Source organism: Stenotrophomonas sp. WED208 (assembly GCF_040984485.1).
Taxonomy (GTDB): domain Bacteria; phylum Pseudomonadota; class Gammaproteobacteria; order Xanthomonadales; family Xanthomonadaceae; genus Stenotrophomonas; species Stenotrophomonas riyadhensis.
The window spans coordinates 1015749-1130107 of the sequence record NZ_JAZARB010000001.1 but is presented as its reverse complement, the minus strand read 5'-3'; the positions used below and the strand labels follow the sequence as shown (position 1 = coordinate 1130107).

94 protein-coding genes and 1 tRNA gene (1 of these 95 only partly in view) are annotated in these 114359 nt (G+C 67.2%); 34 read left to right on the top strand and 61 right to left on the bottom strand.

Going from position 1 to position 114359, the window contains the following annotated elements:
• Positions 1–556 carry the 3' portion of a hemolysin III family protein gene (locus VPH47_RS04955; protein ID WP_110713209.1) on the top strand. Its footprint begins 83 nt before the window's first position, so only the last 556 of its 639 coding nucleotides appear in the window; its start codon lies off the left edge, out of view; it ends in the stop codon at positions 554–556.
• 83 nt (positions 557–639) lie between these two features.
• Positions 640–2613 carry an AsmA family protein gene (locus tag VPH47_RS04950; RefSeq protein WP_368850251.1) on the top strand — a complete coding sequence of 658 codons (1974 nt, stop codon included), beginning with the start codon at positions 640–642 and terminating at the stop codon, positions 2611–2613.
• A gap of 569 nt (positions 2614–3182) precedes the next feature.
• Here VPH47_RS04950 and VPH47_RS04945 read toward each other — a convergent pair.
• The 3 genes from VPH47_RS04945 to mtgA are packed head-to-tail and all read right to left on the bottom strand — an operon-like array spanning position 3183 to position 5391.
• Positions 3183–3614, bottom strand: a complete 432-nt coding sequence (locus tag VPH47_RS04945) for a CBS domain-containing protein (RefSeq protein WP_012511858.1) — start codon at positions 3612–3614, stop codon at positions 3183–3185.
• On the bottom strand, positions 3574–4593 hold the full coding sequence (locus VPH47_RS04940; protein WP_368850250.1) for a glycosyltransferase family 2 protein: 1020 nt from the start codon (positions 4591–4593) through the stop codon (positions 3574–3576). Before VPH47_RS04940 ends, VPH47_RS04945 begins: the two co-directional genes overlap by 41 nt.
• Positions 4594–4641: 48 nt before the next feature.
• Positions 4642–5391, bottom strand: a complete 750-nt coding sequence (mtgA, locus tag VPH47_RS04935) for a monofunctional biosynthetic peptidoglycan transglycosylase (protein WP_368850249.1) — start codon at positions 5389–5391, stop codon at positions 4642–4644.
• 77 nt (positions 5392–5468) lie between these two features.
• Here mtgA and VPH47_RS04930 point away from each other — a divergent pair, with 77 nt between their 5' ends.
• The 3 genes from VPH47_RS04930 to VPH47_RS04920 all read left to right on the top strand — a co-directional run bounded on the left by VPH47_RS04930 (position 5469) and on the right by VPH47_RS04920 (position 10619).
• Entirely contained in the window at positions 5469–6362 is an 894-nt protein-coding gene (locus tag VPH47_RS04930) for an Hsp33 family molecular chaperone HslO (protein WP_153855737.1), read from the top strand.
• Between the two features lie 149 nt (positions 6363–6511).
• Entirely contained in the window at positions 6512–7327 is an 816-nt protein-coding gene (locus VPH47_RS04925) for a hypothetical protein (protein WP_368851570.1), read from the top strand.
• 388 nt (positions 7328–7715) lie between these two features.
• Entirely contained in the window at positions 7716–10619 is a 2904-nt protein-coding gene (locus VPH47_RS04920; protein WP_368850248.1) for a TonB-dependent receptor, read from the top strand.
• A 135-nt stretch (positions 10620–10754) separates the two neighbouring features.
• Here the strand turns inward: VPH47_RS04920 and VPH47_RS04915 are convergent, their stop codons facing one another.
• Positions 10755–11357 (bottom strand): TetR/AcrR family transcriptional regulator, encoded by a 603-nt coding sequence (locus tag VPH47_RS04915; protein ID WP_006464233.1) that lies wholly within the window; start codon positions 11355–11357, stop codon positions 10755–10757.
• A 141-nt stretch (positions 11358–11498) separates the two neighbouring features.
• On the opposite strand from VPH47_RS04915, the gene VPH47_RS04910 reads away from it, so the two are divergent.
• The 3 genes from VPH47_RS04910 (at position 11499) to VPH47_RS04900 (ending at position 15433) form a co-directional block, all read left to right on the top strand.
• Positions 11499–12416 carry an alpha/beta fold hydrolase gene (locus tag VPH47_RS04910; protein ID WP_368850247.1) on the top strand — a complete coding sequence of 306 codons (918 nt, stop codon included), beginning with the start codon at positions 11499–11501 and terminating at the stop codon, positions 12414–12416.
• On the top strand, positions 12413–14890 hold the full coding sequence (locus VPH47_RS04905; protein ID WP_180847638.1) for an acyl-CoA dehydrogenase: 2478 nt from the start codon (positions 12413–12415) through the stop codon (positions 14888–14890). The genes VPH47_RS04910 and VPH47_RS04905 overlap by 4 nt, the downstream gene beginning before the upstream one ends.
• 75 nt (positions 14891–14965) lie before the next feature.
• Positions 14966–15433, top strand: a complete 468-nt coding sequence (locus tag VPH47_RS04900) for a hotdog fold domain-containing protein (protein ID WP_110713234.1) — start codon at positions 14966–14968, stop codon at positions 15431–15433.
• Positions 15434–15657: 224 nt separating this feature from the next.
• On the opposite strand, the gene VPH47_RS04895 is transcribed toward VPH47_RS04900, so the two are convergent.
• Positions 15658–16008, bottom strand: a complete 351-nt coding sequence (locus VPH47_RS04895; RefSeq protein WP_368850246.1) for a DUF1304 domain-containing protein — start codon at positions 16006–16008, stop codon at positions 15658–15660.
• 77 nt (positions 16009–16085) lie between these two features.
• Positions 16086–17375 (bottom strand): NTP/NDP exchange transporter, encoded by a 1290-nt coding sequence (locus VPH47_RS04890; RefSeq protein ID WP_153855878.1) that lies wholly within the window; start codon positions 17373–17375, stop codon positions 16086–16088.
• A 324-nt stretch (positions 17376–17699) separates the two neighbouring features.
• On the opposite strand from VPH47_RS04890, the gene VPH47_RS04885 reads away from it, so the two are divergent.
• A complete protein-coding gene (locus VPH47_RS04885) occupies positions 17700–19100 on the top strand; it encodes a serine hydrolase domain-containing protein (protein WP_368850245.1) in 1401 nt (466 codons plus the stop codon).
• Between the two features lie 131 nt (positions 19101–19231).
• Here VPH47_RS04885 and VPH47_RS04880 read toward each other — a convergent pair whose 3' ends face one another.
• Complete coding sequence (locus VPH47_RS04880) at positions 19232–19990, bottom strand: SDR family NAD(P)-dependent oxidoreductase (protein WP_110714366.1); 759 nt, start codon at positions 19988–19990, stop codon at positions 19232–19234.
• A 114-nt stretch (positions 19991–20104) separates the two neighbouring features.
• On the opposite strand from VPH47_RS04880, the gene VPH47_RS04875 reads away from it, so the two are divergent.
• The gene (locus tag VPH47_RS04875; RefSeq protein ID WP_110713241.1) at positions 20105–20998 is read left to right on the top strand and encodes a LysR family transcriptional regulator; all 894 of its coding nucleotides are present in this window, start codon (positions 20105–20107) and stop codon (positions 20996–20998) included.
• A gap of 120 nt (positions 20999–21118) precedes the next feature.
• Here the strand turns inward: VPH47_RS04875 and VPH47_RS04870 are convergent, their stop codons facing one another.
• The 10 genes from VPH47_RS04870 to nudE all read right to left on the bottom strand — a co-directional run bounded on the left by VPH47_RS04870 (position 21119) and on the right by nudE (position 28622).
• Positions 21119–21637, bottom strand: coding sequence for a hypothetical protein (locus VPH47_RS04870; protein WP_032130057.1), 519 nt, complete (start codon positions 21635–21637; stop codon positions 21119–21121).
• A gap of 775 nt (positions 21638–22412) precedes the next feature.
• On the bottom strand, positions 22413–22808 hold the full coding sequence (gene gcvH / locus VPH47_RS04865) for a glycine cleavage system protein GcvH (RefSeq protein WP_005410701.1): 396 nt from the start codon (positions 22806–22808) through the stop codon (positions 22413–22415).
• A 93-nt stretch (positions 22809–22901) separates the two neighbouring features.
• The gene (gcvT, locus tag VPH47_RS04860; protein ID WP_368850244.1) at positions 22902–24014 is read right to left on the bottom strand and encodes a glycine cleavage system aminomethyltransferase GcvT; all 1113 of its coding nucleotides are present in this window, start codon (positions 24012–24014) and stop codon (positions 22902–22904) included.
• 144 nt (positions 24015–24158) lie between these two features.
• Complete coding sequence (locus tag VPH47_RS04855; RefSeq protein ID WP_368850243.1) at positions 24159–24602, bottom strand: NfeD family protein; 444 nt, start codon at positions 24600–24602, stop codon at positions 24159–24161.
• A 1-nt stretch (position 24603) separates the two neighbouring features.
• Positions 24604–25563: an SPFH domain-containing protein gene (locus VPH47_RS04850; protein WP_005410704.1), complete on the bottom strand. Its 960-nt coding sequence runs from the start codon at positions 25561–25563 to the stop codon at positions 24604–24606.
• A 66-nt stretch (positions 25564–25629) separates the two neighbouring features.
• On the bottom strand, positions 25630–25932 hold the full coding sequence (locus tag VPH47_RS04845) for a DUF962 domain-containing protein (protein WP_197611683.1): 303 nt from the start codon (positions 25930–25932) through the stop codon (positions 25630–25632).
• A gap of 147 nt (positions 25933–26079) precedes the next feature.
• A complete protein-coding gene (locus VPH47_RS04840; RefSeq protein ID WP_110714367.1) occupies positions 26080–26409 on the bottom strand; it encodes a YnfA family protein in 330 nt (109 codons plus the stop codon).
• On the bottom strand, positions 26406–27245 hold the full coding sequence (gene mazG / locus VPH47_RS04835; RefSeq protein ID WP_153855730.1) for a nucleoside triphosphate pyrophosphohydrolase: 840 nt from the start codon (positions 27243–27245) through the stop codon (positions 26406–26408). Before mazG ends, VPH47_RS04840 begins: the two co-directional genes overlap by 4 nt.
• A gap of 13 nt (positions 27246–27258) precedes the next feature.
• Entirely contained in the window at positions 27259–28062 is an 804-nt protein-coding gene (gene cysQ / locus VPH47_RS04830; RefSeq protein ID WP_032130106.1) for a 3'(2'),5'-bisphosphate nucleotidase CysQ, read from the bottom strand.
• Positions 28059–28622 (bottom strand): ADP compounds hydrolase NudE, encoded by a 564-nt coding sequence (nudE, locus tag VPH47_RS04825; RefSeq protein WP_110713251.1) that lies wholly within the window; start codon positions 28620–28622, stop codon positions 28059–28061. The genes cysQ and nudE overlap by 4 nt, the downstream gene beginning before the upstream one ends.
• Positions 28623–28699: 77 nt before the next feature.
• Here nudE and bioA point away from each other — a divergent pair, with 77 nt between their 5' ends.
• Both bioA and VPH47_RS04815 read left to right on the top strand, forming a co-directional pair.
• Positions 28700–30091, top strand: coding sequence for an adenosylmethionine--8-amino-7-oxononanoate transaminase (gene bioA / locus VPH47_RS04820; RefSeq protein WP_219629556.1), 1392 nt, complete (start codon positions 28700–28702; stop codon positions 30089–30091).
• A complete protein-coding gene (locus tag VPH47_RS04815; RefSeq protein WP_368850242.1) occupies positions 30082–30819 on the top strand; it encodes a 16S rRNA (uracil(1498)-N(3))-methyltransferase in 738 nt (245 codons plus the stop codon). The genes bioA and VPH47_RS04815 overlap by 10 nt, the downstream gene beginning before the upstream one ends.
• Before the next feature lie 102 nt (positions 30820–30921).
• Here the strand turns inward: VPH47_RS04815 and VPH47_RS04810 are convergent, their stop codons facing one another.
• The 7 genes from VPH47_RS04810 to pilG all read right to left on the bottom strand — a co-directional run bounded on the left by VPH47_RS04810 (position 30922) and on the right by pilG (position 42833).
• On the bottom strand, positions 30922–31386 hold the full coding sequence (locus tag VPH47_RS04810) for a chemotaxis protein CheW (RefSeq protein WP_110713256.1): 465 nt from the start codon (positions 31384–31386) through the stop codon (positions 30922–30924).
• Positions 31383–32720, bottom strand: a complete 1338-nt coding sequence (locus VPH47_RS04805) for a chemotaxis protein CheB (protein ID WP_368850241.1) — start codon at positions 32718–32720, stop codon at positions 31383–31385. The genes VPH47_RS04810 and VPH47_RS04805 overlap by 4 nt, the downstream gene beginning before the upstream one ends.
• Entirely contained in the window at positions 32707–39342 is a 6636-nt protein-coding gene (locus tag VPH47_RS04800) for an Hpt domain-containing protein (protein ID WP_368850240.1), read from the bottom strand. Before VPH47_RS04800 ends, VPH47_RS04805 begins: the two co-directional genes overlap by 14 nt.
• Before the next feature lie 100 nt (positions 39343–39442).
• A complete protein-coding gene (locus VPH47_RS04795; RefSeq protein WP_032130100.1) occupies positions 39443–41479 on the bottom strand; it encodes a methyl-accepting chemotaxis protein in 2037 nt (678 codons plus the stop codon).
• A gap of 41 nt (positions 41480–41520) precedes the next feature.
• Complete coding sequence (locus VPH47_RS04790) at positions 41521–42051, bottom strand: chemotaxis protein CheW (RefSeq protein WP_110713261.1); 531 nt, start codon at positions 42049–42051, stop codon at positions 41521–41523.
• The gene (locus VPH47_RS04785) at positions 42051–42413 is read right to left on the bottom strand and encodes a PleD family two-component system response regulator (RefSeq protein ID WP_005410717.1); all 363 of its coding nucleotides are present in this window, start codon (positions 42411–42413) and stop codon (positions 42051–42053) included. Before VPH47_RS04785 ends, VPH47_RS04790 begins: the two co-directional genes overlap by 1 nt.
• A gap of 18 nt (positions 42414–42431) precedes the next feature.
• Positions 42432–42833, bottom strand: coding sequence for a twitching motility response regulator PilG (pilG, locus tag VPH47_RS04780; RefSeq protein WP_005418455.1), 402 nt, complete (start codon positions 42831–42833; stop codon positions 42432–42434).
• Between the two features lie 240 nt (positions 42834–43073).
• On the opposite strand from pilG, the gene gshB reads away from it, so the two are divergent.
• Positions 43074–44021 (top strand): glutathione synthase, encoded by a 948-nt coding sequence (gshB, locus tag VPH47_RS04775; RefSeq protein ID WP_012511876.1) that lies wholly within the window; start codon positions 43074–43076, stop codon positions 44019–44021.
• Positions 44021–44905: an energy transducer TonB gene (locus VPH47_RS04770; RefSeq protein WP_110713262.1), complete on the top strand. Its 885-nt coding sequence runs from the start codon at positions 44021–44023 to the stop codon at positions 44903–44905. Before gshB ends, VPH47_RS04770 begins: the two co-directional genes overlap by 1 nt.
• Before the next feature lie 488 nt (positions 44906–45393).
• Here the strand turns inward: VPH47_RS04770 and tsaB are convergent, their stop codons facing one another.
• The 4 genes from tsaB to mrcB all read right to left on the bottom strand — a co-directional run bounded on the left by tsaB (position 45394) and on the right by mrcB (position 51699).
• Positions 45394–46107 carry a tRNA (adenosine(37)-N6)-threonylcarbamoyltransferase complex dimerization subunit type 1 TsaB gene (gene tsaB / locus VPH47_RS04765; protein ID WP_368850239.1) on the bottom strand — a complete coding sequence of 238 codons (714 nt, stop codon included), beginning with the start codon at positions 46105–46107 and terminating at the stop codon, positions 45394–45396.
• A 9-nt stretch (positions 46108–46116) separates the two neighbouring features.
• Positions 46117–48165 (bottom strand): ATP-dependent DNA helicase, encoded by a 2049-nt coding sequence (locus VPH47_RS04760; protein WP_368850238.1) that lies wholly within the window; start codon positions 48163–48165, stop codon positions 46117–46119.
• Positions 48166–48724: 559 nt separating this feature from the next.
• Complete coding sequence (locus VPH47_RS04755) at positions 48725–49246, bottom strand: hypothetical protein (protein WP_368851569.1); 522 nt, start codon at positions 49244–49246, stop codon at positions 48725–48727.
• 11 nt (positions 49247–49257) lie between these two features.
• Positions 49258–51699 (bottom strand): penicillin-binding protein 1B, encoded by a 2442-nt coding sequence (gene mrcB / locus VPH47_RS04750; protein ID WP_368850237.1) that lies wholly within the window; start codon positions 51697–51699, stop codon positions 49258–49260.
• A gap of 96 nt (positions 51700–51795) precedes the next feature.
• On the opposite strand from mrcB, the gene VPH47_RS04745 reads away from it, so the two are divergent.
• Positions 51796–53895: a glycosyltransferase gene (locus VPH47_RS04745; RefSeq protein ID WP_368850236.1), complete on the top strand. Its 2100-nt coding sequence runs from the start codon at positions 51796–51798 to the stop codon at positions 53893–53895.
• Here VPH47_RS04745 and VPH47_RS04740 read toward each other — a convergent pair.
• Both VPH47_RS04740 and VPH47_RS04735 read right to left on the bottom strand, forming a co-directional pair.
• Positions 53892–55457: a hypothetical protein gene (locus tag VPH47_RS04740; protein ID WP_368850235.1), complete on the bottom strand. Its 1566-nt coding sequence runs from the start codon at positions 55455–55457 to the stop codon at positions 53892–53894. The genes VPH47_RS04745 and VPH47_RS04740 overlap by 4 nt on opposite strands.
• Positions 55458–55487: 30 nt before the next feature.
• Positions 55488–57644 carry a bifunctional (p)ppGpp synthetase/guanosine-3',5'-bis(diphosphate) 3'-pyrophosphohydrolase gene (locus VPH47_RS04735; protein WP_110713273.1) on the bottom strand — a complete coding sequence of 719 codons (2157 nt, stop codon included), beginning with the start codon at positions 57642–57644 and terminating at the stop codon, positions 55488–55490.
• Positions 57645–57772: 128 nt separating this feature from the next.
• Here VPH47_RS04735 and VPH47_RS04730 point away from each other — a divergent pair, with 128 nt between their 5' ends.
• Complete coding sequence (locus VPH47_RS04730) at positions 57773–58309, top strand: hypothetical protein (RefSeq protein ID WP_368850234.1); 537 nt, start codon at positions 57773–57775, stop codon at positions 58307–58309.
• A 75-nt stretch (positions 58310–58384) separates the two neighbouring features.
• Here the strand turns inward: VPH47_RS04730 and hrpA are convergent, their stop codons facing one another.
• Positions 58385–62467, bottom strand: coding sequence for an ATP-dependent RNA helicase HrpA (hrpA, locus tag VPH47_RS04725; RefSeq protein WP_368850233.1), 4083 nt, complete (start codon positions 62465–62467; stop codon positions 58385–58387).
• Positions 62468–62553: 86 nt separating this feature from the next.
• Here hrpA and VPH47_RS04720 point away from each other — a divergent pair, with 86 nt between their 5' ends.
• The 6 genes from VPH47_RS04720 to VPH47_RS04695 all read left to right on the top strand — a co-directional run bounded on the left by VPH47_RS04720 (position 62554) and on the right by VPH47_RS04695 (position 69599).
• Complete coding sequence (locus VPH47_RS04720) at positions 62554–63102, top strand: Dps family protein (RefSeq protein ID WP_005410730.1); 549 nt, start codon at positions 62554–62556, stop codon at positions 63100–63102.
• A gap of 548 nt (positions 63103–63650) precedes the next feature.
• Positions 63651–65456 carry a DNA helicase RecQ gene (recQ, locus tag VPH47_RS04715; protein WP_049463264.1) on the top strand — a complete coding sequence of 602 codons (1806 nt, stop codon included), beginning with the start codon at positions 63651–63653 and terminating at the stop codon, positions 65454–65456.
• Between the two features lie 232 nt (positions 65457–65688).
• Positions 65689–66072 (top strand): CopL family metal-binding regulatory protein, encoded by a 384-nt coding sequence (locus VPH47_RS04710; protein WP_180854649.1) that lies wholly within the window; start codon positions 65689–65691, stop codon positions 66070–66072.
• Between the two features lie 75 nt (positions 66073–66147).
• Positions 66148–67974, top strand: a complete 1827-nt coding sequence (locus tag VPH47_RS04705; RefSeq protein WP_110713280.1) for a copper resistance system multicopper oxidase — start codon at positions 66148–66150, stop codon at positions 67972–67974.
• Positions 67971–69005 (top strand): copper resistance protein B, encoded by a 1035-nt coding sequence (locus tag VPH47_RS04700; protein WP_368850232.1) that lies wholly within the window; start codon positions 67971–67973, stop codon positions 69003–69005. The genes VPH47_RS04705 and VPH47_RS04700 overlap by 4 nt, the downstream gene beginning before the upstream one ends.
• Before the next feature lie 81 nt (positions 69006–69086).
• Positions 69087–69599 carry a GNAT family N-acetyltransferase gene (locus tag VPH47_RS04695; RefSeq protein ID WP_110713283.1) on the top strand — a complete coding sequence of 171 codons (513 nt, stop codon included), beginning with the start codon at positions 69087–69089 and terminating at the stop codon, positions 69597–69599.
• Between the two features lie 89 nt (positions 69600–69688).
• Here the strand turns inward: VPH47_RS04695 and VPH47_RS04690 are convergent, their stop codons facing one another.
• A complete protein-coding gene (locus tag VPH47_RS04690) occupies positions 69689–70003 on the bottom strand; it encodes a zf-TFIIB domain-containing protein (protein WP_368850231.1) in 315 nt (104 codons plus the stop codon).
• Positions 70004–70152: 149 nt separating this feature from the next.
• On the opposite strand from VPH47_RS04690, the gene VPH47_RS04685 reads away from it, so the two are divergent.
• A complete protein-coding gene (locus tag VPH47_RS04685) occupies positions 70153–70920 on the top strand; it encodes a CPBP family glutamic-type intramembrane protease (RefSeq protein WP_180846408.1) in 768 nt (255 codons plus the stop codon).
• Between the two features lie 94 nt (positions 70921–71014).
• Positions 71015–71440: a response regulator gene (locus VPH47_RS04680; RefSeq protein ID WP_049400506.1), complete on the top strand. Its 426-nt coding sequence runs from the start codon at positions 71015–71017 to the stop codon at positions 71438–71440.
• Between the two features lie 37 nt (positions 71441–71477).
• Here the strand turns inward: VPH47_RS04680 and VPH47_RS04675 are convergent, their stop codons facing one another.
• Positions 71478–72416, bottom strand: coding sequence for an alpha/beta hydrolase (locus VPH47_RS04675; protein WP_368850230.1), 939 nt, complete (start codon positions 72414–72416; stop codon positions 71478–71480).
• A gap of 82 nt (positions 72417–72498) precedes the next feature.
• Positions 72499–73341, bottom strand: a complete 843-nt coding sequence (locus VPH47_RS04670; RefSeq protein ID WP_368850229.1) for an alpha/beta hydrolase — start codon at positions 73339–73341, stop codon at positions 72499–72501.
• A 231-nt stretch (positions 73342–73572) separates the two neighbouring features.
• Between VPH47_RS04670 and VPH47_RS04665 the strand changes: the two genes are divergently transcribed.
• Positions 73573–73911 carry a hypothetical protein gene (locus VPH47_RS04665; protein WP_153855711.1) on the top strand — a complete coding sequence of 113 codons (339 nt, stop codon included), beginning with the start codon at positions 73573–73575 and terminating at the stop codon, positions 73909–73911.
• Between the two features lie 76 nt (positions 73912–73987).
• Here the strand turns inward: VPH47_RS04665 and VPH47_RS04660 are convergent.
• Positions 73988–74063 (bottom strand) — tRNA-Lys (locus tag VPH47_RS04660).
• 178 nt (positions 74064–74241) lie between these two features.
• Between VPH47_RS04660 and VPH47_RS04655 the strand changes: the two genes are divergently transcribed.
• Positions 74242–75198 carry a DUF2268 domain-containing putative Zn-dependent protease gene (locus VPH47_RS04655; protein ID WP_368850228.1) on the top strand — a complete coding sequence of 319 codons (957 nt, stop codon included), beginning with the start codon at positions 74242–74244 and terminating at the stop codon, positions 75196–75198.
• Between the two features lie 181 nt (positions 75199–75379).
• Here the strand turns inward: VPH47_RS04655 and queC are convergent, their stop codons facing one another.
• From queC to aspS, 18 genes are all read right to left on the bottom strand, one after another.
• Positions 75380–76045, bottom strand: coding sequence for a 7-cyano-7-deazaguanine synthase QueC (gene queC / locus VPH47_RS04650; RefSeq protein ID WP_248858181.1), 666 nt, complete (start codon positions 76043–76045; stop codon positions 75380–75382).
• A 78-nt stretch (positions 76046–76123) separates the two neighbouring features.
• Positions 76124–76825: a 7-carboxy-7-deazaguanine synthase QueE gene (gene queE / locus VPH47_RS04645; protein ID WP_368850227.1), complete on the bottom strand. Its 702-nt coding sequence runs from the start codon at positions 76823–76825 to the stop codon at positions 76124–76126.
• Between the two features lie 237 nt (positions 76826–77062).
• Complete coding sequence (gene ybgF, locus VPH47_RS04640) at positions 77063–77881, bottom strand: tol-pal system protein YbgF (protein WP_054172360.1); 819 nt, start codon at positions 77879–77881, stop codon at positions 77063–77065.
• Positions 77882–77884: 3 nt separating this feature from the next.
• Entirely contained in the window at positions 77885–78403 is a 519-nt protein-coding gene (gene pal, locus VPH47_RS04635) for a peptidoglycan-associated lipoprotein Pal (protein WP_032128527.1), read from the bottom strand.
• Between the two features lie 64 nt (positions 78404–78467).
• Positions 78468–79787, bottom strand: coding sequence for a Tol-Pal system beta propeller repeat protein TolB (tolB, locus tag VPH47_RS04630; protein ID WP_110713294.1), 1320 nt, complete (start codon positions 79785–79787; stop codon positions 78468–78470).
• Between the two features lie 283 nt (positions 79788–80070).
• Positions 80071–81126, bottom strand: coding sequence for a cell envelope integrity protein TolA (gene tolA / locus VPH47_RS04625; protein ID WP_110713295.1), 1056 nt, complete (start codon positions 81124–81126; stop codon positions 80071–80073).
• Positions 81116–81544, bottom strand: coding sequence for a protein TolR (tolR, locus tag VPH47_RS04620; protein WP_088026880.1), 429 nt, complete (start codon positions 81542–81544; stop codon positions 81116–81118). Before tolR ends, tolA begins: the two co-directional genes overlap by 11 nt.
• A 24-nt stretch (positions 81545–81568) precedes the next feature.
• Positions 81569–82348 carry a protein TolQ gene (gene tolQ / locus VPH47_RS04615; protein WP_006438802.1) on the bottom strand — a complete coding sequence of 260 codons (780 nt, stop codon included), beginning with the start codon at positions 82346–82348 and terminating at the stop codon, positions 81569–81571.
• Between the two features lie 10 nt (positions 82349–82358).
• On the bottom strand, positions 82359–82790 hold the full coding sequence (gene ybgC, locus VPH47_RS04610; protein ID WP_049400779.1) for a tol-pal system-associated acyl-CoA thioesterase: 432 nt from the start codon (positions 82788–82790) through the stop codon (positions 82359–82361).
• Positions 82780–83820: a Holliday junction branch migration DNA helicase RuvB gene (gene ruvB / locus VPH47_RS04605; protein ID WP_110713297.1), complete on the bottom strand. Its 1041-nt coding sequence runs from the start codon at positions 83818–83820 to the stop codon at positions 82780–82782. The genes ybgC and ruvB overlap by 11 nt, the downstream gene beginning before the upstream one ends.
• Before the next feature lie 241 nt (positions 83821–84061).
• Complete coding sequence (locus VPH47_RS04600; RefSeq protein ID WP_176510699.1) at positions 84062–85912, bottom strand: potassium transporter Kup; 1851 nt, start codon at positions 85910–85912, stop codon at positions 84062–84064.
• Between the two features lie 118 nt (positions 85913–86030).
• Positions 86031–86624 carry a Holliday junction branch migration protein RuvA gene (gene ruvA / locus VPH47_RS04595; RefSeq protein WP_005410756.1) on the bottom strand — a complete coding sequence of 198 codons (594 nt, stop codon included), beginning with the start codon at positions 86622–86624 and terminating at the stop codon, positions 86031–86033.
• Positions 86625–86637: 13 nt separating this feature from the next.
• Positions 86638–87159 carry a crossover junction endodeoxyribonuclease RuvC gene (gene ruvC, locus VPH47_RS04590; RefSeq protein ID WP_088026882.1) on the bottom strand — a complete coding sequence of 174 codons (522 nt, stop codon included), beginning with the start codon at positions 87157–87159 and terminating at the stop codon, positions 86638–86640.
• A 105-nt stretch (positions 87160–87264) separates the two neighbouring features.
• Positions 87265–87996, bottom strand: coding sequence for a YebC/PmpR family DNA-binding transcriptional regulator (locus VPH47_RS04585; protein ID WP_110713298.1), 732 nt, complete (start codon positions 87994–87996; stop codon positions 87265–87267).
• 162 nt (positions 87997–88158) lie between these two features.
• Complete coding sequence (locus tag VPH47_RS04580) at positions 88159–88791, bottom strand: esterase/lipase family protein (RefSeq protein WP_368850226.1); 633 nt, start codon at positions 88789–88791, stop codon at positions 88159–88161.
• 75 nt (positions 88792–88866) lie between these two features.
• A complete protein-coding gene (locus tag VPH47_RS04575; protein WP_110713301.1) occupies positions 88867–89388 on the bottom strand; it encodes a GNAT family N-acetyltransferase in 522 nt (173 codons plus the stop codon).
• Positions 89389–89419: 31 nt separating this feature from the next.
• Positions 89420–89740 carry a hypothetical protein gene (locus tag VPH47_RS04570; RefSeq protein WP_014038230.1) on the bottom strand — a complete coding sequence of 107 codons (321 nt, stop codon included), beginning with the start codon at positions 89738–89740 and terminating at the stop codon, positions 89420–89422.
• A gap of 16 nt (positions 89741–89756) precedes the next feature.
• Positions 89757–91508: an aspartate--tRNA ligase gene (gene aspS, locus VPH47_RS04565; protein WP_197611698.1), complete on the bottom strand. Its 1752-nt coding sequence runs from the start codon at positions 91506–91508 to the stop codon at positions 89757–89759.
• A gap of 159 nt (positions 91509–91667) precedes the next feature.
• Here aspS and VPH47_RS04560 point away from each other — a divergent pair, with 159 nt between their 5' ends.
• Entirely contained in the window at positions 91668–92411 is a 744-nt protein-coding gene (locus VPH47_RS04560) for a DUF3011 domain-containing protein (RefSeq protein WP_110713305.1), read from the top strand.
• A 43-nt stretch (positions 92412–92454) separates the two neighbouring features.
• Here VPH47_RS04560 and VPH47_RS04555 read toward each other — a convergent pair whose 3' ends face one another.
• The 3 genes from VPH47_RS04555 to blaL2 form a co-directional block, all read right to left on the bottom strand.
• The gene (locus tag VPH47_RS04555; protein ID WP_164162478.1) at positions 92455–93096 is read right to left on the bottom strand and encodes a hypothetical protein; all 642 of its coding nucleotides are present in this window, start codon (positions 93094–93096) and stop codon (positions 92455–92457) included.
• A 53-nt stretch (positions 93097–93149) separates the two neighbouring features.
• The gene (locus VPH47_RS04550; RefSeq protein WP_110713308.1) at positions 93150–94364 is read right to left on the bottom strand and encodes a cation:proton antiporter; all 1215 of its coding nucleotides are present in this window, start codon (positions 94362–94364) and stop codon (positions 93150–93152) included.
• A gap of 85 nt (positions 94365–94449) precedes the next feature.
• Positions 94450–95361: a L2 family extended-spectrum class A beta-lactamase gene (blaL2, locus tag VPH47_RS04545; RefSeq protein ID WP_368850225.1), complete on the bottom strand. Its 912-nt coding sequence runs from the start codon at positions 95359–95361 to the stop codon at positions 94450–94452.
• Between the two features lie 175 nt (positions 95362–95536).
• Between blaL2 and ampR the strand changes: the two genes are divergently transcribed.
• A complete protein-coding gene (ampR, locus tag VPH47_RS04540) occupies positions 95537–96403 on the top strand; it encodes a LysR family transcriptional regulator AmpR (protein WP_049422902.1) in 867 nt (288 codons plus the stop codon).
• A 78-nt stretch (positions 96404–96481) separates the two neighbouring features.
• Here ampR and VPH47_RS04535 read toward each other — a convergent pair whose 3' ends face one another.
• Entirely contained in the window at positions 96482–98347 is a 1866-nt protein-coding gene (locus VPH47_RS04535) for an ABC-F family ATP-binding cassette domain-containing protein (protein ID WP_368850224.1), read from the bottom strand.
• A 336-nt stretch (positions 98348–98683) separates the two neighbouring features.
• On the opposite strand from VPH47_RS04535, the gene VPH47_RS04530 reads away from it, so the two are divergent.
• Together VPH47_RS04530 and ybaL are read left to right on the top strand one after the other, a co-directional pair.
• Positions 98684–101071, top strand: a complete 2388-nt coding sequence (locus tag VPH47_RS04530; protein ID WP_368850223.1) for a TonB-dependent receptor plug domain-containing protein — start codon at positions 98684–98686, stop codon at positions 101069–101071.
• Positions 101072–101258: 187 nt separating this feature from the next.
• Positions 101259–102956: a YbaL family putative K(+) efflux transporter gene (gene ybaL, locus VPH47_RS04525; protein WP_368850222.1), complete on the top strand. Its 1698-nt coding sequence runs from the start codon at positions 101259–101261 to the stop codon at positions 102954–102956.
• A 429-nt stretch (positions 102957–103385) separates the two neighbouring features.
• On the opposite strand, the gene VPH47_RS04520 is transcribed toward ybaL, so the two are convergent.
• Positions 103386–104672: an O-acetylhomoserine aminocarboxypropyltransferase/cysteine synthase family protein gene (locus tag VPH47_RS04520; RefSeq protein WP_368850221.1), complete on the bottom strand. Its 1287-nt coding sequence runs from the start codon at positions 104670–104672 to the stop codon at positions 103386–103388.
• Positions 104673–104854: 182 nt separating this feature from the next.
• On the opposite strand from VPH47_RS04520, the gene VPH47_RS04515 reads away from it, so the two are divergent.
• From VPH47_RS04515 to VPH47_RS04505, 3 genes are all read left to right on the top strand, one after another.
• The gene (locus VPH47_RS04515; RefSeq protein ID WP_049461520.1) at positions 104855–105592 is read left to right on the top strand and encodes a response regulator transcription factor; all 738 of its coding nucleotides are present in this window, start codon (positions 104855–104857) and stop codon (positions 105590–105592) included.
• The gene (locus VPH47_RS04510) at positions 105589–106884 is read left to right on the top strand and encodes an ATP-binding protein (protein ID WP_368850220.1); all 1296 of its coding nucleotides are present in this window, start codon (positions 105589–105591) and stop codon (positions 106882–106884) included. Before VPH47_RS04515 ends, VPH47_RS04510 begins: the two co-directional genes overlap by 4 nt.
• Before the next feature lie 140 nt (positions 106885–107024).
• On the top strand, positions 107025–107825 hold the full coding sequence (locus VPH47_RS04505; protein WP_248858186.1) for a MipA/OmpV family protein: 801 nt from the start codon (positions 107025–107027) through the stop codon (positions 107823–107825).
• A gap of 72 nt (positions 107826–107897) precedes the next feature.
• Here the strand turns inward: VPH47_RS04505 and clpB are convergent, their stop codons facing one another.
• Both clpB and VPH47_RS04495 read right to left on the bottom strand, forming a co-directional pair.
• Positions 107898–110483 (bottom strand): ATP-dependent chaperone ClpB, encoded by a 2586-nt coding sequence (gene clpB, locus VPH47_RS04500; protein WP_248858187.1) that lies wholly within the window; start codon positions 110481–110483, stop codon positions 107898–107900.
• A 181-nt stretch (positions 110484–110664) separates the two neighbouring features.
• Positions 110665–111486 carry a DUF3014 domain-containing protein gene (locus VPH47_RS04495; protein WP_368850219.1) on the bottom strand — a complete coding sequence of 274 codons (822 nt, stop codon included), beginning with the start codon at positions 111484–111486 and terminating at the stop codon, positions 110665–110667.
• Positions 111487–111658: 172 nt separating this feature from the next.
• On the opposite strand from VPH47_RS04495, the gene VPH47_RS04490 reads away from it, so the two are divergent.
• Complete coding sequence (locus tag VPH47_RS04490; protein WP_368850218.1) at positions 111659–112369, top strand: glutathione S-transferase; 711 nt, start codon at positions 111659–111661, stop codon at positions 112367–112369.
• A 79-nt stretch (positions 112370–112448) separates the two neighbouring features.
• Here VPH47_RS04490 and VPH47_RS04485 read toward each other — a convergent pair whose 3' ends face one another.
• Complete coding sequence (locus VPH47_RS04485) at positions 112449–114053, bottom strand: hypothetical protein (protein WP_368850217.1); 1605 nt, start codon at positions 114051–114053, stop codon at positions 112449–112451.
• Between the last annotated feature and the right edge of the window lie 306 nt (positions 114054–114359).

Here is a 114359-nt window from a genome sequence, read left to right as displayed (position 1 = left end):
CGCCGGTGCGGTGCTGATCACCCTGGCCGCCATCTACAGCGATGGCTGGCAGCTGGCCGGCGCCATCGTGTTCGGCATCGCGCTGCTGCTGCTGTACACCGCCTCCACCCTCTACCACGCCATCCAGCACCCGGTCGCCAAGGGACGCCTCAAGGTGTTCGACCACTGCGCGATCTACGTGCTGATCGCCGGCACCTACACCCCATTCACCCTGATCGGCCTGCGCGGCCCGTGGGGCTGGGGCCTGTTCGCCGCAATCTGGACCCTGGCCCTGGCCGGCGTGGTGTTCAAGCTGTTCTACACCGGCCGCTTCAAGCGCCTTTCGACAGCCATCTACGTGGCCATGGGCTGGCTGGTAATCGTGGCGATCAAGCCGATGCTGGCCTCGATCGACGGCTGGACGCTGGGCTGGCTGCTGGCCGGTGGCCTGTCGTACACGCTGGGCACCTACTTCTATCACCGCGAATCGATCCCTTATTCGCACGCGATCTGGCACCTGTTCGTGATCGGCGGCAGCGTCTGCCACTTCGTCGCGGTCACCATGCAGGTGCTGTAGATCCCAGTCCGTGCGCGGTGCGTGCACACCGCGCACATGGACGCTTCGCGCCCCGTCCACGATGAGGGAGCAACCATGGCCGCGTGAATGCCGCCGCCTCCCCCGCCGCGCCGCGCACCTCGCGCTGGCGCCTCCGTCGACCCGGCCCACGTGGCCGACGCTGGCTGACCGCCCTGGTCTTCCTGCTGGCGGCGACCCTGGTGCTGATCGCCCTGTGGGACTGGAACTGGTTCAAGGGACCGGTCGAGCGTGCCGTGCAGGCGCGTACCGGCCGTGTGCTGCACATCGGGAACCTTGATGTCGACCTCGGCCGCACCAGTACGATCCGCGCCGATGCGATCACCTTCGCCAATGCCAGCTGGGCGAAACAACCCGATATGGCCAGCGCCGACCGCGTCGAGATCGATGTGCGGGTCTGGCCCCTGCTGCGCGGCAGCGTACAGCTGCCTGAAGTACGCCTGACCCGGCCGGACGTGCTGCTGGAAACCGCGCCGCGCAAGGGTGAACCCGGCAACTGGGATTTCCTCGGTGACAGCTCTGGCGGTACAACTCTCCAGCTCAAGCGCCTGCGCATCGACGACGGCCGCCTGCAGTTCCTCGATGCGCTGGGCCGTACCGACATCCGCGTGGACGTGCGCAGCGGCCAACCCAAGCAGGCCGACGCCGCACCACCCCTGCTGGTGCAGGGTAAGGGGCACTGGCAGGGCAATCCGTTCACCCTTCGCGGCGGCACCGAATCTCCACTGCAGCTGACCGACAGCGACCACCCGTTCCGCATCCACCTCGACGGCCGGGCCGGCGCCACCCACGCCATAGCCAGCGGTACGTTGACCAACCCCTTCCAGCTGCGCGTGTTCGACCTGCAGTTCGCGCTCAGCGGGCAGGACCTGGCCGACCTCTACCCGCTGCTTGGCATTGCCATTCCGCCCTCCCCGCCCTACGCGTTGAATGGCCGCCTCAAGCGCGACCACAACGTCTGGCGCTACGACGCTTTCACCGGCAAGGTCGGTGACAGCGACCTCGGCGGCAATCTGCAGTTCGAAGTGGGTGGCGCACGCCCGCGGTTGACCGCTACGCTGGAATCCAAGCGCTTGGACTTCGATGATCTGGCCGGTTTCGTCGGCGCCCCACCGAAGACCGGCGGTGGCGAAACCGCGAACGCGGAACAGAAGATCGAGGCCGCGCGCATCGCCGCGCGCACGCGGGTGCTGCCCGATACGCCCTACAACCTCGGCAAGCTGCGTGCGATGGATGCCGACGTGCACTGGAAGGCCCACCGCATCAACGCGCCATCGCTGCCGCTGGATGACATGGACGCGCACCTGTTACTGGATGACGGCGTACTGCGGCTGGACCCGCTGAACTTCGGCGTCGCTGGCGGCGATATCCGCAGCACGATCCGCATGGATGCGCGCCAGCCGCAGATCAGTACCGCGCTGAAGGCCAGTGTGCGCGGCGTGCAGCTGGGCCAGTTGTTCCCCGGCGCCAAGCTGGCCGAACAGGCCAAGGGCGGCATCGGCGGCGAAGTGGACCTGAGCGGTCGCGGCAACTCGATCGCCGCAATGCTCGGCAGCAGCAGCGGCAAGGTCGGCCTGGCGATAGGTCGTGGTCACGTCGGCAACCTGGTGATGGAACTGGCAGGGCTGGATATCACCGAATCACTGAAATTCCTGGTGACCGGCGACAAGCAGATCCCCCTGCGCTGCGCCTTCGCCGACTTCGGCGTGCGCGATGGCCTGATGACCAGCCAGGCACTGGCGGTGGATACCACCGACACGATCATCATCGGCGAGGGCACGGTCAGCCTGCGCGACGAGACCCTGGACCTGCTGCTGAAGCCACGGCCGAAGGACAAGAGCGTCCTGGTACTGCGCTCGCCATTGCACATCAGTGGCACGTTCAAGACCCCGTCATTCCGCCCGGACTTCAAGGCGCTGGGCATCCGCGGCGCGGTGGCCCTGGCACTTGGCAGCATCGCCCCGCCGGCGGCGCTGTTGGCAACCATTGAACTGGGGCCGGGGAAGGACGCCGACTGCGGTGGGCAATATGCGAAGTAGGAGCGGGTGTTCGCGGCGCCCCGTTTTTCCGCGCGTAGAGCCGGAGCAAGGCGACAGGCAGGACACGCCGTAAATACGTCCTTGTAGGCTCGGTCGGCGCATCCATGCGCCTCACGGTCCTGCCTGCCGCCTTGCTCCGGCTCCGGACAGTTTCCAGCGCGCGGAACGAGAGCGGAAATTCAAAGTCAAAAGAAGAAAGCAAAGTCAAAAGCTGTTGCCAACCAAGGTTGGCAGCTACCAAAGGCAGTCAACCGACGCTGCAACCCACCGCGCTCGCAGGAACGTGTCCAGAGGCGGAGGGCATGGCCGTGCAGGACCGTTGGCGCCATGGATGGCGCCATCGAGCCCCCATGGGTGAGGGCGCTTTGCTTGCGAAGCACTGCTTCGCAAGCGCCCGAACGCCCAGCCGCTAGCGGCTGGGCCGGACCGCGGAGCGGGGTTTACGGCGTGTCCTGCCCAGCCGCAACCTCCGCCTCCCCATGCATCAGGAAGGCGCTGCGCTCAGCTCTGGCTTTGGCTTTGAGCTTCGAAAAGCGGGCCGGCGGGCCGCAGGCCCGCCAGCGAACAACTCACCCCGCCACGATGTACTGCTGCAGCTGATCCAGCTCGCGCCGCTGCGCATCGATCACCGACTTCACCAGGTCACCGATGGAAATCACCCCCAGCACCTGCGCGCCCTCAACCACCGGCAGGTGGCGGATGCGGTAGTCGGTCACCAGCTGCAGGCAATGCTCCACCTGCTCGCCCGGCGAGACCGTCACCACCTGCGCCGTCATGATCTCCGCCACTGCCGTATCCCGCGACGAACGATCACGCAGCACGATCTTGCGCGCGTAATCGCGCTCGGACAGGATCCCGACCAACCGCGGCCCGTCCATCACCAGCACCGCGCCAATGCCCTTTTCCGCCATCAACCGGATCGCATCGATCACCGCCGCGTCCGGCGCGACCGCGTGAACTTCAGGAGACTTGCCGTCCAACAGTTGCCGTACCGTGGTCATCTGCCTTCCCTCCGAGGGTGGGTTGCAGGGCCGAGTCTGCCACGGCGGATGCTAGCCACGCGTCAACCAGGTACAACGGCCTCTGCTTGGACTCTTCGTACAGCCGCCCCAGGTACTCGCCGATCAGGCCCAGCGCGATCAGCTGCACCCCGCCCAGGAACAGGATCACCGCCATCATCGTCGGCCAACCCGCCACCCGGTCACCGTACAGGGCCGCCTTGGCGATCACCCACACGCCGAATACGAAAGCCACCGCCGCCGTTGCCAGGCCCATGTAGGTCGCCGCCCGCAGGGGAACGGTCGAGAACCCCGTAATGCCCTCCAGCGCGAAGTTCCACAGCCGCCACAGGCTGAACTTGCTGGTGCCGGCCACGCGTGCATGGCGGTGATAGGGCACCGCAATCCGCTTGAAACCGACCCAGCTGAAGAGGCCCTTCATGAAGCGGTGGCGCTCGCGCATCTCGCGCAGCGCGCTCAGTGCGCGTGCCGAAAGCAGGCGGAAATCGCCGGTATCGGCAGGGATCGGCGTGCGCGACAGGCGACCGATCACCCGGTAGAACATCGCGGCCGTGGCCCGCTTGATCCAGTTCTCGCCATCACGCACCAAGCGCGTGCCATAGACGTTGTCGTAGCCTTCGCGCCATCGCTCGACGAACTGCGGCACGAGTTCCGGTGGATCCTGCCCGTCAGCATCGAGGATCATCGCCGCTCCGTCGCGCACCAGGTCCAGGCCCGCGGTCAGCGCGGCTTCCTTGCCGAAGTTGCGCGACAGCTTCAACGCCGACACGCGCGTGTCGGCCTGAGCCAATCCTGCGATCACGTCCCAGGTGCCGTCGTGGCTGCCGTCGTCCACATAGAGGATGTGGCCCTCGATATCGGGCATGCCGTCCAGCACCGCACACAACCGCGGATGCAGCAACGGCAGTGCCAGGGCCTCGTTGTAGGCGGCGATGACAAAGGTAAGCCGTTCGCGGGTCATGCCCCGATTGTACGTTGCCGCCGCCCGCAGATCAGGCAACGTGGGCCCTCATTCTTCCGACAGGTACGCCGCACCGCCCAGCTGCCGTGCCTGGCGCTGGATCCATGCCGCACGGCGCTGCACATACGGCCCCGGTGCCGCCGCGTTGTAGCGCCGCGGTGCCGGCAGCACCGCCGCCAACCGCGCGCTCTCGGCCGGGCTCAACCTGGCCGCGTCCTTGCCCCAGAATTTCTGCGCCGCCGCCTGCGCGCCATAGACGCCGTCGCCGAACTCGGCGATGTTGGCGTACATCTCCAGGATGCGCTCCTTCGGCCACAGTGCTTCGATCAGCACCGTGTACCAGACCTCCAGGCCCTTGCGGATCCAGCTGCGGCCCTGCCAGAGGAACAGGTTCTTGGCCACCTGCTGGCTGATCGTGCTGGCGCCACGCAGGCGCCCACCCTTGGCGTTGTGGTCGCGGGCCTTTTCGATCGCCTGCAGATCGAAGCCGTTGTGGTCGGGGAAGCGCTGGTCCTCGGCGGCCACCAGCGAAATCGGCAGGCTCGGTGCCATCTGGTCCAGGTCGCGCCACTGGTAATGCAGACGATACGACCAGTCAGCCTCGCCCAGCGCCTCGCCATAGCGCCACAGCATGACCGTGGACAGCGGCGGGTCGATGAACCGCAGTACCAGCACCTGCAGGCAACTGAAGGCGGCCAGCAGCACCGGCAGCCACAGCAGCCGTTTCCAGCGCCAGCGCCTGCGGCGCGGGACATCCGCCCCGGCCTCTACCTTGTGCTGCTCTCCCCCTGCCCCCATTACTGGTGCATCCTTCTTCTGTCTGGTTGTCGGCGCATTATCCGGCAACCGTCCCCGTTTACGCGCGATGTGAGCCGATGACCGCCAACCCCGATTCCCTGATCCGCTTCCTGCTCCCCGACGCCGGCGTCCGAGGCGTCCATGTGCGCCTGCAGGCCACCTGGCAGGAAATCCTGTCCCACGCCGAATACCCGGATACCGCCGCCGAACTGCTCGGCGAGGCCTGCGTGGCCTCGGCGCTGTTCACCGGCCACACCAAGATCGATGGCCGCTTGTCGATCCAGCTGCGCAGCAGCACCGCCCTGCGCACCCTGTTCGCCGAGTGCACCGCCGCCGGCACCCTGCGCGGCATTGCCCAGCTCAGCGAGGGCGCCGATGCGCCGCGCGACCTGTCCAGCCTGGGTGATGACGCCCTGCTCGCGATCACCATCGAGAACCCGGGCCTGGACCCGCGCGAGCCGCAGCGCTACCAGAGCCTGGTCGGTCTGACCGCGCCGGAGCTCGACGAAGCCTTCGAGGATTATTTCCGCCAGTCCGAACAGCTGCCGACCCGCCTGCTGCTGGCCGCCGACCGCAACGGCGCCGCCGGCCTGCTGCTGCAGAAGCTGCCGGGCGACGAAGGGGACGAGGACGGCTGGGCGCGCGCCAGCGCCCTGTTCGAGACCCTGGGCAAGGCCGAGCTGCTGGCGACCCCGGCCGAGCAGCTGCTGCACCGCCTGTTCCACGAAGAGAAGCCGGAGCTGATGGGCGACAAGCCACTGTCCTTCGCCTGCTCCTGCTCCCGCGAACGGGTCGCGTCGATGCTGCAGTCGCTGGGCGAGGACGAGGCCCGCGCCGCGGCCGCAGATACCGGCGCCGTCGAGGTCCGTTGCGAATTCTGCGGGCGGGAGTATCACTTTGCTTTGACGGAGTTCGGCATACTGTTCCACGGTGCCGAGGGGACTGTACCGGCACCTGAACGGCTTCAGTAAACAGCTTGTCTTGCATCTGGGGGGATCAAGGCTTGTTAAGAATTCATAAACACCCTAGGATCAAGTTCCCGTCTCCACGGGAACTTCCGTTGTCCGTCCCTGTCTGAACTGGTCCGATGCGTACCTTCCTGCGTCTACCGCTGGCTTTGATGATCGCCCTTGGCGCGATCACGGGCGTGCATGCGCAGAGCAAGGACACCCGCACCGTGCTTCCGGTGTGGAACAAGGGCAGCGGCAAGGTCGAGGCCCTGCTGTACCTGGAGCCGACCGGCGAACAGGCAGCCGGCGCCCGCTGGCACTTCGGCCGCAATTCGCTGGATGCGGCCTTCGGCCTGTCCTCGGGCGACTCGCTGGGCCTGCTCTGCAACAGCAGCAGCGGGACCAGCATCAGCGGCCTGGCCAGCCATTGCATGCTGGCCAGCCTCGGCGACGAGGATGACCTCAACAGCCGCCGTTTCACCGGCACCGCCGCGCTGAACCGCGGCAGCAGCCGTCTGGGCATCACCGCCGGTACCGGCCGCGAAACCCTGCCGGCGTGGCTGGCAGGCCCCAACAAGACCCCTTCGCTGCGCGCCGAACAGAACGATCTGACCGTGTTCGCGCAGAAGAACATCGGCCGCGAAGGCTTCGTTTCCATCGCTGGCACCTACGCCAAGGCCCGTCTGGTGCCGCTGGCCGATGCCTCGCCAGCCCTGGTCGATCGCTGGGACAGCAAGAGCCTGAGCATCGGCGCCGGCTACGGCAACTTCACCGGCAGCATCATCGGCCGCGTCGTCGACGTACCGGGCAAGCCCGGCAAGTGGGAAGGCCTCGGTATTGGCCTGACCTGGCGCACCCCGTGGTCCGGCCAGCTCACCGTAGGCGCCGAGAACGTGATCAGCCGCGGCAAGAATCCGTTCTCCCCGCGCAATGAAAGCAACGACGACGGCACCGTGCCGTACGTGCGTTACGAACAGGACCTCTAAATCTCCAAGCCCGCCAGGCGGGTCGTGCAGTGACAGTCTCCGGGCGCCGAAAGGCGCCCGTTTGCATGTGCGCGCCGGATCCGACGAAAGGCATCGCATCGAATCCCGGATACTGCGGGAAAGTGCATCGACACATGGCGATACATATCAAGAGAAACTTTTTTCGTCATTTTTACTTAACAAATGAGGCAAAGCCGCGCACGCCACCGCGCAAGCACATGATTATTCTTAAAAAAGCGTGTTTTTACCAAAATCATAGATTTGATTAACACAGCTTTAATTCTTGGCCAGCGCCCGCTACTATCGGCTCAGCCTCGCGATTTGGGAGCGCTCTTCGCTCCCCCGCCGGGCATTAACCCAGCCAAGATTTCTTGGAGAGAGAGAGCCAATGAAACTCAAGTCCAGCCAGCTGCGTGATGCAGTTGTGATCGCGCTTGTCGCCGGTGCCACCACCGCGACGGCCCACGCCCAGGAAGCCACCAACCTTGATCGCATTGAGGTCACCGGTTCGCGCATCCGCCAGGTCGACACCGAAACCGCCCAGCCAGTACTGAGCATCAGCCGCGCTGCGATCGAGAAGAGCGGCTTCAAGTCTGTCGCTGATGTCCTGCAGAACATCTCGGCCGCCGGCAATCCGGCCATCAGCCGCTCCCAGCCGCTGTCGTCCGGCGAAGCCGTCGGCGGCTTCTACATCGATCTGCGCAACCTCGGCGCCCAGCGCACCCTGGTCCTGGTTGACGGCAAGCGTCTTGGCGCCAGCGTCAACGGCCTGCAGGACGTTTCCCAGATCCCCTCGGCCATCGTCGAGCGCATCGACGTCCTGAAGGACGGCGCGTCCTCGATCTACGGCTCCGACGCGATGGCGGGCGTGATCAACATCATCACCCGCAAGAACTTCGAAGGCCTGGAAGCCAACGTCAATGTCGGCCAGTACGGTGAAGGCGATGGCCAGAAGTCCAGCTACGACTTCGTGGCCGGCTTCAAGGGAGACCGTGGTTCGATCACCATCGGTGCCGAGTACGCCGAGGAGAAAGAAGTCTGGGCCCGGGATCGCTGGTTCAGCAAGTACGGCAAGACCTCCTTCCACCCGGGCGCGGCCTCGAACTGGACCCCGGTCAGCCAGTGGGGCATGGTCTACGACCTGGACAACCCGGACGGTCCGAACCTGAGCCTGAATCGCGGTGGTGATCCGCGCAACATCAACGACTACCACGAAACCGACCTGACCCCGATCACCGGTGACGTAAGCAATTCCAACGAGCAGATGCACCTGATCACGCCGACCAAGCGTCGCAGCGTGTTCGCGAATGTGCAGTACGACCTCACCGACAATGTCCGCTTCGTCTCCGACCTGCTGTACACCCGCCGCGAGTCCGAGGCGCAGGTCGCAGGCTATCCGTTCCAGTCGGAAGCCTATACAAACCTGGGCGCAACCTGGTCGAAGGACAGCTACTACAACCCGTTCGGCAAGGACATGGCGTATGTCCGCCGCGGCTGGGAAGTGCCGCGCGTGTCCAACAACAAGCTCACCACGTTCCGCTTCAGCGGTGCGTTGCAGGGTTCGTTCCAGTTCAATGACAAGTACTTCGACTGGGAAGCCGGTTACCTGTACCAGAACTCGGAGAACAACCAGAGCCAGACCGGCAACTACAATGTGCTGGCGGCCAATGCGGCAACCGGTGCATCGTTCTTCAATCCGAACTCCGGCCGGGTTGAGTGCGGCACCGCCGCAGGTCTTGCCGCGGGTACCAACCCGGCCTACGGCGCTGGCCCGGGCGGTTGCGTGCCGTGGAATCCGACCATCCCGTATGGTCGCTCCGGCGACGGCGGCCTGACCGGCAACCCGGAACTGCAGCAGTTCCTGTTCCCGACCACGCACAACACCGGCGAAACGACGATGACGTCCTACTACGCGAACATCGCGGGTAGCCTGTTCACCCTGCCCGCCGGCGACCTGGGCTTCGCACTGGGTTACGAGTACCGCGAACAGAAGGGTAACTTCAATCCGGACGCGCTTTCGCAGTCGGGCTATTCGACCGACTTGGCCGCCGGTCCGACCAAGGGCAAGTACGACGTCAACGAAGTCTATCTGGAGTTGAACGTTCCGATCCTGGCAGACCTGCCGGGCGCCAAGGAACTCAGCCTCAACGCGGCTACGCGTTATTCGAAGTACAGCACCTTCGGCAATACCACCAACAGCAAGTTCGGCCTGAAGTGGAAGCCGATCGACGAACTGCTGGTGCGTGCAACCTGGGCTGAAGGTTTCCGCGCACCAACCATCGCCGATCTGTACGGCGGTTCGTCGCAGTCGTTCGAAGGCTTCACTGACCCGTGCGACACCAAGTTCGGCTCGGCGGCCAGCAATGCGGCCACCGCTGCCCGTTGCGCACAGGACATCGCCAACGCTGCTACCTTCCGCCAGCTGCGCCAGGGCTATGTCCCGGCGGACGGCCCGGGTGAACAGAGCCCGGTGCCGTTCGTGTCGGGCTCGAATCCGAACCTGACCCCGGAAACTTCGACCTCGAAGACGGTCGGCCTGGTCTGGAGCCCGTCCTTCGTCAGCGGCCTGAACATGAGCCTGGACTGGTGGAGCATCAAGATCGAAAACACGATCGTCGACGATGCGCCGGATGACCAGCTCAACGACTGCTATGTGCTGGGTATCGCGGACCGCTGCAACACGTTCTCCCGCGACGCAGCACGTGGTTTCGTCAACAAGCTGAGCTACGGTGGTCGCAACGCCGGCTACATCGAAACCGAAGGTTACGATTTCGACGTGGCCTACCGTTTCGAAACCAGCGCGTGGGGCACGTTCAACATGAACCTGCAGAACACCTACGTTACCAAGAACGTGCTGAAGACCACCAACGACGATTCGCCGGTGCAGATCTACAACGGCTTCGCGTCCAAGGACCAGGCCAACTTCCGCCTCCGTTCGAACCTGACCATTGGCTGGGAGTACGGCGACTGGGGCGTGACCTGGGGCTCGCGTTACTACTCCAGCCTGAAGGAGCGTTGCTTCTTCGGCCTGCAGAGCGAATGCTCGATCCCGGACTTCGGCTCGCCGGATTCGCTGCACGACTTCCCGATGAACAAGCGTGGCGCAACCACCTTCCACGACGTCCAGGTCTCCTGGAACGCCCCGTGGAACGCGACCATCGCCGTCGGCGCACGTAACGTGTTCGACCACTACGGTCCGCAGATGTACTCGACGCCGAACTCGCAGTACTCCTACTACGGCGGCTACGACATCGGTCGTTTCGTGTACATGCAGTACAAGCAGAAGTTCTGATCGATCCACTGATCGGCTGATGCAGCAACGGCCCCGCAAGGGGCCGTTGTTCTTTGCGCCTTCGCCAATGCGCGGATGGCATGCATGAAAAAGCCGCGGCAGTGCCGCGGCTTTTTCGTGGCAGAACCGGAATCTTCAGCCGTTCGGGATCAGCGTCTCGATCAGGTGCTCGACGTAGGCCTCGAAATCCTCGCGCGCCTGCTTGGGCTGCTGCAGCTGCAGCGACAGCTGCAGGAAGCCGACATAGGCCGCGTAGGCCAGGCGCGCGCGATGCCGCGCGTCGGTCGAACTGAGCCCGGCCTGGCGGAACGAGGCGATCAGATAGTCGAGGCGGCGCTGCGATACGCGATCGATCACCGGGCGCACCATCGGATGATCCAGCGCCTTCAACAGTTCGCTGTAGATGATGTGCGGCTGCACCTCATGCGCCACCATCTGGAACAGCTGGCGCAGGCGCACACGCGGATCCGGTACGTCTTCCAGGCTGCCGAACACCTGTTCCTGTTCAAACAGTTCCCAGCGTTCCAGTGCCGCCTGCAGCAGTGCATCGCGCGAAGGGAAATGCCAGTAGAAACTGCCCTTGGTCACGCCCAGCCGCCGTGCCAGCGGCTCCACCGCGACGGCGCCTACGCCTTGTTCAGCAATCAGGTCGAGGGCCGCCTGGGCCCAGTCTTCGGCACTCAGGCGGCTGTTGCGGCCGGCGCGCGGTTCGCCGGCGGAAGCGTCAGGTTGATTCATGCGTTGATTTAACCATACGCCGGGGTTCGTTGCAGTACGCGGTTGCTGGCGAAACCGTCAAAGGCACCTCCAGAAGGCCTGCCGCACCGCACCATACGATACAGTATTGACTTCCCATTCAAACGATCCATACTGGCAAGTATGGTTACGTCCCCTACTCCCGCTGCGTTCCATGATCTGCGCCTGGACGCTGCCCATGGCGCGCGCCTGGCGGCGACCGCCAGCGACCACGGCCGGCGCGGCCGGGTCCTGTTCGCACATGGCTTCGGCCAGACCCGCCACGCTTGGATTGCCACTGCCCGCGCCCTGTCCGCAGCGGGCCTGCAGACCCTGGCTTACGACGCACGTGGCCACGGCGATTCGGACTGGAATCCCGCCGACCTGCCCTATCACGGCGAACAGTTCGCCGATGACCTGATCGTGCTGGCCGGTGAACAGCCGCGCCCGCCGGTGCTGGTCGCGGCATCGATGGGCGGCCTGTTCGGCCTGTTGGCCGAGTCGCGCTGGCCGGGCCTGTTCTCGGCGATGGTGCTGGTCGACATCACCCCGCGCTGGGATACCGCCGGTGTCGAACGCATCCTGGCCTTCATGACCGCCCACCCCGACGGCTTCGCCTCGCTGACCCAGGCCGCCGACGTGATCTCGGCCTACATGCCGCACCGCCCGCGCAAATCCGAGCAGTCGCTGCGTGCGTTGCTGCGCGAAGACGGCCACGGGCGTTGGCGCTGGCACTGGGACCCGCGCCTGGTGGCCGAGCTGGCCCGTGACAGCGAGCAGCACCAGGATGCACTGGCCGAGGCCGCGCGCCAGGTGAAGTGCCCGCTGCTGCTGGTCAGCGGCGGACGCAGTGACCTGGTCACGCCGCAGACCGTGGCCGAATTCCTGGCGTTGGCGCCGCACGCGCGCCATGTACAGCTGCCGCAGGCCACGCACATGGTCGCCGGCGATGACAACGACGCCTTTACCGCTACTGTGTTGGACTATCTGGACGTGTTGCCCGCAGCGGACGCTGCGGCTTCGTCCGCCACAAACGAGCACGTCACCGGAGCACGCTCATGAGCATCGTTCTTCCCTTCCTCGCCCTGCTGCTGGCAGGCGCCTTCGTCGCCTACCACCGCATGCGGCTGGTTACCTGGACGCTGATCAGCGTGGCCCTGCTGGCCGCCTGCTGGTTCATTCCCTACGTCAACCAGACCGCCACGATCGTCGCGGCCGCCGTGCTGGCGGTGATCGCCGTGCCGCTGCTGCTGCCGTTCATCCGCAAGCCGCTGCTGACCGGCCCGATGATGAAGGTGTTCCGCAAGGTGCTGCCGCCGCTGTCGCAGACCGAGCGCATCGCGCTGGAAACCGGCTCGGTCGGTTTCGAGGGCGAACTGTTCACTGGTGATCCGGACTGGAACATCCTGCTGAACTATCCCAAGCCGCAGCTGACCGCCGAGGAACAGGCCTTCCTGGATGGCCCGGTGGAAGAACTGTGCACGATGGTCAACGACTGGGAAATCACCCACGTCCACGCGGACCTGCCGCCGGAGCTGTGGGCCTTCATCAAGAAGAACAAGTTCTTCGGCATGATCATTCCGAAGGAATACGGCGGTCTGGGCTTCTCCGCGCTGGCCCACCACAAGGTCATCCAGAAGCTGGCGTCGGTCTCGTCGGTGGTCAGCTCCACGGTCGGCGTGCCGAACTCGCTGGGCCCGGGTGAACTGCTGGTGCATTACGGCACCCAGGAACAGAAGGACCAGTACCTGCCGCGCCTGGCCGATGGCCGCGAAGTGCCGTGCTTCGGCCTGACCGGTCCGTTCGCCGGCTCCGACGCCACCTCGATTCCGGATTACGGCATCGTCTGCAAGGGCGAGTGGAACGGCGAGCAGGTGCTCGGCGTCAAGCTGACCTTCGACAAGCGCTACATCACCCTGGCCCCGGTCGCTTCGCTGATCGGCCTGGCCTTCCGCATGTACGACCCGGATGGCCTGATCGGCGATACCCGCGACATCGGCATCACCCTGGGCCTGCTGCCGCGTGACACCGCCGGCGTTGAAATCGGCCGTCGCCACTTCCCGCTGAACTCGACGTTCCAGAACGGCCCGATCCGCGGCAAGGACGTGTTCATTCCGCTGACCCAGCTGATCGGTGGCGCCGCCATGGCCGGCAAGGGCTGGAACATGCTCAACGAGTGCCTGGCCGTGGGCCGCTCGATCACCCTGCCGTCCACCGCCAGCGGCGGTGCCAAGGCCGGTGCCGCGGTGACCGGCGCCTATGCGCGCATCCGCAAGCAGTTCGGCCTGTCGGTCGGCCGCTTCGAAGGCGTGGAAGAAGCGCTGGCCCGCATCGGCGGCAAGGCGTACAAGATCAGCGCACTGTCGCAGGCCACCGCCGCCGCGGTTGACCGTGGTGACGTGCCGTCGGTGCCGTCGGCGATCGCCAAGTACCACTGCACCAACATGAGCCGCGAAGTGATCTCGGACATGATGGACGTGATCGGCGGCAAGGGCATCATCCTGGGGCCGCGCAACTTCGCCGGACGCAGCTGGCAGGCCGCGCCGATCGCGATCACCGTGGAAGGCGCCAACATCATGACCCGCAGCCTGCTGATCTTCGGCCAGGGTGCGATCCTCTGCCACCCGTGGGTGCTGAAGGAAATGAAGGCCGCGCAGGATCCGGATACCCGTGCCGGCCTGCAGGAGTTCGACCGCAGCCTGTTCGGCCACATCCGCTATGGCCTCTCCAACGCCGTGCGTTCGTTCTGGTTCGGCCTGACCGGTGCGCGCTTCGGTGCTGCCCCGGGTGACGCCTACACCCGCCGCTACTTCCGCAAGCTGGATCGTTACTCGGCCAACCTGGCGCTGATGGCCGACATCTCGATGATGACCCTCGGTGGCAAGCTGAAGTTCAAGGAATCGCTGTCCGGCCGCCTGGGCGACGTGCTGAGCCACGTCTACATGACCAGCGCCATGCTCAAGCGCTACCACGACGAAGGCGCACCGCAGGCCGACCAGCCGCTGCTGGCCTGGGCCTTCCATGACAGCGTGCACAAGATCGAGGAATCGCTGTCGGCCGCGCTGCGCAACTTCCCGATCCGTCCGATCGGCTGGCTGATGTGGGCGCTGATCTTCCCGCTGGGCCGTCGTGCCGAGGCCCCGGGCGACCGCCTGAGCCGTCGCGTCGCCGCGCTGCTGATGGCGCCGAACGAAGCCCGCGACCGTCTGGCCAGTGGCGTGTTCCTGACCCCGTGCGAGAACAACCCGGGCGGCCGCATCAACAGCTACCTGAGCAAGGCGATCATGGCCGAGCCGGTGGAGCGCAAGTTCCTGAAGGCACTGAAGAGCAAGGGCATCGAGGCGCTGGACTTCAAGGCGCAGCTGGACGAAGCCGTGGCCGAGGGCGTGATTACCCAGGACGAGCGCAGCCTGTTGGAAGAACTGCGTACGCTGACCCTGGACACCATCACCGTGGACGACTTCGACACCCACGAACTGCGCGCGGCCAGCTACTACGATCGCCAGCACAAGGACCCGCATTCGCAGGCGGCCTGATCGCCCGCGACACGCGTTGCCTCGACGGCGGGCTTCGGCCCGCCGTCGCTTTGTCCGCCGACCGGAATACCCCTCATGTCCACGCCCCTGCTCTCGCTCTACCACCGCCTGCAGCGCTGGCCTGCCGGCAACTGGCTGTTCTCACGCGCGGTGTGCTTCAAGGCGCCCTACTTCGCCAGCATCGCACCGCGCATCACGCGCCTGGAACACGGCCGCTGCGAGGGCACGCTGGCCGACCGCCGCAAGGTGCGCAACCACATCGGTACGGTGCACGCGATCGCGATGTGCAACCTGGCCGAACTGACCGCCGGGCTGATGGTCGATGCATCGCTGCCGAAGGGCATGCGCTGGATTCCAAAGGGGATGCAGGTGCAGTACCTGGCCAAGGCGCGTGGCACGTTGCAGGCGGTGGCGCTGCCGGCGCAGCCGATCGTGGCCGCTGCCGAGGGCTATGCGCTGCCGGTGACGGTGAGCGTGCGCGACCGTGCGGGCACGGAGGTGTTCAGCGCGGTGATCGACATGTGGATGTCGCCGGCGAAGTAGCGTTCCCGCGAACGGCGCAGCCCCTCGTGGGTGGGCAGTTGGTCGCGGAAAGCCTGGGTTGGGCTGGGGGCGGTGGGCCGTGCAGGGGCGTTGGCGCCATGGATGGCGCCATCGAGCTTACATGGACGTACTTGCAGCGTCCCCTGCACGGCCCGCCCGCCACACCGAACACATGACCCGCTCTACGCGACCATCCCACGAGGGGCTGCGCCGTTGGCTGGAAACTACGCCACCGCGCAAAACACCAACGCCAGGATCGCCGGCAGCGCCTGGATCATGAAAATGCGACGGCTCACGCTGTACGCGCCATAGCACCCCGCCGCCACCACGCAGGCCAGCGAGAACGTCACCAGCACCGGCTGATCGATCACCAGCCCCACCACGATGCCCGCCGCCAGGAAGCCGTTGTACAGGCCCTGGTTGGCCGCCAGCACGCGCGTGGCCTCTGCCTTCTCCGGCGTGTTGCGGAAGGTCTTCAGGCCCAGCGGGCGGGTCCACAGGAACATCTCCAGCACCAGGAAATAGACGTGCAGCAGGGCGACCAGCAGGGTCAGGGCGAGTGCAATCCAGTACATGGGCGGTTCCTTGGATAGATGGATGGGGTGATGGAGTCAGAGCCCTCTCCGTGGAAGAGGGATCCGACCCGCGCGGCTCAGCGGTCGCGCGGAAGCTTCTTTTCTTCGCGCAGCACACCGAATGCGGCGGCGGTCATGCACGCGGCAACCACCACGCCACCGATGAACACCACGTGTGAACCAAACAGCGACAAGCCCTTGTGCACCCACGCAAAGCTCAGGTCCGCGCCGCGGTACACCACGGTATCGATGGCCGCACCGGCCTTGTAGCGCCACTGCCGGTCCACGCGGGTATAGATGGTTTCGCGTGCCGGCTTGGCCAATGCGAACTCGCTGGCGCGGGTCATCACCTGCACCACTGCGACCATCAACGGCATCGGTGAAGCGGCAAGCACCGAGAAGCCGATCAGGATCGCAAAGCCAGGGATCAACAGGGCCGGCGCGATGCCGTGACGCGACAGCAGCCAGCGGGTCAGGCCGAGCTGCATCAGCAGCGCCAGTGCGTTCACCGCCAGGTCGATACGCGAGAAGAAGGCCGTGGCAGCGCCTGCATCGTTGAACGCCGCACGCACGATGCTGGCCTGCTGGTTGTACAGCAGGGTGCCCACGCCCACACCGAACACCACCATGATCGCCAGCCAGCGCAGCAACGGCTCACGCACGATCAGTTTCAGGCCATCGAGCACGCTGCCACCCATCGGCTGCTCGCCGGATACCAACTGCTGCTCCTGCTCGCGCAGCACCGCCCAGTGCCGTAGCCGCCAGATGCTCAACAGGCAGATGGCGAGGAATCCGGCCGAAACTAGCATCAGGTTGGCGATGCCCACGCGCTGTACCAGCGCACCGGTGATGATCGGACCGAGAAAAGCACCGATGGTGCCGGCCGCGCCGATGTAACCGTAGAAGGCACGTGCCTGCGCGTTGGAAAACACATCGGCCATGAAGCTCCAGAACACCGCCACCGCGAACAGGTTGAAGACGGTGATCCAGAAAAAGAACGCCATGCCGCGGCCCGGCACACCGCTGTCGAACAGTATGTAGAAACCCAGCAAGGTGACGATGAAGAACCCATACACCGCCGGCAGGAACACCCGCCGCGGGAAGCGGCTGACCAGCCAGCCGTACACCGGCTGCAGCACCAGCATGATCACGAACACGCAGGAGAACAGGAACTGCAGCACGAAGTCCTTGAGCGCGATGCCATGGCTGGCGAACCAGGCAATGAGCATCGGCGGGAACACCGTTTCCAGGTCGGCCGAGGCGGCCATCGCCTCCCGCACCGGGCGCAGCACGTAGTAGCCGCTGAGCAGGCAGAAGAAATACAGGAACGACCACCACAACGCCGGCGACTCGCGCAGCGCCACCATCAGGCCCCGCAGCGGCCCCCTGCCCTGCACCGCACTCACGCGGCGTCCCTCGCCAGAAGACGGCGGTTGGACAGCGGCATGGCAGGCTCCGGGGGCGGTGAAGCGCGTACGTTAGCCAATGCACTGCAACATCGCCAGCAGGAGGCCGTTTGAAGGCTGCAACGCAGTGTCATGAGGAGTCCGGATGACACGTTCCGATACACGCCTTGAGAGCGTCAAAATTCCAACTTTTTCAACGAGATGCGCATTCATCTTCGCTTTGTTTGTGCACAAGGGAAAAGCGGCGCTAGAATCGCCATCAGCAGTCGCGCACGGGTCCAACCGATGAAAAAGAACAGCCTGCGTCGTCCGATCCGTTCGGCGGCCACCGGTTTGCTGGGCATGTTGATGCCCGTTGCCTTGTCCACCACCGCGCAGACACCGCCGGCATTGCCGCCGATGCCGACCAACATCGAATCCGCTACGGCTCCCACCGCCGCCCACACCCAGCCAGCCGCCTACCGCACCGGCCTGGTGCCGCAGGTGCAGGCCCCGGCGGCTGGCTTCAACGTCGCCAACATCGAATCAATGGCGCAGCAGCTCACCTATGGTGAGCGCGTGCCCGGCATGGCGGTGGCGATCGTGCAGGGCGGCCGCGTGCTCAGTGCGCGCGGCTATGGCGTCACCGACGTCAACAACCCGCTGCCGGTCGATGCCCACACCGTGTTCCGCCTGGCGTCGCTGTCCAAGGCCTTCGCCGGCACCATGGCCGGCCTGCTGGTCAACGACGGCACCCTGCGCTGGGACAGCAAGGTCACCGACTACGTGCCCGGCTTCCGCCTCAACTCGCCCGAAGCCACCGATCGCCTGACCGTGGCCGACGTGCTCAGCCATCGCGTCGGCCTGCCCTACAACGCCTACGACCGCGACATCGAAGGCAATGCCGAGTACTACTCGCTGACCCAGAAGCTGGCCAACACCAGCCTGAAGTGCCTGCCGGGCGACTGCTACGCCTACCAGAACGTGGCCTTCAGCCTGATCGGCGACGTCGTCTATGCCGCCTCCGGCAGCTTCTACGAGCAGTCGGTCGAGCGCCGCATCTTCAAGCCGCTGGGTATGAACGACGCCAGCCTCGGCCTGGCCGGCATCCAGGCCAGCTCGCGCTGGGCGCGCCCGCACGTGCGCAGCCGCAACGGCTGGGTGTCGCTGACACCGAAGCCGACCTACTACCGTGTTGCCCCGGCAGCCGGCGTCAACGCCAGCGCCAGCGACATGGCGCAGTGGCTGCTGGCCCACACCGGCCATCGCCCCGATGTGCTGCCGGCACCGTTGCTGGCCACCCTGCACTCCAGCCTGATCAACACCCCCGGCGAGATGCGTTCGGGCTGGCGCCGCGAGCGCCTGCACTCGGCCGGCTACGCCCTGGGCTGGCGCACCTTCGATTACGCCGGTCACGACGTGGTGTTCCATGCCGGTGCCGTGCAGGGCTACCGCGGCCTGGTCGCGCTGGTACCGGAACGCGATCTCGGCATCGCCATCATGTGGAACGGCGAAAGCGGCCTGCCCAGCGGCCTGCTGCCGACCGTGCTCGATTCCGCCCTGGGCCTGCCGACGCAGCGCTGGCTGGACGTGGACACCGACTTCGGCAGCGACAACCTGATGGCCGAGGGCGCGGGTCCCGCGCAGCAGGACAAGCGCAAGGGCAAGGGTGCCTCGGGCAATCGCGCGGTGGCTTCGCCGCGCTGATCTGGCGGACTCGACCGTGTGTGCGAAGGGCGGCCTGCGGGTCGCCCTTTTTGTTGGCTCTTGTAGAGTCGAGCCGTGCTCGACTGTTCGGGCAAAGCCGTCGAGCATGGCTCGCCTCTACAAACGGAAGGCTAATGCGCGAAGTAGTGCATGCCGCCATCCACCGGAATCACCGCGCCGGTAATGTAGGCGGCCAAGGGCGAGGCCAGGAAGGCCACCAGCGGCGCCACCTCCTCCGGATCACCAAAACGCCCGATCGGAATGTTGCGTTCGATGAACTCACGCCGGCTTTCCTCGGTGGGATGCAGGCGCTCCCGGATCTGTGCGCTGTTGATCCGTCCCGGCGCGATTGCATTGACCGTGATGCCCTGTGAGGCCAGCGCCGACGACAGCCCTTTGCTCCACAGATGCAACGCCGCCTTCGCCGCCGTGGCGGCATTCACCGCGCGCGGTTCCATTGAACCGCTGAGGTTGATCACCCGCCCCCAGCCCTGCGCCTGCATCGCCGGCAGCAGTGCCTGGGTCAGGCGCCGCGCCGAAGAGAAGTTCAAGGCCATGGCTTCCTCCCAGACATCGTCCCCCGCATCCACCGTGGTCGGCCGGCCTCCTCCAGCCGCATTGACGAGGATGTCGACACGCGTCAGTGCCGCCGAGGCTGCATCCGCAATGTGGCGTACCTGCTCCGCATCGGTGAGGTCACCCAGCAGGACGATCGGTGCCGGCGCGCCTGCAGATTCGATCTCCGCCGCCAGTGCCTGCAGCGGCTCGATGCGGCGGGCGCTGATCGCGATGCGTGCGCCCTGTGCCGCCAGCAGCCTGGCCACACCGGCACCGATGCCACTGCCCGCCCCGGTGACCAGCGCGGTACGCCCTTCAAGCCCCAGATCCATGTTGTTCTCCCAATCAGCCAGCCGGCACATCCGGCGCGTGCTGTGCATGCTGTTTGATCACCCCTGATTGATAAACTCCGCGCAGGTTTCAGCATTCAACACCCGGAGTGTCAGATGAACCTGCTGGAAAGCATGCAGGTCTACGTGCTGATCGTGGACAAAGGCAGTCTCAGTGCCGCCGCTACGGCACTGGATATCTCCGCGACGATGGCCGGCAAGCACCTGCGTGCACTGGAAGCACGCCTGGGCATGCAGCTGCTGAGCCGAACCACGCGGCGCCAGCACATGACGCCCTTCGGCGAGGACTACTACGCCCGTTGCAGGGAGATCCTGCGCCTGGTGGACGAAACCGATGCCCAGGCCCAGCATCAGCAGTTGGCACCGGCAGGCACGCTGCGCATCAGCGCACCGGTGATCTTCGGCACGCATGCGCTGGTGCCAGCACTGGCCGACTACATGGCGCGCCACCCTGGCGTCCGGGTCGAAGCGACGCTGACCGACCGCGTCGTCGACCTCGCCGAAGAAGGATTCGAAGCGGCGCTGCGCATCGGCACGCTGGCCGACAGCAGCACGCTGGTCGCGCGCGCACTCGCGCCCTACCGGTTGATGATGTGCGCCTCCCCCGGGTACCTCGCCCGGCATGGCACGCCCACCAACCTGCAGGCACTTGCCCGGCACCAGTGCCTGTCTTTCGAACCGACGGCACTCGCGCAGTGGCTGCAGGCTGACGCTGGCGAACTCGTCCGTACGCCCGACGGCCGGCTGCAGGTCAACAATGGTGAGGCGCTGCGCTTGGCCGCATTGCATGGCATGGGCATCGTCCTGCAATCGGCATTGCTGCTGTCCGCGGATGTCGAGGCAGGTCGGCTGGTGCCGCTGTTCCCCGAACATGGCCAGGCCGGTCGACCGATGCACCTGGTCTACGCCCACGACCGCTACCGCTCGACCCGCCTGCGCAGCTTCATCGACTTCCTGGTGGAACGTTTCCCACCAGCGCCGCAGCGCTAGCGTCGACCGCCAGAAAAGCAGTCGAGCATGGCTCGACCCTACAAACAGCCCCATAAAAAAACCCCCTCCCCGCTGGGCAGCCGGGGAAGGGGGTTTCAGGATGCGGCTATCGGGAAGTACTTAGATCAGCGGCGCCGGGGTGGCCGGCAGAGCGACCGGAGCGGCCTTCTTCTTGCGGGCGGCCGGCTTGCGCTTGGCAACCTTCTTCGCTGCCTTCTTCGGGGCAGCCTTCTTGGTGGCCTTCTTCGCGGTCTTCTTCACTGCCTTCTTGGCGGTCTTCTTGACGGCCTTCTTGGCAGTGGCCTTCTTCGCGACCTTCTTGGCCGGCTTGCGGGCCGTTGCCTTCTTGGCAGTCTTCTTGGTGGCCTTCTTGGCTACCTTCTTGACGGCCTTCTTCGCGGTCTTCTTGACGGCCTTCTTGGCGGTGGACTTCTTGGCTACCTTCTTCGCCGCCTTCTTCACTGCCTTCTTCGCAGTGGTCTTCTTGGCGACCTTCTTCGCAGCCTTCTTCACTGCCTTCTTGGCGGTCGCCTTCTTCGCGACCTTCTTCACTGCCTTCTTGGCAGCGGCCTTCTTCGCGACCTTCTTCACCGCTTTCTTGGCGGCGGGCTTCTTCTTCGCAGCTTTCTTGGTTGCCATGGGATGGCTCCTCGTCAGTGATAGGGAGTTGAAACGCCCAGGTGGATCAAACCCGCGGATGCTGCGTGCGGGGACCGCCGGCGCGTCAGGCGCGCCGTTACGGATGCGGCAATGCCCGCCTCGATCGGCGGAGCGGGCATCGGAACGGGAGTTGCCTTGCATTTCTCCGGGGGAAGCGGGGCCATGTCCACCGTCATCTGGGTCGCGGTGGTCTTGAAGGGGCTGCTTCGCATCGGACGATTGATTCTGCGCACTCGGTTTGGCAGGCAAGGTCTGCTGAGGCGAAACCTAATCACGGTTTTTTTTACTGTCAACAACCCCCGCGAAAAATTTTCACATCCGCGCCATCCACGGTGCCGCCTGCACGGTCACCACACCGCGCCTGCAACGACCATCAACGCGCCACGCACGCACGTTGACCGCAACCACAGCAACGCAGATGTTGAACAAAAAGCACTTGAAATAAGCACTCCGCGCAGACGCACACGCGTTGGGCACCGTTGCACGCATGCAGCGCCGGCAGCCGTCGCCGCCAGCACCAACGCCAGCACAACGGCACCGCAACGGGGGGCGAAAAGTTTTCACATCCGGACGCGTCGGCGCGGGGTGGAAACGCGGATTTGCGCAAAACTGCGCACACCCCTCGGTGCCGTTCGCGGGTCTGCTGATGCCGCATCGAGGGTGCGGAGCGAACCCCGCGTCATGAGTCCGATGCACTCGCCAAAACAAAAACGGCCACCCGAAGGTGGCCGTGTCCGAACCAGGAAGCGGCGACTCAGTGGTCGTCGTTCTCCAGGGCTTCGGCGTACGCGTCCGGGTCCAGCAGTTCGTTGACCTCTTCGGCGTTGGTCAGTTCGACCACGAACATCCAGCCTTCGCCATAGGCATCTTCGTTGATGGTTTCCGGCTTGTCGGACAGGGCCGAGTTGACCTCGACCACCTTGCCGCTGATCGGGCTGTAGACGTCCGAGGCGGCCTTCACCGACTCGACGACGGCGATCTGTTCGCCGGCCTTGGCGTCGGCGCCGACTTCCGGCAGTTCGACGTAGACCAGGTCACCCAGCAGGCCCTGGGCGTGGTCGGAAATACCGACGGTGACGCGGCCATTGCCTTCGACACGGGCCCACTCATGGGACTTGAGGAACTTGAGGTCGCCGGGGATCTCGCTCATGGGACTGCTCCAGAGATATGCAGGGGTGGAAAAAACGGGGCTAGTGTAACCAACCGGCCGCCACTGCTGTCAGTGACGACCGGCATGTTCGGATCAGACGTCGGCCAACACGCCGGGCTGGGCCTGGCCTTCGCGCACGAACGGGAACTTGACCACGCGCACCGGCACCTGCCGGCCGCGGATGTCGACGGTGACCTCGCCAAGCTCACCGGCCGGCACGCGGGCAAAGGCGATGCCCTTGGCCAGGGTCGGCGAGAAGGTGCCGGACAGGATCTCGCCCTGGCCGCCCGCGGTGGTCACCGCCTGGCCGTGGCGCAGCACGCCCTTCTCGTCCATCACCAGGCCGATCATCTGGCGTGCGGTGCCAGCGGCCTTCTGCACTTCCAGCACGTCGCGGCCGATGAAGTCGCGGCCTTCGTCCAGCGACACGGTCCAGGCCAGTGCCGCTTCGTACGGGCTGATCTCTTCGTCCATGTCCTGGCCGTACAGGTTCATGCCAGCTTCGAGGCGCAAGGTGTCGCGCGCGCCGAGGCCGGCCGGCTTCACGCCTGCCGCCAGCAGGCGGTTCCAGAACGCGACCACGGCATCCTGCGGCAGCAGGATCTCGAAACCGTCCTCACCCGTGTACCCGGTGCGAGCGACAAACAGCTCGACAGCGTCGTCCGACTGCACCTGCAGGGCGGCGAAACGGCCCAGCTTGGCCAGCGCTGCGCGATCGCTTTCGCGGGCCAGGCCGATGACGATGTCGCGTGCCTGCGGGCCCTGCACGGCGAGGATGGCCAGGTCCGGGCGCTGTTCGACCGACACGCCGAACGGCGCAGCCTGCTCGCGCAGCCAGGCCAGGTCCTTCTCGCGGGTGGAGGCATTGACCACCATGCGGAAGAAATCGTCGCCCAGGTAGTAGACGATCAGGTCGTCGATGACGCCGCCGCGCGGATTCAGCATGCACGAATACAGTGCCTTGCCGGTCACCTTCAGCTTGTCGACCGAGTTGGCCAGCAGGCGGCGCAGGAACGGCTTGACCTGGTCACCGCGCAGGTCGACCACGGTCATATGGCTGACGTCGAATACACCGGACTCGCGACGCACCAGGTGGTGCTCGTCGAGCTGCGAGCCGTAGTGGATGGGCATGTCCCAACCCCCGAAATCGACCATCTTGGCGCCAAGGGCGCGGTGGGTATCGTTGAGCAGCGTCTTCTGGGTCATGACCGGGTCCGGCAGCAGAGGAAACAAGAATCCCCATTATCCCAGATCGGTCGCCCGCAGGCGTGCCGCAGCGCAGCGGGCGAGCTGTAGAGCCGAGCCCACGCTCGGCTGCTCTTCGTGCAGGAGCCGAGCGTGGGCTCGGCTCTACAGGGGACGGTCTGCAGCCTCGACCCGTAGCGTGCTGCCCTGCACCGCCACCACCCGTACCAGGCTGCCGGCCTGCAGATCCGGTCCACTCACCTGCCAGTACGCATCATCGATGCTGACCCGTCCCTGGCCGCCGACGATGGCCTGCTGCAGTGCGACCTCCCGGCCGATCAACTGCTCCGTGCGGCGGTTGAGCAGCGGCGCATCGCTGGGCCGTGCCCGCGGTCGCCCCCAGCGCCGGTAGCACTGGATCGAGACCACACTCAGCAGGACGAAAGCAATCACCTGCCACAACAGCGGAATGTCACTGAACACCGCAACCAGTACGAACACCGCTGCCGCACCAATGCCGATCCACAGCATGAATGCACCCGGCGCCAGCGCTTCGGCCGCGAACAGCAGCAGCGCCAACGCACCCCAACCGACGACTTCCCAGCGCATGTCAGCCTCCGAGCGGCGGCGGCCGCTTGCCGGCGGCCTTGTTGTCCTGGCTGGCCAGCGCCTGCTTTGCCAGTTCGGCCACGCCCGCGATCGAACCGATCACGCCACTGGCCTCCATCGGCATCAGCACCAGCTTCTGGTTCGGCGAACTGGCCAGCTCCTTGAACGCTTCCACGTACTTCTGCGCGACAAAGTAGTTGATCGCCTGCACGTCACCCTCGGCGATCGCTGCCGACACCACCTTGGTCGCCATCGCTTCGGCCTCGGCCAGACGCTCGCGCGCCTCGGCATCGCGGAACGCGGCTTCGCGACGGCCTTCAGCCTCCAGCACGGTGGCCTGCTTCTCGCCATCGGCGCGCAGGATCTCCGACTGCCGTGAACCTTCCGCTTCGAGGATCTGCGCACGCTTCTCGCGCTCGGCCTTCATCTGCCGCGCCATCGCATCCAGCAGATCGCGTGGCGGCTGGATGTCGCGGATCTCGATACGGTTGACCTTCACACCCCAGGGATTGGTGGCATGGTCGACCACGCTCAGCAGCTGGGCATTGATCACCTCGCGCTGGCTGAGCGATTCATCCAGGTCCATCGAACCGATCACGGTACGGATGTTGGTCTGCACCAGGGCGATCATGGCCACTTCCAGGTTGGCCACCTCGTAGGCGGCCTTGGCCGCATCCAGGACCTGGAAGAACACCACGCCATCCACGCGCACGGCCGCGTTGTCCTTGGTGATCACTTCCTGGCTGGGCACGTCCAGCACCTGTTCCATCATGTTCACCTTGCGCCCGACCCCGTAGACGATCGGGATCAGGAAGTGCAGGCCCGGCGTCATGGTGTGGGTGTAGCGGCCGAAGCGCTCAACGGTCCATTCATACCCCTGCGGCACCATCCGCACCGCCTTGAACAGGATCACCACGGCCACGAAGGCCAGTACCACGGTAAAGAACATGGTCGGGAACATCGCGCTTTCCTTATCTATGTCGCCCAGGCCCCAGCATAGCGCGTGAGGACGGCGGGCACAGCGAGGCTACCAGGGCACCCGCCCACGCAGGATGTCGGCGAACATCACCCAGTCGCCCATGAATGAATACAGCGGGTGCTGAAAGGTAGCCGGGCGGTTCTTCTCGAAGAAGAAATGGCCGACCCAGGCGAATCCGTAACCGCAGAACAGAGCACCGAGCAGAAACATCGGCTGGCCGCGCAGCACGGCAACCGCGACCAGCAGCAGCACGCCGCAGCTGCCGATGAAATGCAGGCGCCGCGAGACCGGGTGGCGGTGCTCGTCCAGATAGAACGGGTAGAACTCACGGAAGCTGGCGAAGCGGGACATGTGCGTGCTCCGGGCCATCACTGCCTACATCATGCACCTTCGGAGGCGGCAGCGCTGCGCGAGCATCCTTGCCCTTAGAGAGCCGAGCCATGCTCGGCTGCCTCGGCTCGACGGATACTGGCAGAAGCAGTCGAGCATGGCTCGACGCTACACCGAGGGCGTGCGCGGCCCGAACATGATCACCGCCATGCCGGCCAGGCACAGGGCTGCACCGAGCAGGTCCCAGCGGCTGGGGCGGATGCCGTCGACCAGCCACAGCCAGAACAGCGCGGTACCGATATAGACGCCACCGTAGGCGGCATAGACGCGGCCACTGGCTGTCGGATGCAGGGTCAGCAGCCACGCGAACAGGGCCAGGCTGGCCGCCGCCGGCAGCAGCAGCCAGATGCTGCCACCCTTGCGCAGCCACAACCACGGCAGGTAGCAGCCGACGATTTCGGCCAGCGCGGTCAGCAGGAACAGCGCAAGCGTCTTCACGCCTTCTCCGCCGCCTTGGCGTGCTGCCACAGCGCTTCCTGCGCATCCAGGTCCATCGACGCCAGCGCCCCACCCTGGGCGTCGGCCTGCGCTTCCATCGCACGGAAGCGGCGTTCGAACTTGTGGTTGGCCCCGCGCAGCGCCGCGCCCAGATCGATATCGGCGTGGCGGGCCAGGTTGGCGCAGACGAACAGCAGGTCGCCCAGCTCTTCCTGCAGGCGCGCCTTGTTGCCGGCGATGTCGCCGCGCTCGAACTCCTCGCGCAGCTCCTGCAGTTCCTCGGCGGCCTTGTCCAGCACCGGCAACGGGCCCGGCCAGTCGAAGCCGACCTTGGCCGCGCGCGACTGCAGCTTCACCGCCCGCTGCCATTCCGGCAGCCCGCGCGAGATGCCGGCCAGCGCGGAGGTATCCTGCTCGCCCTTGGCCGCGCGCTCGGCGCGCTTGATCGCCTCCCAGTTACGCGTCACGCCGTCGGCATCGTCAACGCTGACGTCGGCGAACACGTGCGGATGGCGGCGCTGCATCTTGTCGCTGATTGCGCGTGCGACTTCGGCGAAGGCAAAGGCGCCCTGCTCCTCGGCCATGCGCGCATGGAACACCACTTGCAGCAGCAGGTCGCCCAGCTCGTCACAGAGATCGTCGAGATCGCCACGGTCGATCGCATCGGCCACCTCGTAGGCTTCCTCGATGGTGTACGGCGCGATGGTCGCGAAGGTCTGCTCCAGGTCCCAGGGGCAGCCGCCCTGCGGATCGCGCAGGCGCGCCATGATCGCCAGCAGGCGTTCCAGTTCATGGGCGGCGGCGCTGCCGCTGGTGGGGGTGTCATGCGCGCTCATGCGGCCTCCAGGGTCAATCGGACAACCAGTCGCGCCACGGCAGGCTGGTATCACCAAGGGCAATGAAATCGCCGTTCAACAGGGTCTCGCGGCGGTTGTAGCGGAACGGCTTGCCGGTCGCTGCCGACAGTACCGCACCGCCGGCGGCGTGCAGTACGCACTGGCCGGCGGCGGTATCCCATTCAGAGGTCGGGCCCAGCCGCGGATAGACATCCAGGCCACCTTCGGCGATCCGGCAGAATTTCAGCGACGAGCCCTGCGCGATGGTCTCGATGCGGCCCATGCGCGCCAGCAGCGCTTCTGTTTCCGGCGACCGGTGCGAGCGGCTGGCGGCAACCCGCAACGGTGCGGTGGCCGGTGTGCGGGTACGCAGCACGGTGTCGTGCAGGCCCTGGCGCCGATACGCCAGCTCGCCGCGCATGGCATGCCAGACGATGCCGGTCACCGGGGCCAGCACCACGCCGAAGGCCGGCGCGCCCTGGTAGATCAGCGCGATATTGACGCTGAACTCGCCGTTGCGCTTGACGAACTCACGGGTGCCATCGAGCGGATCGACCAGCCAGTAGGCGCCCCAGTGGCGGCGCTGTTCCCAGGGGACCTGCGCCGATTCCTCGGACAGGATCGGCAGATCCGGGGTCAGCTGCTGCAGGCCCTGCTCGATCACCTGGTTGGCGGCCAGGTCGGCTGCGGTGACCGGGCTGTTGTCATCCTTGATCTGCACATCGAAGCCATCGGCATAGACCTGCATGATGGCCTGTCCGGCTTCCTGGGCAATGGCGATGGCGGTCTCGCGCAGGTCCGTGGTCAGTTTGATCATCGCGTTCCCTGCAGCCACTGGCGGGCGATGAACAGCGCTGCCAGCGAACGTCCCTCGGAGAAGTCTTCGCGCAGCATCAGCTGGTCCAGCTCGGCCAGCCTCCACGGTACGACTTCCAGTTCTTCCGGCTCGTCGCCGGCCAGCTTTTCCGGGTACAGGTCGCGCGCCACCACCAACCACGACTGGTGGCTCATGTAGGTCGGGGCCAGGGTCATCGCGCGCAGCACGTCCACCCGGCGCGCGCCGTAACCGGCCTCTTCCTTCAGTTCGCGGTCGGCCGCCTGCTCCGGCGTCTCGCCGGCATCGATCCGGCCCTTGACCAGGCCCAGCTCGTAGCGGTGCATGCCGGCCGCGTATTCACGTACCAGCAGTACGGTCTCGTCATCGAGCATCGGCACCACCACCACCGCGCCATGACCCCGGCTGACCAGGCGCTCGAAGCGGCGGCGTTCGCCGTTGGAGAACTCCAGGTCCAGGTGCTGGCGCTGGAAGGGACCGTTCTCCTCATCGGTGATCCGATGGATGATCGGCAAGCGACGGCCGGCACGGTCATCGTTCATGCGGAATCTCCGCGGCGGCCGGCGCCTGCGCCGGGGCCGATAGAATGTGCAGGCAGCAACATGTTCATGAGCCCGAAATGCTAGCAGACCCAACCCCTTCCCCGCTGGCCCAGCACTGGCGGCAGCGCGACCTGCAGGTGCTGTGGCACCCGTGCACGCAGATGCGTGAACACCCGGACACCCTGCCGCTGGTACCGATCGCCCGCGGCGAAGGTGCCTGGCTGATCGACCACGACGGCAACCGCTATCTGGATGCGGTCAGCAGCTGGTGGACCAACCTGTTCGGCCATGCCGAACCGCGCATCGGTGGCGCCATCGCCGCCCAGGCCACGCAGCTGGAACAGGTGATGCTGGCCGGATTCGGCCATGAGCCGGCCATCACCCTGGCCGAACGCCTGCTGGCGCTGGCCCCGCGCCAGCCTGGCCGCGAACCGCTGGCCAAGGTGTTCTACGCCGACAACGGTTCCGCCGGCGTGGAAGTGGCGCTGAAGATGGCCTTCCAGTATTTCCAGAACCGTGGCGAGCCGCGGCGCACGCGCTTCATCGCACTCGAAAACGGCTACCACGGCGAAACCCTGGGCGCGCTGGCGCTGGGTGACATCCCGCTGTATCGCCGCGTCTACGCGCCGCTGCTGGCCGAAGGACTGTTCGCGCCCTCGCCCGACGCTTACCTGGCCGAGCCCGGCCAAAGCGCAGCCGATCGCGCGCGGCAGGCGGCGGATGGACTGGCCACGCTGTTCGACCAGCATCCGGGCGAGATCTGCGCGGTGATCCTGGAACCTCGCCTGCAGTGCGCGGGCGGCATGCGCATGCATGACCCGGTGTATCTGCAGCGCGTGCGCGAACTGTGCGATGCCCACGGCGCGTTCATGATCGCCGACGAGATCGCCACCGGCTTCGGCCGCACCGGCACCCTGTTCGCCTGCGAGCAGGCCGGGGTGATGCCGGACCTGATGTGCCTGTCCAAGGGCCTGACCGGCGGCTTCCTGCCACTGGCCGCCGTGCTGGCGACGCAGGCGCTGTACGACGCGTTCCTCGACGACTCGCGCGAGCGCGCGTTCCTGCACTCGCACAGCTACACCGGCAACCCGCTGGCCTGCGCGGCCGCGCTGGCGACGCTGGACATCTTCCGCGACGACGATGTGATCGCCCGCAACCGCGGCATCGCCTCGGTGATGGGCACGCTGGCTGCACCGTTCAGCGACCATCCGCACGTGGCCGACGTGCGCCAGGCGGGCATGGTGGTGGCGTTCGAGCTGTCGCGCGACGGCAACAAGCGCACCCCGTTCGACCCGGCGCTGCGGCTCGGCCTGCACGCCTACAAGGCCGCGCTGAAGCGCGGTGTGGTGCTGCGACCACTGGGCGACGTGCTGTACTGGATGCCACCCTACTGCGTGGATGACGAACAACTGGAGCTGCTGGCACATACCACGCTGGCAGCGATTGACGAGGCGATTGCATGCGCGTGACCCGCTGTCCCATCGACCTGGCGCTGCACAGCGGCCAGACCGTGACCCTGCCGGAAGAGACGGCCAACCACCTGGTGCGGGTGATGCGCCTGCGCGAGGGCGATACCTGCGTACTGTTCAACGGTGACGGCCACGACTACAGCGCCACCCTGACTGTGGCCGGCAAGCGCGAGGTACAGGTCCGCATCGACGCCGTGCAGGCCATCGACACTGAATCGCCGCTGGCGATCACTCTGCTGCAGGGCATCGCCCGCGGCGAGAAGATGGACCTGATCCTGCAGAAGGCCACCGAACTGGGCGTGGCGGCGATCATTCCGGTCAACGCCGAGCGTACCGAGGTGAAGCTCGATGCAGCACGGGCGGAGAAGCGCGTGGCGCACTGGAACAACGTGGTGACCTCAGCCTGTGGCCAGTCCGGGCGCGCGCGCATTCCGCAGGTGGGCCCGCCGCTGTCGCTTGCTCAGGCGGCAGCGGCGCTGCCGGCGGATACGCTTCGGTTGACCCTGGACCCGCAAGGCGCGCACCGGCTGTCGACGCTGGACGCCGCACCCGTCGGGGGCATCGTGATCGCGATCGGTCCGGAAGGCGGCTGGTCGCCGCGCGACCGGGATCAACTGGCGGCGGCGGGGTTCCAGGGCCTGCAGCTGGGCCCGCGCATTCTGCGCACCGAAACCGCCGGCCTGGCCGCGATTGCAGCACTGCAGGCGCGGTTGGGCGATCTGGGCTGAGGCTGATTCGTGGTAGTGCCGGCCGCAGGCCGGCATCCACGGGATCATGAGGCTGCCGGCCAGCGGCCGGCACTACCGGGAATCCGACCGGCGGATGTCCGATCAGGCCGCCAGCGATTCCAGCGCGGCTTCCAGCGCATCCAGGTTCGGCAGCAGCGCACTCTTTTCGCCCAGCAGCACGCGCATGTGCACGATCTGCGGCAGGGTTTCCTCGGAGGCGTCGGCCAGCAGGCCGTCGCGCGGCACCGAGATCAACTGCGGGAAATTCTGCGTCAGCAGCGCATAGTAGGGGCGCTGCGCGTTACCGCTCAGGGCCTTCAGCACCACTACCTTGTTGTGGCCGCTCACGGCTTCTTCGCCCAGACCGGACAGCCGTGCGAACGACACCAACGGCACCTGCCAGCCATGCCAGCCGATCTCGCCGACCAACCAGCGCGGGGCATCGGAGACTGGCTGCACCGGCACGCGCGACATCATTTCGGCCACCGTGGCATTGGGCAGCAGCACGCGCTCATTGCCGGCCTGGATCAGGACGCCGCGGATCTCATCATTGCTGGCGTAGCTCATGGTACCTCTCCGTTGTCGTCTTCCACGCCCCAGCGCGCGGCAATGGCCTGCGCCAGTTCCTGCGGTTCTCCGGCGACCCTGCCGGCCGCAACCACGGCCGTGGCCGCAGCCGGGTCATAGCAGCCCTCACCCACCTGCCCGGCCACCCAGGCACCGGCGGCCGCCAGGTCCAACGCCGGTCCGACGTGGGCCAGATCGGCACCACTGAGCAGTACCAGCGCGGTGTGGTCAGCCGGCAGCGCGGCAATCGCGATCCCCTGCGCGTCGCTGATGAAATGCAGGCCATCGCTGGCCGCACGTACGCCGATATCATCGGCCAGCACGTGCACTTCACCGGGTGTGGCGCGCTGGCCGGCTTCGGCCAGTTGCACCGGCAGCGGCGATACGCGTGCCATCTGCTTGACGAGATTGCCGTAACGACCGCCATCCAGGCGCATGTGCACCAGGACCGGCACGCTCAGCGAAGACGGCAACGCGCCGAGCAGGCGACGCAGCGCATCCGGGCCACCGATGCCGGCCAGCACCAGCAGCGATCCGGCACGTGCACCCACAGGCGCAGCAGCGTCCAGATCGACCAGGCTGAGGTGGTCGGTATCGAAAGAAGGCATCGGCGCGTCGTCGGCAATGTTGCTGACGGTGGCCGGCGCGTCCACCGCGTCCTCGACCAGCGACCACGCGGTGTGGTCGAAGGAGATCGGCGGCACGGCCGGTGCTGCAGCAACGGGCTCAGCCAGCGACGGCGGTACCGGTGCCTCCAGCGGCTCCGACACGACCGGCTGCAGCGCGGCCAGTGCCTGCTCCAGTGCGATCGGCTCGTGCAGTTGTGCAGGGGGGGAATACAGGCTGTCGGCCGGCACCTCGTCGGCCCAGCTCAGCGCCTGGTCCAGATGCGGTTGCAGCGCCTCTTCCTGCGGTGCCGGCGCCGGTGCCGGGTGGCCCGGTTCCAGCTGCAGGCTGGGCTCGTCCTCGGCCCCTGGCGGCAGTACCTGCTGGTGGCCGTGCAGCTTGGCGGCCAAGTGGCGGCCCCAGCGCTGGGCTTCCCAGCCATCGCGGCGCGCGGCCAGCTCGGCCTCGTCGAAGACCAGGGTCAGGCCCGGGGCGGACAGCACGCTTTCCAGGCGCTCAAGTGCATCCTCGATGGCCGCCTCGAGGGCGATCACCACGATCTGCGGACGGGCGTCCTGCAGCAGCTGCGGCTCCAGGCTGTTCGGGTCGTCTTCCAGCACCAGCTGCACATCCGCATGCGACAGCGCCTCGCGCAGGCGCTCACGCGCCGCACCGGGGCGGGCCAGCAGGGCCACGGCCGGAGCCGCTTGGGTTTCACTCACGGACACGGGCGATCCCCAGCAGGTCGTACACGTTACGCATCAGGTCCAGTTCCTGGTACGGCTTGCCCAGGTAACGCTGGACGCCGATCTCGAAGGCGCGCTGGCGGTGTTTGTCGCCGCTGCGCGAAGTGATCATCACGATCGGCACATCCTTGTAGCGCGGGTCGGCACGCATCGCGGTGGCGAGCTCGTAGCCATCCATGCGCGGCATCTCGATATCCAGCAGCATCAGGTCGGGCACGCGCTCTTCCAGGCGTTCCAGCGCTTCCACGCCATCGCGGGCGACGCTGACCTCGAAGTTGTGGCGTTCGAGGATGCGGCCGGTGACCTTGCGCATGGTCAGCGAGTCGTCGACCACCATCACCAGCGGCACCTGGCGCTCCTGGCGCGGCGCATTGGCCAGCACGGGCAAGGTCGGGTTGGCGAGGAAGCGGCGCACCAGCGGCGCCACGTCCAGGATCACCACCACGCGACCATCGCCGGTGATGGTGGCGCCGTAGATGCCCGGCACCGATGCGATCTGCAGGCCGACCGGCTTGACCACGATTTCGCGGTTGCCCAGCACCTGGTCGATCGCCACGGCGGCACGCAGATCACCGGCGCGGACCAGCAGCAGCGGCACCTGGTCCTGGCCATCGGCACGCGCCGGGGCCTGGCCTACCAGACTGCCGAGGTCGTACAGCGGATAGTCCTCGCCGCTGTAGCGGTAGCTGCTGTCGGCGGCTTCGAAACGCTCGCGCGACAGACGGCCGATACCACTGACCGAGGCGACCGGCACTGCAAAGGTGGTCTCGCCGATCTGTACGAACACCGCCTGGGTGACCGCCAGCGTCTGCGGCAGGCGCAGGGTGAAGCGCACGCCCTGGCCCCGCACCGACTGGATGTCGACCGAGCCACCGAGCTGGCGCACTTCGTTGCGCACCACGTCCATGCCCACGCCACGGCCGGCCAGCTGGCTGACCTGGTCGGCGGTCGTGAAGCCGGAAGCGAAGATCAGGTTGTCCAGCTCCTGCTCGTTCGGTTGTGCGTCGGCCGCCAGCAGGCCCCGGTCGATGGCACGGCGGCGGATCGCTTCGCGATCCAGGCCAGCGCCGTCATCGGCCACTTCCAGCACGATTTCCGAGCCTTCGCGGTGCAGGCGGATGGCGATCTCGCCTTCCTCCGGCTTGCCGGCGGCGCGACGCTGTTCCGGCGCTTCCAGGCCATGGGCCACGGAGTTGCGCAGCATGTGTTCCAGCGGCGCGACCATGCGGTCGAGGACGTTGCGGTCCAGTTCGCCGTGGGTGCCTTCCAGGGTCAGGTGGACCTGCTTGCCGGTATCCATGCCGGACTGGCGGACCACGCGGCGCAGGCGCGGCACCAGACCATCGAACGGCACCATGCGCGCACGCATCAGGCCATCCTGCAGCTCGGAGCTGACGCGCGACTGCTGCTGCAGCAGCGAATCGTACTGGCGCGACAGATCGTCCAGCACGCCCTGCAGCCCCCCCAGGTCGGCCGCCGACTCGTTCAGCGCACGGCTGAGCTGCTGCAGGGTGGAGAAGCGGTCCAGTTCCAGCGGATCGAACTTCTGGTCGGCCTGGTCCTGTTCGCGCTGGTAGCGGGCGACGATCTGCGCCTCGGTTTCCAGGTCGAGGCGGCGCAGCTGGTCGCGCAGTCGCGCATTGGTGCGTTCCAGTTCGCCCATGGCGCCACGGAAGGCACCCAGCTGCTGTTCCAGGCGCGAGCGGTAGATCGCCACTTCACCGGCATGGTTGACCAGGCGGTCGAGCAGATCGGCGCGCACGCGCACCTGCTCCTGCTGCGGACGCGCCAGCGGATCTTCATCGACCACGCCCTCGGCCGGCAGCGGTGCCGACAGCGGGATATCGACCAGGGCAGTCGATGGGCTGACGGTCTGCGCCGGAGCCGCCTCGACCACACTGGCCCCGTGCGCGGCCGCCACGGCCGCCGCGATATCGGTGGTGGTGCGGACTTCAAAGGCTTCGACCAGATCCTGCGCCGGCTCCACCACGCGGTGCGCGCCGGTGCGGGTGAGCAGCTGGTGCAGGCGATCGAACCCACGCTCCAGCAACTGCACGTCGCGGCGCTCGATCTCGGTACGGCCCGCGGCCACGGCCTCCAGCAGCGATTCGATGCTGTGGCCAAGGTCGCCGATGGCGTTGATGCCAGCCATGCGTGCGCCACCCTTCAGGGTGTGCAGATCACGCTGCAGGCCGGCCAGTACCTCGCGGTCCTGCGGCGCATCGCGCAGTTCGCTGATCAGGCCATCGCAATGATCCAGCAGGTCCTTGCCTTCCTCGACGAAGATATCGACCAGTTCGCGGTCGTACACGCTGAAATCGAGCGCATCAACGCCATCGGCGCTGTCTTCCAGAGCGGCGGCTCCATCGTGGGCCGGCAGGTTGGCGGCGGCTTCGGACTCGACAGGCTCGGCATCGGCATGGACCGTGCCCTGCCCCGGTGCGTCTTCGAGTTCGAAGAAGCGCACCGGCCCGCCGGAGGCCTGCAGTGCGTCCGCTGCGACCTCCTCATTCACCGTCGCCGGGGACGGCTGATCGGCGCTCTCTCCTTCACCGATCGCCGCCTCCCCGCCGACGTCCGCATCCTCGGCAAAGGCTTCCGCCTCGCCCGGCGCGAGTTCGCTGGCCTGGAGGCCGAGCACGGGCCATTGCCCGTCGTCGTCCAGGGTCTGCTCTTCGTCGATCACGTGCAGGCCGGCCTCGAGCGCGGCTGCCAGCGTGACCGGTTCTGCAAAACCCGGCGCAGCCATTTCATCCTGCAGGCTCGACAGCTCGCTGTCGAGTGGCAGTGCAGCAGTGACGTCGAAGTCGTTACCGTCGACATCGCCCAGGCCTGCGGGCTGCTGCGTATTCAGGTCGATCGCGTCAGTTTCTGCAGGCGCAGGCAGCTCATCCGTGTCGCGGTCGTCCACCGGCAATGCGCTGGCGTCGAGGTACGGCGACAGGTCGTCCGCGGCAGTCAGTTCGGCTTCGGCGGCCGGCGTCGGTGCAGCCTCCACTTCGGCCGGCGCAACAACCGGATCACTTTCAACCGGCTGGATCGATTCAGGCGATCCGGTATCCAACGTGGCGGCTTCGTCCTCGCCCGGCACCGACGGCCATCCGGCATCGAAGTAGCGCGAAAGATCATCGCTGCCGGTCAGTTCACCGACGTCGAGACCGGTGTCGATCACGTCCGTGGTTTCCGGCACCTGCGCGCCGGCTGCAATCGGTTCCAGCACCGGCTCGGCAGGCTCGATCCCAGACCCGGTCGGCTCGAACGCGGAGGCATCCGGCGTGTCGACAGCGGCATCGAACTCCGGATCGGTCTCCAGCGCCAGCTCGTCGTCCTCGTCCTCCAGCCCGACCATCGGCCAGCGCGCTTCCGGCAGTTCGCCGGCCAGCGCCTGCAGGCGCTGCACCAGCGCTTCCTGCGGAACAATGCGCGGCTGCTCGGCCTGCAGCGCTTCCATGGTCGCGGTGATCGCCTGCGCGGCCGCCCCCAGTGCGGCAACGCCTTCGTCACCAGGCACCACGTCTGCAGCCAGTGCACGCTTGATGTAGGACTCGGCACCGCCGGTGACGGCAGTGATTTCCGGCACTTCGGTCATCGCGAAGGCGCCGTTCATGGTGTGCACCGCGCGCAGCAGCGCGTCGCTGACCGGCTGCGGTGCCTGCTGCGCCGAACGCAGCCAGTCCTGCAGGGTGGCCTGGTGGACTTCCACTTCGGCTTCGAGGATCTCGCGCAGCACGCTGTCGATATTGGCTGGCGTGCCCACGGCCTCGGGCACCGGCTCGGCTTCGGCCTGCACCGACGCGATGGCTTCGGCCTCGAGGATGCGGCTGATGTCGTCCTCGCCTTCGCTCCCGGCCTCCACCACCGGTGTCGCAGGTGCGACCGCAACCGGCAACGGTACGTAGTAGGTTTCCTCACCAGCGCCGACACGGTCGGCGATGGCCTGCATCGCCTGCAGGTCCACGCTGATGCGCTGGCCGTGGCGAAGTGCTGCGTTCAGCTGCGGCAACGCCGCGTGCGCGTTGTCGACCATGGCCAGCACGGCCGGCGAGGCCGGACGGCTACCGTCCAGCACGCGATTGAGCATGCCCTCGATCTTCCACGCGAACTCACCCAGGGTGCGGGCACCGACCAGGCGGCCACTGCCCTTGAGGGTGTGGAAGATGCGGCGGATCGGCCGCAGCCGGTCCATGTTGTCCGGCTGCATGCGCCATGCCGGCAGCAAGGTACCGAGGTTGGCCAGTTCGTCATCGAACTCTTCCAGGAACACCTCACGGATGTCCTCGTCGATGTTCTCAGCGTCATCATCGAAGCCCGCTTCAAAGCCCACCTCGGCATCCACCGCGACTGGCACTTCGACGACGGTCGGTGCGGCCGTTGCCTGCGGATTGAAGTCCGCAGCAGCCGCGCTCAGCTCGGCAAAGAACTGCGCGTCGGCTTCGCTGAAGTCGATCGGCGCGATGGTGTCGATGTCGATCACCGACACCGCAGGTGCATCCGCCACAGGCGTCGGCGCATCGGCACCGGGTGCCGGCGTGTCAATCGGTGCATCCGCAGGAGCGGTGCCCATTTCGACGGCAACAGGATTCTCGTCCTCCATCGTTGGCGCGCCGGCATCGACGATCTCCAGCGACGGATGCAGCACGGCATCGTCGTCCAGCGTCAGCGTCTCCATCGCATGCAGGGACAGCACATCGTCAGCGTTGTCCAGCGCGTCGGCGTCGAAGCGGAACACCACGTCGCCACTCGCCGGAGCAGCCTCGTGCTCGGCGGCCACCGGATCAAACACCGGCGCGGCATACGCATCGGCGTCGATGCTTGTCGTCGCAACTGCGCCTTCGTCGGCGTCCAGCGCGACTTCATCCGCCAGTGCCGGAGGCGTTGCCTCCGATAGCGTCCAGTGTGTTGCAGCGCCCTGCCCCGTGTCGGCCTGTTCGAAACTGACCGGATCGAAGCTGGCAAAGGTCGGGCTGCGCTCGTCGGCAGGCGCGAGTGGATCGGCCTCCGGATGGAACGGCGCGAGATCCCACTGCGGCACCTCGGGCGCAGGTGCGCTCGAAGCCGCAAACACCAGCGGTGCATCCGCGTCGTCATGCAGCGACAGCGGTGCGGACGCACCAGTCCCCAGCGCACCAAACATCAGGCTGTTGTCCACCACGTCCGGTGCAGGCGTGGCCGGTGGCGGGTCGAAGGTAAAGTCCGGCAGCGGTACCGGCACCGTGCCCGCGGCAGGCGCGGCCGGCTGCACCGGAATCTCGATGTGCTCCGGCTGCAGCGGCTCGGCCTGCAGCGTGACCGGCTCGCGCTCGATCAGCAGCGACGCAAACGCAATCGGCGCGGCTGCAACAGGTTCCGCCGCGTTGCGCTCCGGCAACGGCCAATAGCGCAGCGCTTCAAGGCTGCTGCGGGTGATGTCGAGGATGTCCTCGCGCCCCGGCCGACGGTCGCGCAGGGCTTCGAGGTAATACTCCAGGCTGGCCATGGCGTCGGCCAAGGTGTCCAGCTGGCGGCCACTGGGCACGCGCTGGCGACCGATCAGCTCGGCTTCGATGTACTGCTGCACACCGCGCAGGTAATCGGCAGCCGCGCCGAGATCCAGCATGCGCAGCGCGCCGGAAACATCGCCCAGCAGGCGCGGCACGTCCTGCAGCTCGGCATGGTTCCAGCTGGTTTCAATGAAAGCGACAAAATGCTCGCGGGCGGCGGCGAAGTTGGCGATGGCCTCATGTGCCAGCACCTCCACCGTGCGCCGGTTCTCGACCGCGCTCGGATCATCTTCGCCACTGCCACCGGCACCCAGATGGGCGACCTGGTCGTCCAGCGACGCGTCCACGTAGAGCAATGCGCCGGCGATATCCAGCAGCAGGTTCTCGTCGATCTGCTGGCGGCCTTCGACCACGCCACGCAGCGCATCGCGCTGCTGCACGACCACGCCACGGGCCACGCCCAGGCCCATCATGCCCAGCGTATCGGCCACGGCGCCAAGTTCGTTGGCCTGGGTCTGCAGCTGTTCGGGCGCACCGCCAGTACGCAGGTGCAGGTCCAGCGCATCCTTGATGCGCAGCAGTTCTTCCTTCACCGCGCTGCCCACGGTATCCAGCAGCTCGCGGTTGCGCCCGCTCAGGCTGCCACGGGCATGGTCCAGCTCGGCCTCGGTGGCGCTGACGCTGTCCGGCGCGAACGCCAGCAGCACGCTGTCATGCACCCCTTCTTCGCCCCGCGCGGCACGGATTTCGTTGAGCAGCGGCATCAGCACGATCGGAATGTCGCGGTGACCGTTCTGCAGGCGCTCCAGGTAATCGGGCAGCAGCACGCTGCCGCGCATCAGGGTCGCGCAGGCTTCATCGCGATCGGCCACGCCACCGGCACCGATGGCATTGGCCAGCTGCTCCAGTTCCTCGGCCACCATCGCCGGGGCGTACAGCTCGACCATGCGCAGGGTGCCCTGCACCTGGTGCAGGAAGCCGGCGCAGATGCGCATGCGGCTGGCATCGGTCGGGTCTTCCGCGTAGTACTCGACCTCGTTGCGCACCTGGCGCAGGGTCTCGTCCAGCTCGGGCTTGACCCAGCCCAGCGCTGCGTGGCTCATCGCATCGCGCAGACTGCTCATGGACGCGCTCCGTTCGCCGCCGCGCGGAGGCCGCGCGAGTTCTGGCGTGGGGAATGGAAATGCTTCATCGACTGGTTCCTTGCTCGCCGCCCTGCCCGCGTCACGCCGGCAGCTTGAAGTCGGCGACCGAACGACGCAGGTCGGCCGCCAGCTGCGCGAGGTGGCCGATCGATTCGGCGGTCTGCCCGGCACCCTGCGAGGTCTGGCCGGTGATCTGCCGGATCACGCCCATGGTGCGGGTGATGTCCGAGGCCGCAGCCGACTGCTGCTGGGCGGCGATGGAGATGTTCTTGATGAGGGTGTTCAGGGCGTTGGAGACGCGCTCGATTTCGGTCAGCGCGGTGCCGGCGTCCTCGGCCAGGCGTGCACCGGACACCACTTCGGCGGTGGTCTGTTCCATCGAGGTGACCGCTTCGTTGGTATCGGCCTGGATCGCCTGCACCAGGTTCTCGATGCGTCGGGTCGCGCCCGAGGTGCGTTCTGCCAGGCGCTGCACTTCGTCGGCCACGACCGCGAAACCGCGGCCTGCTTCACCGGCCGAGGCCGCCTGCACCGCTGCGTTCAACGCCAGGATGTTGGTCTGCTCGGAAATGTCGTTGATCAGTTCCACGATCGAACCGATTTCCTGCGAGGACTCACCCAGGCGCTTGATGCGCTTGGAGGTTTCCTGGATCTGGTCACGGATCTGGTCCATGCCCTGGATGGTCTCGCGCACCACGCCGGCACCCTCGGCGGCGATCACCACCGAGCGCTGTGCCACGTCGGCCGACTCGGCCGAGTTGCGCGACACCTGTTCGATGCTCGCCGCGATTTCGCCGATGCGGTCCGAAGCCGAGGTGATCTGGTTGGCCTGGTGGCCCGCCGCTTCTGCCAGCTGCATGGCGGTGGCCTGGGTTTCCTGGGTGGACAGCGCGACCTTGGCCGAGGTGTCGTTGATGGTGGTCACCAGGTGGCGCAGCTCGTCGACGGCGTAGTTGATCGCGTCGGCGATGGCGCCGGTCATGTCCTCGGTCACCGAGGCCTTCACCGTCAGGTCGCCCTCACCCAGCGAGGAGATTTCGTCCAGCAGCCGCATGATCGCCTGCTGGTTGCGGCTGTTGAACTCCACCTGGGTCTGGTAGCGCAGTTCCTGCTCGCGCGAGCGGCTGCGCACGTTGGTGGAGACGAAGCCGATGATCGCGATCAGCGACAGCGCACCGGACACCACGCCGATCCAGAAGTTCGGGAACAGGCGGGTATCGGACACCGAGCCGAACGAGGAGAACGCCTCGAACAGCTTGCGGCTGTCGTCCAGCATGTGTGCCGACCCCTGGCCCAGCGCAGTGGCCGCCGACTGTGCGGCGAACAGCTGGCGCGAGCTGGCCAGGATCGCGTCGGCGTCCTGCTTCATCGCTTCCCACTTCTGCTGCGACTGCTCCAGCGCGGCCACGGCGGCAGCACCACGCACGGCGGTGATGCCCAGTTCCTCGTTGCCGTTGCGCAGGCCGTCGAGCACCTGCGAGAACACGGTGATGTCGCGTGCCAGTGCATCGCCGGACGTCGCCGCAGCGCTGCCACCGGCGCGCATTTCGGTCACGCGACGGGCCATGGAGCCGGCCACCACCACCTGCTGCAGGGCGCTGTACACCTGCGACGACGGCGCGCCGGAGGCGGACATCGCACGCACCAGCTCGTTCAGCTGGGCCTGCAGGCCCGGCACCGCGCCGGTGAAGTTGTTGGCATTGCCGGCCAACGCCAGCACCGCCGGTTCACTGGCGACCAGCTGCCCGGCCTGCTTGCCCAGCGGCGCCCAGGTTTCGGCCAGGGTGGCGATCGCACCCGACACGCCCGGCTCCTTGCCGTAGCGCCCCTGCAGGGTCGACACGTTCTGTTCGATCGCGTTGCGGGTCGCCTTGAAGGCGGTGAACGCCTGCGCGTTGCCGCCCACCGCGTCACGGCCCTGGTTGGCCAGCTGCTGCGACAGCACCTGCAGGTCGGCTGCCTTGGAACCGGCATCGGCCAGGCGACTGCCCTGCCAGGTGGCGACGCCGGTGTTGACGCCGAACAGGATCATCGATGCCAGCAGCAGGAACAGCCAGAGGTTGCTGCCGCCCAGCCGCAGCTTGCCGGTCTTGGTGGCGTCCGAAGCAGTACTCATCGTTCAACCTCGATCTTCAATGCAGGGGGCGATGCCCGGCCTCAGGCCGCGGCTTGCCGGAATTCAGGGGTACGCGACAGCAGCGAGAGCGAGAACACGCCCCAGTCATGGCCGTCGGCATGGAAGGCGCGATCGACGAAGTGGCCGTAGCGCCCTTCGGCCAGCGTGCCGGCCGCGATCTGCTGGTCCAGTTCGAAGCTGCGCTGGCCGAACAGTTCATCGATGGTCAGCGCGACGTCGCCGCCGGCCTGGCGCATGATCAGCACGCGCTGGCCTTCCTGCTGCACGGTACGCGTGCCTTCCAGGAAGTACTTCAGGTCGACCACCGGGAACAGGTTGCCGCGCAGGTTGCCTACGCCCAGCAGCCACGGCTGCGCGCACGGTACCGGGGTCACCGGCGGCATCGGCACGATTTCCACCACTTCGCGGAAATCGGACACCAGCCGACGCAGGCCGACGCGGTAACCCACGCCACGCCAGAGGTCCTGGGCGAACTGCCGTTCGGGCAGCTGCACCGCGTGGGCCAGGCTGCGCCGTTCGTAGGCTTCGAGAATGTCGAAGGGCGAGCGCATCAGGCCACCAGTTCGTTGATCCGCGCGATCAGTTCATCCTCGCGCGGCGGCTTGACGATGTAATCGGCCGCGCCCTGGCGCAGTCCCCATGCCTTGTCGGTTTCCATCGCCTTGGTGCTGACGATGATCACCGGAATGTGTTTGATCGCCGCATCACGGGCCATCGCACGGGTGGCCTGGAAGCCGCTCATGCCGGGCAGGACCACGTCCATCAACACCAGCTGCGGCACCTGGTCGCGGACCAGCTGCAGTCCATCCTCGGCGTTGTCCGCTTCCAGCACCTCGTGGCCGGCACGGCGCAGCCACTGGGTGAACACCGCGCGGTCGGTCGGTGAATCCTCGATCAGAACGATACGAGCCATTGTGCCTTTCCCCCCTGGTCAGGCGTTGACGTATGTGCGGATGGCACCCAGCAGTTCTTCACGCGTGAAAGGCTTCGTCAGGTACTGCTCCGAGCCGACGATGCGTCCCCGCGCCTTGTCGAACAGGCCATCCTTGGACGACAGCATGATGACCGGGGTCGCCTTGAACAGCTGGTTGCCCTTGATCAGCGCACAGGTCTGGTACCCGTCCAGGCGCGGCATCATGATGTCGACGAAGATGATCTGCGGTTGCTGGTCTGCGATCTTGGCAAGCGCTTCGAAGCCGTCGGTGGCGGTGACCACCTCGCAGCCTTCGCGCTTGAGCAGCGTTTCCGCAGTCCTGCGGATGGTCTTCGAATCATCGATGACCATCACCCGGAGTCCTGCGAGTTCCCCGCCCGCAGTCGTGTTTTCAGTCATTGCCTATCCCCAAGCGCACGGCCCGATCTCTGGCGGGGGCCGCTACGAAAGCGTATCTATATCGCACTTTCCGCGCCCGCTTCAAGGCCGCCCCATGGCGTGGGGCATGGCGCCCTCCTGAACGTGACGGGTTTCGCAATGCGTGCGCGACCGCCGGGCGGACGCTGCGTTGCAGTACGGCGGGGAGGCGCGCGAGCGGCGTTGCCGCTACCATCAACGCCTTGCCTGACAGGTGCGCCCATGCCGTTGAACGTCATCGTGGTGATGGACCCCATCGCCCACATCAAGATCGCCAAGGACACCACCTTCGCCATGCTGCTGGAAGCCCAGCGCCGCGGCCATGCCCTGCACTACGTGCGCCCGGGCGGCCTGGCCCTGGAAGGCGGCGTGGCGGTGGCCCAGACCGCGCCACTGCAGGTGCGCGACGACCCGGCCGGCTGGTATGAGCTGGGCGCGTTCAGCCGTACCGAGTTCGGTCCCGGCCAGATCGTGCTGATGCGCAAGGACCCACCGGTCGACGCCGAGTACATCTACGACACCCAGGTGCTGGACGTGGCCGCGGCCGCCGGCGCCTGCGTGGTCAACAATCCGCAGGGGCTGCGCGACTACAACGAGAAGCTGGCCGCCCTGCTGTTCCCGCAGTGCTGCCCGCCGACCCTGGTCAGCCGCGATGCCAAGGCGCTGAAGGCCTTTGCCCTGGAACACGGCCAGGCCGTCCTGAAGCCGCTGGATGGCATGGGCGGACGCTCGATCTTCCGCAGCGGCCAGGGCGATCCGAACCTGAACGTGATTCTGGAAACGCTGACCGACGGCGGCCACAGGATGGCACTGGCGCAGAAGTTCATTCCCGACATCACCGCCGGCGACAAGCGCATCCTGCTGGTCGATGGTGAGCCGGTCGATTACTGCCTGGCGCGCATCCCGCAGGGCGACGAATTCCGCGGCAACCTGGCCGCCGGCGGCCGCGGCGAAGGCCGCCCGCTGAGCGAGCGCGACCGCTGGATCGCCGCCCAGGTGGGCCCGGAGATGAAGCGTCGCGGCATGCGTTTCGTCGGCCTGGACGTGATCGGTGATTACCTGACCGAGGTCAACGTGACCAGCCCGACCTGCGTGCGCGAACTGGACGCCCAGTACGGGCTGAACATCGCTGGCACCCTGTTCGACGCACTCGAGGCCGGCCTGCGCTGATGCCGTCCGCCCCTGCCGTCCTGCCCCCGCCGCCGCGCGAAGCGCAACGGCTGGGGGCGACCATCGCGCTGTCTGTGCTGGTCCACGCCCTGCTGATCCTGGGCGTGGGCTTTGCCGTGAAGGGCGATGCACCGCTGGTGCCGACGCTGGAAGTGATCTTCAGCCAGACCCGCACCGCATTGACGCCGAAGCAGGCCGATTTCCTGGCCGCGGCCAACCAGGAAGGCGGTGGCGAGCACGACCGCGCGCAGCGTCCGCGCGACAACCAGGCCGGCATCGTGCCGCAGGCCCAGTCCGGAATCAGCCCGGTGCCACAGCAGCAGCAATCGGCCGCACCGGTTCCGCCGCCGCAGGCACGGGTGGTCAGCAGCCGCAATGGCGAAGAAATGGTGGCGCAGGCGCAGTCCCGGCCCACGCCGGATCAGCCCGAACCGGACGCACCGCTGAGCGCGCGCGAACAGCGCGACGTGGAGATGGCGCGCTTGGCCGCCGAAGTGCACCTGCGCTCGGCGCAGTACGCCAAGCGTCCGAACCGCAAGTTCGTGTCGGCCAGCACGCGCGAATATGCCTATGCCAATTACCTGCGCGCGTGGGTCGATCGCGCCGAGCGCGTAGGCAATCTGAATTACCCGGATGAGGCGCGGCAGCGGCGCCTGGGTGGCCAGGTGGTGATCAGCGTGGGCGTGCGCCGCGATGGCAGCGTGGAGAGCAGCCGGATCCTGCGTTCGAGCGGGACCCCGCTGCTGGATGAGGCGGCACTGCGGGTGGTGAAGCTGGCCCAGCCGTTCCCGCCGTTGCCGAAGACCGAGGATGAGATCGATATCCTGCAGGTCACCCGCACGTGGGTGTTCCTGCCGGGCGGCACCCTGCACGACGATCGGTAGGGTTTTGTTGCCCGGGCCTGCGGCCCGGGACCCGCTGCAAGCCCAAGCAACTGCAACAGCAAGATCAAGAGCTGCGGTTGGGCTTTGGGTTTGGCGGGGCGGTGTGGGCTTGCAGGACTCGCCGTAAACCCGTCCCTGGGGGCTCGATGGCGCCATCCATGGCGCCAACGGTCCTGCAAGCCCACACCGCCCCACATTTGACAGATCGCGACGCATTTTTGCTATCGGTAGGTGTCGACCTTGGTCGACACACATCCACGCCACGCGTGGATGCGAGCGAAGCGACCCGCTTTTGACTTTGATTTTTTTTGATTTTCCGTGGCGGACGCACACGGAAACTGTCCGTGGCCGGGCGGGGTGGGTTCGCGGGGGTGTCCGCGGCATGGATGCCGCGGCCAAGCCCCCAGGGATGGGTTCACGGCGTCCCCCGCGAACCCACCCCGCCCGGCCCAGCGCGGCTTGTGCTTTCGCCCCCCGCCACGAGGGGCTCAGCCGTTGGCCTTCGCCTTCGCCTCGCGCGCCGCCTGTTGCTCGACCAGGGTCAGCGCCACGTTGTCACGCAGGTACGCCGGCTCGACCTTCTCCGGTGCGATGGCTTCGCCGCGCGCGAAGGCCGGCACCGCCAGTGCCAGCACGTCCGATGCCCGCGGCAGCGCAGTGGCATCAAAGCCGCGCAGGCCAGCGCCCAACTGCGAAACAAGCGCGCCCTCGGCTGCACCGAAACCGGTACCGACGCCGTAGGCGGACAGCCCTTCCGGCAGCGCCACCGCGGCAGGTGCGCACACACGTTCTGCATCGCGCGCCACCGGCAGGCCGTCCACGCGCTCGAAGCGGGCAACGTAGAGTTCGCCCATCCGCGCATCGATCGCCGACAGGATCTGCGTTTCTTCCGCCGGTGCCCGCACCGCCAGCACCTGCAGTGTCGAGACCGGCAGCAATGGCCGATCCAGTGCCAGCGCAATGCCTTGGGCAATGGCGATCGCCAGGCGCACGCCGGTGAACGCACCCGGGCCGCGGCTGAGCGCGATACCGTCCAGCTGGCGGCGGCTGATGCCGGCTTCGGCCAGCAGCGCCTCCGCCCACGGCAGGCTCAGTTCGGCGTGCCGACGCGGGGCAATCTCGAAGCGTTCCAGTACCTGTCCGTCGACATGCAGGGCAACGGAACAGGCTTCGGTGGCGGTTTCAAAGGCGAGCAGTTTCATCGGATCGGGTCAGAACAGGGGGAACGTGGCACCGGGCGCCGGCTCGGGACCGGTCGCTACAGCGACCGGGGCAGCCGCATCATCGGCCACGGGCGCCCATTGTGGCGTAAAGAAGGCCTGCACATCGGCCAGGCTGCGGGTACGGCGGAATGGCGGCAGCGAATCGAGGAAGACCCGGCCATACCCCCGATTGAGCAGGCGCGGGTCGCACAGCACCAGCACGCCGCGGTCGCTCTCGCTGCGGATCAGACGGCCGACGCCCTGCTTCAGCGCGATCACCGCCTGCGGCAACTGCTCGTCGCGGAACGGATTGCCGCCCTGGCTGCGGATCGCCTCCAGCCGCGCCTCGTACACCGGGTCATCCGGTGCCGCGAACGGCAGCTTGTCGATCATCACCACGCTCAGTGCTTCGCCGACCACGTCCACACCCTCGCGGAAACTGGCCGAACCGAGCAGCACGCCATTGCCGGATTCACGGAAGCGCTGCAGCAGCGTCGCGCGCGGCGCCTCGCCCTGCACGAACAACGGCCATGGCCCGTCGCGCAGTGCCTCGGCGGCCTCGCGCAGCGCGCGATGCGAAGCGAACAACAGGAAGGCCCTGCCCTGCGAGGCCTGCAGCACGGGTCGCAGGGTCTGGATCAGCGCAGTGCCGAAGCCCCGCGCGGCCGGATCAGGCAGGCCTTCGGGCAGGTAGCACAACGCCTGCTCCGGCCAGTTGAACGGGCTTGGCTGGACCAGCGCGTGGGGGTCGTCCAGGCCCAGGCGCGTGGCGATGTGATCGAAACCGCCACCGACGGTCAGCGTCGCCGAGGTGAAGATCCATGCCGCACGACTGCGTTCGCGGTGCTCGCGCAACGGACCGGACACATCCATCGGCGTGCGCTGGCAGCGGAAACCGCGCGGGGTGAGTTCGTACCAGAGCACATCGGCGGCAGTGGCGGTTTCCGCCGGGTCAGTATCGAAATCGAGGGCAGGTTCGTCATCGCCCAGCCAGCGGCTGAGCCGCGAGACCGCCTCGCGCGCCCGTGCATGGCAGGCATCCAGGCCCGCCGCCGTTTCGCGCAGCGGCTGCAATGCCTGCTCCAGCGTTACCAACCCTGCCATCACCGTATCGAAGCCGTCGCGTACCTGCGGCATCGCCAGTGCGCGCCATTGCGTGCCACGTGGCGGCAGCCCTTCCATCGCCGAACGCAGCGCCAACAACGCCTGCTGCAACTGGTCGACCGGCTCCTGCAACGCCGACTGCGCGCCGCCCACCCCGCGTGCTTCTGCCAGGCAATCGCGCCCGAGCTCCTGCCACGGTCGCATGCCGAAACCCTCGCCGAAGAACTGTGCAGCCAGTTCCGGCAGCTGGTGCGCCTCGTCGATGACGAAGGCCTGCGCGCCCGGCAACAGTTCACCGAAGCCATCCTGCTTCAGTGCCAGGTCGGCCAGCAACAGATGATGGTTGACCACCACCACGTCGGCGGCCTGCGCGCGTTGTCGCGCGCGCACCACGAAGCAATCGTCCCAGAACGGGCAATCGGTGCCCAGGCAATTGTCGACGGTGGAGGTGACCATCGGCAGCAGCGGCGAGTCGTCGGCCAGGCCTTCCAGTTCGGCGATGTCACCGAACTCCGAGCGACCGGACCAGGCCAGGATGCGCTGGAACTGCGCCGCCTGTTCGGGGCTGGAAAAACGCGGCTCACCGCGTGCCTGCTGCAGGCGATAGCGGCACAGGTAGTTCGCGCGCCCCTTCAGCAGCGCGCTGCGCAGGCCGACACCGAGCGCCTGGCGCACCCGTGGCAGATCGCGGTGGTAGAGCTGGTCCTGCAGCGCGCGGGTACCGGTGGAGATGATGGTGCGCAGCCCGGACAGCAGCACCGGCACCAGGTAGGCGAAGGTCTTGCCGGTACCAGTACCGGCCTCGGCCAGCAGCAGATCACGCTGCTGCAGCGCATCGGCGATGGCTTCGGTCAGATGCAGCTGGGCCGGACGCGGGACGAAGGCATCCAGATGCGAGGCGAGCGCGCCGCCGTCGCTGAGGGCTTCGCGGCTGGCATGGACAAGGTCGGACATCAGAGGGAAAGGATACCCGGCCGGGCGCTGCCCGGCACCCGTTTCAGGCCGGAGCACAAGCAACGGCAACAGCTCTGTTCACGGCTCTGGGTTGTACTGAGGGCTGGCGGGGGACTGTGGGTTTGCGGGGACGCCGTAAACCCGTCCCTGGGGGCTTGGCCGCGGCATCCATGCCGCGGACACCCCGCAAACCCACAGTCCCCCGCCTTCGACAGTTTCCCGGTGACGGAGGGACAGGCTTCGCAAAGTCGAGCATGCTCGACTGGCAGCTCAGAAGCGGTGGGAGTAACGGGGAAAGAAGAAAGGAAACGGCAGCGAGCGCGCGCAGCGCGCGACCCGCTTTTGATTTTGATTTTGTTCTTGCCTGCGGCCCGCGCGATGTATGGCAGGCCGGGTGGGTGGGGCGTGCAGGACCGTTGGCGCCATGGATGGCGCCATCGAGCCCCCAGGGATGGGTTTACGGCGTGTCCTGCACGCCCCACCTACCCGGCCCATCACCAGTATCCATCAGTGCGAGCGCGCGCCGCAGAGGGGGCAGCGCCCGATGGAGTGGAATACCTCAGTACCGCTTGATCCCCGGCACCGTGCAACCTTCAATCTGCGCATGCGCCGACACCGCATTTTCCTTCTCGCCCCGCGCCAGGCGCGACTGCTCGATCGTCGCCCAGTGTCGGCGGCACAGCGGCCCCGTCTTCGAACCCAGGTCGATCGCCTTGCGCGCGAACGTCTCCGCCAGCGCCCACTGGCCCTGCAGCAGCGCCAGCTCGGCGCGCTCCTGCAGCACCGCCGGGTCACCCGCCACGATCTCCAGCGCATGGTCCAGGCTGCTGGCGGCACCGGCCAGATCGTTGGCCTGGCGCTGCGCCTGCGCGGTCACCCGCAGATCTTCCACCTGCGAATCACGCAGCGGCTGCACCGACAGCTCCTTGTCGTCCGGACCCGCAGCTGCGTTCACGGCGGCCAGACGCTGCGCCGGCGTGGTGGTATCGACCGGCTTGACCACCGGCGGTGCGCTGCTCACGCAGGCGGCCAGGGCCAGACTAAGGCCGGTCAAGGCCAGGGGCTGCAACAGGGATCGCATGTTCATCGACATCATCGGCTCGGAGGAGGAGAGGCTGCGGCAGGTGCCGCGGCAGGTTCGGCAGGCGCTTCCGGCTTGCGGTCCAGTCCGAACCAGCTACGCCAGCCACCGCCTTCGCCTTCGGCACCGCCCTGCCCATCCGGCGACGTCGCCGGTGCGCACGGTGCATATGCCGGAGCGTAGCCGACCACGAACGGGAAGCGGCGGGCACCCGGGCAGCCTTCATCGGTCGTGTTGAGACCGGTGGGTGCCACCGACTGCCAGTCCAGGCCCTTGTTGCTGACCCGCAGCGGGGCACTCGGCAGGCGCTGGAAGATACCCGACCACACCCGCATCGCACCGGTGGCGCCGTACAGGCCGGCCTGCTCGTTCTGGTCGTTGCCGATCCAGATCACCGCCAGATGATCACCGGTATAGCCGGCATACCAGCTGTCACGGCCGTCGTTGGTGGTGCCGGTCTTGCCGGCCGGCTGCAGGCGGCCCAGGCCATCGGCATTCAGTCGCTGCGCGGTACCACTGGCGACCACCTGCTGCAGGCCGACGCTGATCAGGTTGGCGGCGATCGAGTCACCTTCCTGGGCCGGTGCCGGAGTCTTGTCATACCGCTTGAGCAGTTTGCCCTGCGGGTCGAGCACGCCACGCACCGCGTGCAGCGGCTGGATCTCACCGCCGGACGCGAGGAACTGGTACAGCTGCGCCATCGCGTACGGGCTCTGGTCGGTCGAGCCGAGGATCACCGCCGGATTCGCCTCGGCCTTGATGCCGGCCAGCACGTGGATCAGCTGGGTCACGCGTTCGGGGCCGACCTGCATGCCCACGCGCACCGTGGCCTGGTTGTAGGAATGCGCCAGCGCGTCGATCAGGCGCACGGTGCCATGGCTGCGGTTGTCCGCGTTGCCAGGGGTCCAGTTGCGGCCACGGCCGAGCTGGACGGTCACCGGTGAATCGTCGACCCAGCTGGCCAGCGAATAGCGGTCCGGCTGTGCCAGCGCCAGCAGGTACACGAACGGCTTCAGCAGCGAACCGACCGGGCGCTGTGCCTCGATCGCACGGTTGAAACCGACCTCGGACACTTCACGGCTGCCGATCACGGCCAGCACGTCGCCGTTGTGCACGTCGGTCAGCACCATGCCGGCCTGCAGTTCGGGGCGACGCTTGCTTTCCAGCGACTTGATGGTGCGGGTCACCGCACCTTCGGCATAGGCCTGCGCGGACGGCGACATGCCGGTCATCACGCTCAGGCCGGCCCCCTGCAGTGCCGATTCCGGATAATCATGGCCGAGCTGGCGGCGAACCAGATCGACGTAGGCCGGGAAGCGGTTGGCCGCAACCAGGCCGGGGGTCTTGGGCACCCCCAGCGGCGCTTTCAGCGCACGTTGGTACTCGGCGTCGTCGATCAGCGTGGCCTCGTGCAGCTTGCCCAGCACGAAGTTGCGGCGGTCCAGCGCACGTTCCGGGTTGCGCCGCGGATCATAGAAGGACGGGCCTTTGACCAGGCCGATCAGCAGCGCGATCTGCTCGGTTTCCAGCGACGACAGGTCGCGGCCGAACCAGAACTCGGCACCGGAGGACATGCCATGGATCGCCTGGCTGCCGCGCTGGCCCAGGTACACCTGGTTGAGGTAGGCCTCGAAGATGGTGCGCTTGTCGTAGCGCGCTTCCATGATCAGCGCGTAGAGCACTTCGTTGAACTTGCGGGTGACCGTCTGTTCCTTGCCGATGCCGAGCAGGCCGCTGCGGGCCAGCTGCTGGGTCAGCGTAGAGGCGCCCTGGCGGCTCTGGCCACCGGAGCGGATGGTCACCCACACCGCACGGGCGATGCCGGACAGGTCGATGCCGTGGTGGCGGTTGAAGTCCTTGTCCTCCACCGCCTGCAGGCCGGTCACCAGCAGGTCCGGCGCCTCATCCATGCGGATCAGGCGGCGTTCTTCCTGCTTCTGCCCGTACAGGGTGGCGATGCGCGCCGGGTCCAGCCGTGCGGCCTTCAGCGCCTTGCGGTTGTCGGCATCACGCAGCGACGCGACCGCACCGTCGGACAACGACAGTTCCAGCCGGCGCGGGGCGACCCGGCCGTCGACATCGTTGTAGCCGCGGCTGGAAATGACGAAACGCCCGCCGTTCACCGCATAGGTGGCTGGCTCCTTGCCCTGGCCGTCATCGCGGTAGGCAGAAGCGGCCAGCTCGGTCTTCAGGGTCGCCGCATCCATTGCCTTGCCGGGCGTGAGCACCAGCGGACGCGCGTACACACGGGTCGGGATCTGCCAGCGCAGTTCACCGAAGCGTTGGGTGACCTGCTGGTTCAGGTACAGCGCATAGGGGATCAGGAAACCCAATCCCAACGCGACCGCAGCCATGCTCCAGGTGATCAGCCGGCGCCGCCACAGCGGGCCGTTGTCCTGCTGGTCGTCGTCGTCGAAATCGTCGATGTCGTCGGAATCGTAGCGTCGGGGCACGGGGATGCGAGAATGTAAGGTCTGGCGAGTCTACCCCAGCCGCTGCGGCTGGCGGATTCTCCCGGGTTCCCCTGCTTAAGCTGGAGTTGCAACCGGATGGCGATGTCCCTGGCCGAGATCCGATACCTGATCAACCGCCTGTCGGGCCTGGCCCGCCGGAGCCTGGCCAGCCTGCGTACCCGTGGGTGGCGGGCGACCTGGCAGCGCATCCGCGTGCACACCCAGCGCGCCGTCCCCGCCCCACGCACGCCGTTGTTCCTGCCACCGGAACAAGCGTTCGCCCCGTTCACGGTGCCGTTCAGTGAAACGCCGGAAGTGAGCATCGTCATCCCGGTCTACAACCACGTCGGCCACACCCTGGCCTGCCTGCGTGCCCTGGCAGCGCACCCGCCGGCGGCGGCCTGCGAGATCCTGGTGGTGGATGACGGCAGCAGTGACACCACCCCGCAGTGGATGCCACAGGTGGCCGGACTGCGCTATGAGGTACGTGAGCGCAATGGCGGCTTCATCGAAGCCTGCAATGACGGCGTCGCACGCGCACGCGGCCGCTTCGTGGTGCTGCTCAACAACGATACGGTGCCGCAGCCGGGCTGGCTGGATGCACTGCTGGACACGTTCGCCAATACCCCCGAGGCCGGGCTGGTCGGCAGCCAACTGCTGTACCCGGATGGCCGACTGCAGGAATCGGGGGGCGTGATCTTCGCCGACGGCAGCGGCTGGAGCTACGGCCGCTTCGAGGCCGCCGACGACCCGCGCTTTGCCAGCCTGCGTGACGTCGACTACTGCTCCGGCGCGGCGCTGATGCTGCCGCGCGCCCTCTGGCAGCAGCTGGGCGGCTTCGATACCCGTTACAAGCCGGCGTACTACGAGGACACCGATCTGGCTTTCCGCGTTCGCGCCCAGGGCCTGCGAGTGCTGGTGCAGCCGGCCAGCCGCGTGGTCCACGATGAAGGCACCAGCAACGGCACCGATACCGGCAGCGGGGTGAAGGCCTACCAGGTGCGCAACCAGGCCATCTTTGCGACCAAGTGGGCGGCCGAGCTGGCCCACCATCCTGCAGTGGGTGCGGTGCCGTCGCCTGCGCTGCTGCAGCGCGGCCGCCGCCAGGTGCTGATCCTCGATGAGGAAGTCCCGAGGCCCGATCGCGATTCCGCCTCGCTGCGCCAGGTCAACCTGATCCGCCTGCTGCTGCAGGGCGGCGCTCACGTGGTGTTCGTCCCCACCCGCCGCGAACACGGCGGCGCTGCCACCGAGGCGCTGCAGCGGATGGGCGTGGAAGTCTGGTACGCGCCGTTCATTGATGGCGTGGCCGGCTGGCTGCGCACGCACGGTGCGCGCTTCGACGTGGCGCTGCTGGTCCGCCATCATGTTGCCCACGAGTGCCTGCCGCTGCTGAAGCGCTATGCCCCGCAGGCACGCACGGTATTCGACACCGTGGACCTGCACTACCTGCGCGAACGCCGCGGTGCCGAAGTCGCCGGCGACACCAGCCTGCTACGGGCCGCCGAGCGCACCCGTACCAGCGAACTGGCGGTGATGGAGCAGTGCGACATCACCGTGCTGGTCAGTGCCGCCGAGCGCGAGCAGCTGCAGGCCGACGCCCCTTCCGTGCAGGTGGAGCTGATCTCCAACCTGCACGACGTCGCCGGCGCCGGCAAGCCGTTCGAACAGCGCCATGACCTGGTGTTCGTCGGTGGCTTCCGCCATCCGCCGAACCTGGATGCCATGGAGTGGTTCATCGGCGAAGTCTTTGCCGGCATCCGCGCCCGTCTGCCCGAGGTACGCCTGCACTGCATCGGTGCCGCCACGCCGGAATCGCTGCTGGCGTTGGCCGCTCGCCAGCCGGGCGTGCAGATGCATGGCTTCGTCGAGGACATCACGCCTTACATGGACGGTGCCCGCATTTCCATCGCGCCACTGCGCTTCGGCGCCGGCGTGAAGGGCAAGATCAACCTGAGCATGGCCCATGGCCAGCCGGTGGTCGGTACCACCTGCGCCGTGGAAGGGATGCACCTGCTCCCGGGCCAGGACGTGCTGGTGGCCGATGATGCGGCGGGCTTCGCCGATGCGGTGGTCCGCCTGTACCAGGATCCGCAGCTGTGGCAGCAGTTGTCCGACGCCGGCCTGGCCAACATCGCAGAGCACTTCTCCCTCGACGCTGCCCGCGCGACCGTGCAGCGGGTGTTCTTCACCTAGTCCGGGCGACCGCCGGCGCGGCGCAGGCGATCTTCGAACGCCGGCAGCTCGGCCAGGTCCGGTTGCAGCAACCGGGCCTGTTCGGCGGCGTGTGCGGCAAACGCCAGGTCTCCATTGCCGAGCCGTTCGCTGCCGATCGCCAGCCAGCGCTGGGCCAGGCGCAGCCGTGCCGCGGGAAGTCCAGCCGCGGTCGGCGACAGGGTCTGCCACGCCTGCAGGCAGGCACCGGCCGCCTGCACGCGATTCTGCCGCAGGTTGTCGTCGAAACAACTTCGGCTGGCCGGCAACAGGCGGGCTGCAGCGGCCTTCACCCGTGCATCGCGTGGCGCCAGTGACTGCGCTTCGCGCAACGCGTCGAACGCACTGTGGCCGGGGGGGCTGATCCATTGCCCAGCGCGTTCGGCGCGCTCGATCCTGCGCAGGTGGTCGCGCAGTTGGCGCTCGCGCTGCGTGTTGCTGACCGACGGCTGCTGCAGCGCCTTCTGCGCCTGGTGTGCGCGCTGCAGACGCTGTGCGAGCTGCTGTCGTGCGGCCGGCGAGGCGCCCAGTTCTTCCGCCAGCGCGGCATCCGCCTGCGCCGCCTCGAACTGGAAGTCGTCGGCCTGCTTCTGGCTGCGTGCCAGTACGGCCTGCAACGCCTGTTCGCGGCCGCGCTGGGCATTGGGATCATCGGCCGCCACCGCAAGAACCGCCAGGAACCCCTTGGCCGCCACGTCCAGCTGCCGCCGCTGCAATGCACGTTGCGCCTGCCTCAGGCGCTGATCGACCGCCCGCGCCAACGCTTCCTGGCTGGCGGGCAGATCGGCGTGGCCGGCATCGAACTGGCGCGCGCGCTGCACGATCGCAGCGGCTTCGGCCAGGTCCCCGCGCCCGGCCAGCGTACGCGCATGCTGCAGCAGATCGCTCAGTGCATCTTCGCGCCCTTCCAGCGCCGGCAGGTTGTCTGGCTGCAGTGCCAGGATGCGCTGGAACAGCGGCAGTGCACTGCTGTCGCCATCGTCGAGCCGCCCGGCAGCGAGGGCATTGCGGGCCTGCGCCAGCAGCGCACCGATGCCCGCCCCGGCACTGCGCCGTGCCTGCAACTGGCGGGCGACGGCATCTGCATCACCTTGCGGCACCTGCAGTTCGCGGGCCAGTGCCAGTGCCTGCGCACTGCCGTCGAGATCATTGTTCTCAAGTTTGTCGCGGGCCTGCTGCAGGGCGGCAGCGGCCGTTCGTGCCAGGCCTTCACGGGCCTGCGGACGGTCGCCATCCAATGCCAGCACGGCCTGGTAACGTTCGCGTGCGCCACTGCCGTCGGCCGCGCTCAGTCGGCCGCTGGCAAGCGCACGATCGCCCTCGACCAGCAGCTGTTCGATCTGCGGTTCATCCCAGAACCAGTCAGCCAACGGCTTGCGCAGCAGCACCAGCAGCACGAACACCGCCAGCGCCGCGACCAGCGCCCAGCGCCACACCCGGCGCGCGTGGCGGGCCTGCAGCCACCACCAACGGCCTTCGCGGCGGACGCGGTCCAGCGCAGGATGTTCAGCGCCATGCGGGCGATGCGGAGGCTCGCGTTCCATGCGTGCAGGGTAGCCGGGGCAGCGTGAAGCTCAGCCGAGGCGACGCGCCTCGCTCACGCCGGGCAGCGCATCCAGCTTGCCCAGCAGGGTCGACAGCTGGCCGTAGTCGCTCACCTTCAGGCGCAGGCGCAGATGGGCACGGCCACTGTTGCGCACGTTGTCACTGTGGATGTCGAGCACGTAGGCGTCTTCCTGGGCGATCAGGTTGGTGATGTCCTTCAGCAGCCAGCGGCGGTCGACTGCAGTGACCACCACGTCCACCTCGTAGCCACCGCCGGCCTGGCCCCACTCCACCGGCAGGATGCGCTGCGGGCTGGTGGCTGCCAGCCGGGCCAGCGCAGCACAGTCTGCACGATGTACGGTGACACCCCGGCTACGGGTCAGGTAGCCGACGATCGGTTCGCCGGCCACCGGCTGGCAGCAACGCGCCAGCTGTACCAGCAGGTTGCCCACGCCCTGCACGGTGAACTTGGACTTGCCCAGGTTCTCGCGGCGCGCGGTCGGGCGTGGCAGGCTCGGCGCAGGTGCCGGCTGGCTGGCCGCACGCTCCGCCTCCAGCAGGGTACGGCTGACCTGGTTCGGGCCGGTATCACCCAGCGCCACCTGGATGTAGAGATCGTCGACGCTGTCGGCATGGAACTTCTTCGCCGCCACCGACAGGTCCGAGTGCTGCAGGCCCAGCCGCTTCAGTTCGCGCTCAAGCAGTTCGCGGCCGGCCTGCACGTTGCGCGCGCGATCCAGCTTGTGGAACCAGCTGCGCACCTTTTCGCGCGAGCGGTTGCTGGCCAGGAAGCCGTTGGCCGGCATCAGCCAGTCGCGACGCGGGTCGGCCTCCTTGCCGGTCAGGATCTCGACGCGGTCGCCGCTGCGCAGGCGGTAGGTCAGCGGCACGATACGGCCATTGACCTTCGCACCACGGCAACGGTGGCCCACCATCGTGTGCACCTGGTAGGCGAAATCGAGCGGCGTGGCCCCCTGCGGCAGGTCCAGCACCTCGTCCTTCGGGCTCAGTGCATAGACCCGGTCCTCGGTCAGCTCGGCATCGAGCGCCCCGGCCAGTTCATTGCCCTGCCCATCCTGCGCCTGCTCCAGCAGTTGGCGCATCCAGGTGATCTTGCGGTCGAAGGACTTTTCCGCGCCCTTGCCGCCTTCCTTGTACTTCCAGTGCGCGGCCACGCCCAGCTCGGCCTGCGAATGCATCTCGTGGGTACGGATCTGCACTTCGATGGTGCGGCCTTCCGGACCGACCACGGCGGTATGCAGCGAACGGTAGTCGTTGGCCTTGGGCCGGGCGATGTAATCGTCGAACTCGCTCGGCACCGGCGCCCACAGCGCGTGCACCACGCCCAGCGCGGCGTAGCAGGCGGCGACATCATCGACCATCACCCGCACCGCGCGGATGTCGTACAGCTGGTCGAACGCCAGCCGCTTCTTCTGCATCTTCCGCCAGATGCTGTAGATGTGCTTCGGGCGGCCACTGACCTCGGCCTTGATGCCCTGCGCGACCAGTTCGCGCGACAGCACCTTCTTGACGTTCTCGACGTAGCGCTCGCGGGCGATGCGGGTCTCGTCGACCTCGCGGGCGATGCGCCGATAGGTCTCCGGCTCCAGGTGGCGGAACGCCAGGTCCTCCAGCTCCCATTTCAGCTGCCAGATGCCCAATCGATTGGCCAGCGGTGCATGGATGTCACGGGTCAGCTGCGCCAGCGCGCGACGCTGCTCATCGTCCAGCTTGTCGGCCGCGCGCATCCGGGCCAGCTGCCGGGCCAGCAGGATCGGCACCACGCGCAGGTCGCGGATGATCGCCAGCAGCAGGCGGCGCAGGCCTTCGCTGTTGCGCCCGGCCTCGCGGCCGGCGTGCAGCGCCCACACCGGATCGGCCGCATCCTGGCCATCCAGCAGGCCGATCACCGCGGCCTTGTGGTTGCCCAGCGGCAGTTGCTCCAGGCTGGCGCGCAGGCCGGGCAGATCGAACAGCAGGGCCGCGACCACCGCGCCTTCGTCGGCCGAGAGCATCGCCAGTGCGTCGAGGGTGTCGCCCAGCACCGACCAGCTGGCGCGCATCTGGTGGTCGCACTCCGGCGCTTCCCAATGCTCGCGCAGGGCCTGGCGCAGCGGAGCGGGCAGCACCGCTGCCGAGGGACGGTTCAACAAGGCATCCAGGCCGGGGACGGAAGCGCGGTTCACAGCATCGAGCAGGCAAGACAGAGGCCTCTACACTAGCGCCGGCGCCGTTCAGGGACAATCGCCGCGACTGCATCGCCCGGCATCAGCACATGCCGCTACACTCCGCACAAACCCAGGAGAGTCCCGCCATGCCTTCGATTGCCCTGCCTTTCCACCCCCGGTTGCTGGCCTGCGCCGCGGTACTGCTGACGCTGTCGGCACCGGCGCTGGCCCAGCGCGTGGTGGAAGGCGACCTGCAGCAGCAGATGTCGCCGGCCGAGTTCAAGGCTGCGGGCCTGGACAAGCTCAACGCCACCGAGTTGGCCGCGCTCAACCGCTGGTTGCAGGGCAAGGTCGAGTCAGCCACCACCCAGGCCGTCGCCGCCGTTCGCGAGGAAGCGCGTGAAGAAGGTCGCCAGGAAGTGATCAAGAAGAACCGTGGCTTCTTCGACTTCGGCAGCAGCGAGCCCATCGAAAGCACCCTGCAGGGTGAGTTCCGTGGCTTCGGCCAGGGCCGCCACTACGTGCTGCAGAATGGCCAGGAGTGGGAGCAGGTCGATGCCACCCACTACTCCGGGGCGCGCAAGGAGTCCCCCAAGGTCAGCATGCGCCCGGGGCTGATGGGCGTGTGGTACATGAAGGTGGACGGCGTGAACGTGCAGCCGAAGGTGCGCCGCGCCAAGTAACGCCGTCACCGCACATCAACGCCGGGCCGATGCCTGGCGGCAATGGCCGCCCCACGCGGCGGCCATTGCCCGGATTCACGCCTGGCGCAGAGCGGTCACCCGCTGCGCCAGCTTCTTCGCCGAGATGCCGGTGCGTGCACCCAGCTCCTGCGCGAACAGCGATACCCGCAGCTCTTCCAGGTCCCAGCGCAGGGCCTGCCATTGCGGGCGCTCGCGCAGTCCCTGCTGCTCCCCCGCTTCCAGCGCTTCCAGGAACGGATGCAGTTCCAGCATGCGTGCCTGGTCACGTGGCGGATCACGCTTGGCACGCTCGGTGCGCAGGATCATCGCCTTCAGATAGCGCGGGTACTGCGCCAACGCGTCGGCCGGCGTGTCGCGCAGGAAGCCGGGATGGATCAGCCCGACCAGCTGCGCTTCCATGTCGTCCAGATTGCCGCGTGCCCAGCCCATCAACGGTGCTTCCAGCATCGGCTTCAGTTCCGCCACCAGCGCCAGGATGGTTTCGGCCAGCTTCAGCCGCGACATGGCCTCGCCAAACAGCGCCTTGGCCGCATGCTCACGACGCTGCTCGAAGGCTGCCGCATCGCGGATGTCTTCCAGCCCCTCGGCCAGCACCGCGTTCATCGCCGCATCGACCAGGTCACCACGCAGGCGTTCCTGCGACTCGATCGCCGCATACAACAGGCCGGTCTTGGCACCGACCGGCAGCTGCTTGCGTGCCTGCTTCACCTTCTCGGCCAGGGCAATCTCCAGCAGACGGCGCACGCCCAGCGGATGGGCCTCCAGCGCCTGCTGGCGATCGGCGAAGATGCGCAGCGCCACGCTGTCGCCCTCGTCCAGCAACGCCGGATAGGCCGGCACGCCCGCTTCACCGGGTACCTGCAGAGGAATCGGCGTGGCCGGGAACGTACGCAGGCCATCGACGGCCATCTCGCGGCCGGCGCGTGCAGCGAAGGCATCGCCGGCACGACCACCGAACTTCGCGCGCAGCGTGTCCAGATCACGCGAGGTCGCCAGCACCTTGCCCTGCTCGTCGCGCAGCCGCAGGTTCATGTGCAGGTGCGGCTCGATCGAGCCGGGCTCGAAATCGAGCGCCGTCACCGTTGCGCCGGTCGCACGTGACAGGAAGCGCGCCAGCTCGCCGGTGATGGCATCGGCGCTGGGCTGCGGGAACGCCTCGTAGAATGCGCGACCGAAGTCCGGTGCTGGCACGTAGTTGCGGCGCATCGCCTTGGGCAGGCTGCGGATCAGTGCCGAGGCCTTGTCGGCGACGAAACCCGGCGCCAGCCAGCCCAGTTGCACCGGGTCCAGCGCGTTGAGCAGATGCAGCGGCACGTCCAGGGTGACGCCGTCGTCGTCGGCTCCCGGCTCGAAGCGGTAATGCAGTGGCAGGCGCGCCTGGCCCAGCGGCAGGTACTTCGGATAGCGCTCCTGTTCGCTGCCCTCACCCGGCAACAGATCGACCAGGGACCAGTGCAGGGTCTTGCGCTGTTCCGGCGCCAGCCCCTTCCACCAGGTGTCCAGACCCGCCGCCGAATGGATCTGCGGCGGCACCCGGTCCAGGTACCAGCGCGCCTGCCAGTCCTCGTCGGCAACGATGCCAGCACGGCGCAGCTTGGCTTCTTCCTCGCGGGCGATCTCCAGCACTTTCTGGTTGTCGGCCACGAAGCTGGCGCGGGTGTTGATCTCACCGGTCACCAGTGCCTGGCGCACGAAGATGTCGTGCGCTTCGCCCGGCGCGATGCGGCCGTAGTGCACCGGCTTCTTCGGCGCCAGCACCAGGCCGAACAGGCTGATCTGCTCGGAGGCCAGCACCTGGCCCTGCGCGCGCGACCAGTGCGGATCGAAGTGCTTGCGCAGCAGCAGGTGCGGCAGTTCGGCGATCACCCAGTCCGGCTCGATCGCCGCCAGGGTCATGCCCCACACCTTCTGCGTATCCAGCAGGTTGGCCACCAGCAGCCACGGCGGCGGCCGCTTGGACAGCGCCGAACCCGGGAACGGCAGGAAGCGGCGCTGGCGTGGCGCCTGGAAATCGCCCTTCTCGGTGCGGTGGCCGATCTGCGTCGGCAGGCCCGCCACCAGCGCCCGATGCAGGGTCTGGTACGCAGCGGCACGCACGCGTTCGCTGAAACCGCCGCCAACCGGTGCCTGTTCCTTCTGCGCGCGCACGGGCACTGGCGCCGGGGCCGCCTCGGCCTTGCCTTCGCGGGCCAGGCGCGCGGCACGGTGCAGCTGGCCACGGGTGGCCTTCACTGCAGCGGCGTCATCGCGCGCCGGAGCCGGTGCACTGCTGCCAGCCAGCAACGGCGCCATCGAGGCCTCGTTGGCCTCTTCCTTCCAGCCCAGTTCTTCGCACAGCAGGCGCAGCTGTCGATGCAGCTCGCGCCATTCGCGCATGCGCAGGAAACCGAGGAAATGGCGACCGCACCAGTCGCGCAGCTTGGATTGGGTCAGGTCTTCGTGGGCCTGCCGATAGGCATCCCACAGGCGCAGCACGCCGACGAATTCGGACCGCCCATCGGCGAACTGCGCATGCGCGCTGTCGGCCGCGCCACGCGCTTCGGGCGGGCGCTCGCGCGGGTCCTGGATGCCCAGGAACGAGGCGATCACCAGCATCGGCCGCAGGCAGCCGGCGGCCTGCGCGGCGACCAGCATGCGCGCCAGCTTCACGTCCACCGGCAGGCGTGCCATCTGCTTGCCGATGGTGGTCATACGCCGCTCGGCGTCGATGGCGCCCAGTTCGGTCAGCTGTTGCCAGCCATCGGCCACCGCGCGTTCGTCCGGCGCTTCCAGGAACGGGAACTCCTCGATGCGGCCCAGGCCCAGCTGCAGCATGCGCAGGATCACCCCGGCCAGGCTGGAGCGGCGGATTTCCGGATCGGTGAACTCCGGCCGCGCCTGGAAATCGGCCTCGGCATACAGGCGATAGCAGATGCCCTCGGCGATACGGCCGCAGCGGCCCTTGCGCTGGTTGGCGCTGGCCTGCGAGATCGGCTCGATGTGCAGGCGGTCCAGCTTGTTGCGCGGGCTGTAGCGCTTGACGCGGGCAAAGCCCGGATCGACCACGTAGCGGATGCGCGGCACCGTCAGCGAAGTTTCGGCCACGTTGGTGGCCAGCACGATGCGCCGGTTCGGCCCGGGATTGAACACCCGGTCCTGGTCCTGGTTGGACAGGCGCGCGTACAGTGGCAGCACCTCGGTGTTGCGGTACTTGCGCCGTTCCAGCGACTGGTGCGCATCGCGGATCTCGCGCTCACCCGGCAGGAAGATCAGCACGTCGCCGCGCCCATCCAGGCGGGTGATCTCGTCGATGGCCGACACGATGGCGTCGTTGACGGTGCGTTCGCCCTGCTCTTCGCCCTCGCCTTCCAGCGCACGGTAGCGCACTTCCACCGGGTAGGTGCGGCCTTCGACGCTGATCACCGGCGCATTGTCGAAATGCTGGGCGAAGCGTTCGGTGTCGATGGTGGCCGAGGTCACGATCAGCTTCAGGTCCGGGCGCTTGCGCAGCAGCTGCTTCAGGTAGCCCAGCAGGAAGTCGATGTTGAGGCTGCGTTCGTGCGCCTCGTCGACGATGATCGTGTCGTAGTTCGACAACCAGCGATCGCTGGCGATTTCCGCCAGCAGGATGCCGTCGGTCATGAACTTGATGCGGCTGTCTTCGCTGACCTTGTCGTTGAAACGCACCTGGTAGCCGACCAGCTGGCCCAGTTCGCTCTGCAGCTCCTGCGCCACGCGGCTGGCCACCGCACGTGCGGCAATCCGTCGCGGCTGGGTGCAGCCGATCATGCCGGCCTGGCCACGGCCTGCGGCCAGGCACAGTTTCGGCAGCTGGGTGGTCTTGCCCGAGCCGGTTTCACCGGCGATCACCACGACCTGGTGGTCGCGGATCAGCCCGATGATGGCGTCGGCTTCACGCGCAATCGGCAGCTGCGGGTCCAGAGTAATGGACGGCTGCTGCTGCGCCCGGACCTGCCGGCGCTGCACCGACGCCTGCAAGGCCTGCTCGAAGGTGGCGGCCAGCGCCGCATCCTGTGGCTTGGCCTGGCAACGCGAGAGCATTCCCAGCAAACGGCCCCGGTCGCGGCTCATGGCGCCGTCGATGGCGGCACGCTGCTGGCGCAGGCGGGGCGGCGGATTTTTATCGATAGAGTTCATCAATCGGTTCGTTCAAAACTTTGAAAGCGACCAGTCATCACGACCGGTTTATTGTGAAGGCCAACGATTCCACAAGGAGGAACCCCATGGCGAAGACCAAGAGCACGACCAAGGCCAAGACCGGCAAGCAGAAGCTTGCAGCGGCGGCACCGTCGGCGCCGAACATCGATATCGGGATCACCCAGGGCGACCGCAAGAAGATCGCCGACGGTCTGTCGCGCTTCCAGGCCGATGCGTTCACGCTCTACCTGAAGACGCACAACTTCCACTGGAACGTGACCGGGTCGATGTTCAACTCGCTGCACACCATGTTCGAGACGCAGTACACCGAGCAGTGGGCGGCACTGGACGACGTGGCCGAGCGCATCCGCGCGCTGGGCTTCAATGCCCCGGGCTCCTACCGGGAATTCGCTGCGCTGACCTCGATCGCCGAGGAACCGGGCCTGACCGACAGTGCGGACTGGCGTGAAATGGTACGCCAGTTGGTGGTCGCCAACGAAGCGGTCTGCCGTACGGCACGTGAAGTGCTGGAGGTGGCGGCCAAGGGTGACGACGCGCCGACCGAGGATCTGATGACCCAGCGCCTGCAGACCCACGAGAAGTACGCCTGGATGCTGCGTTCCCTGCTCCAGTAAGGGTTTTGGGGGTCTCGGCAGGGCTGCGCCCTGCACCCGCAGAGGCCACTGCAACGGCAACAGCCGGAGCAAAAGCTGGTTTCCTGTGGGTTGGCGGGGTGGGTCCGGTTGCGGGGGACGCCGTAAATACGTCCATGTAGGCTCGGTCGCGCCATCCATGGCGCTCACGCCCCCGCAACCGGACCCACCCCGCCTTCGACAGTTTTTCGCGATCTGCCGGAACAGCGTCCGCTCTGGTAGGTGTCGACCTTGGTCGACACGGATGAATTCATTCGATATCTGACAGATGTGTCGACCAAGGTCGACACCTACCAACAGCACACGGAATCTGTCGGGGGTGGGGCGGTGTGGGCTTGCAGGACCGTTGGCGCCATGGATGGCGCCATCGAGCCCCCATGGACGGGTTTACGGCGTGTCCTGCAAGCCCACACCGCCCCGCCCAACCAGCAGCCCCCCAGAGCCGGCTGTTGCCTTTGACGTTGCTCCGGCTTGTAGCAGGTGCAGGGCGCAGCCCTGCCGAGACACCCCCGCCGGGGTAAACTAGCCGGATGGCTTCCCGTCCCGCGCACGACCTGCTCCAACGCGTCTTTGGTTACGACGATTTCCGTGGTCCCCAGCAGGACATCGTGGAGCATGTGGCTGCCGGTCACGATGCCTTGGTGCTGATGCCCACCGGCGGTGGCAAGTCGCTGTGCTACCAGGTGCCGGCCCTGCTGCGTGACGGATGTGGCATCGTCATCTCGCCGCTGATCGCGCTCATGCAGGACCAGGTCGAGGCCCTGCGCCAGCTCGGCGTGCGTGCCGAGTACCTGAACTCGACCCTGGACGCCGAGACCGCTGGCCGCGTCGAGCGCGAACTGCTCGCGGGCGAGCTGGACATGCTCTATGTCGCCCCCGAGCGCCTGCTGACCGGCCGCTTCCTGTCGCTGCTGTCGCGCAGCCAGATCGCCCTGTTCGCCATCGATGAAGCACACTGCGTGTCGCAGTGGGGCCATGATTTCCGCCCCGAGTACCGCCAGCTGACCGTGCTGCACGAGCGTTGGCCACAGATCCCGCGGATCGCGCTGACCGCCACCGCCGATCCGCCGACCCAGCGCGAGATCGCCGAGCGCCTCGATCTGCAGGAAGCACGCCACTTCGTCAGCTCCTTCGACCGCCCCAACATCCGCTACACCGTGGTGCAGAAGGACAACGCGCGCAAGCAGCTGACCGATTTCCTGCGCGGCCACCGTGGCGAGGCCGGCATCGTCTACTGCATGTCGCGGCGCAAGGTCGAAGAGACCGCCGAATTCCTCTGCGGCCAGGGCTTCAACGCCCTGCCCTACCATGCCGGCCTGCCACCGGAAGTACGCGCCAGCAACCAGCGCCGCTTCCTGCGCGAGGACGGCATCGTGATGTGCGCCACCATCGCCTTCGGCATGGGCATCGACAAGCCGGACGTGCGCTTCGTCGCGCATACCGACCTGCCCAAGTCGATGGAAGGCTACTACCAGGAAACCGGTCGCGCCGGCCGCGATGGCGAGGCCGCCGAGGCCTGGCTGTGCTACGGCCTGGGCGACGTGGTGCTGCTCAAGCAGATGATCGAGCAGTCCGAAGCCGGCGAAGAGCGCAAGCAGCTGGAGCGGTCCAAGCTGGACCACCTGCTGGGCTACTGCGAGTCGATGCAGTGCCGTCGCCAGGTGCTGCTGGCCGGTTTCGGCGAGACCTATCCCCAGCCCTGCGGCAACTGCGACAACTGCCTGACGCCGCCGGCCTCATGGGACGCGACCATTCCGGCGCAGAAGGCGCTGAGCTGTGTCTACCGCAGCGGCCAGCGTTTCGGCGTCGGCCACCTGATCGACGTTCTGCGTGGCAGCGAGAACGAGAAGGTCAAGCAGCAGGGCCACGACAAGCTCAGCACCTATGCGATCGGTCGCGATCTGGATGCGCGCACCTGGCGCAGCGTGTTCCGCCAGCTGGTCGCCGCCAGCCTGCTGGAAGTGGACAGCGAGGGCCACGGTGGCCTGCGCCTGACCGACGCCAGCCGCGACGTGCTGACCGGCCGCCGCCAGATCAGCATGCGCCGCGACCCGGCCAGCAGCACCAGCGGCCGCGAGCGCAGCGCGCAGCGCACCGGCCTGTCGGTGCTGCCGCAGGATCTGGCGCTGTTCAACGCGCTGCGCGGCCTGCGTGCCGAACTGGCCCGCGAACAGAACGTGCCGGCCTTCGTGATCTTCCACGACAGCACCCTGCGCAACATCGCCGAACAGCGCCCGACAAGCCTGGACGAACTGGCCCGGGTCGGCGGCATCGGTGGCACCAAGCTGAGCCGCTACGGCCCGCGCCTGGTCGAGATCGTGCGCGAAGAAGGGTAGCGGCGGGCCATACCCGGCGGCCCGTGGATCGGCCGCGCTTCGCGCTCGCTGGGCATGACCCGGCGCTACTCCTACGCTGCTGCCCTTGTAGAGCCGAGCCCACGCTCGGCTGCTTCTGCGGGGACGACAGCCGAGCATGGGCTCGGCTCTACATACATTGGTGCAGCTCCAACCTTGAACCGGCCATTCAGCCGGAAGTGCATCCGTGCCCGCTTGCAGCTAGATTAGCGCCATGTCCCTGGCCTCGACCCTGCTCCGTGTCGTGCTCATGCTCAGCCTGTTGCTCAACGGGTTGAACGCGGCCATGGCCAGCGGTCACGAGGAAATGGGCCGGATGGCCCACGCCGCAGCCACTGCTGTTGATGGCGGCACTGCCGACTGCCACCACCACGCGGGTATGCAGGCCGACGAGGCCCCGCAGGCCAAGGCGCCCGCCCACGACGCCCACTGCCAGATCAAGGACTGCGTGCGCAGTTGTGCCCAGCACCCCCTGCTGGTGGTACTGCCGCTGCCGGTCATGGCCGGCCCGGCGCTGTCGCTGGCCCCGCAGCCGATGCCGGCCACTGGCCGTCCGGCGCCGCCGCTGCCGCCGATCTCGCGTCCTCCCATCGGCTGATTCCACACGCACCGTGCGCCCTGCGCACCGTAGCCGGCCGCCTGCCGGCGTCTTCACGTGTCTGGAGTCACCACCATGAATACCCGCATTCCCCCCGGTCCGGGCGCTGTGCCCATGCCGTCGCGCCGCCTGTTCGTGCAGGGCCTGGCCGCCGGCGGCGTGGTTGCCGGCATCGCCGCTGTCGGCGTTCCGCAGCGCGCGCTCGCCGCCGCCACGGCCGCCCCACGGCTGGCCGGCGCCCCCGCCGTGCTCAGCGACACCCGCATCGAACTGGCCATCGGCGAATCGCTGGCCAACTTCACCGGCCGCACCCGCCCGGCGATCACCGTCAACGGCTCGCTGCCGGCACCGATCCTGCGCTGGCGCGAAGGCCAGACTGTGGACCTGTTCGTGCGCAACACGCTGGAACGCCACCCGACCTCGATCCACTGGCACGGCATCCTGCTGCCCGCCAACATGGACGGCGTGCCCGGCCTGAGCTTCAACGGCATCGGCCCTGGTGAGACCTATCACTACCACTTCGAGCTGAAGCAGTCGGGCACCTACTGGTACCACAGCCACTCGATGTTCCAGGAGCAGGCCGGCCTGTACGGTGCACTGATCATCGACCCCGCCGAGCCGGCGCCGTACCGGCACGACCGCGAGCACGTGATCATGCTGTCCGACTGGACCGACATGGACCCGGGCGCGCTGTTCCGCCGCATGAAGAAGCTGGCGGCGTACGACAACTACTACATGCGCACGCTGCCGGATTTCCTGCGCGACGTGAAGCGCGACGGCTGGTCGGCGGCGCTGTCTGACCGCGGCATGTGGGGACGGATGCGGATGACGCCGACCGACCTGTCCGACGTCAACGCCAACACCTATACCTACCTGATGAACGGCACTGCCCCGGCGGGCAACTGGACCGGGCTGTTCCGCAGTGGCGAGAAGGTGCTGCTGCGCTTCATCAATGGCGGGTCGATGACCTACTTCGACGTGCGCATTCCTGGTTTGAAGATGACCGTGGTCGCCGCCGATGGCCAGTACATCCACCCGGTGAGCATCGATGAATTCCGCATCGCCCCGGCCGAGACCTACGACGTGCTGGTGGAACCGAGCGGCCAGGATGCCTACACGATCTTCTGCCAGGACATGGGCCGCACCGGCTACGCCGCCGGCACACTGGCGGTTCGCCACGGCCTGCAGGCGCCGATTCCCGAGCGCGACCCGCGCGTGCTGCTGACCATGGCCGACATGGGCCATGGCATGTCGGGCCATGACATGGGCGGTGGTGGCCACGGCGGCCACGACATGGCCGCGATGAAGGGCATGGAAGGCGGCTGCGGCGCCAGCATGGGCCACGGCGCGCCCGCCGGCGGCGACACCGCCAGCAAGGCACCGAAGCACCCGGCCAGCGAACGCAACAACCCGCTGGTGGACATGCAGAGCTCAGCCACCGAACCAAAGCTGGACGATCCTGGCATCGGCCTGCGCGACAACGGCCGCCAGGTGCTGACCTACGGCGCGATGCGCAGCCTGTTCGAAGACCCGGATGGCCGCGAGCCGAGCCGCGAGATCGAGCTGCACCTGACCGGCCACATGGAGAAGTTCTCCTGGTCGTTCGATGGCATCCCGTTTGCCAGCGCCGAACCGCTGCGGCTGAACTACGGCGAGCGCATGCGCATCGTGCTGGTCAACGACACCATGATGCAGCACCCGATCCACCTGCACGGCGTGTGGAGCGACTTGGAAAACGCGCAGGGCGAGTTCCAGCTGCGCAAGCACACCATCGACATGCCGCCCGGCACCCGCCGCAGCTACCGCGTGCGCGCCGATGCGCTCGGCCGCTGGGCCTACCACTGCCATCTGCTGTACCACATGGAAGCGGGCATGATGCGCGAAGTGAGGATCGAAGAATGAGCCGCTCACTGCTTTCCCCCAGCCTGCTGGCCCTGGGCCTGGCCGCCGCATTGCCGGTGTTCGCGCAGTCGCACGCTGGTCATGACATGGCCGCGATGGATCCGCCCGCGAAAACCGCGAAGGCGCCGGTCGAACCTGTCGAGCCGGTCGATCATTCGAAGATGGATCATTCGAAGATGGATCCGGGCGCGATGGACCACTCAGCCATGGATCACTCGAAGATGGACCACGGCGCGATGCAGCCGGCGGCGATGGACAACACCACGATGGACCATTCCAGGATGGATCATGCGGCGATGGGTCACGGCGCGCCCGCGCCCACCGAACCGCGCGAGCCGATCCCGGTCCCGACCGACGCCGACCGCGCCGCTGCTTTCCCGCCCATCGCCCACGGTGCGATGGAGCATGCGCCGGAGATCAACAGCCTGCTGCTGATCGACCGGCTTGAGCATTGGGATGGCAAGAGCAGCAACGGCCAGGCCTGGGAGGCCACTGGCTGGATCGGCGGCAACATCAACCGTCTGTGGCTGCGCACCGATGGCGAACGCAGCCGTGGCCGCACCGAATCGTCGTCACTGGAAGCACTGTATGGCCGCAGCGTGTCGCCATGGTGGGACGTGCTGGTCGGCGTGCGCCAGGACTTCCGCCCGGCCGACTCGCGCACCTGGGCGGCGGTCGGCATCCAGGGCCTGGCGCCGTACAAGTTCGAGAGCTCGGCCACGCTGTACATGGGCTCAGGTGGCCAGGTGCTGGCCAAGGGCGAAGTCGAGTACGACGTACTGCTGACCAACCGCTTGATCCTGCAGCCATTGCTGGGCGCCACGGTGGCGGCCAAGGACGAACGGGAGTACGGCATCGGCCGCGGCCTGAACAAGGTCGAGGCCGGGCTGCGCCTGCGCTATGAGTTCAGCCGCCGCTTCGCGCCGTACATCGGCATCAGCCACGAGCGCACGTTTGGCGACACCGCCGATTACGCCGGTGACCACGCGCGCGACACGCGCTGGGTGGCCGGCGTGCGCATGTGGTTCTGAGCAGCGGATCGTGAGCAATCGCCAGCCCCGGCACCCGCCGGGGCCGGCTACACTGCGCCACGTTCCAATGCAGGCACCACCATGTCGTTGCAGATCCGCCGCGCCACCCTTGCCGATGTCGAAGCGTTGTCGGCGATCGCCATCGCTACCTACACCGAGACCTGGGGCGACTCGTATCCGCCGCAGGAGCTGCACGATTTCCTGCAGGACCACTACAGCAGCAAGCCGCAGCGCATCGAACTGTCCGATCCACGCAGTGCCATCTGGCTGTTGATGGACGGTGAGTCGGTGGTCGGCTATCTGGCCGCCGGTGCCAACACCCTGCCGCATGCCGAGTCACGCGAGGGCGACATCGAACTGAAGCGGTTCTACATCCTGGCCACACACCAGAACGGCGGCCACGGTGCACGCCTGATGGACGCGTTCATGGCGTGGCTGGACCAACCGCAGCGCCGCACCCTGTGGGTGGGCGTGTGGGAAGAAAATTTCGGCGCACAGCGCTTCTATGCGCGTTACGGCTGCAACAAGGTCGGCGAGTACGACTTCATCGTCGGCGACACCCACGACCGCGAGTTCATCCTGCGGCGGCCGTGATCACGCGCCCCATGTAGAGTCGAGCCATGCTCGACTATTGGCGGCAACAGCCAGTCGAGCATGGCTCGACTCCACAAAGCGCGAAGCGCCTAGAAGTCGAACAGTTCCGACAGGAAACTGTCCTTCTTCTTTTTCTTGTATCCGTGGCCACGGTTGTCCTCGTAGCGCTGGCCGAGGTGGCGGGTATCGCGGTGCATCACCGGTGGCGGCGCGGACGTCGGCTGAGCCTGCACGGGTGCGGGCGGCGGCATGGCGGCACCGGCGCCGGCGCCGGCGCGCTCGATGATCTTGTCCAGTTCACCACGATCCAGCCACACGCCCCGACAGCCGGGGCAATAGTCGATCTCGATGCCATGGCGTTCGGCCATCTGCAGGGTCTGGGTCTTGCACACGGGGCACAGCATCGGCATTGCTCCTGTCGGTCCTGCATCGACTGTACCTGTGCGGTGATGACTGTGCGGCAACGCATGACCGATGGCACAGGGACTTCCGACGCACGCCGATGCGGCGGCAGTCGCACACACTGGGCCCCTGTTCCGCAGGGAGTGCGTACATGACCGCGTTGTCCCGCCTGCCCACCACCGCGCGCCTGCTGCTGGTCCTGCTGGGCGTTGGCCTGGGCCTGAACCTGCGCGATATCGCCGCGGCCGCAGGGACTCCGATTCCTGCCCTGCCCATGCCCTACGGCGGCAGCCTGCTGGACAATGCGCTGGCGGTGCTGGCGGCACTACTGTTGGCCGCGCTGCTGCGGCCCCGTGGCATGGGTCTGTCGGCCAGCCTCGGGCTGCGCGGAAATGGCTGGGGAGGCCCGATGTGGGTGCTGTTGGCCAGCCTGCCGTGCTGGCTGGGCCTGGCGCTGCTCGGTACCCCGAACACGGCGTTGACCACGCTGGATGCCACGATGCTGGGCGTGCTGTTCCCGCTGGCCGAGGAAGTGCTGTTCCGCGGCCTGGGCTTCGTGCTGCTGGTGAAGATCGTGCGTGGTCCGTGGCCGCTGCTCGCGCTGCCGCAGGCATTGCTGTTCGGCATGGTGCACTGGCTCGGCTTCGGCGGCTTCAACGGTGGCGGCATCGCGCTGTTCATTGGCGCGGTAATCGCCCTGGGCGGCTTCATCTTCGCCTGGCTGGACCATCTGGATGGCGACACCCTCTGGTGTGGCCTGGTCCTGCACGTGTCGATGAACCTGGCCTGGAATGTGTTCAGCCTTGATGACGCCGTCGCGCTCGGCTGGCAGGCCACCAGCCTGCGCATCGGCACGGCCCTGCTGGCGGTGCTGGTGCTGGCCTCGCACGTGCGCCGCCAGCGGCGCGGGCGGCTGTAACGCCCACTTAGCTTGCCGTGCACGCCGGGCTCACTACCGGCTTGCGCATACTTTCGCGCCTTTCGCTCCCCCTGTTGTCCGGAGTTGCCGCGTCATGTTGCTGTCCAAGCGCTTTGTGGAACCGCGCGTCCTGCTGATCGAGGACGCCGAGGAAACCCAGGAACTCAGTCGCCTCGCCCTGGAAAGCCAGGCCTGCCAGGTCACCGCTGTCAGCAGCGCCGAGGCCGCACTGGGCCTGCTCAACGCCGGCGAACCATTCGACCTGCTGTTCACCGACGTCTGCCTGGGCGGCATCAGCGGCATCGAAACCGCCAACCGCGTGCGCGAGCACCTGCCGCAGCTGCCGATCCTGGTCACCTCCGGCATGGACCAGCACCGCGTGCTGCCGCAGCTGCGCGCCGGCATCCACTTCCTGCCCAAGCCGTACAGCATGAGCGAACTGCTCGATGCCATCCGCCTGTGTTTCCGCCATGCAGCGGATGCCACGTTGATACCGCCGCCGCAGGCCAGCGCGGCCTGAGGCAATCATCCACGCCATGCGTGGATGCAACCGGCCGTCAACCGCTGCTGTACGGCCCGGTACCCGGGAACACCTTCAACAACGCGCGGGTGATCATGTCCGGGTAGACCGTGAAGTGGTCCTCGTCGTCGATCACCATGTTCTCCACTTTCAACGAATGCCCGCTGGCGCGTAGCTGCTCGGCGAACTCGGCGTTGTGGCGCAGCATGTCGTTGCGGGTGAAGTAGCGCGGTTCGGGCTTGACCGTCTCGAAGCTGCCGACTGACAGCACCACCGTGGTCGGCTGCGCAGGCGCCTTGGCCTCGGCCTGCAGGCGCGGCACAAAGTGGTTGTCGAACCACAGCGACGGGCTGGACAGGATGTAGGTCCGGAACATGTCCGGACGCGTGGTCAGCACGTAGGCACCGAACAGGCCGCCATAGGAATGGCCGGCATAGGCGCGTCGCGCCGGATCGGTGCGGTAGCGCGCATCGATCATCGGCAACACGCGTTCGGCGAGGAAATCGCGGTAGTGTGCGGCGCCGCCATAGCTGACGTCATCGCTGTAGTCACGCGGATCGGTGCGCGCCGGATTGCTGGGGGTGTAATCACGCGAGCGGCTCTGCTTCGACGTCAGCCCCTCCTGCGGCGGCAAACCGACCAGGATGAAATCCTCGATGTTGACGCCCTTCTGCCCGACCATGTTGCGCACGCTGCGCACCAGCGGGAAGCTGTACAGCGCGTCTGTCACGTACAGCACCGGGTAGTGCTTTTCCGGATGCGCGGCGTAGTCGGCCGGCAACGCCACCCAGACCGGGTAATCGCGGCCGACCGGATCGTGCACACGCAGCGCTTCGGTATCCGGCAACACCACACCCGGCGCTGCGGTGGCCGCGCTTTCCTTCGCTTCACTCTGCGTTGCCGGCGGTGCCACCGACATCGCACAGCCACTCACGGCCAGGCAGGCCGCCACACTCCATCCACGCACACGCTGCATCCACACGCTCCCGTTGCGGGCGGCGCACCGGATGGCGCCGCTGCCGCATCCTTGCATGGCGTGCGGCGCGGTGCCAGTGCGGTCAGGGCGAGACCGGCGGCGGTGCCGGGAACAGCGTGCGCAGCGCCTGCAATGCGGCCGGATGATAGATCGTCGCGTGCGTTTCCTCCGGCAGTGGCAGGTACTTCACCAGCGGCGACGGCGACGCCTGTTGCAGCAGCGTAGCCAGCTGCGCAGCGGAGGTGGCCAATTCCGGCTGCCCGCTGCTGGCCAGGAACACCTGCGGCTTCGCGCGCGTCACCGCCGGCAGCTGCTTGGCTGCGCCGGCCAGCATCGCGCCACGGTTCCACCACAGGCTGGGGTCCAGCGCGATGTAGCTGTTGAACAGTGTCGGCTCCTGCAGCAGCGTCTCGACCACGAACAGGCCGGCCAGCGATTCACCGATCAGCGCGCGCTCGTCGGTGGTCGGGTAGCGCTGGCGCACCTGCGGCATCAGTTCATCGCGCAGGAAGCTGCGGTAGGCCGCCGAGCCACCGATGCGCGGCGCGATCTTCTGGTCCTGCGGATCCTTGCTGGGCCCGGTCATGTCGCGGCGGCGCTCGGTGTTCTCGATGCCGACCAGCAGGAACGGGCGCATGCTGCCGTTGCCGGTCAGTACCTGCACCAGCCCGGCCACATGCAGGAAGTCTTCACCGATGCCGCCGTCGGGCATGTACAACACCGGCAACGGCGCCTTCGGGTCGAGGCCCCATGGCTGCGGGCGATAGACATTGATGCGACGGGTTTCGCCAAGCACCTTCGACTCAATGGTGAAGGTCTCGCCGATCACCAGGGGTGTGGCGGCAGCGGGCGACGTGGTTTCGGCGGCCATCAGCGGTGCGGCGGAGACGACGGACAACAACAGCGACAGCACGATCAGACGCATGGGACGGCCCATCCTGGGAAAGTGCCGAGCATAGCGTCAGGGCCTCGAGCCGGGTGGGTCGCACTGCAATGCGATGGATTCACGCGAAGGCACATCCCTGCCGAACGCTCGATTCTGGTCCATGCGTGCTGGAACCATGATGCGCCCGCCGAGCGACGACGGGCCAGGATGGCGGTATGCTCGAAGCTGGCAGCCCCGGCCGCCCTAGCCGACCACTACAAGGAGGTTTCGATGTTGAGTGCATTGATTGCTGTTGCCCTTGCCGCAGGCTCACCGCAACCCACAGGGAGCCAATCCACATCTGCGTCGTATGCGGACTGCCTGCTGGGTCATATCCAGCCGGGGTTGTCCGATCACGCGGTGCAACTGGTGCAACAGGCCTGTGCCTCGAAGTATCCGGAGAGCTTCGTCGCATCGATGGAACTGGAGCGCAGGATGAGTGCACAGCGCCGGGCCGATTTCGAGGCGGAACGCGTCGCGATCGAGCGCTCTGCGAATGCCGCAGCAACGGCTGCACAGGAGGCTGCTGACGCAGCAGCCGCAACGGCAAAGGGAGCGCGGACGAAGTAGGAGCCCGGCACCGGGAGCAACAAAAAAGGCACCGCTTGGCGGTGCCTTTCTGAATGACCTGGGTCATTGGATGCAATGGTGGGCCGTGAAGGATTCGAACCTTCGACCAAAAGATTAAAAGTCTTCTGCTCTACCGACTGAGCTAACGGCCCATTGCACTGCCCCAGCCTTTCGGCGGGGTGGGCATTCTACCCTACTTTGGCGGGCAGCGCGAAGCCCGGGTGTGCCGAAGGTGCCGGCCAGCGGCCGGCACTACCCGATCTGGTGAGCCCGCTTAAACCTTCCGGGCCGCCGTCGCATCCCATCTGTGATCTTTCCCCCGAGCCATGGATGCGCCTGCCCTTCAGCCTGATTGCTGCCTTGTTGCTGCCATGTTCGGTACTGGCCGCCCCTTCCCAGGTCGTCACCGATGATATCGGCCGCTTCTGGGCCACCTATGACGCGGTGCGCGCCGAGCCCGACGTCGAACGCCAGGTGGCACTCGTCCAGCAGCGCTACATCGATCCGGGCAGCCCTGGCCTGCGTGCACTGATGCAGGTGCGCCACTACACCGCCCGCGAGTACGCCGAGGCCATGCGTGCGTGGCCGCGCTTCTGGACGTCGGTACGCCCATTGACCGCCAACGCGCAGCAGGCCAGCGCCACCCTGGAACGGGACCTGGCCGCGTTCCGGGAGCTTTACCCGGCGCTGCGCCCGGCCACCATCACCTACGCGGTCGGTGTGCTGCGCACCGGCGGCACCACGCTGGGTGACAAGGTGCTGATCGGCGCGGAGATGGCGCTGGGCGATGAACGCGTGGACGTGAGCGAGCTGCCGGAGCCGATGCGCAGCCGCCTGCGGATCTTCTACGACAGCCGCCCGGGGGCGAACAACGCGCAGAACAACCTGCACGAGTACGTGCATACCCAGCAGCGCGAGACCACCGGCAGCCTGGCCCAGTACGCGGTGCGCGAAGGCGTGGCCGAGTATGTGGCCGAGCGACTGAGCGGGCGCCGGCCGGCATTGCCCTTCTACGACTACGGCGCAACACACGAGGCGGAAATCCGCACGCGCTTCATCGCTGAGATGGACGGCGATGACCTGGACAACTGGCTGTACAACAGCGCCCGCAATCCGTTCGGGGTGAGTGATGTGGGCTATTACGCCGGGTATCGCATCGCGCAGGAGTACATGCGACAGCAGGCTGATGAGAAGGCGGCGATCGCGCGGATGATCGAGCTGGACTATGCCGACCCGGGGGCGGTGCGGGCGTTTATTGACGCGTCGGGGTGGTTGCGGCAGAGATAACGCCGGGCCTTGCCTGGCAGACAGTGCCAACCAAGGTTGGCACCCACCATAGTCAGACCTGCCCGGCGGGTCAGGGAGTGCGAACCAAGGTTCGCACCCACCGAGGAGCAGTTCGCACCCACCATCTTGGAATTCACCCCCATCAGGGAAGCCGGCCAGCGGCCGGCTCTACCAGACGCGGTCAGGCGTACAGCGTCGGGTCGGCCACGCCGGCTTCGGAAAAGCCCTGCGCGCGCAGGCGGCAGGCATCGCAGTGGCCACAGGCGGCGCCGTTGGCGTCGGCGTTGTAGCAGGACACGGTCAGGCCGAAGTCCACGCCCAGACGCACGCCTTCGCTGACGATCTGGCCCTTGCTGAGGAACTGCAGCGGCGCGTGCACCTTGATGCCCGCACCTTCCACGCCCGACTTGGTAGCCAGGTTGGCCAGTGCCTGGAACGCGGCCACGAACTCTGGGCGGCAGTCCGGGTAGCCGGAGTAGTCCACGGCGTTGACGCCGCAGAAGATGTCGTTGGCGCCAAGCACTTCGGCCCAGCCCAGCGCCAGCGACAACATGATGGTGTTGCGCGCCGGTACGTAGGTGACCGGGATGCCGGCACCGCCGGCCTCGGGCACGTCGATATCGTCGGTCAGCGCCGAGCCACCAATGCTGCGCAGGTCCACGTCCACGGTCTTGTGCGCGACCACGCCCTGGGCCTTGGCCACGCGGGCGGCGGCATCCAGTTCGGAGGTATGGCGCTGGCCGTAGCGCACGCTCAGGGCATGCACGGCGAAGCCCTGTTCCTGGGCCATGGCGATGACGGCGGCTGAATCCATGCCGCCGGAGAGAAGCACGACTGCCTTCTTCATGGGTAAAACATCCGGTTGGGAGGGGAAAGCCAGCACGCTGTCCCGCGCCGGAGCTACATCAGGGAACGCTGCCTGGGCTCATCGGCCCGGCTCGTCGTTCCACAGGATTTTATGCAACTGCATCTGGAAGCGCACCGGCAGCCGGTCTTCGACGATCCAGTCGGCCAGCTGGCGCGCGGTGATCTCCCCCTTGCTCGGCGAGAAGAACACGGTGCAACGCTTCACCAGATCGTGCTCGGCCACCATCGCCTTGGCCCAGTCGTAATCCTCGCGGTTGCAGATGACGAACTTGATCTGGTCGCGCGCGGTCAGCAGCTGCAGGTTTTCCAGGCGGTTGCGCGCCACTTCGGCCGAACCCGGGGTCTTGATGTCGACCACGCGCGATACCCGGGGGTCCACGGCGCTGACGTCCAGCGCGCCGGAGGTTTCCAGCGAGACGTCCATGCCGGCGTCGCACAGCTTCTGCAGCAGTACCAGGCAGCGCTTCTGTGCCAGCGGCTCGCCACCGGTCACGCAGACGTGGCGCACGCCCTGGGCCAGCACCTCCGTCACGATGTCGTCGATGTCCCACCAGGTGCCGCCGTGGAAGGCATAGGCGGTGTCGCAGTACTGGCAACGCAGCGGGCAGCCGGTCAGGCGCACGAACACGGTCGGCCAGCCGGCGGTATCGGCTTCGCCCTGCAGCGAGGTGAAGATCTCGGTGATCTTCAGGCGTGGCAGCGGCGACTGCACGATCTCGCTGGGCGTGGCGGCGGCGCTGGACGGGGTAACGGCGATCATGGCGGGGACTTCTTGGTGGGACACGTGGCGGGTGGGCTACCGTGGCCGGTAACGAAAGCAGCCGAGCATGGCTCGGCTCTACAACAGCGGCCGGTCGGGTGTGGCCCAGCCGGTAATGCGAGCCGCCGGGCATGGCCCGGCGCTGCCGGATCCGGGCGGGTTTGCCGAACCGGAAACGAAAGCAGCCGAGCGTGGGCTCGGCTCTACAGGACACATATTGTACGCCCGGTCAGCGGATCAGCGGATCTGCTTGCCGAGACGGATCGACTGCAGGCGGTCCTGCGCGGTACGCGCGGCGTCCGAGCCGGGGTACTGTGCCACGACGGTCTCCAGCGTCTGCTGGGCCTGGTCGACCTTGCCCTCGCCGTACTGCGAGAGGCCGACCTTGAGTAGGCCGCCAGCGGCCTTGTCGTGGGTCGGATAGCGCGAGAGCAGTTCACGGAACTGGGTCTCGGCCATCGGGAAATTGCGGGTGGCGTAATAGCTCTCGCCCAGCCAGTACAGCGCGTTCGGCGCATAGACGCCGTTCGGGTACAGCTGCAGGAAGCTCAGGAACAGCTGCGCCGAATCATCGTACTTGCCGGCCTTCAGCGAATCGAAGGCGACGTTGTAGGAAGTGCGCTCGTCGCCGGTGGCGGCAAGGCTGCCGGCATCCCCATGGACGGAAGGCGGCCGCTCGGAAGTGGCCGCCGCTGCGGGTTTTGCCGGGGCCGGGGCGGCCTTCGGCGCGCTCGCCGGAACGGGCGGCAGGGCCGGGGCGGCATTGCCCCCTTCCAACCGGTTCAGGCGGCTGTCCAGATCCAGGTACTGGTCCTGGGCGGACTGCTTGAGCTGGGCGTTGTCGTGCTGCAACTGCTCGATCGAGGCCTGCAGGCTGGTGACCTGCTGCCGCAGCTGATTGATCTGGTTCAACAGGTCCTGGTTGGCACTGTTGTTGTACATCTGCTGCTCGAGCGCGCCGACGCGGTCAGCCAGGCTCTGTCGCTGTGCATGCGCCGGTGCGGCAGCCACGAGGGCTGCCGCAACGACCAGCATCAGTTTGATGCCAATGCGCATGGATTACTGCGCGGTGTAGACGATTTCGACGCGACGGTTCTGCGACCAGCAGGACTCGTTCGACTCGGTGCAGACCGGACGCTCTTCACCGTAGGACACGACGGTCAGCTGCGAAGCCGAGCCACCGTTGGCCTGCAGGGCCGAGTTGACGCCGTTGCCACGACGCTCGCCCAGGGCCTGGTTGTACGCGCGCGAACCGCGCTCGTCGGTGTGGCCCTGCAGGGTGATGCGCGAGGACGGACGGTCACGCAGGTACTTGGCGTGGCACGCCATGATGGCCTGGAATTCCGGCTTCACGTCTTCCTTGTCCAGGTCGAAGTAGACAACGCGCTGGCGCAGGCAAGCGTCGGTGTCCAGGTCGCCCGGGCCGTACAGGCCGGAGGTCGACGGAGCGGTCGGGGTGGTGGTCGAGGTGCCGGTGTCGACCGGGGCTGCCGGCTCTTCCTTCACCTTCTTCGAGCAACCGGCCAGGACGGCCACAGACAGCAGGGAAACAAGCAGAACGCGGGTGGACTTGTTCATGGCGATACCTTTGTGGCTCCTAGGCCGATGAGGGGTTCAAGACAGCGAAAATATTAACACTCTTTTAGCGCTGGGTACGGTATGGGGACCATGCCGGTTCGCGCACATCTCCGTCAGCCAGAACCAACCGCTGGCGCACGCGCGCATCGGCAGAAACGGCGTACAGGACACCACGGCCACCCTCGCGGGCGGCGTACAACACCATGCTTGCGTTGGGCGCAAAGCTCGGAGATTCATCCAGCGAACCCGGGGACAGCGTGCTCCAGCGAGGCGACCCCAGCGAGCTGTCCATCATCGCGATCTTGTAGCTGTTGCCCGAGCCCTGGGCGACGGCAATCTTCTTGCCATCGTAGGACACCGAGGGCTTGGCGTTGTAGTTGCCCTGGAAGGTCACGCGTTCGGCACTGCCGCCGCCCGCACCGACCTTGTAGACCTGCGGACGGCCGCCGCGGTCGGAGGTGAAGTACACCGCGCTGCCGTCCGGCGCCCAGGTCGGCTCGGTATCGATGGCGAAGTGGTTGGTCAGCTGGGTCAGCTGCTTGCTGCCCAGGTCCATCACGTAGATTTCCGGGTTGCCCGAACGCGACAGGGTTAGGGCCAGCTTGCGGCCGTCCGGCGAGAACGCCGGGGCGCTGTTGATGCCACGGAAGCTGGTGACCAACTCACGCGCGCCGGTGCCGATGTTCTGGATGTAGATCGCCGAGTTGCCACGCTCGAAGCTGACATAGGCCAGCTTGCTGCCATCCGGGCTCCACGACGGCGACAGCAGCGGCTCGGCCGAGCGCACGATGGTCTGCGGATTGAAGCCGTCGGAGTCGGCCACCATCAGCGCGTAGCGCATGGCGTCGCCCTTGCCGCTGGCGGTCACGTAGGCGATGCGGGTCCAGAAGGCGCCACGGATGCCGGTGATCTTCTCGTAGATGGCGTCGGCCATCTGGTGGGCGACGTCACGCATGGCGTTGCCACGGGCGGTCATCGCCAGGCCCAGCAGGCGCTCACCCTTGGGCACGTCGAACAGTTCGTACTCGACGCGGTAGGCACCGGCACCGGCGTCGAGCACACGGCCGACCACGATGTAGTTCTGCTTCAGCGCGCGCCAGGTGGCGAACTGGATGTCGCCGCCACGGACCGGCTTTTCGACGATCTGTGCTTCCGGCAGCGTGCGGAACTGCCCCGAACGCTCGAGGTCGGCGCGGACCACGCCAGCGACGTCGGTCTGCGGTGCAGCGGCCGAACCCTGGTAGGGCATCGGCACGATGGTGATCGGCAACGCGGAGGCATTGCCACCGATGATGTCGATATCCAGTCCCCTCTGCTGCGCAACGGCAGCGAAGGGCAGCAACAGGGCCGCAAACACGGCAAGCCAGCGAGGCATCTTTTTCATGGAGCGCTCAATAGGGGGAAACCGGAACGAGGGATAGCAAAGCGGGAGTGAACCGCTTCGCAATCATGAACCAAGGGTACGTGAATTCCGGGTCAGTTCCAGCCCGTCCTCTCACGCACCGTTAACGTCGTGGCTAACATCGCACCCGCCTGCCCCGATCACGCCACCCGGCCGGGCAGCGTTCGACAGCAGGCTCAGCCTGCCCGGTCGAAACCGGGCCTGCCAGAGGCAAGCGCGACATCCATGGGCGCGGGTGGCTCCATGGCCACCCTGCCCTGCCGCCTCAGCGATCCTGGGCGGTAAAGGTGAAGTTGAGCGTGCGCGCGAACACCGACTCGAACCCGCGGTATGGCAGCGGCTGCGCATTGAGCACGGCGGCCTCGATCGAACGCCTGCCGGCCTCGTCGTACGGGCAGTTCGGGCTGACCTTGGCCTGCATCACCGTGCCCCCCGGAATCTGGGTGATGGTGATGGTGCAGCGCTGGCCCAGCGGCACCGTATCCGGGCGCACCCACTGCGACAGCACCTTGGCCTGGATCGCGGCCGCGTACTTGGCCGAAAGATCATCGCTGTTGCCACCGCCACCCGCAGCCGGCTGGGACGCACCGCTGGCACCGGCGGCCGCACTACCGGCAGCATTGCGCGCGGCGGCGACCTGGCGCAGCTTCTGCTCGGCCAGCTTGGCTTCCTTCTCGGCCTGCTCGCGGCGGGCGCGGATCTCGGCGATCTTCTTCTGCTTCTCGGCCTCGGCCTTGTCAGCCGCCACGCGCTCCTGCTCGGCCTGCTTCTTCTTTTCGTCCGCTTCCTGCTGCTTGGCCAGGCGCAGCTTCTGCTCCGCTTCTTCCTGGCGCTTGCGTTCGGTCAGGTCGATCTGCTCCTGGCGGCGCTTGGCTTCCTGTTCCTGCTTGGCCTTCTCCTGCGAGATGGCCAGAGCGCTCACCGCTTCCTGGTCCTTGGTGTCCGGCTGTGCGACACGCTCCTGCGCCTGTTGCTGCTGCGGCGTGGGGGCGTCCTGCGGGCGCGGCTCGGGAATCGGCTGCGGTGGCGGGATGGTGTCTTCGGGCACCGGAATCGGCTCGGCGACCGGTGGCGGTAGATCTTCCAGCTTTTCCGACTGGCGCAGGGCCTGACGCGCGGCGGACGCCTCGGACGCGGACAGCGCAAGGCTGGCCTCGACCGACGGGTCGCCGGCGGCGGCATCGGTGTTGCGCTCGGGCGACCAGAACCAGGCCACGATGAAGACCAGCGCGACCAGCAGGTGCACCAGCAACGCCAGCGCCAGGGGCAGGCCCCAGCCGGGTTCGCGCTGATGCGAAGGTGGCAGGGCGTCAGCGTGCATCGGTGGCCAGGCCTACCTTGTCTACCTTGGCGCGCTTGATCACATCCATCGCAGCGATGACCTTTTCATAGGCCACGGCACGGTCGGCGGCAACGATCACGCGCACGCCCTTGTCCTGGGCGGCAATGCCGGCCAGGCGGCCTTCCAGTTCCTCGGCCGACACGGCGGTCGGTTCCTTGGCGTCAGCCAGCTTCAGGCTGAGCTGGCCGTCCTGGCGCACCGAGACGATCACCGGGTCCTGCTTGCTCTCCAGCGCCTTGGCGTTGGACTGCGGCAGGTCGACGTCGAAGCTCAGGGTGAGCAGCGGCGCGGTGACCATGAAGATGATCAGCAGCACCAGCATGACGTCGATGTAGGGAACGACGTTGATTTCCGATTTCAGCTTGCGGCGCTTGCGGCGACCGATGGCAGCGGACATGGCTTGGACTCCCGGGTCAGGCGCTTACTCGTCGCCAGCGCTCTGGCGCTGCAGGATGGAGCTGAACTCTTCGGCGAAGGTCTCGAACCGCACCGACATGCGCTCCACGCGCGTGGTGAAGCGGTTGTAGGCCCACACCGCCGGGATCGCCACGAACAGACCGATGGCGGTGGCGAACAGCGCTTCGGAGATGCCCGGCGCAACGGCGGCGATGCCCGCCTGCGCGCCACTGCTGATCATGTCGTGCATGGTCACCATGATGCCGAACACGGTACCGACCAGACCCACGTACGGCGCGGTCGAGCCGATGTTGGCCAGCAGTTCCAGGTTGCGCTCGAGCTGGTCCACTTCGCGGGTGTAGGTGGTGCGCATGGCACGCTGTGCGCCTTCCAGCTGCGCGCGGCCATCCAGACGGCGCTTGTCGCGCAGGCGGGTGTACTCGCGGAAGCCTGCTTCGAAGATCGCTTCCAGGCCGCCGACGTTGCGGCTGCGGTCGGTGGCCGAGCTGTACAGCTTGCCCAGGTCGGCGCCGGACCAGAAGCGGTTCTCGAACTCGTCGGCTTCACGGGTGGCCTGCTTGAACACGCGGGCCTTGCGGAAAATGATCACCCAGCTGACGAACGAGCCGACCAGCAGCAGCAGCACGATGATCTTCACCGGCAGGCTGGCCTTGGCCATCAGTTCGAGGTAGTTGATGCCGCCGCCGGTGGTGGCCTGGGCAAGGGTCTGTGTCGCGGCGTTGCTGACATCGGCCGGCAGTGCCTCGGTGACCGTGGCCTGCAGGGCCAGGAGCGTTGCGATCATCCGTTGTTCCTCAGTGTTCGGATTCGGGGTGGAGGTGGGGTTGCAGCACGGCAAGGACGGCCTCGTCCATGCCACGCGGGCGGAAACTGGCCGCTTCCAGTGCGGCGATGCGGACCTGCGCCGACAGCAGCAGTTCGCCGTCGCGCAAGATCTGCTGGTCGAAGACCATGCTGGCCTTCTTCAGCTGGACCAGGCGGGCGCTCACCTGCAGGGTGTCATCCAGCCGTGCCGGCTTGATGAAATCCATCTGCATCGAGCGCACCGCGAAGACCATCCCGTGCTCGGCGCGCATGCGCTCCTGGCCGTAGCCCAGCGCTCGCATCCATTCGGTTCGGGCCCGTTCCATGAAGGCCACGTAGCGGGCGTGGTAGACCACGCCACCTGCGTCGGTATCTTCCCAGTAAATGCGTGTCGGCCAACTGAATCGGGGCTCAACCGGCATCGGGAACCTCCGCGAACAGGTCCTGCGGCGGGTTCTTCGGCTTCAGGCCCATGTGCCGGTAGGCCTTGTGGGTGGCCATGCGGCCACGCGCGGTGCGCACCAGGAAGCCCTGCTGGATCAGGTACGGCTCGACCACGTCTTCCAGCGTGCCACGCTCTTCGGACAGCGCCGCCGCCAGCGATTCGATGCCGACCGGGCCGCCGTCGAAGTAGTCGACCATGGTCTTGAGCAGGCGCCGGTCAAGCTCGTCGAAGCCCTCCGGGTCGACCTTCAGCATCTTCATCGCGGCCTGGGCCACGGCCTCGTCGATGTGGCCGCCGGCCTTGACCTGCGCGTAGTCGCGCACGCGCCGCAGCAGGCGGTTGGCGATACGCGGGGTGCCACGCGCGCGGCGTGCGATCTCGCCGGCGCCATCGGCGGTGCAGTCGATGGCCAGGATGGCTGCCGAGCGGCGCACGATCCGGGTCAGCTCCTCGACGCTGTAGAACTCCAGGCGCTGGACGATGCCGAAGCGATCGCGCAGCGGCGCGGTCAGCAGGCCGGCGCGGGTGGTGGCACCGATCAGGGTGAACGGCGGCAGGTCGATCTTGATCGAGCGGGCGGCGGGGCCCTCGCCGATCATGATGTCGATCTGGAAATCTTCCATCGCCGGATACAACACTTCTTCCACCACCGGCGACAGGCGATGGATCTCGTCGATGAACAGCACATCGTGCGGCTGCAGGTTGGTCAGCAGCGCGGCGAGGTCGCCGGCCTTCTCGATCACCGGGCCGGAGGTCACCCGCAGGGCCACGCCCAGTTCGTTGGCGATGACATGGCTGAGGGTGGTCTTGCCCAGGCCGGGCGGCCCGAAGATCAGCACATGGTCGAGCGCGTCGCCGCGCCCCTTGGCCGCCTGGATGTAGATCTCCATCTGCTCGCGCACCGGCACCTGGCCGAGGTAGTCGGCAAGGCGCTTGGGGCGGATGCTGGCGTCGGCGGCGTCATCCTCGCGGGTGGCGCCGGCGCCGATGATGCGGTCGTCGGTCATGCCGTGATTATGCGGTAAATGGGCGCATTCCGGGGCCGGAAGCACGGTAGTGCCGGCCGCTGGCCGGCAATCGCATGAACACCCGTGGCATCGCGGGATGCCGGCCAGCGGCCGGCACTACCCGACCGGTCGGGGTCGGATCCGTTTTCCAACGGAAAACGGCTCTGACCCCACTCCCGGACGCGCGAAACATGGCGTCAGAGCCCTTTTCCTGCGGAAAAGGGATCCGACCCCGCACGCGTCAGATCTCCACCTGCGCGCCCAGCTCGACCAGACGGTTGCCCGGAATCCGGAAGAACCCCGTCGCCGGGGCGGCGTTGCGATGCATCAGCGCGAACAGCTTGTCACGCCAGATCGGCATGCCGCGGTTGGCGGTGGCGACGATGGTTTCGCGGCTGGCGAAGAAGGTGGTGTCCATCGGGTCGAAGTAGATACCGCCGTGGTCGCAGGAACGCATCAGCGCCAGCGGCACGTCCGGGGTCTCCATGAAACCGAAGCGCACGTAGACGCGGTAGAACTCGTCACCCACCGATTCGATCTTCAGCCGCTGCCCTTCCATCGCATAGGGAATGGGCAGGGTTTCCACGTGCAGGAACACGTTGCGCTCGTGCAGCACCTTGTTGTGCTTGAGGTTGTGCATCAGCGCGTGCGGGGCCACGGTCGGGTCGGCGGTGAGGAACACCGCGGTGCCCGGCACGCGTACCGGCGGTGCCAGCATCAGGCCCGGCAGGAAGGTGTCCAGGCGGATGCCGTCCTTGCGGATCTCATCACGCAGCAGCTCGCGGCCACGGCGCCAGGTGCGCATCATGGTGAACAGGAAGATGCCCAGCACCACCGGGAACCAGGCGCCCTGCAGCAGCTTGGCACCGTTGGCGATGACGAAGCCGAGGTCGATGATGAAGAACACCACGCACAGCGGCAGGATCCACTTGCGCGCCTTCGGCCACAGCGAGCGCGCCACCAGGGCCAGCAGCAGGGTGTCGATCAGCATGGTGGCCGACACCGAGATGCCGTAGGCAACGGCCAGGTTGGAGGAGCTGCGGAAGGCCAGCACCAGGCCGATCACCATCACCGCGATGCCCCAGTTGATGCCCGGGATGTAGATCTGGCCGATGGTGTCGTGCGAGGTGTGCTTGATCCGCATGCGCGGGATGTAACCCAGCTGCATGGCCTGGCGCGAGACCGAGAACGCACCGGTGATGACCGACTGCGACGCGATCACCGCCGCCATCGTGGCCAGGATGATCATCGGGTACAGCGCCCACGGCGGTACTGCCTCGAAGAACGGGTTTTTCAGCGCCTCGGGGTGGTTGAGCACCAGTGCGCCCTGCCCCAGGTAGTTCAGCACCAGGCACGGCAGCACGAAGAAATACCAGGCGTGGCGGATGGGTTTGGCACCGAAGTGGCCCATGTCGGCGTACAGCGCCTCGCCACCGGTCACCGCCAGTACCACCGCACCGAGGATGAAGATACCGTGCCAGCTGTGCTCCATGAAGAAGCGGATCGCCCACCACGGGTTGAAGGCCTTCAACACTTCCGGCGCGTCGACGATGTTGTAGATGCCGATCGCGGCCAACGAGATGAACCAGACCGAGGTGATCGGGCCGAACGCCTTGCCGATCTTCTCGGTGCCGAAGCGCTGCGCGGCGAACACCGCCAGCAGCACGACCACGGTGATCGGCACGATGAAGGCATGCAGGCCGGGCGCGGCCACCTCCAGGCCCTCGACCGCGCCAAGCACGGAGATCGCCGGGGTAATCACGCCATCACCGAAGAACAGCGAGGCACCGAAGATGCCGAGGATGCCGACCACATAGGCCGAGCGCGACCCGTTGCGCAGCGTGCGCTGGGTCAGCGCCATCAGCGCCATGATGCCGCCCTCGCCGTCGTTGTCGGCGCGCATGATGATGGTCACGTACTTCAGCGTGACCACGATGTTCAGCGCCCAGAACGCCAGCGACAGCACGCCCAGCACGGTGTCGTGGTCACTGTTGAGCCCGTAGTGCGGCGAGAACGCCTCCTTCAGGGTGTACAGCGGGCTGGTACCGATATCGCCGAAGACCACGCCGATCGCACCGATGATCAGCGCCATGCCTCCGGCTGGAGGGGCGTGACCGTGGCCGCCGGGGGCGGCTGTGTGCGGGGTTTGACTGCTGGACATGGGACTCCTGGCGAAGCTCAGGCGGTAGGTTGGGGGAAAGGGACGCGGCTCAGCGCAGCGCGGACTGCAGCGCCTTGCGGATCACGGTGGCCACTTCGTCGCCTTCATTGAAGGCATCGCGGGCCATGCGCGCCGCTTCGGCCGGCTTGTAGCCCAGCTGCTGCAGGGCCACGGTGGCATCGGACAGCGGATCGGCCGGGGCCGGGCCGCTGCCGGTGGGCAACGCGCCGCCGGCACCGAACTGCGCCGCGCGGTCACGCAGCTCCAGCACCATGCGCTCGGCGGTCTTCTTGCCGATGCCCGGAATGCGGGTCAGCGCGGTGATGTCACCGGCCTGGACCATGCGCGCGAACTCCTCGACAGTGACGCCGGACAGCACGGCCAGCGCGATCTTCGCGCCGATGCCACTGACCTTCTGCACGTCGCGGAACAGGCGCCGCTCACCTTCGCGCAGGAAGCCGTACAGCGAAACGCTGTCTTCCTTCTGCGAGTAATGGGTGTACAGGGTGACCTCGCGGCCAAGCTCGGGCAGGTCGTAGAAGGTGCTCATCGGCGCCTCCAGTTCGTAGCCCACTCCGTTCACGTCCACCACCAGCCACGGCGGCGCCTTGTAGGCGACGATGCCGCGCAGTCGACCGATCATTGCGTGCAGCTCCTCATTTGCGGCCCCACGCCTGGCGGGCACTGAGCCCCAGGCGGTTGGCCGTCGCCCTTACGTGGGCATGGGTGATCGCCACCGCCAACGCGTCGGCCGCGTCGGCCTGCAGCTTGGTTTTCAGGTTGAGCATGAGCCCGACCATGTGTTGAACCTGTTGCTTTTCGGCGCCACCGCGCCCGACCACTGCCAGCTTGATCTCGCTGGCGGCGTATTCGTGCACCGGCAGGTCGCGCAGCACCACGGCGGAGATCGCCGCACCACGGGCCTGGCCCAGCTTCAATGCCGAATCGGGATTGCGCGCCATGAACACCTTTTCGATGGCCACTTCGTTCGGCTGGTATTCCCGGCACAGGTCGGCCAGGCCCAGCACCAGCAGCTTCATGCGCTGCGGGAAATCGTCGGCGCCCAGCAACACCAGTGGCTGGTGGTGCACGTGGCTGACCTTGCCGGTGGCGTCAACATCGATGATGCCGACCCCGGTCCGCTGCGAACCGGGGTCGATGCCGAGAATGCGGGTCATGCTGCACTCCTGGCGGGGAGGAACGGAATGCGCTGGCAGGCGTATGGGCTCATGACTGTCCGCGGTGACCGTTCAACGGCCCGCGCCCAGGCCGTCGAAGACGGCTCAGGCGTAGGCGTCGGCGCCGAGTTCGGCGTTGGAATACACGTCCTGCACGTCGTCCAGGTCTTCAAGCATGTCCAGCAGCTTCTTGACCTGCAGGGCGACCTCGCCCTCGACCTTGATGTCGTTGTCCGCGCGGAAGGTGATCTCGGCGTGGTCGGCGACATGGCCAGCGGCGGCCATCGCATCCTTGACCGCGTTGAACGCGTCAGGGCTGGTGACCACGTCGATCGAACCGTCATCCGGATAGACCACGATGTCATCGGCGCCGGCGTCGATAGCGGCCTCGGTGATGGCTTCCTCATCGGCGCCCGGGGCGAAGCTGAGCACGCCCAGGCGCTTGAACATGAAGGCCACCGAGCCTTCGGTGCCCATGTTGCCACCGCACTTGCTGAACGCATGGCGGACATCGGCCACGGTGCGCACGCGGTTGTCGGTCAGGCAATCGACGATCACGGCCACGCCACCCGGAGCGTAGCCCTCGTAGCGGATTTCCTCGTAGTCGACGCCTTCCAGTTCACCGGTGGCCTTCTTGATGGCGCGCTCGATCACGTCCTTGGACATGTTCACGGCCAGGCCCTTGTCCACGGCCACGCGCAGGCGCGGGTTGTTGTTGGGGTCGCCTCCACCGCCGCGCGCGGCAACGCCGATCTCGCGGATGATCTTGGTGAAAATCTTGCCGCGCTTCGCGTCGGACGCGTTCTTGCGGGCTTCGATGGAGGGGCCTCTACCCATGGGTGCTACCGTCTGGCTGCTTCAGGATCAAGGCGCGGATTCTACCTGATCGGGCGCTGCAACCGTGTCTAGGGGCGAAGGATGCCGCCGGGCATGGCCCGGCGAAGAGCGTGCGAACCAAGGTTCGCACCCACCAAGGTAGGACGGTTCGCACCCACCATCTTATGCGGCGGCGGCGTCGCGGCTGTGGTCGAACTGGCCGTGGCGCAGGAAATGCGCGGTCTGCCGCGCGGCGTCGGGCGACACCACCAGACCGCTGTGGCTGGTACGTACCACGCAATGGTCGGCCAGTCCCGGCAGGCGGGTCTCGGCCAGGGCCACGGTGCCGTCGGAGGCATCGTCGATGGCGCCCAGCAGGCTGCCCAGCCCGTGCGGCACTGAACCGGCGATCAGGCCGACCTCAGCCCTGCCCTGCCAGTCCGGCAGGCCATCCAGCAGCAGCTCGCTGCTGCGCCCCAGCGCCAGGCCCCAGCCGTGATCGGACAACGAGCGCGCGGTACCGCTGCCGCGCAGCGGCGAGCCCAGACAGACCACGCGCTGCACCGGCAGCTGCGGATTGCGGCGCAGCGCTTCCAGCGCCAGCAAGCCTCCCAGGCTGTGGCCAACCAGCGACAACGGCCCGGCATCGGCCAGCCACTCCAGCAGCTGCGGCACCGCCACGTCGGGGCCACCGAAGACCGAGGAGTAACCGAATGCGTGCACCTGGAAACCGCGCGCGCGCAGGCGCCAGGCCAGCGGCCCGACCCAGGCGCGGGCATTCCAGATGCCATGCAGCAGCAATACGGGGGGAGTCATGCAAACAGCCTGGCGGTCAGCGGGGCAGGAACGTACGGTGATTGAACACGCGCGCGCAGCAAGCGGCGGTGAACGTCAGGCTGCGCGCGGTGCGCGGCGCAGGATGAATTCAAGATCGTGGGTGTCGCCGACCGGGAACAGGTACTCGCCCGCCTTCTCGAATCCATAGCGGGCGTAGAAGCGCTGTGCGCCGAAGTTCTCCGACCACACGCCCAGCCACAGCGTGCGTGGGCCTTCGTGTTCCAGCCAGGCCAGCGCGGTTTCCAGCAGGCGGCTGCCCCAGCCGCAGCTCTGCTGGGTCTTGACCAGGTACAGGCGCTTGAGTTCGCCGTCACCGGGCTTCACGTCCGGATGCGGCAGGCCACAGGGGCCGGCGGCGGCGTGGCCGACCGCCTCCCCATCCAGTTCCAGCAGCCACACCGCGTAGTCCGGGTGGGCCAGGATCACGCGCTGGCGCTCGACCGTGTAGGCCTCCTCGAGGAAGGCCTGCAGGTCCTGCGGCGGATACAGATGGCCGAAGGTTTCGGTGAACGTGCGTGCGGCCAGCGCCGACAGGGTCGGCGCGTCGTCCACGGTAGCGCGGCGGATCGAATACATGCAGGAAGTTGACGTCAGGGCGAAGCGCGGGTCAAGCCTTTTCAGGCGATTCCGCTTCTTCTTCCTCGTCCTCTTCCTCGTATTCCTCTTCGTCCTCGTCCTCTTCTTCCTCGCCTTCCTCGTCCTCGTCGTACTCTTCCTCTTCGTCGTCTTCGTAATCCTCGACGCCGAAGTCTTCACCGTCCCAACGGCCTTCGCCGTCGGCGACGAAGGTCAGGGCCATCGCCGCCGGGTTGGTACCGACACGGACCAGCCAACCCCCGAACACGCGTGCACGCTCGGTGACCAGGGTGGCCTCGGAGCCTTCATTGCCCAGCTTTTCCCACTCCAGCGAAAACGCAAACTCGGTCATTGCCTGGATCTCCTGATCAGTTGGTCTTGGGGCGAACCTGGATGTGCACTTCGGCCAGCTGCGCGTCGACGATCGGCGACGGCGCGTCGGTCATCAGATCCTGTGCACCGGTGGTCTTCGGGAACGGGATGACGTCGCGGATCGACTCGGTGCCGGCCATCAGCGCGGCGATGCGGTCGATGCCGAAGGCGATGCCACCGTGCGGCGGCGCGCCGTAGTTCAGCGCGTCGAGCAGGAAGCCGAACTTGGCACGGGCTTCTTCGGCGCCGATGCCGAGCAGCTCGAATACCGCGCTCTGCATGTCCGGACGGTGGATACGGATGGAACCGCCGCCGATTTCATTGCCGTTGAGCACCATGTCGTAGCCGCGCGAGACGGCGGTACGGGCGTTGGCGCGCAGGTCGGCGATGTCGTCCACGGCCGGTGCGGTGAAGGGGTGATGCAGGGCGACGTAGCGCTGTTCTTCCTCGTCCCACTCGAACATCGGGAAATCGGTGACCCACAGCGGCGCCCAACCGTCGGCGACCAGGCCGAAGTCCTTGCCGGCCTTCAGGCGCAGCGCGCCCATAAAGTCGGAGACCTTGTTGTAGCCACCGGCGCCGAAGAACACGATGTCGCCGTTACCGGCGCCGACATGGGCGACCAGCGCGGCGAAGGATTCCTCGCTGAAGAACTTCTGGATCGGCGAGCTGACTTCGCCGTTGTCGGCGATCTTGATGTAGGCCAGGCCCTTGGCGCCGTACTTGGCGGCATGCGCGGCGTACTCGTCGATCTGCTTGCGGCTCAGCGACGCACCGCCCGGGATGCGCAGCGCGGCGACGCGGCCTTCGGCATCATTGGCCGGGCCGGTGAACACCGGGAACTCGCTGTCCTTGACCAGCTCGGCCACGTCGACCAGTTCCAGCGCGATGCGCAGGTCCGGCTTGTCCGAACCGTAGCGACGCATCGCCTCGGCCCAGGTCATGCGCGGGAAGCTGGCATCCAGCTGCACGTCGACCACTTCCTTGAAGATGGCGCGGATCATGTCCTCGACGAAGTCCTGCACGTCGCGTTCGCGGACGAAGGCGAACTCCATGTCCAGCTGGGTGAATTCCAGCTGGCGGTCGGCACGCAGGGCTTCGTCGCGGAAGCACCGCGCGATCTGATAGTAGCGGTCGAAGCCGGCCACCATCAGGATCTGCTTGAACAGCTGCGGGCTCTGCGGCAGGGCGTAGAACTCGCCCGGGTGCATGCGCGCCGGCACCAGGAAGTCGCGCGCGCCTTCCGGAGTGGCCTTGGTCAGGATCGGGGTCTCGATGTCCTGGAAGCCCTTTTCGTCCAGATGGCGGCGCAGGGCCTGCACCAGCTTGATGCGGGTGCGCTGCATGCGCTGCATTTCCGGGCGGCGCAGGTCCAGGTAACGGTACTTCAGGCGGGTTTCCTCGCCCGGATTCTCGTGGGCGTGGAACGGCAGCGGCGCGGCCTTGTTCAGCACGGTGATGGCGGTGGCGATCACTTCCACCTTGCCGGTGCGCATCTTGTCGTTCACCGCGTGGCGGGCACGCACGACGCCTTCCACCTGCAGCACGTCCTCGTAGCCCAGCGACGCGGCCACGGCGAACACGTCGGCGTTGTCGACTTCCACGGTCACCTGCACGATGCCTTCATGATCTCGAAGATCGATGAAGCAGACGCCGCCCTGGTTACGGGCCACGTCGGTCCAGCCGGCGAGGGTGACAGTCTGGCCAATCAGGGTCTCATCGACCAGGCCGCAGAAGTGGGTACGCATGGGGGGAAGCTCCGCTGGAGAACGCCGGCACCGGATGGGGGCCGGAAAGCCTCGTATTCTGCGGCCGAGGCCCCGGCCGGGGCAAATCCGGCCAGTCACACCGGCTTGATCGCCCCCCCTCCCTATAGTCGGGCACCTGCCACCGTATGGGATGCCGCCATGAAACCGCTGTCCCTGGCCAGCCTGGCCCTGACCCTCGCCCTGGGTGCACTGGGCACCCTTGCCCTGCCCGCCCCTTCCGCGCATGCGCAGAGCGGGGTGGTCCGCTGTGAAAGCCAGAACAACCGCGAACGGGTCTGCAACACCGGCTGGCGCAATGCGCAGCTGGTCCGCCAGTTGTCCGGCAGCGCCTGCGACGAAGGCCGCACCTGGGGCAGCCGCAATGGCAGCATCTGGGTCACCAATGGCTGCCGCGCCGAATTCGTCGAGGCCCGCGGTGGCTGGGGCGGCGGCAATGGCGGTGGCTGGGGCGGCAACAACGGCCGCCCCGGCGAGACGATCCGCTGCGAGAGCCAGAACAACCGCGAGCGCAGCTGCCCGGTCGGCTGGCGCAATGCCCGCCTGGTCCGCCAGCTGTCCGGCAGCCCCTGCGACGAGGGCCGCACCTGGGGCGTGCGCAATGGCGCGATCTGGGTCAGCGGCGGCTGCCGCGCCGAGTTCGCCGAAACCCGCGGCTGGGGCGGTGGTGGCGGTGGCTGGGGCGGTGGCAACAGCAATTACTCGGTCACCTGCAGCAGCAACAACAACCGCTCGCAGACCTGCGACTGGGATGAGCGCCAGGGCCGCCCGGTGCTGCAGCAGCAGCTGTCCGGCAGTGCCTGCCAGGAAGGCCGCAGCTGGGGCTACTCACGTGGCCAGGTGTGGGTGAGCAACGGCTGCCGCGCGCGCTTCGGCACACGGTGAGTACAGGGTCGGATCCCTCCGTCGGAGGGATCCGACCCGAAAATCAGGGTGCTGGCGCCTTCTCGTCGCCCCACGGTGCGGGCGGCAGGTCGACCGGCTTGCCCAGGTCGAACTGCACGCGGAAGCGGCGGCCATCCGGGCGGGTCAGCTCGTAGACGAAGGTCTGGTCGGGATCAATCTCCATCGCCCAGGTGTTGTGCGTGGAGGCCAGCATGTCGGCGCGGCGGAACATCGCCACCGAATCGCTGTCGGCCGGGAACTGCTGGCGCTCGGCAGTGCCGGGTGGCGTGCTGTCGCCTCCGTACAGGGTGATCGCGTCAGGGCTGCCGTCTTCGTGGCGATGATCGTGCTTCAGGCGCAGGCCGGTTTCCGTGCGGGTCAGCACCCAGGTCCGCGAGTGGTCATCGCCGACATGGAACGGGATGCGCAGCTCGTGCGCCGGATCGGCACAGCCGCGCACGTGCATGACCAGGCGCTGCCCGGCGAACGGATCCTTGCCGGTCGGTGCCGGCGTGTCCTCCACTACCTTGCCGGCATAGGCCTGGCCGCAATGTGCGGCCACGGCAGCCATGAAGGCGTCGGCCGGTGCGGTCGCCAGATCATGGGCGACCGTATCGGAGCGCTGCGAACACGCAGCAAGGCTGAGCAGGAGGGCGGAAGCGGTGACAACGGCAGGCAGTTTCATGCCCCAACCCTAACGGCCATGGCCGACGGGCGCAAACCGCGTGCGGCAACCGCTCAGCGTTCGGCGATGTGCGGTTCCGGCAGCGTCTCGGTGGCCGCCACCGGTGCAGCCGCGCCCTCGCCTGCCGGCTCCTGTTCGACCGGATCGACATCGAACGGCGTGCGGAACACCAGCGACGGCAGCAGCGTGGTCAGCGCCGCATACAGCAGCAGCGCGCCGAACAGCACCGCCGGAATCTGGAAGCGCTCGCGCATGATCGCGGCCAGCACCAGGGTGAAGATCAGCGTCGGCGCCAGCGCCAGCGAGACCCGCAGGCTGCTGCGGAAGCTCTCGCCGAACATCACCCGGCGCTGCAGCCAGACCACACCGATGCGCAGCGGCAGCACCACCAGAGTGATCACGATGCCCAGCCCCAGCGCCTCGAAACTGAGTGCTTCGCTGGGCACCTTGGTGCCGGCATTGAAGAAATAGAAAGGCACGAAGAACGAGGCGAACAGGCGCAGCGCGTGCAGGTTCTCATGCGAGGCCAGCAGCGGCATGCGCTGGTGCAGCAGGCGCGCGACCAGACCGGCGATGAACGCACCGACCAGGTAGTACACGCCCAGCAGATAGGTGATGTAGGCCGCGACCATGCCCACCATCACCAGCAGCGAGAACTCCGAGCCCGGCGCATGCGGCGCCACCCAGCGGCCCAGCGCGATGAACAGCAGCGGCAGGCCGATCATCATCGCCAGCAGCGCCAGGCTGGACAGCGCCATGTGGCCCGGATCACCCGCCTGCAGCACGATGAACAACGCCGCCAGCGCCAGCAGTTCGCCAGCGATGGCCTTGCTGGTCACCCAGAACCGCTCGTCCTCGCTCAGGCCCAGCCGCGACAGCGAATCCATGATGAAGCCGGTGGACGGCGTCAGCAGCGCCAGCGCCAGCAGGCCGGCGGCCTGCCACGGCAGCCCCGCGTAGCGCCAGGCCAGCCAGCCCACACCGAACAGCGTGCCGGTACGGATCACCAGATGCGCCAGCAGCGGCCACATGCCACGGCGCAGCGCCTGCAGGTCCACTTCCAGGCCGGCGAACAGGAACAGCGAGGAAATGCCCAGCGTGGCCAGCAGACCGATCACCGCGTCGTGCGCCTGGTCGCCCAGCCAGAGCATGCCGATGATGCCGAACAGCAGGCAGGTCAGCGGCGCGGGCAGGCTGAAACGCTGCAGCGCGCGCGGGATCACCAGCAGCGCGAAGATCAGCAGCAGGTAGATCAGTTCATGGCTCATGGGGGACTTCCGTGTGGTTCGAACGCGCGCAGGATGCGCGCGCCGAACCGATCCGGCAAGCCACTTCTGAATGACCCCGGTTACCTCATCCGATCAACCGGTCGGCAATCCGCCCCACCTGTGCCAGCACGGTAGCGCGTTGCTCGTAGCTGATCGCACCTGCCTGCAGATAAGCCGTCAGCACCCACGGTGCGCCGCCGGCCACGGGCCACAGCACGGCGATATCGTTGCGCGCGTCCTCGCCGTTGCTGCCGGTCTTGTCACCGACGCGCCAGCGCTTGCCCAGACCCGCGCGCAGGCAGACGTCGCCGGTTTCGTTGTCGATCAGCCAATCGGCCAGCTGCTGCCGCGACGCCGACTGCAGCACCTCGCCCAGCATCACGCGCTGCAGGGTCGCAGCCATTGCCGCCGGCGTGGTGGTGTCGCGCGGATCGCCCTTGGCAAAGCTGTTCAGCTCCGGCTCCAGGCGGTCACTGCGGCTCACCGCATCACCGCTGGTGCGCAGGAACGCGGTCACCGCGGGCGGGCCACCGACCACGCCGAACAGCAGGTTGGCGGCAGTGTTGTCGCTGGTGATGATCGTGGCACGGCACAGATCGCGCACGGTCATGTCCTTGCCGGCGTGGCGGCGGGTGACAGGCGCGTGCGAGAGAAGATCGGCATCGCGCACCGGCACGCGCGTGTCCAGCAACGCGGGCCTGCGCTCGGCCTGGCTGAGCACGGTGGCGGCCAGCACGCTCTTGAACGTGCTGCACATCGGGAAACGCTCGTCCTGGCGATGACCGATGCGGCGGCCGCTGGCGGTATCAAGCAGGGTCACGCCGAGGCGGCCGGCACAGGCCTTTTCCAGTGCGGCAAAGTCGGTGGCGGCGGTGAGAGCGGCATCGGTCGGTGCACTGGCGGCGGTCTTGCCCGCTGCACGGGCCAGCAACGGCAGGGCAAGCGAGGAAGCAACAGCGGCACCACTGAACTGCAGGAATCGGCGACGGGCGAGCATGCGGGGTTCTCCTGGGGACCGCCCGATTATTGAAGCCCTCCCCGGAGCCGACCAGCGCGAAATATCAGCGGAAGCCATGAACTTAATTCATGCCTGTCGTAATCAACTCGTTGAGATTTACGAAATTCCTCACTGAAGGGTAGGATCAGCCATCACCCTGGCTCACGGCTTCCCAATGCTGCACCCGACCCTGCCGCTGAACGCGCTGCGCGCCTTCGAGGCCGCTGCGCGCCACCAGAACTTCACCCGCGCCGCGCTGGAGCTGTGTGTCAGCCAGGCCGCGCTGAGCCACCAGATCCGCGGGCTGGAGGACCGGCTCGGCATCCGCCTGTTCCATCGCCTGCCGCGCGGCGTGGCGCTCACCGAGGAGGGCGCGGCGCTGTATCCGGTGCTCAATGAATCGTTCGAGCGCATCTCGGCCAGCATCGCGCGCTACACCGGTGGCCCGGCCCGTGAAGTACTGACGTTGGGCGTGGTCGGCACCTTCGCCACCGGTTGGCTGCTGCCACGGCTGGCTGCGTTCGAGGCCGCGCACCCCGACATCGAGCTGCGCCTGCAGACCCACAACAACCGCATCGATCTGGCCGGCGAGGGCCTGGACCTGGCGATCCGCTTCGGTGATGGCGACTGGCAGGGCCAGGCCTGCACGGCAATCCTCGACGCGCCGTTCGCGCCACTCTGCGCGCCGGCGCTGGCGCGGCGGCTGAAACAGCCACGCGACCTGGGCACCCTGCCGCTGCTGCGCTCCTACCGCAGCGACGAGTGGCCGCGCTGGCTGCAGGCGGCAGGAGTGAGTGGCGTGGAAGCCCGCGGGCCGGTGTTCGATTCGTCGTTGACGGTGGCGATGGCCGCGGTCGGCGGTGCCGGCGTGGCGCTGCTGCCGCTGCGCATGTTCGAGCAGGAGCTGGCCGAGGGTCGCCTGCTGCAGCCGTTCAGCACCACGCTGGAGCTGGGGCGCTACTGGCTGACGCGGCTGCGCTCGCGGGCCGAGCGTGAGCCTGCCAAACGCTTCCGCGAGTGGCTGCAGGCGCAGGGCGCGTAGGTAGTGCCGGCCGCTGGCCGGCACCCCCTTGATCGTCGTGGGTGCATCGCGCTGCCGGCCAGCGGCCGGCACTAGCGGTCAGGACTCCAGCAGCTCCATCCACGTCGCTTCGGCTTTTTCCAGCTGCGCGGCGGCGGTTTCGCGATCGCGGCCAAGCACGGCCATGCGGGTGGCATCGGCGTAGTTGGCCGGGTCGGCCAGCTGGCGGTCCAGTTCGGCCAGGGCGCCTTCCAGCTCGGCCACCTTGGCTTCGGCGGCGGCCAGCTTGTGCGGGTTCACCGGCTTCTTCTGCACCACCTGCGCGACCGGTGCGGTCTTGACCACCACCGGCTCTTCCACCTGCTCCATGCGCGCCTTGGTGCCCTGCGCCTGCGGACGGGTGCGCAGCCACGCCGCGTAGGCGTCGAGGTCGCCGTCGAACGGCTCGACCACACCATCGGCCACGCGCCAGTAGGTATCGCAGACCAGGCCGATCAGGTGGCGGTCATGCGAGACCATCACGATCGCGCCCTCGAAGGTGGCCAGTGCTTCGGCCAGCGCTTCGCGCATTTCCAGGTCAAGGTGGTTGGTCGGTTCGTCCAGCAGCAGCACGTTCGGCTGCTGCCAGGCGATCAGCGCCAGCGCCAGGCGCGCGCGCTCGCCACCGGAGAAACCATCCACCGGCTCGAACGCGCGGTCGCCCGGGAAGTTCCACTTGCCGAGGAAATCGCGGAACGACTGGTTCGGTGCGTCCGGCGCGATCTCGCGGAAGTGCTCCATCGGCGACTGGCCTTCGTGCAGCGACTCCACCGTGTGCTGGGCGAAGTAGCCGATCTTCAGGTCCGGATGCGCCATGCGCTCGCCAACAATCGGCGCCAGTTCGCCCACCAGGGTCTTCACCAGCGTGGTCTTACCAGCACCGTTGGGGCCGAGCAGGCCGATGCGCTGGCCCGCTTCCAGGCCGAAGCCGACGTTGTGCAGGATCACCGCATCCTTGCCGTAGCCGGCCTCGACGTGGTTCAGGCGGATCAGCGAGAACGGCAGCTTGGCCGGCGGCGCGAACTCGATGCGGAACTCGCGCTCGGCGCGCACCGCTTCGGTGCCGGCCAGCTTGGCCAGGCGCTTCATGCGGCTCTGCGCCTGCGCGGCCTTGCTGGCCTGCGCCTTGAAGCGGTCGATGAAGCTCTGCAGGTGGGCGCGCTCGGCCTGTTCCTTCTCGTGCGCGATCTGCTGCTGGCGCAGCTGTTCGGCGCGCTGGCGCTCGAAATCGGTGTAGCCGCCCGGGTAGAGCTTGGCGCCGCCACCGTGCAGGTGCAGGGTGTGGGTGGCCACGTTGTCGAGGAACTCGCGGTCATGCGAGATCAGCAGCAGCGTGCCCGGGTACTTCAGCAGCCACTGTTCCAGCCAGTACACCGCATCCAGATCCAGGTGGTTGGTCGGTTCGTCCAGCAGCAGCAGGTCGCTGGGCATCATCAGCGCGCGTGCCAGGTTCAGGCGCACGCGCCAACCGCCGGAGAACGAGGAAACCGCGCGATGGTGGGTCTCGGCCGGGAAGCCCAGGCCATGCAGCAGCTTGCCGGCACGCGCTTCGGCGTCGTAGGCATTGAGCTCGGCCATCTTCGTATGCGCTTCGGCCACCGCTTCCCAGTCTTCGCGGGCGGTCGCCTCGGCCTCGGCAGCCAGCACCGCGGCCACCTCGATGTCGCCGCCGAGCACGAAGCTCAGCGCCGGGTCGGGCAGCGACGGGGTTTCCTGGGCGACGCTGGCGATGCGCACCTTGCCGGGCAGGTCCACATCGCCCTTGTCGGCCTCCAGCTCACCCTTCACTGCCGCGAACAGGCTGGACTTGCCAGCACCGTTGCGGCCGACCACACCCACCCGGTAACCGGCGTGCAGGGTCAGGTCGACATTGGACAACAGCAGCCGCTCGCCGCGGCGCAAGGCGAAATTACGAAGGGAGATCATCGGGGGAGGCGTCCATATAACCGAATGGAATGTGCTGGTGAGCACTGTTCCTGCGACGCAATTCTAGCGTTAACGAATACTTGACGCGTCCCGGGATGCGCGGCGGCCGGCGTTCCTCTCTCCCACGTCCTCGCCGCGCGCGTCCCGGGCTCCCTCCCCCGCCAGTGCCGATCCGGGCTAAATGGTTGCTGCTGCAACGTTTTTTCCGATGACCGGCATTTGACAGGCACTGAATATCCCGTTAATTCCTGCTTTGCGCACCGCAACAACCGCCGTCCGCCTCACCCCCGTGATGTCGATTCCGGTGCCGCCCCCGCCAACCGGAGCTCCGTCCCGATGACCCGCAAGACCAGCCTGATCGCCGCCGCCGTCGCTGTCGCACTCGGTGGCTCTCCGTTCGTTGCCGCTGCCCAGCAGGCCGGCACCGCCGCCAACACCCTGGACACGGTGATCGTGACCGGTACCCGCGTGGCCGACCGCACGGTGGCCGAGTCGCAGTCGCCGATCGACATCATCACCCCCGAAGCCCTGCAGTCCACCGGTACCAGTGAGCTGGCCACCGCACTGTCGCGCGCCCTGCCCTCACTGAACTTCCCGCGCCCGGCGCTGACCGACGGCACCAGCGGTGTGCGCCCGGCGCAGCTGCGTGGCCTGTCGCCGGACCAGGTGCTGGTGCTGGTCAACGGCAAGCGCCGCCACACCTCGGCGATGATCAACGTCAACGGCAGCATCGGCCGTGGCTCGTCGGCGGTGGACATCAACGCGATCCCGATCGCTGCCATCGAGCGCGTGGAAGTGCTGCGCGACGGCGCGTCGGCGCAGTACGGCTCGGACGCCATCGCCGGCGTCATCAACATCGTGCTCAAGGGCAGCGGCCGTGGCGGCAGCCTGGCCGTGGACTACGGCCAGTACTCGGCCGGTGACGGCAACAAGTACCAGCTCTCCGGCGATACCGGCGTCGAGTTCGGCAACGGCCGTGGCCGCGTGCACGTGGCCGGCCAGATCAGCCAGCAGGACGAGAGCAACCGCGCCGGCCCGTACCGCGGCACCACGCCGAATACCGGCAACTACCCGAGCATCGGCCAGAAGACCTTCATCGTCGGCGACCCGCGCGTGGACGCCACTGCGGCCTCGGCCAACGCCAGCTTCGACTTCAGCGACCACGTGACCGGCTACGCCAGCGCGCTGCTCAGCAACCGCGACATCACCTCGTTCGCGTTCTACCGCTCGCGCAACCATCTGAACCAGACCGCGCTGCTGGCGCAGACCTACCCGGACGGTTTCGTGCCGGAGATCAACCAGTATTCCAAGGACCGCTCGCTGGTAGCCGGCGTCAAGGGCAACACCGACAACGGCTGGACCTGGGACCTGAGCCTGAACCACGGCGAGAACACCCTCGACTTCCACACCCGCAACAGCATCAACTACAGCCTGGGTGCGACCAGCCCGCGCTCGTTCTACGACGGCACGCTGAAGTACCAGCAGGACATCTTCAATGCCGACCTGACCAAGTCGCTGGACTGGGGCCTGGCCTATCCGGTCACGCTGTCCTTCGGCGGTGAGTACCGCAAGGAGAAGTGGGACCAGAAGCCAGGCGAACTGAACTCGTACACCGGCAGTGGCGCGCAGGGCTTCGGTGGCTTCACCCCGACCAATGAAGTGCATGCCGACCGCCACAACTACGCGGTCTACGCCGGCCTGGAAGCGGACCTGACCGAGAAGTTCTCGGCCGGCATCACCGGCCGCTACGAGGACTACTCGGACTTCGGCGACCGCTTCTCCGGCAAGCTGTCGGCGCGCTACGCATTCACCGACAAGGTCGCGCTGCGTGCCACGGCCTCCAGCGGCTTCCGCGCACCGTCGCTGGCGCAGCAGGGCTACCAGGCGGTCACCAGCCAGTTCACCAACGGCGTGTTCGTCGAGCGCGGCACCTTCCCCACCACCAGCCAGGCCGCACAGGCACTGGGCGCCTCGCCGCTGAAGGCTGAGACCTCTACCTCCTACAGCGTGGGCCTGGTGCTGCAGCCGGTCGACCGCCTGTACATCACTGTCGACGCCTACCAGATCGACATCGATGACCGTATCGCGCTGTCGTCCAGCATCACCACCAATGCCGCCAGCAGCGCGTTGCTGACCAGCCTGGGCCTGCCGCAGGTGACCGCGTTCTCGTACTTCACCAACGGCCTCGATACGCGCACCCGCGGTGTCGATTTCGTGTCCAGCTACACCGTGCCCTTCAGCGCCAGCAGCCTGGAACTGACCGCCGCGTACAGCTACAACGACACCGAAGTACGCCGCGTTGGCGGTACCCCGGCGGTGTTCGGCACGCTGGGCCTGAACCAGTCGCTGATCGGCCGCGATGAGATCGGCCGCATCGAGGACAGCTATCCGCGCGACAAGGCGATCCTGAGCGGCACCTGGCGTTCGGACCACTGGGAACTGGGCCTGGCCGCGACCCGCTACGGCAAGTTCACGGTGCGCAACTCGGCCACCGCACTGCGCGACCAGACCTATGGCGACGCCTGGGTGGTGGATGCCTCGGCCAGCTACAAGCCGAGCAGCAACTGGACCCTGACCGTGGGCGCCGACAACCTGCTGGACAAGTATCCGGACCGCACCGAAGACCTGCAGAACTCCACCTTCGGCATGCTGCCGTACAGCAACTACTCACCGTTCGGCTTCAACGGCGCGTACGTGTACGGGCGGATCAAGTACACCTGGTAAGCGGTATCGGTAGCGCCGGGCCATGCCCGGCGCCGCTCTGGTAGCGCCGGCCGCTGGCCGGCAATCCCCTGGTGGGGTCAGATCCTTTTCCTGCGGAAAAGGGATCTGACCCCATTCGCATTTAAGGTTTGCCGTATCTGGCCTCATCGGTGAAAATCGGGATACCCCCGATTTCCTGCGAGTGCCGATGCACCATGACACCGACCTGATCAACATCGTTGCCGTTGGCCTGGGGCTCGCCTTCATCTTCGGCGCGCTGGCCAACAAGCTCCGCTTGTCTCCCCTGGTCGGTTACCTGGTTGCTGGCATCTGCGTAGGCCCGTTCACTCCCGGCTTCGTTGCCGACCAGGCGCTGGCCAACCAGCTGGCCGAGCTGGGCGTGATGCTGCTGATGTTCGGCGTCGGCCTGCACTTCTCGCTGAAGGACCTGATGGCGGTCAAGGCCATCGCCATCCCCGGTGCCATCGGCCAGATCGCGGTCGCTACCCTGCTCGGCTGGGGCGTAGCCTCGCTGATGGGCTGGCCCCCCATCCATGGCGTCATCTTCGGTTTCTCGCTGGCCACCGCCAGTACCGTGGTACTGCTGCGGGCGATGGAGGAACGCCGCCTGCTGGAAACCATGCGCGGCAAGATCGCGGTCGGCTGGCTGATCGTGGAAGACCTGGCCTGTGTGCTGGCGCTGGTGATGATGCCGGTGATGGCCGGTGTCTTCGGCCCCGACGCGGCCAAGGAATCGCACTCGCTGGGCAGCGTGCTGGCCGACATCGGCTGGACCTTCGTGCAGCTGGGCCTGTTCGTGGCGGTGATGCTGGTGGTCGGGCGCCGGGTCATCCCGTGGATCCTCGAACGTATCGCCGGCACCGGTTCGCGCGAACTGTTCACCCTGTCGGTGCTGGCGATCGCGCTGGGCGTGGCGTTCGGCTCGGCGATGCTGTTCGGCGTCTCGTTCGCGCTGGGCGCGTTCTTCGCCGGCATGCTGCTCAACGAATCGGAGCTGAGCCACAAGGCCGCGCATGATTCACTGCCGCTGCGCGATGCGTTCGCGGTGCTGTTCTTCGTCTCGGTGGGCATGCTGTTCGATCCGAACATCCTCATCCAGCACCCGTGGCAGGTGCTGGCCACGGTGCTGATCATCATGTTCGGCAAGTCGGCGGCGGCGTTCTTCATCGTGCGCGCCTTCGGCCACCCGACCAGCACCGCGCTGACCATCTCGGCCAGCCTGGCGCAGATCGGCGAATTCGCCTTCATCATCGCCGGCCTCGGCGTGGCGCTGCAGATCCTGCCGAAGGAAGGCCAATCGCTGGTACTGGCCGGTGCGCTGGTGTCGATCATGCTCAACCCGCTGGTATTCGGGCTGCTGGACCGTTGGCAGGCCAAGCAGGAACAGCAGCCGCAGCCGGCCGAGCCGGAAGAGGCCATCGGCCCATCGCGTGATCTGAACGGGCACGCGATCGTGATCGGCTACGGCCGGGTCGGCAGCGAGCTGGCACAGGTGCTGCGCGATCGCGGCGTGCCGGTGCTGGTGATCGATGACAACAAGGAACATGTCGAGCAGGCGCACGCCAAGGGCCTGGCGGCGATCCGTGGCAGTGCTGCCGCCGACCGGGTGCTGGCCGAGGCCCATCCGGAGCGCGCGAAGATTGCGGTGCTGGCGATTCCACAGCCACTGGAGGCCGGTGAGGCGCTGGCCAAGCTGCGGGCGATCAACCCGGAGCTGACGCTGCTGGCGCGTGCGCACAGCGATGCGGAGGTGAAGCATCTGCTGGAACACGGTGCGGATGGCACGGTGATGGCCGAGCGTGAGCTGGCGTACTCGCTGGCGGAGATGGTGATGTCCACGCCGCCGTATCGCGGGCTGGGACAGCACAGTATTCCGGTGGTGTGAGGGGTGTGGGTGCGGCAGGGCTTGCAGCCCTGCACCTGCTGAAGCAACGTCAACGACAAAAGCAAAAGCTGGCATTCCGTGGGATGGCGGGGTGGGTCCGGTGGCAGGAGACGCCGTAAACCCTTCCATGGGGGCTTGGCCGCGGCATCCATGCCGCGGACACTCCCGCCACCGGACCCACCCCGCCTTCGACAATTTCCTGCGGCTGTTGGTAGGTGTCGATCTTGGTCGACACGGCGGTGCATGGGGTCAGATCCGTTTTCCGCAGGAAAACGGATCTGACCCGGAAACAAAAGAATCCCCGGTCGACCCGCATCGACCGGGGATCTGGATCGCCACGTTGCCACGCCTTGGAGAGGCAGTTCCACCGTAGCGCATCGCGGCGTGCGTGGTGATCGCCTGTGGCGATGACGACCAAGCGTGCGGCTATCAGGCGCCGGCCAGGGCCTGTTCCAGGTCGGCGCGCAGGTCGCCGATGTGCTCGATGCCGATCGACAGCCGCACCGTGTCTTCGCTGACGCCGGCCTTGGCCAGTTCGGCGGCGTCCAGCTGGCGATGGGTGGTCGAGGCGGGATGGGTGGCCAGTGACTTCGCGTCGCCCAGGTTGACCAGGCGGGTGAACAGCTTCAGTGCATCGAGGAAGCGTGCGCCGGCTTCACGGCCGCCCGGCAGGCCGAAGGTCAGTACGCCCGAGCCGTGCCCGCCCAGGTAGCGCTGCGCGGCGGCGTGCTCGGGGTCGTCGGCCAACCCGGCGTAGCGCACCCAGGCCACCTTTGCGTGTGACTTCAGGAACTGCGCGACGGCCAGTGCGTTGGCGTTGATGCGTTCCATGCGCAGCGCCAGGGTCTCGATGCCCTGCAGGATCAGGAACGCGTTGAACGGTGACAGCGCCGCGCCGGTATTGCGCAGCGGCACCACCCGCGCGCGGCCGATGTAGGCCGCTGGCCCCAGCGCTTCGGTATAGACCACGCCGTGGTAGCTGGGATCGGGCTGGTTGAGCCGCGCGAAGCGCTGGGGTTGTGCAGCCCAGTCGAAGCGGCCGGAATCGACGATCGCACCGCCCAGGCTGTTGCCGTGGCCGCCGAGGTACTTGGTCAGCGAATGCACCACGATGTCGGCGCCGTGCTCGAACGGGCGCAGCAGGAACGGGGTGGCCACGGTGTTGTCGACGATCAGCGGCACGCCGGCGGCATGCGCGACCTCGGCGATGGCGACGATGTCGGTGACGTTGCCACGCGGGTTGCCGATCGATTCGACGAACACGGCCTTCGTGCGTTCATCGATCAACGCGGCGAACGCGGACGGATCGGCCGGGTCGGCGAAGCGCGCCTGGATGCCGTACTGCGGCAGGGTGTGCGCCAGCAGGTTGAGGCTGCCGCCATACAGCGCACTGGAGGCGACGATGTTGTCGCCCGCCTCGGCGATGGTCTGGATGGCATAGGTGATGGCCGCCTGCCCCGAGGCCAGCGCCAGCGCACCGATGCCGCCTTCCAGCGCGGCCAGGCGCTGCTCCAGTACGTCGGTGGTGGGGTTCATGATGCGCGTGTAGATGTTGCCCGGCACCTTCAGATCGAACAGGTCGGCACCCTGCTGGGTGTCATCGAAGGCATAGGCCACGGTCTGGTAGATCGGTACCGCCACCGCACGTGTGGTCGGGTCGGGACGGTAGCCGCCGTGCACGGCCAGGGTTTCCAGTTGCCACTGCGGGTCGCTCATTGCACCAGGCTCCATCCGGGGAAACCGCCACCATAGGCCAGCCGGGAGCATCCGCTGAGAGCCGCTGGCGATGACGCCAGTACCACCGGTTATCAGGTTGGCCACGATTCAGGCAGCCGTCATGGGCCATTGCTAGGCTTCGCCACCGGGCGCCCCTGCCCGGGCACGGAGGCCCAACGCGCATGCAGCCATCCCCTTGGACACCCACCGCCAGCGGTACGCCGACCCCGGTCCTGCTGGTGGAGGACGACCGCCGCCTGGCAGAGCTGGTCAGCGACTATCTCCACGAACATGGCTTCGCCGTGCAGCATGTGGCCCGTGGCGACCTGGCCGGTGCCGCCTGCCGCCAGCACGCGCCGGAACTGGTGGTGCTGGACCTGATGCTGCCCGGCCTGGGCGGCATCGACGTGTGCCGGCAGATCCGCAGCTTCTCCGATGTGCCGATCCTGATGCTGACGGCCTGCGAGGACGACATCGAGCAGGTGCTCGGCCTGGAATCGGGCGCCGACGACTATGTGCACAAGCCGATCGAGCCGCGCCTGCTGCTGGCTCGCCTGCGCGCCCTGCTGCGCCGCCGCCATGGCAGCAGCAACACCGGCACCCCCTGCCGCCTGATGCACGGCGAGCTGCTGATCGACCGCATGCAGCGCGAGGTGCACCTGCACGGCCAGCCGGTGGACATGGGCACCACCGAATTCGAGATCCTGTGGCTGCTGGCCAGCCAGCCGGGGCAGATCCTCTCGCGTGACCAGATCCTGCAGGCGGTGCGCGGCATCGGCTTCGACGGGCTGGACCGCAGTGTCGATGTCAGCATCGGCAAGCTGCGCCGCAAGCTGGGGGATGACGCGCGCGAACCGCGGCGGATCAAGACGGTGTGGGGCCGCGGCTACCAGTTCAATCCCTCGTCCTGGTCGGCATGAAGCGGCTGTTCCTGCGCCTGTGGCTGGTGGTCGGCGCGAGCTTCCTGATCACCCTGCTGCTGATCAACGTGATCTTCGATCGCATCTACCTGCCGTTCCAGCAGCGTGTATTCGCAGAACAGGTGCGCGGCCAGTTGTATGCATTGCGGCAGGGGCTGGACGGAAAGGACTCCGCCACCCAGCAGAACCAGCTGGCGCAATGGCAACCCCACTATGGCATTGCACTGGCACTGCTGCCGTCAGCGCCGGCCCTCGAGGCCGGCGAACAGGAACAGCTGCGGCGCAACGGGCTCATCTCCCGGCAGAAGTTCGAGATCGTACTGGCGCCGCTTGATCCACTGCATCCCGATGGCCCCTGGCTGCGCCTGCACCTGCCAGGCGAGCCGTCGATGACCCTCTATCTCACCCTGATCGCCTATTCGGTGATGCTGGCCCTGTTCGGGCTGTGCCTGTACGCCTGGGTGCGCCTGCTCTGGCGTGATCTGGACGCCTTGCGCGTGCATGCCGACCGCATCGGCGCCGGCGATCTGCAGGCACGCGCGCAGGTCTCGCCGCGCTCGCAGATCCGGGTCATCGTCGACCATTCCAACCGCATGGCCGCACGCGTGGCCGAGCTGGTGCAGCGCCAGCGCGACCTGACCCATGCGATCTCGCACGAACTGCGTACCCCCATCGCACGCGTGGCCTTCGGCCTGGACCTGATGCAGGACAGCGATGATCGCGATCGCCGCGCACGGCTGGCCCAGGGCCTGCATGGCGACCTGGCCGAACTCAACCGGCTGGTCAGCGAACTGTTGGCCTATGAACGCCTGGAACACCCCAGCGACGGCGAGCCTCTGCAACGCATCGAGGCCAATGACTGGCTGCAGGACTGCCTCGCCGATGCGCGACGCGACGCGGAACGGACCGGACTCGTCGTGCGCGTGCAGCCCAGTGCGTTGCCGCGGGTGGATGCCGAACCGCGGCTGCTGCAGCTGGCGCTGAGCAACCTGGTCGGCAACGCACTGCGTCATGCGCATTCGCAGGTCGAAGTCTCACTGGTTGGTGTGGGTGGCCGCGCCTGCCTGCGCGTGGATGATGACGGCCCGGGCATCGCCGAGGCCGACCACGAAAAAGTGATGCGCCCGTTCACCCGCCTGGATGACAGCCGCAGCCGCGATACCGGCGGCTTCGGCCTGGGCCTGGCCATCGTCAACCGCATTGCAGCCCGCCACGGCGGCGAGCTGCGCATCAGCCGCGCCACGCTGGGCGGCGCGCGCCTGGAAATGCACTGGCCGCTGGCTGCCAGCTGAACGCCTACGGGCACGATTACAGTTGATTACAACTCCCGCACAACTGCGGACGGATCGGTCGCCGGCATATCGCCACGCTGGCGACCCTGCAGCACACGCCGGATGCGCGTGCTGCACTCCTCCCATTGTCGAGAGTGCCCATGTCCCAGCGTCACCGTTCCCCGTCCCTGCTCTGCCTGGCCCTGCTGCCCCTGTTCGCCGCGCCGATCGCCCATGCCAAGGAGGATCACTGGACCTTCGAAGTCGCCGCCGGTGGTGGCGTGACCCCGCGCTACAGCGGCAGCGAGGACTATCGTGCGACGCCATCGCTGTCCTTCGATGTCACCTCGCCGGGGGGATGGTTTCTGGGCACCAGTGGCATCGGCTGGGGCACCTCCATCGGCGAGCACACCCGCGTACGGGCCTACGTCGGCGCCAGCGGCATCCGCAAGGACAAGGACTCCCTGCTCGGCGGTTCGGACTTCCTGCGCGGCATGGGTGATATCGATACCCGTCCCCTGGTCGGCGTCTCGGCTGGTTATACGCTGGGCGAAGCCGTGCTGAGTGGCTCCTGGCAGTTCACCCGCAAGGACGAGGACAAGGCCGAGAACGGCCTGGCCACCCAGCAGATCCACCTGAACCTGACGATGCCGCTGTTCGACCTGGCCGGCGGCGTGGTCAGCGGCAGCGTGTCCACCGACTACGGCAACCGTGGCTACATGCAGACCTGGTACGGCGTCAGCCCGGAACAGGCGGCGCGCACCGGCTTTGCCCAGCACACGCCGAAGGCCGGCCTGGTCAGTGCCGGTCTTGGCCTGAAATGGAGCCACCGCGTGGGCCGCAACGGCAACTGGTACATCTCGGCCGAGGGCACGCGACTGCTTGGCGACGCCGCCGACAGCCCGATCGTGCAGAAGCCCAACCAGTTCGGCCTGATGAGCGGCTACACGCACCGCTTCTGAGTGGGCGCCGGGCATGGCCCGGCGTACTCCGCAGGAAACGGGGCGCCGCGATCAGGCAGCGCCCCGTGTGAATCACGCCTTGGCGAACACCAGGTGGCCGCCGTCGTTGCCGACTTCGATGGTGTCGCCGTTGGCGAAGGCACCGGACAGGATCTTCTGCGCCAGCGGGTTCTCCAGCTGCGCCTGGATCGCGCGCTTCAACGGGCGTGCGCCATACACCGGATCGAAACCGACGTTGCCAAGCAGGTCGAACGCTGCATCGGACACCACCAGCTTCAAGCCACGCTCGGCCAGCCGCTTTTCCAGGCCACGCATCTGGATGCGCGCGATCTGCTTGATCTGCTGCTTGTCCAACGGGTGGAACACCACGATGTCGTCCAGGCGGTTGATGAACTCCGGACGGAAGTGCGCCTGCACCACGCCCATCACCGCCGCCTTCATCTGCGTGTAGGCCTCCGGGCTGTCATCAGCGCTCATGTCCTGGATCTGGTGCGAACCCAGGTTCGAGGTCATCACGATGACGGTGTTGCGGAAGTCCACGGTGCGGCCCTGGCCATCGGTCAGGCGGCCATCGTCCAGTACCTGCAGCAGGATGTTGAACACATCCGGATGCGCCTTCTCCACTTCGTCGAGCAGGATCAGCGAGTACGGACGGCGACGCACGGCCTCGGTCAGGTAGCCACCCTCTTCGTATCCGACGTAGCCCGGGGGCGCACCGATCAGGCGGGCGACGCTGTGCTTCTCCATGAACTCGCTCATGTCGATGCGGATCATCGCGTCGGCACTGTCGAACAGGAACTCGGCCAGCGACTTGCACAGCTCGGTCTTGCCGACGCCGGTCGGGCCGAGGAAGAGGAACGAACCGGCCGGGCGATTCGGATCGGACAGGCCCGCACGCGAACGGCGCACGGCATCGGAGACGACCTTGATCGCCTCCTCCTGGCCGACCACGCGGTTGTGCAGCACCTCTTCCATCCGCAGCAGCTTGTCGCGCTCACCTTCGAGCATCTTGTTGACCGGGATGCCGGTCCAGCGCGATACGACCTCGGCGATCTCCTCGTCGGTGACCCGATCCTGCACCAGCTTGAAGTCCCTGTGTTCGGCTTCCTGCGCAGCGGCCAGCTGCTTTTCCAGCTGCGGCAGCAGGCCGTACTGGATCTCGCTCATCTTGGCGAAATCCTGGCGGCGCTGCGCGGCTTCCAGCTCCAGCTTGGCCTGCTCGACCTGCTCCTTGATCTTGGTCGCGCCCTGCAGCGCGGCCTTCTCCGACTTCCAGATTTCATTGAGGTCGGAGAACTCGCGCTCCAGCGCCTCGATGTCGTTCTCCAGATCGGCCAGGCGCTGCCGCGAGGCCTCGTCCTTTTCCTTCTTCAGCATCTCGCGCTGGATCTTCAGCTGGATCACCCGGCGTTCCAGGCGGTCCAGCTCCTCCGGCTTGGAGTCGATCTCCATGCGCAGGCGCGAAGCGGCCTCGTCCATCAGGTCGATGGCCTTGTCCGGCAGCTGGCGGTCGGTGATGTAGCGGTTGGACAGCGTGGCGGCGGCGACGATGGCCGGGTCGGTGATCTCCACGCCATGGTGCAGCGCGTACTTTTCCTTCAGGCCGCGCAGGATGGCGATGGTGTCCTCCACCGACGGCTCACCGACGAAGACCTTCTGGAAGCGGCGCTCCAGCGCGGCATCCTTCTCGATGTACTTGCGGTACTCGTCCAGCGTGGTCGCGCCGATGCAATGCAGCTCACCGCGTGCCAGCGCCGGCTTCAGCATGTTGCCGGCATCCATCGCGCCGTCAGCCTTGCCGGCGCCCACCATGGTGTGCAGTTCGTCGATGAACAGGATGATCTGGCCTTCGTTCTTGGCCAGGTCGTTGAGCACGCCCTTGAGGCGTTCCTCGAATTCGCCACGGAACTTGGCGCCGGCAATCAACGCGCCCATGTCCAGCGACAGCACACGCTTGCCGCGCAGTCCCTCGGGCACTTCGTCGTTGATGATGCGCTGGGCCAGGCCTTCCACGATCGCGGTCTTGCCCACGCCGGGTTCGCCGATCAGCACCGGGTTGTTCTTGGTCCGGCGCTGCAGCACCTGGATGGTGCGGCGGATCTCCTCGTCACGGCCGATCACCGGATCGAGCTTGCCGCTCTCGGCACGCGCGGTCAGGTCGATGGTGTACTTCTCCAGCGCCTGCCGCTGTTCCTCGGCATTCTCCGACTGCACGTTCTCGCCGCCACGCAGCTTGTCGATCGCGGCCTGCAGGCGGGTCTTGTCGGCACCGGCGGCGCGCAGCGCCATGCCCAGCGTGCCACTGTCTTCCAGCGCCGCCAGCACGAACCACTCGCTGGCGATGAAAGCATCGCCGTTCTGCTGGGCCAGCTTGTCGGTCTGGTTCAGCAGACGCCCCAGGTCATTGCCCATCGAGACGTTGCCGGCCTGGCCGGACACCTTGGGCAGCGCATCCAGCGCCTCGGTCAGGCGCTCGCGCAGGACCGGCACGTTCACCCCCGCCTGGGCCAGCAGCGGGCGCGTGCTGCCGCCCTGCTGGTCCAGCAACGCGCTGAACAGGTGAACCGGTTCGATGATGCTGTTGTCGCGGCCCACGGCCAGCGACTGTGCGTCTGCCAGCGCCTGCTGGAAACGCGAGGTGAGCTTGTCCATCCGCATTGCGAAACCTCATCGGTCATCAGGGCCGGCCCGCGCCGGCGATGCTGGAAAGATGCGGTTGCCCCACCCCGTTTCAAGGGTGACTGCGACTGCACCCCGAGGCCAGTCAGCCTGCGGCCAGCATGCCGGAACGGGTGTGGTCGGCGCGTTGATCCCGATCAGTTCTGCGCGGTGGACGGGCTCAGCCGGTGATCGCGCCGCGGATCGCCCGCAGCTGCTGCTTGACCGTCCTTGCCTGCCCCACATCCATGCGCAGCAGGGCCTTCTGGCCGATGGACCTCGACTGCAGGGTGGGATCGACGAAGCGATAGCGGCCGCGTTCATCGCGTGCCACCTGCGGCGCCTGGGCCAGTTCCGGGGTCTCCAGCAGGTGGTCGATCACCGCCACCAGACGGTCGTTGAAGTAGCCCTCGGGCCGGCCCAAGTCGACGTAAGCCTGCTGGATCAACGGATAGAAGCGCTTGTAGGTTGTCGCCGTTGCCGCCGGGTCCAGCGCGGTGAAGGCCTGCACGTAGGGCGCATAGCGCGCCGCGTTGCTGGCGGCGATGTGTTCACCGCCTTCGCCTGGCTCCACCTGCAGGTTGCCGGGCAGCGGCCGCGCGGCGAGCGCGGTCGGCGGCACGCTGGGCTTGTCCAGATTGTCGACCTGGGTGACCAGGCGTTGGATCAGGTGGTCGCGCAGCAACAGGGTCAGCGGCCCCTCGCCCTGGAACAACTGGCTCAGTGCGCCCCAGGCCGCGGCATCGCTGTCAGCCAGCTTGGGCAGCGCCGGGTCGGCCGCAGCCTCGGCATCCAGCGGATGCTTGATCGGGGGTGGTGCTGGCGCGGGCTCTGCGGCCGCCTTCGGTTGTGGCGGTGCACCGGTACTGGCCGGGGTTGATTGCACTGGGACCGAGACTCCGTCCGCCAGGCTCTTCAGCTGGTCGCGGAACAGCCAACCGCCCGCGCCACCGATCACCACCACGCCCAACACCCAGGGCCAAACCGCTTTTCCACTCTGCATGATGCAGTCCCTCATCGTTTCACCTGCATGGACAAGGTGTGACCCGGCTGATTCCAGCCGGTTCCCCGCTTGTTCCGCTGCCGTTCGGGTTGAGGCACCCGTCTTTCACGCTCACGTCTGCTTTGCACTGCCCGCGCGAGGCTATGTGTCCTTGTCTTGCGGAGACACCGCCATGCAGTACGCGCTGTATTACTGGACCGGCATCCAGGGCCGTGGCGAGTTCGTGCGGCTGGCGCTGGAAGATGCCGGTGCCGACTACATCGACATGGCGCGGGTGCACGGCGATGCAGTAATGCAGCCGTTTCTCGATGGCAGCAGTGAAGGTGCACAGCCCTTCGCGCCGCCGTTCCTGAAGGCCGGTCGCCAGGTCATCGCGCAGGTCGCGGCCATCCTGGATTTCCTGGGCCCGACGCTGGACCTGGTGCCGCAGGCGGCCTCGCGGCGGATGCAGGCGCTGCAACTGCAGCTGACCATCGCTGATCTGGTGGCCGAGGTGCATGACACCCATCATCCGATTGCCGCATCGAAGTACTACGAAGAGCAGAAGACCGAGGCCAAGGCACGTGCCACGTCGCTGCGCAGCGAACGGCTGCCGAAGTTCCTCGGCTACTTCGAGCAGGTGCTGGCCGCCAACGGTGGCCGTCATGCACTGCGCGAACATTCGTATGTGGATCTGTCGCTGTTCCAGCTGCTGAGCGGGCTGGACTACATGTTCCCGCGCCGGATGCAGGCACTGGCGCCGACCCTGCCCCTGCTGCGTGCGCTGCAGGAGCGGGTGGCGAAGCGGCCGAACATCGCCGCCTATCTGGGCTCGGAGCGGCGGTTGCCGTTCAACACCAACGGCATCTTCCGCCACTATCCCGAGCTGGATGGGGAGCGGTAGTGCCGGCCGCTGGCCGGCAGCTGCACACTGCGTCCGAGGTCCATGAGGATGCCGGCCAGCGGCCGGCACTACCCTGGGGTCAGCTGTTCTCACCCAGCGGTTTCACCGCCTGCTTCTGCAGCGACAACAGGCCCAGCAGCAGCGCCAATGCCACGTACGCGCCGGCAAACTGCCAGCTGATGATGCCCGCCAGCCCGTCCAGGTCCCACGGCAGGTAGATGCCGCCGCGCGGGTCCACCGAGTGGATCAGGCCGAACAGGGTCAGCACGGCGGCCACCAGCAGGAAGCCGCAGGCGCGGCGCAGGCGTCCATCAACCATGGCCGCCACCGCCGAGATCCACAGCATCGACGTGATGATGAAGCCGTTGCCAAGGGTGAAGATCACCGCCAGCTCGGGCAGGCCGTGGCCGTCGAGCTTGGTCAGCAGCTGCGGCAGCTGATCCGGCGCGATCCAGCCCGGTGCCTTGATCGCCAGCAGGTACGCTACCGACGGCAGGAAACCGAACACCATCGCGCCGGTGTGGTGGCGCGGCGTGGCCTGGAAGGCCTGGGTGGTGATATCGATGGCCACGTACACGATGATCGGTGCCAGCACCGCCAGCGGCAGCCACTGCACCAGCCCGGAGATGATGCCCAGCATGCCGCCGATGCCGACGAACAGGCCGGTCAGCAGCGTGTAGCCGCTGCGCGCGCCCATGTGCTTGTAGGCCGGCTGGCCGATGTACGGTGTGGTCTGCGCCACGCCGCCGCAGACACCGGCCACCAGCGTAGCCACCGCTTCCACCAGCAGGATGTCGCGGGTGCGGTAGTCATCACCAGCGGCGCGTGCGCTTTCGGACACGTTGATGCCACCGACCACCATCAGCAGGCCGAACGGCAGCAGCAGCGGCAGGTAGGTCATCGCCGTGGGCAGACCTTCGAGGAAGCCCAGCGTCGGCAGCGGCAGCACCACCTGCGGCGGCACCCACGCCGGCACATGGAAGCCCGGTGCGCCCAGCCCGGCGATACCGAGGCCGTAATACAGCACGGTACCGAACACGAAGGCCAGCAGCACGCCGGGGCCACGCACCGGCAGCTTGCCCTTGGCAATCAGCACGTACAGCAGCAGGCCCAGGGTGGTGAAGCCGACCAGCGGCGAGCGCAGCGTTTCCAGCAGCGGCAGCAGGCCCATCAGCACCAGCGCGATTCCCGCGATGGAACCCAGCAGCGCAGCCCGCGGCAGCGCGCGGGTGACCGCCTCGCCGAAGAACGACAGCACGAACTTGAGCACGCCCATGATGACCAGCGCGGCCATGCCCAGCTGCCAGGTGGCGATGCCCGCAGCATGCGGGTCCATGCCCTGCTGCTTGAAGGCGATGAAGGCCGGGCCGAGCACCAGCAGCGCCATGCCGATGCTGGTCGGTGCATCCAGGCCCAGCGGCATGGCAGTGACATCGTCGCGGCCGGTACGCGCGGCCAACCGGCGCGCCATCAGGGTGTACAGCAGGTTGCCGACCAGCACGCCGAAGGCGGTGCCAGGGAACATGCGGCCGAACACCACGTCGGCGGGGAACTGGAAGATCCCGACCAGGGCCATGGCGATGAAGCCGAGGATGGAGAGGTTGTCGACGACCAGGCCGAAGAAGCCGTTGAAGTCGCCGGCGACGAACCAGCGACGCGGTGCGGCGGAAGCGGGAGCGGACATGGAAGGGGCGGTGGGGGTGGGGACCGCCGATGGTAGGCCCAGCGGGGCCGGCGCGCCAATTCCGTCGTGGAATGATGGGTTCCAGCCAACGGCGGAGCCCCTCGTGGCTGGGGGTGGGTCGTCAAAAGCAGCTTTATCGGAGTGGGCCGGTCGGGATGGGCTGCGCAGGACACGCCGTAAACCTGCGGTGGTCAAGTTCTTCTGGACACTCCCAAAGGGAGTTCAGGCCACCTGCACTTCACGGAGCGCAGGTGGCACAAGGCCGTTGGCACTGTGCAGCCGACGGTGGTTGTACCAGTTCACAAA

What these genes read in the sequence shown, in the direction of transcription:
- gshB (WP_012511876.1), top strand. Translation starts at nt 43,074, where the DNA reads ATGCCGTTGAACGTCATCGTGGTGATGGACCCCATCGCCCACATCAAG.
- ruvA (WP_005410756.1), bottom strand. Translation starts at nt 86,624, where the DNA reads ATGATCGGTCGACTGCGCGGCATCGTCGCCTACAAGGCGCCGCCGTGG.
- VPH47_RS04515 (WP_049461520.1), top strand. Translation starts at nt 104,855, where the DNA reads ATGCAGCCATCCCCTTGGACACCCACCGCCAGCGGTACGCCGACCCCG.
- VPH47_RS04680 (WP_049400506.1), top strand. Translation starts at nt 71,015, where the DNA reads ATGTTGCTGTCCAAGCGCTTTGTGGAACCGCGCGTCCTGCTGATCGAG.
- VPH47_RS04655 (WP_368850228.1), top strand. Translation starts at nt 74,242, where the DNA reads ATGCGCCTGCCCTTCAGCCTGATTGCTGCCTTGTTGCTGCCATGTTCG.
- VPH47_RS04900 (WP_110713234.1), top strand. Translation starts at nt 14,966, where the DNA reads ATGTCCACGCCCCTGCTCTCGCTCTACCACCGCCTGCAGCGCTGGCCT.
- VPH47_RS04885 (WP_368850245.1), top strand. Translation starts at nt 17,700, where the DNA reads ATGAAAAAGAACAGCCTGCGTCGTCCGATCCGTTCGGCGGCCACCGGT.
- VPH47_RS04570 (WP_014038230.1), bottom strand. Translation starts at nt 89,740, where the DNA reads ATGACCGAGTTTGCGTTTTCGCTGGAGTGGGAAAAGCTGGGCAATGAA.
- blaL2 (WP_368850225.1), bottom strand. Translation starts at nt 95,361, where the DNA reads ATGCTCGCCCGTCGCCGATTCCTGCAGTTCAGTGGTGCCGCTGTTGCT.
- VPH47_RS04795 (WP_032130100.1), bottom strand. Translation starts at nt 41,479, where the DNA reads ATGAGTACTGCTTCGGACGCCACCAAGACCGGCAAGCTGCGGCTGGGC.
- VPH47_RS04485 (WP_368850217.1), bottom strand. Translation starts at nt 114,053, where the DNA reads ATGTCCGCTCCCGCTTCCGCCGCACCGCGTCGCTGGTTCGTCGCCGGC.
- VPH47_RS04730 (WP_368850234.1), top strand. Translation starts at nt 57,773, where the DNA reads ATGCCTTCGATTGCCCTGCCTTTCCACCCCCGGTTGCTGGCCTGCGCC.
- gcvT (WP_368850244.1), bottom strand. Translation starts at nt 24,014, where the DNA reads ATGACCCAGAAGACGCTGCTCAACGATACCCACCGCGCCCTTGGCGCC.
- ybgC (WP_049400779.1), bottom strand. Translation starts at nt 82,790, where the DNA reads ATGCCGGTTGAGCCCCGATTCAGTTGGCCGACACGCATTTACTGGGAA.
- VPH47_RS04535 (WP_368850224.1), bottom strand. Translation starts at nt 98,347, where the DNA reads ATGATCTCCCTTCGTAATTTCGCCTTGCGCCGCGGCGAGCGGCTGCTG.
- VPH47_RS04530 (WP_368850223.1), top strand. Translation starts at nt 98,684, where the DNA reads ATGACCCGCAAGACCAGCCTGATCGCCGCCGCCGTCGCTGTCGCACTC.
- mtgA (WP_368850249.1), bottom strand. Translation starts at nt 5,391, where the DNA reads ATGGGGGCAGGGGGAGAGCAGCACAAGGTAGAGGCCGGGGCGGATGTC.
- VPH47_RS04705 (WP_110713280.1), top strand. Translation starts at nt 66,148, where the DNA reads ATGAATACCCGCATTCCCCCCGGTCCGGGCGCTGTGCCCATGCCGTCG.
- VPH47_RS04670 (WP_368850229.1), bottom strand. Translation starts at nt 73,341, where the DNA reads ATGCGTCTGATCGTGCTGTCGCTGTTGTTGTCCGTCGTCTCCGCCGCA.
- VPH47_RS04740 (WP_368850235.1), bottom strand. Translation starts at nt 55,457, where the DNA reads ATGGAACGCGAGCCTCCGCATCGCCCGCATGGCGCTGAACATCCTGCG.
- VPH47_RS04785 (WP_005410717.1), bottom strand. Translation starts at nt 42,413, where the DNA reads ATGGCTCGTATCGTTCTGATCGAGGATTCACCGACCGACCGCGCGGTG.
- clpB (WP_248858187.1), bottom strand. Translation starts at nt 110,483, where the DNA reads ATGCGGATGGACAAGCTCACCTCGCGTTTCCAGCAGGCGCTGGCAGAC.
- VPH47_RS04665 (WP_153855711.1), top strand. Translation starts at nt 73,573, where the DNA reads ATGTTGAGTGCATTGATTGCTGTTGCCCTTGCCGCAGGCTCACCGCAA.
- queC (WP_248858181.1), bottom strand. Translation starts at nt 76,045, where the DNA reads ATGAAGAAGGCAGTCGTGCTTCTCTCCGGCGGCATGGATTCAGCCGCC.
- nudE (WP_110713251.1), bottom strand. Translation starts at nt 28,622, where the DNA reads ATGAACGATGACCGTGCCGGCCGTCGCTTGCCGATCATCCATCGGATC.
- VPH47_RS04510 (WP_368850220.1), top strand. Translation starts at nt 105,589, where the DNA reads ATGAAGCGGCTGTTCCTGCGCCTGTGGCTGGTGGTCGGCGCGAGCTTC.
- pal (WP_032128527.1), bottom strand. Translation starts at nt 78,403, where the DNA reads ATGAACAAGTCCACCCGCGTTCTGCTTGTTTCCCTGCTGTCTGTGGCC.
- VPH47_RS04770 (WP_110713262.1), top strand. Translation starts at nt 44,021, where the DNA reads ATGCCGTCCGCCCCTGCCGTCCTGCCCCCGCCGCCGCGCGAAGCGCAA.
- VPH47_RS04930 (WP_153855737.1), top strand. Translation starts at nt 5,469, where the DNA reads ATGACCGCCAACCCCGATTCCCTGATCCGCTTCCTGCTCCCCGACGCC.
- recQ (WP_049463264.1), top strand. Translation starts at nt 63,651, where the DNA reads ATGGCTTCCCGTCCCGCGCACGACCTGCTCCAACGCGTCTTTGGTTAC.
- VPH47_RS04855 (WP_368850243.1), bottom strand. Translation starts at nt 24,602, where the DNA reads ATGCGCTGGGAAGTCGTCGGTTGGGGTGCGTTGGCGCTGCTGCTGTTC.
- tolR (WP_088026880.1), bottom strand. Translation starts at nt 81,544, where the DNA reads ATGTCCGCTGCCATCGGTCGCCGCAAGCGCCGCAAGCTGAAATCGGAA.
- VPH47_RS04760 (WP_368850238.1), bottom strand. Translation starts at nt 48,165, where the DNA reads ATGTCCGACCTTGTCCATGCCAGCCGCGAAGCCCTCAGCGACGGCGGC.
- VPH47_RS04790 (WP_110713261.1), bottom strand. Translation starts at nt 42,051, where the DNA reads ATGCGCTCGCCCTTCGACATTCTCGAAGCCTACGAACGGCGCAGCCTG.
- VPH47_RS04575 (WP_110713301.1), bottom strand. Translation starts at nt 89,388, where the DNA reads ATGTATTCGATCCGCCGCGCTACCGTGGACGACGCGCCGACCCTGTCG.
- cysQ (WP_032130106.1), bottom strand. Translation starts at nt 28,062, where the DNA reads ATGATCAAACTGACCACGGACCTGCGCGAGACCGCCATCGCCATTGCC.
- tolA (WP_110713295.1), bottom strand. Translation starts at nt 81,126, where the DNA reads ATGCACGCTGACGCCCTGCCACCTTCGCATCAGCGCGAACCCGGCTGG.
- VPH47_RS04675 (WP_368850230.1), bottom strand. Translation starts at nt 72,416, where the DNA reads ATGCAGCGTGTGCGTGGATGGAGTGTGGCGGCCTGCCTGGCCGTGAGT.
- VPH47_RS04580 (WP_368850226.1), bottom strand. Translation starts at nt 88,791, where the DNA reads ATGACTCCCCCCGTATTGCTGCTGCATGGCATCTGGAATGCCCGCGCC.
- hrpA (WP_368850233.1), bottom strand. Translation starts at nt 62,467, where the DNA reads ATGAACTCTATCGATAAAAATCCGCCGCCCCGCCTGCGCCAGCAGCGT.
- ybgF (WP_054172360.1), bottom strand. Translation starts at nt 77,881, where the DNA reads ATGCGCATTGGCATCAAACTGATGCTGGTCGTTGCGGCAGCCCTCGTG.
- VPH47_RS04520 (WP_368850221.1), bottom strand. Translation starts at nt 104,672, where the DNA reads ATGAGCGACCCGCAGTGGCAACTGGAAACCCTGGCCGTGCACGGCGGC.
- VPH47_RS04940 (WP_368850250.1), bottom strand. Translation starts at nt 4,593, where the DNA reads ATGACCCGCGAACGGCTTACCTTTGTCATCGCCGCCTACAACGAGGCC.
- VPH47_RS04920 (WP_368850248.1), top strand. Translation starts at nt 7,716, where the DNA reads ATGAAACTCAAGTCCAGCCAGCTGCGTGATGCAGTTGTGATCGCGCTT.
- pilG (WP_005418455.1), bottom strand. Translation starts at nt 42,833, where the DNA reads ATGACTGAAAACACGACTGCGGGCGGGGAACTCGCAGGACTCCGGGTG.
- VPH47_RS04600 (WP_176510699.1), bottom strand. Translation starts at nt 85,912, where the DNA reads ATGGCGCTGATCATCGGTGCGATCGGCGTGGTCTTCGGCGATATCGGT.
- VPH47_RS04745 (WP_368850236.1), top strand. Translation starts at nt 51,796, where the DNA reads ATGGCGATGTCCCTGGCCGAGATCCGATACCTGATCAACCGCCTGTCG.
- ampR (WP_049422902.1), top strand. Translation starts at nt 95,537, where the DNA reads ATGCTGCACCCGACCCTGCCGCTGAACGCGCTGCGCGCCTTCGAGGCC.
- tsaB (WP_368850239.1), bottom strand. Translation starts at nt 46,107, where the DNA reads ATGAAACTGCTCGCCTTTGAAACCGCCACCGAAGCCTGTTCCGTTGCC.
- VPH47_RS04505 (WP_248858186.1), top strand. Translation starts at nt 107,025, where the DNA reads ATGTCCCAGCGTCACCGTTCCCCGTCCCTGCTCTGCCTGGCCCTGCTG.
- gcvH (WP_005410701.1), bottom strand. Translation starts at nt 22,808, where the DNA reads ATGAGCGAGATCCCCGGCGACCTCAAGTTCCTCAAGTCCCATGAGTGG.
- VPH47_RS04880 (WP_110714366.1), bottom strand. Translation starts at nt 19,990, where the DNA reads ATGGATCTGGGGCTTGAAGGGCGTACCGCGCTGGTCACCGGGGCGGGC.
- VPH47_RS04810 (WP_110713256.1), bottom strand. Translation starts at nt 31,386, where the DNA reads ATGAGCTACGCCAGCAATGATGAGATCCGCGGCGTCCTGATCCAGGCC.
- VPH47_RS04870 (WP_032130057.1), bottom strand. Translation starts at nt 21,637, where the DNA reads ATGGCAACCAAGAAAGCTGCGAAGAAGAAGCCCGCCGCCAAGAAAGCG.
- VPH47_RS04685 (WP_180846408.1), top strand. Translation starts at nt 70,153, where the DNA reads ATGACCGCGTTGTCCCGCCTGCCCACCACCGCGCGCCTGCTGCTGGTC.
- VPH47_RS04495 (WP_368850219.1), bottom strand. Translation starts at nt 111,486, where the DNA reads ATGCAGAGTGGAAAAGCGGTTTGGCCCTGGGTGTTGGGCGTGGTGGTG.
- ruvC (WP_088026882.1), bottom strand. Translation starts at nt 87,159, where the DNA reads ATGACCCGCATTCTCGGCATCGACCCCGGTTCGCAGCGGACCGGGGTC.
- VPH47_RS04755 (WP_368851569.1), bottom strand. Translation starts at nt 49,246, where the DNA reads ATGCGATCCCTGTTGCAGCCCCTGGCCTTGACCGGCCTTAGTCTGGCC.
- VPH47_RS04710 (WP_180854649.1), top strand. Translation starts at nt 65,689, where the DNA reads ATGTCCCTGGCCTCGACCCTGCTCCGTGTCGTGCTCATGCTCAGCCTG.
- tolB (WP_110713294.1), bottom strand. Translation starts at nt 79,787, where the DNA reads ATGAAAAAGATGCCTCGCTGGCTTGCCGTGTTTGCGGCCCTGTTGCTG.
- bioA (WP_219629556.1), top strand. Translation starts at nt 28,700, where the DNA reads ATGCTAGCAGACCCAACCCCTTCCCCGCTGGCCCAGCACTGGCGGCAG.
- aspS (WP_197611698.1), bottom strand. Translation starts at nt 91,508, where the DNA reads ATGCGTACCCACTTCTGCGGCCTGGTCGATGAGACCCTGATTGGCCAG.
- VPH47_RS04800 (WP_368850240.1), bottom strand. Translation starts at nt 39,342, where the DNA reads ATGAGCAGTCTGCGCGATGCGATGAGCCACGCAGCGCTGGGCTGGGTC.
- VPH47_RS04700 (WP_368850232.1), top strand. Translation starts at nt 67,971, where the DNA reads ATGAGCCGCTCACTGCTTTCCCCCAGCCTGCTGGCCCTGGGCCTGGCC.
- VPH47_RS04895 (WP_368850246.1), bottom strand. Translation starts at nt 16,008, where the DNA reads ATGTACTGGATTGCACTCGCCCTGACCCTGCTGGTCGCCCTGCTGCAC.
- VPH47_RS04905 (WP_180847638.1), top strand. Translation starts at nt 12,413, where the DNA reads ATGAGCATCGTTCTTCCCTTCCTCGCCCTGCTGCTGGCAGGCGCCTTC.
- VPH47_RS04915 (WP_006464233.1), bottom strand. Translation starts at nt 11,357, where the DNA reads ATGAATCAACCTGACGCTTCCGCCGGCGAACCGCGCGCCGGCCGCAAC.
- VPH47_RS04945 (WP_012511858.1), bottom strand. Translation starts at nt 3,614, where the DNA reads ATGACCACGGTACGGCAACTGTTGGACGGCAAGTCTCCTGAAGTTCAC.
- VPH47_RS04910 (WP_368850247.1), top strand. Translation starts at nt 11,499, where the DNA reads ATGGTTACGTCCCCTACTCCCGCTGCGTTCCATGATCTGCGCCTGGAC.
- VPH47_RS04720 (WP_005410730.1), top strand. Translation starts at nt 62,554, where the DNA reads ATGGCGAAGACCAAGAGCACGACCAAGGCCAAGACCGGCAAGCAGAAG.
- VPH47_RS04550 (WP_110713308.1), bottom strand. Translation starts at nt 94,364, where the DNA reads ATGAGCCATGAACTGATCTACCTGCTGCTGATCTTCGCGCTGCTGGTG.
- queE (WP_368850227.1), bottom strand. Translation starts at nt 76,825, where the DNA reads ATGATCGCCGTTACCCCGTCCAGCGCCGCCGCCACGCCCAGCGAGATC.
- VPH47_RS04695 (WP_110713283.1), top strand. Translation starts at nt 69,087, where the DNA reads ATGTCGTTGCAGATCCGCCGCGCCACCCTTGCCGATGTCGAAGCGTTG.
- VPH47_RS04875 (WP_110713241.1), top strand. Translation starts at nt 20,105, where the DNA reads ATGAACCTGCTGGAAAGCATGCAGGTCTACGTGCTGATCGTGGACAAA.
- tolQ (WP_006438802.1), bottom strand. Translation starts at nt 82,348, where the DNA reads ATGATCGCAACGCTCCTGGCCCTGCAGGCCACGGTCACCGAGGCACTG.
- mazG (WP_153855730.1), bottom strand. Translation starts at nt 27,245, where the DNA reads ATGAGCGCGCATGACACCCCCACCAGCGGCAGCGCCGCCGCCCATGAA.
- ybaL (WP_368850222.1), top strand. Translation starts at nt 101,259, where the DNA reads ATGCACCATGACACCGACCTGATCAACATCGTTGCCGTTGGCCTGGGG.
- VPH47_RS04845 (WP_197611683.1), bottom strand. Translation starts at nt 25,932, where the DNA reads ATGTCCCGCTTCGCCAGCTTCCGTGAGTTCTACCCGTTCTATCTGGAC.
- VPH47_RS04690 (WP_368850231.1), bottom strand. Translation starts at nt 70,003, where the DNA reads ATGCTGTGCCCCGTGTGCAAGACCCAGACCCTGCAGATGGCCGAACGC.
- VPH47_RS04585 (WP_110713298.1), bottom strand. Translation starts at nt 87,996, where the DNA reads ATGGGTAGAGGCCCCTCCATCGAAGCCCGCAAGAACGCGTCCGACGCG.
- VPH47_RS04555 (WP_164162478.1), bottom strand. Translation starts at nt 93,096, where the DNA reads ATGAAACTGCCTGCCGTTGTCACCGCTTCCGCCCTCCTGCTCAGCCTT.
- VPH47_RS04890 (WP_153855878.1), bottom strand. Translation starts at nt 17,375, where the DNA reads ATGGTGGCGCTGCGCGAGTCGCCGGCGTTGTGGTGGTCGTTCCTGTAT.
- VPH47_RS04490 (WP_368850218.1), top strand. Translation starts at nt 111,659, where the DNA reads ATGCAGTACGCGCTGTATTACTGGACCGGCATCCAGGGCCGTGGCGAG.
- VPH47_RS04815 (WP_368850242.1), top strand. Translation starts at nt 30,082, where the DNA reads ATGCGCGTGACCCGCTGTCCCATCGACCTGGCGCTGCACAGCGGCCAG.
- VPH47_RS04850 (WP_005410704.1), bottom strand. Translation starts at nt 25,563, where the DNA reads ATGTTCCCGACCATGTTCTTTACCGTGGTACTGGCCTTCGTGGCCGTG.
- VPH47_RS04560 (WP_110713305.1), top strand. Translation starts at nt 91,668, where the DNA reads ATGAAACCGCTGTCCCTGGCCAGCCTGGCCCTGACCCTCGCCCTGGGT.
- ruvB (WP_110713297.1), bottom strand. Translation starts at nt 83,820, where the DNA reads ATGACCGACGACCGCATCATCGGCGCCGGCGCCACCCGCGAGGATGAC.
- VPH47_RS04925 (WP_368851570.1), top strand. Translation starts at nt 6,512, where the DNA reads ATGATCGCCCTTGGCGCGATCACGGGCGTGCATGCGCAGAGCAAGGAC.